The organism is Paenibacillus sp. PvP094, assembly GCF_040546835.1.
Taxonomy (GTDB): domain Bacteria; phylum Bacillota; class Bacilli; order Paenibacillales; family Paenibacillaceae; genus Paenibacillus; species Paenibacillus illinoisensis.
Genome location: NZ_JBEPOM010000001.1, coordinates 4,560,344 through 4,675,686 on the forward strand (window position 1 = coordinate 4,560,344; position 115,343 = coordinate 4,675,686).

The 115,343-nt window shown below is 46.5% G+C and carries 102 protein-coding genes and 4 riboswitches (2 of these 106 running past the window's edge); of the genes, 76 read left to right on the top strand and 26 right to left on the bottom strand.

Annotation, left to right across the window (positions count from 1 at the left end):
- From ABIC22_RS21035 to ABIC22_RS21075, 9 genes are all read left to right on the top strand, one after another.
- A protein-coding gene (locus ABIC22_RS21035) for a hypothetical protein (protein WP_354483518.1) crosses the window boundary here: on the top strand, positions 1-533 show its 3' portion. It extends 19 nt beyond the left edge of the window; 533 of the gene's 552 nt are visible here — the last part of the coding sequence; the start codon falls outside the window, past its left edge; it ends in the stop codon at positions 531-533.
- Entirely contained in the window at positions 520-1,515 is a 996-nt protein-coding gene (locus ABIC22_RS21040) for a hypothetical protein (protein ID WP_354483520.1), read from the top strand. The genes ABIC22_RS21035 and ABIC22_RS21040 overlap by 14 nt, the downstream gene beginning before the upstream one ends.
- 137 nt (positions 1,516-1,652) lie before the next feature.
- Entirely contained in the window at positions 1,653-3,203 is a 1,551-nt protein-coding gene (locus ABIC22_RS21045; RefSeq protein ID WP_095286466.1) for an ABC-F family ATP-binding cassette domain-containing protein, read from the top strand.
- Positions 3,204-3,312: 109 nt separating this feature from the next.
- Positions 3,313-3,422: riboswitch (TPP riboswitch) on the top strand.
- A 245-nt stretch (positions 3,423-3,667) separates the two neighbouring features.
- Positions 3,668-4,291, top strand: coding sequence for a thiamine phosphate synthase (locus ABIC22_RS21050; protein WP_354483523.1), 624 nt, complete (start codon positions 3,668-3,670; stop codon positions 4,289-4,291).
- Between the two features lie 17 nt (positions 4,292-4,308).
- Positions 4,309-5,541, top strand: a complete 1,233-nt coding sequence (gene thiO / locus ABIC22_RS21055; RefSeq protein WP_354483525.1) for a glycine oxidase ThiO — start codon at positions 4,309-4,311, stop codon at positions 5,539-5,541.
- Positions 5,538-5,741 (top strand): sulfur carrier protein ThiS, encoded by a 204-nt coding sequence (thiS, locus tag ABIC22_RS21060; protein WP_127536719.1) that lies wholly within the window; start codon positions 5,538-5,540, stop codon positions 5,739-5,741. The genes thiO and thiS overlap by 4 nt, the downstream gene beginning before the upstream one ends.
- 3 nt (positions 5,742-5,744) lie before the next feature.
- Positions 5,745-6,512: a thiazole synthase gene (locus tag ABIC22_RS21065; RefSeq protein WP_354483527.1), complete on the top strand. Its 768-nt coding sequence runs from the start codon at positions 5,745-5,747 to the stop codon at positions 6,510-6,512.
- On the top strand, positions 6,509-7,558 hold the full coding sequence (locus tag ABIC22_RS21070; RefSeq protein ID WP_354483529.1) for a ThiF family adenylyltransferase: 1,050 nt from the start codon (positions 6,509-6,511) through the stop codon (positions 7,556-7,558). Before ABIC22_RS21065 ends, ABIC22_RS21070 begins: the two co-directional genes overlap by 4 nt.
- Positions 7,559-7,716: 158 nt before the next feature.
- Positions 7,717-8,409: a winged helix-turn-helix domain-containing protein gene (locus ABIC22_RS21075; protein WP_354483531.1), complete on the top strand. Its 693-nt coding sequence runs from the start codon at positions 7,717-7,719 to the stop codon at positions 8,407-8,409.
- 140 nt (positions 8,410-8,549) lie between these two features.
- On the opposite strand, the gene ABIC22_RS21080 is transcribed toward ABIC22_RS21075, so the two are convergent.
- Both ABIC22_RS21080 and ABIC22_RS21085 read right to left on the bottom strand, forming a co-directional pair.
- Complete coding sequence (locus tag ABIC22_RS21080; protein ID WP_095286473.1) at positions 8,550-9,050, bottom strand: C40 family peptidase; 501 nt, start codon at positions 9,048-9,050, stop codon at positions 8,550-8,552.
- Between the two features lie 287 nt (positions 9,051-9,337).
- A complete protein-coding gene (locus ABIC22_RS21085) occupies positions 9,338-9,979 on the bottom strand; it encodes a thiamine diphosphokinase (protein ID WP_354483533.1) in 642 nt (213 codons plus the stop codon).
- A 168-nt stretch (positions 9,980-10,147) separates the two neighbouring features.
- Here ABIC22_RS21085 and ABIC22_RS21090 point away from each other — a divergent pair, with 168 nt between their 5' ends.
- A complete protein-coding gene (locus ABIC22_RS21090; RefSeq protein WP_095286671.1) occupies positions 10,148-10,816 on the top strand; it encodes a trimeric intracellular cation channel family protein in 669 nt (222 codons plus the stop codon).
- Positions 10,817-10,818: 2 nt separating this feature from the next.
- Entirely contained in the window at positions 10,819-11,289 is a 471-nt protein-coding gene (locus ABIC22_RS21095) for a low molecular weight protein-tyrosine-phosphatase (RefSeq protein ID WP_354483535.1), read from the top strand.
- Positions 11,290-11,433: 144 nt separating this feature from the next.
- Here ABIC22_RS21095 and ABIC22_RS21100 read toward each other — a convergent pair whose 3' ends face one another.
- Positions 11,434-12,168, bottom strand: coding sequence for an alpha/beta hydrolase (locus ABIC22_RS21100; RefSeq protein WP_336781971.1), 735 nt, complete (start codon positions 12,166-12,168; stop codon positions 11,434-11,436).
- A gap of 255 nt (positions 12,169-12,423) precedes the next feature.
- Between ABIC22_RS21100 and pdhA the strand changes: the two genes are divergently transcribed.
- From pdhA to ABIC22_RS21145, 9 genes are all read left to right on the top strand, one after another.
- Positions 12,424-13,491: a pyruvate dehydrogenase (acetyl-transferring) E1 component subunit alpha gene (gene pdhA, locus ABIC22_RS21105; RefSeq protein ID WP_095286477.1), complete on the top strand. Its 1,068-nt coding sequence runs from the start codon at positions 12,424-12,426 to the stop codon at positions 13,489-13,491.
- Positions 13,492-13,596: 105 nt separating this feature from the next.
- Positions 13,597-14,574, top strand: coding sequence for an alpha-ketoacid dehydrogenase subunit beta (locus tag ABIC22_RS21110; RefSeq protein WP_095286478.1), 978 nt, complete (start codon positions 13,597-13,599; stop codon positions 14,572-14,574).
- A gap of 176 nt (positions 14,575-14,750) precedes the next feature.
- Complete coding sequence (locus ABIC22_RS21115; RefSeq protein WP_154893821.1) at positions 14,751-16,067, top strand: dihydrolipoamide acetyltransferase family protein; 1,317 nt, start codon at positions 14,751-14,753, stop codon at positions 16,065-16,067.
- Positions 16,068-16,070: 3 nt separating this feature from the next.
- Positions 16,071-17,486 carry a dihydrolipoyl dehydrogenase gene (lpdA, locus tag ABIC22_RS21120; RefSeq protein WP_095286480.1) on the top strand — a complete coding sequence of 472 codons (1,416 nt, stop codon included), beginning with the start codon at positions 16,071-16,073 and terminating at the stop codon, positions 17,484-17,486.
- Between the two features lie 275 nt (positions 17,487-17,761).
- Positions 17,762-18,556 carry a thymidylate synthase gene (gene thyA, locus ABIC22_RS21125; protein WP_095286481.1) on the top strand — a complete coding sequence of 265 codons (795 nt, stop codon included), beginning with the start codon at positions 17,762-17,764 and terminating at the stop codon, positions 18,554-18,556.
- A 27-nt stretch (positions 18,557-18,583) separates the two neighbouring features.
- The gene (locus ABIC22_RS21130; RefSeq protein ID WP_127536727.1) at positions 18,584-19,072 is read left to right on the top strand and encodes a dihydrofolate reductase; all 489 of its coding nucleotides are present in this window, start codon (positions 18,584-18,586) and stop codon (positions 19,070-19,072) included.
- A gap of 633 nt (positions 19,073-19,705) precedes the next feature.
- Positions 19,706-21,193, top strand: coding sequence for a glutamate synthase subunit beta (locus ABIC22_RS21135; RefSeq protein ID WP_095286483.1), 1,488 nt, complete (start codon positions 19,706-19,708; stop codon positions 21,191-21,193).
- A gap of 248 nt (positions 21,194-21,441) precedes the next feature.
- On the top strand, positions 21,442-21,933 hold the full coding sequence (fur, locus tag ABIC22_RS21140; RefSeq protein ID WP_281280768.1) for a ferric iron uptake transcriptional regulator: 492 nt from the start codon (positions 21,442-21,444) through the stop codon (positions 21,931-21,933).
- 125 nt (positions 21,934-22,058) lie between these two features.
- Positions 22,059-24,389 (top strand): type IA DNA topoisomerase, encoded by a 2,331-nt coding sequence (locus ABIC22_RS21145; protein ID WP_354483540.1) that lies wholly within the window; start codon positions 22,059-22,061, stop codon positions 24,387-24,389.
- Between the two features lie 55 nt (positions 24,390-24,444).
- On the opposite strand, the gene ABIC22_RS21150 is transcribed toward ABIC22_RS21145, so the two are convergent.
- Together ABIC22_RS21150 and ABIC22_RS21155 are read right to left on the bottom strand one after the other, a co-directional pair.
- Entirely contained in the window at positions 24,445-25,209 is a 765-nt protein-coding gene (locus ABIC22_RS21150; protein ID WP_354483542.1) for an HAD family hydrolase, read from the bottom strand.
- A 45-nt stretch (positions 25,210-25,254) separates the two neighbouring features.
- Complete coding sequence (locus tag ABIC22_RS21155; protein WP_127536729.1) at positions 25,255-26,175, bottom strand: ArsR/SmtB family transcription factor; 921 nt, start codon at positions 26,173-26,175, stop codon at positions 25,255-25,257.
- A gap of 203 nt (positions 26,176-26,378) precedes the next feature.
- On the opposite strand from ABIC22_RS21155, the gene ABIC22_RS21160 reads away from it, so the two are divergent.
- The 5 genes from ABIC22_RS21160 (at position 26,379) to ABIC22_RS21180 (ending at position 31,866) form a co-directional block, all read left to right on the top strand.
- Positions 26,379-27,578, top strand: coding sequence for an MFS transporter (locus tag ABIC22_RS21160; RefSeq protein WP_354483544.1), 1,200 nt, complete (start codon positions 26,379-26,381; stop codon positions 27,576-27,578).
- An 84-nt stretch (positions 27,579-27,662) separates the two neighbouring features.
- On the top strand, positions 27,663-28,388 hold the full coding sequence (locus tag ABIC22_RS21165) for a phosphonate ABC transporter ATP-binding protein (protein WP_127536731.1): 726 nt from the start codon (positions 27,663-27,665) through the stop codon (positions 28,386-28,388).
- A 22-nt stretch (positions 28,389-28,410) separates the two neighbouring features.
- Complete coding sequence (locus ABIC22_RS21170) at positions 28,411-29,727, top strand: hypothetical protein (protein WP_154893825.1); 1,317 nt, start codon at positions 28,411-28,413, stop codon at positions 29,725-29,727.
- The gene (locus ABIC22_RS21175) at positions 29,720-30,418 is read left to right on the top strand and encodes a response regulator transcription factor (protein ID WP_095286490.1); all 699 of its coding nucleotides are present in this window, start codon (positions 29,720-29,722) and stop codon (positions 30,416-30,418) included. Before ABIC22_RS21170 ends, ABIC22_RS21175 begins: the two co-directional genes overlap by 8 nt.
- On the top strand, positions 30,415-31,866 hold the full coding sequence (locus ABIC22_RS21180) for a sensor histidine kinase (protein WP_354483547.1): 1,452 nt from the start codon (positions 30,415-30,417) through the stop codon (positions 31,864-31,866). Before ABIC22_RS21175 ends, ABIC22_RS21180 begins: the two co-directional genes overlap by 4 nt.
- 129 nt (positions 31,867-31,995) lie before the next feature.
- Here ABIC22_RS21180 and ABIC22_RS21185 read toward each other — a convergent pair whose 3' ends face one another.
- The gene (locus ABIC22_RS21185) at positions 31,996-33,222 is read right to left on the bottom strand and encodes a glucose-1-phosphate adenylyltransferase (RefSeq protein ID WP_354483548.1); all 1,227 of its coding nucleotides are present in this window, start codon (positions 33,220-33,222) and stop codon (positions 31,996-31,998) included.
- Positions 33,223-33,418: 196 nt separating this feature from the next.
- Between ABIC22_RS21185 and glgB the strand changes: the two genes are divergently transcribed.
- The 3 genes from glgB to ABIC22_RS21200 all read left to right on the top strand — a co-directional run bounded on the left by glgB (position 33,419) and on the right by ABIC22_RS21200 (position 38,715).
- On the top strand, positions 33,419-35,431 hold the full coding sequence (glgB, locus tag ABIC22_RS21190) for a 1,4-alpha-glucan branching protein GlgB (protein WP_127536735.1): 2,013 nt from the start codon (positions 33,419-33,421) through the stop codon (positions 35,429-35,431).
- Positions 35,428-36,870, top strand: a complete 1,443-nt coding sequence (gene glgA, locus ABIC22_RS21195; protein ID WP_354483551.1) for a glycogen synthase GlgA — start codon at positions 35,428-35,430, stop codon at positions 36,868-36,870. The genes glgB and glgA overlap by 4 nt, the downstream gene beginning before the upstream one ends.
- A gap of 138 nt (positions 36,871-37,008) precedes the next feature.
- Positions 37,009-38,715 (top strand): right-handed parallel beta-helix repeat-containing protein, encoded by a 1,707-nt coding sequence (locus ABIC22_RS21200; protein ID WP_354483552.1) that lies wholly within the window; start codon positions 37,009-37,011, stop codon positions 38,713-38,715.
- 75 nt (positions 38,716-38,790) lie between these two features.
- Here the strand turns inward: ABIC22_RS21200 and ABIC22_RS21205 are convergent, their stop codons facing one another.
- Complete coding sequence (locus ABIC22_RS21205) at positions 38,791-40,542, bottom strand: alpha-glycosidase (protein ID WP_354483554.1); 1,752 nt, start codon at positions 40,540-40,542, stop codon at positions 38,791-38,793.
- Between the two features lie 248 nt (positions 40,543-40,790).
- Entirely contained in the window at positions 40,791-41,966 is a 1,176-nt protein-coding gene (locus tag ABIC22_RS21210; protein WP_354483556.1) for a M20 family metallopeptidase, read from the bottom strand.
- A gap of 205 nt (positions 41,967-42,171) precedes the next feature.
- Here ABIC22_RS21210 and ABIC22_RS21215 point away from each other — a divergent pair, with 205 nt between their 5' ends.
- The 3 genes from ABIC22_RS21215 to ABIC22_RS21225 all read left to right on the top strand — a co-directional run bounded on the left by ABIC22_RS21215 (position 42,172) and on the right by ABIC22_RS21225 (position 45,466).
- Positions 42,172-43,611, top strand: coding sequence for an ABC transporter substrate-binding protein/permease (locus tag ABIC22_RS21215; RefSeq protein WP_371859931.1), 1,440 nt, complete (start codon positions 42,172-42,174; stop codon positions 43,609-43,611).
- Positions 43,598-44,323, top strand: a complete 726-nt coding sequence (locus ABIC22_RS21220; RefSeq protein ID WP_153978998.1) for an amino acid ABC transporter ATP-binding protein — start codon at positions 43,598-43,600, stop codon at positions 44,321-44,323. Before ABIC22_RS21215 ends, ABIC22_RS21220 begins: the two co-directional genes overlap by 14 nt.
- Positions 44,324-44,589: 266 nt before the next feature.
- Positions 44,590-44,789, top strand: a riboswitch (cyclic di-AMP (ydaO/yuaA leader).
- A 2-nt stretch (positions 44,790-44,791) separates the two neighbouring features.
- Entirely contained in the window at positions 44,792-45,466 is a 675-nt protein-coding gene (locus ABIC22_RS21225; RefSeq protein ID WP_336781958.1) for a 3D domain-containing protein, read from the top strand.
- A 128-nt stretch (positions 45,467-45,594) separates the two neighbouring features.
- On the opposite strand, the gene ABIC22_RS21230 is transcribed toward ABIC22_RS21225, so the two are convergent.
- A complete protein-coding gene (locus ABIC22_RS21230; protein ID WP_354483559.1) occupies positions 45,595-46,386 on the bottom strand; it encodes a polysaccharide deacetylase family protein in 792 nt (263 codons plus the stop codon).
- Positions 46,387-46,537: 151 nt separating this feature from the next.
- Between ABIC22_RS21230 and lpdD the strand changes: the two genes are divergently transcribed.
- From lpdD to ABIC22_RS21255, 5 genes are all read left to right on the top strand, one after another.
- Positions 46,538-46,879 carry a prenylated flavin chaperone LpdD gene (gene lpdD / locus ABIC22_RS21235; RefSeq protein WP_354483561.1) on the top strand — a complete coding sequence of 114 codons (342 nt, stop codon included), beginning with the start codon at positions 46,538-46,540 and terminating at the stop codon, positions 46,877-46,879.
- A 124-nt stretch (positions 46,880-47,003) separates the two neighbouring features.
- Positions 47,004-47,675 (top strand): PspA/IM30 family protein, encoded by a 672-nt coding sequence (locus ABIC22_RS21240; RefSeq protein ID WP_095286502.1) that lies wholly within the window; start codon positions 47,004-47,006, stop codon positions 47,673-47,675.
- A gap of 96 nt (positions 47,676-47,771) precedes the next feature.
- Positions 47,772-48,173: a DUF350 domain-containing protein gene (locus tag ABIC22_RS21245; protein WP_095286503.1), complete on the top strand. Its 402-nt coding sequence runs from the start codon at positions 47,772-47,774 to the stop codon at positions 48,171-48,173.
- 23 nt (positions 48,174-48,196) lie between these two features.
- Entirely contained in the window at positions 48,197-48,703 is a 507-nt protein-coding gene (locus tag ABIC22_RS21250; RefSeq protein WP_095286504.1) for a DUF4178 domain-containing protein, read from the top strand.
- 11 nt (positions 48,704-48,714) lie between these two features.
- Positions 48,715-49,449 carry a DUF4247 domain-containing protein gene (locus ABIC22_RS21255; RefSeq protein WP_095286505.1) on the top strand — a complete coding sequence of 245 codons (735 nt, stop codon included), beginning with the start codon at positions 48,715-48,717 and terminating at the stop codon, positions 49,447-49,449.
- Between the two features lie 127 nt (positions 49,450-49,576).
- On the opposite strand, the gene ABIC22_RS21260 is transcribed toward ABIC22_RS21255, so the two are convergent.
- Positions 49,577-49,867: an HNH endonuclease gene (locus ABIC22_RS21260; RefSeq protein ID WP_354483564.1), complete on the bottom strand. Its 291-nt coding sequence runs from the start codon at positions 49,865-49,867 to the stop codon at positions 49,577-49,579.
- A 166-nt stretch (positions 49,868-50,033) separates the two neighbouring features.
- On the opposite strand from ABIC22_RS21260, the gene ABIC22_RS21265 reads away from it, so the two are divergent.
- Together ABIC22_RS21265 and mobB are read left to right on the top strand one after the other, a co-directional pair.
- Complete coding sequence (locus ABIC22_RS21265) at positions 50,034-51,302, top strand: molybdopterin molybdotransferase MoeA (RefSeq protein ID WP_127537197.1); 1,269 nt, start codon at positions 50,034-50,036, stop codon at positions 51,300-51,302.
- Positions 51,303-51,307: 5 nt separating this feature from the next.
- Positions 51,308-51,847, top strand: coding sequence for a molybdopterin-guanine dinucleotide biosynthesis protein B (gene mobB / locus ABIC22_RS21270; RefSeq protein ID WP_127536746.1), 540 nt, complete (start codon positions 51,308-51,310; stop codon positions 51,845-51,847).
- A 167-nt stretch (positions 51,848-52,014) separates the two neighbouring features.
- On the opposite strand, the gene xerS is transcribed toward mobB, so the two are convergent.
- Positions 52,015-53,109, bottom strand: a complete 1,095-nt coding sequence (gene xerS, locus ABIC22_RS21275) for a tyrosine recombinase XerS (protein ID WP_127536747.1) — start codon at positions 53,107-53,109, stop codon at positions 52,015-52,017.
- Positions 53,110-53,280: 171 nt separating this feature from the next.
- Between xerS and ABIC22_RS21280 the strand changes: the two genes are divergently transcribed.
- From ABIC22_RS21280 to ABIC22_RS21330, 11 genes are all read left to right on the top strand, one after another.
- Positions 53,281-53,769 (top strand): GNAT family N-acetyltransferase, encoded by a 489-nt coding sequence (locus ABIC22_RS21280; RefSeq protein WP_127536748.1) that lies wholly within the window; start codon positions 53,281-53,283, stop codon positions 53,767-53,769.
- Positions 53,770-54,012: 243 nt separating this feature from the next.
- The gene (locus ABIC22_RS21285) at positions 54,013-54,909 is read left to right on the top strand and encodes an aldo/keto reductase (RefSeq protein ID WP_354483566.1); all 897 of its coding nucleotides are present in this window, start codon (positions 54,013-54,015) and stop codon (positions 54,907-54,909) included.
- Between the two features lie 385 nt (positions 54,910-55,294).
- On the top strand, positions 55,295-56,518 hold the full coding sequence (locus ABIC22_RS21290; RefSeq protein WP_354483568.1) for an MDR family MFS transporter: 1,224 nt from the start codon (positions 55,295-55,297) through the stop codon (positions 56,516-56,518).
- 482 nt (positions 56,519-57,000) lie between these two features.
- Positions 57,001-59,046 carry a serine hydrolase domain-containing protein gene (locus ABIC22_RS21295; protein ID WP_354486041.1) on the top strand — a complete coding sequence of 682 codons (2,046 nt, stop codon included), beginning with the start codon at positions 57,001-57,003 and terminating at the stop codon, positions 59,044-59,046.
- A gap of 191 nt (positions 59,047-59,237) precedes the next feature.
- Complete coding sequence (locus ABIC22_RS21300) at positions 59,238-60,227, top strand: LacI family DNA-binding transcriptional regulator (protein WP_354483570.1); 990 nt, start codon at positions 59,238-59,240, stop codon at positions 60,225-60,227.
- The gene (gene rbsK / locus ABIC22_RS21305; protein ID WP_354483572.1) at positions 60,220-61,101 is read left to right on the top strand and encodes a ribokinase; all 882 of its coding nucleotides are present in this window, start codon (positions 60,220-60,222) and stop codon (positions 61,099-61,101) included. Before ABIC22_RS21300 ends, rbsK begins: the two co-directional genes overlap by 8 nt.
- Complete coding sequence (gene rbsD, locus ABIC22_RS21310; RefSeq protein ID WP_354483574.1) at positions 61,098-61,499, top strand: D-ribose pyranase; 402 nt, start codon at positions 61,098-61,100, stop codon at positions 61,497-61,499. The genes rbsK and rbsD overlap by 4 nt, the downstream gene beginning before the upstream one ends.
- Positions 61,500-61,513: 14 nt before the next feature.
- Positions 61,514-62,995, top strand: coding sequence for a sugar ABC transporter ATP-binding protein (locus ABIC22_RS21315; RefSeq protein ID WP_354486042.1), 1,482 nt, complete (start codon positions 61,514-61,516; stop codon positions 62,993-62,995).
- Positions 62,996-63,005: 10 nt separating this feature from the next.
- Positions 63,006-63,968, top strand: a complete 963-nt coding sequence (gene rbsC / locus ABIC22_RS21320; RefSeq protein WP_483312597.1) for a ribose ABC transporter permease RbsC — start codon at positions 63,006-63,008, stop codon at positions 63,966-63,968.
- 14 nt (positions 63,969-63,982) lie between these two features.
- The gene (rbsB, locus tag ABIC22_RS21325; protein ID WP_354483578.1) at positions 63,983-64,915 is read left to right on the top strand and encodes a ribose ABC transporter substrate-binding protein RbsB; all 933 of its coding nucleotides are present in this window, start codon (positions 63,983-63,985) and stop codon (positions 64,913-64,915) included.
- 268 nt (positions 64,916-65,183) lie between these two features.
- Entirely contained in the window at positions 65,184-65,750 is a 567-nt protein-coding gene (locus ABIC22_RS21330; RefSeq protein WP_354483580.1) for a sugar O-acetyltransferase, read from the top strand.
- A gap of 234 nt (positions 65,751-65,984) precedes the next feature.
- Here the strand turns inward: ABIC22_RS21330 and ABIC22_RS21335 are convergent, their stop codons facing one another.
- On the bottom strand, positions 65,985-67,400 hold the full coding sequence (locus tag ABIC22_RS21335) for an amidohydrolase (protein WP_354483582.1): 1,416 nt from the start codon (positions 67,398-67,400) through the stop codon (positions 65,985-65,987).
- A gap of 196 nt (positions 67,401-67,596) precedes the next feature.
- On the opposite strand from ABIC22_RS21335, the gene ABIC22_RS21340 reads away from it, so the two are divergent.
- On the top strand, positions 67,597-68,193 hold the full coding sequence (locus ABIC22_RS21340; protein WP_354483584.1) for a hypothetical protein: 597 nt from the start codon (positions 67,597-67,599) through the stop codon (positions 68,191-68,193).
- A gap of 7 nt (positions 68,194-68,200) precedes the next feature.
- The gene (locus tag ABIC22_RS21345; protein WP_354483586.1) at positions 68,201-69,607 is read left to right on the top strand and encodes a helix-turn-helix domain-containing protein; all 1,407 of its coding nucleotides are present in this window, start codon (positions 68,201-68,203) and stop codon (positions 69,605-69,607) included.
- 99 nt (positions 69,608-69,706) lie between these two features.
- On the opposite strand, the gene ABIC22_RS21350 is transcribed toward ABIC22_RS21345, so the two are convergent.
- Positions 69,707-71,479, bottom strand: a complete 1,773-nt coding sequence (locus ABIC22_RS21350; RefSeq protein WP_354483588.1) for a sensor histidine kinase — start codon at positions 71,477-71,479, stop codon at positions 69,707-69,709.
- Positions 71,480-71,482: 3 nt separating this feature from the next.
- Positions 71,483-72,223: a response regulator transcription factor gene (locus tag ABIC22_RS21355; protein ID WP_127536759.1), complete on the bottom strand. Its 741-nt coding sequence runs from the start codon at positions 72,221-72,223 to the stop codon at positions 71,483-71,485.
- A 373-nt stretch (positions 72,224-72,596) separates the two neighbouring features.
- Here ABIC22_RS21355 and ABIC22_RS21360 point away from each other — a divergent pair, with 373 nt between their 5' ends.
- From ABIC22_RS21360 to gcvH, 9 genes are all read left to right on the top strand, one after another.
- The gene (locus ABIC22_RS21360; RefSeq protein ID WP_127536760.1) at positions 72,597-73,604 is read left to right on the top strand and encodes an ABC transporter ATP-binding protein; all 1,008 of its coding nucleotides are present in this window, start codon (positions 72,597-72,599) and stop codon (positions 73,602-73,604) included.
- Positions 73,601-74,599, top strand: coding sequence for an ABC transporter ATP-binding protein (locus ABIC22_RS21365; protein WP_354483590.1), 999 nt, complete (start codon positions 73,601-73,603; stop codon positions 74,597-74,599). The genes ABIC22_RS21360 and ABIC22_RS21365 overlap by 4 nt, the downstream gene beginning before the upstream one ends.
- A 22-nt stretch (positions 74,600-74,621) precedes the next feature.
- Positions 74,622-75,572, top strand: a complete 951-nt coding sequence (locus tag ABIC22_RS21370) for an ABC transporter permease (RefSeq protein ID WP_154893851.1) — start codon at positions 74,622-74,624, stop codon at positions 75,570-75,572.
- A 52-nt stretch (positions 75,573-75,624) separates the two neighbouring features.
- Entirely contained in the window at positions 75,625-76,524 is a 900-nt protein-coding gene (opp4C, locus tag ABIC22_RS21375; protein WP_127536763.1) for an oligopeptide ABC transporter permease, read from the top strand.
- 59 nt (positions 76,525-76,583) lie between these two features.
- Positions 76,584-78,233, top strand: a complete 1,650-nt coding sequence (locus ABIC22_RS21380; protein WP_354483593.1) for an ABC transporter substrate-binding protein — start codon at positions 76,584-76,586, stop codon at positions 78,231-78,233.
- A 39-nt stretch (positions 78,234-78,272) separates the two neighbouring features.
- Positions 78,273-79,256: an ABC transporter ATP-binding protein gene (locus ABIC22_RS21385; RefSeq protein WP_354483595.1), complete on the top strand. Its 984-nt coding sequence runs from the start codon at positions 78,273-78,275 to the stop codon at positions 79,254-79,256.
- An 83-nt stretch (positions 79,257-79,339) separates the two neighbouring features.
- A complete protein-coding gene (locus tag ABIC22_RS21390) occupies positions 79,340-80,818 on the top strand; it encodes a M20 family metallopeptidase (RefSeq protein WP_354483597.1) in 1,479 nt (492 codons plus the stop codon).
- A gap of 24 nt (positions 80,819-80,842) precedes the next feature.
- A riboswitch (glycine riboswitch) is annotated at positions 80,843-80,960 on the top strand.
- 3 nt (positions 80,961-80,963) lie between these two features.
- A riboswitch (glycine riboswitch) is annotated at positions 80,964-81,045 on the top strand.
- A 62-nt stretch (positions 81,046-81,107) separates the two neighbouring features.
- A complete protein-coding gene (locus ABIC22_RS21395) occupies positions 81,108-82,367 on the top strand; it encodes a serine hydroxymethyltransferase (RefSeq protein WP_354483599.1) in 1,260 nt (419 codons plus the stop codon).
- Positions 82,368-82,386: 19 nt separating this feature from the next.
- Positions 82,387-82,788: a glycine cleavage system protein GcvH gene (gcvH, locus tag ABIC22_RS21400; protein WP_127536767.1), complete on the top strand. Its 402-nt coding sequence runs from the start codon at positions 82,387-82,389 to the stop codon at positions 82,786-82,788.
- Positions 82,789-83,120: 332 nt separating this feature from the next.
- Here the strand turns inward: gcvH and ABIC22_RS21405 are convergent, their stop codons facing one another.
- Positions 83,121-83,732 (bottom strand): TetR/AcrR family transcriptional regulator, encoded by a 612-nt coding sequence (locus ABIC22_RS21405; RefSeq protein WP_354483601.1) that lies wholly within the window; start codon positions 83,730-83,732, stop codon positions 83,121-83,123.
- A gap of 176 nt (positions 83,733-83,908) precedes the next feature.
- On the opposite strand from ABIC22_RS21405, the gene ABIC22_RS21410 reads away from it, so the two are divergent.
- The 4 genes from ABIC22_RS21410 to ABIC22_RS21425 all read left to right on the top strand — a co-directional run bounded on the left by ABIC22_RS21410 (position 83,909) and on the right by ABIC22_RS21425 (position 86,599).
- Positions 83,909-84,646, top strand: coding sequence for an SDR family NAD(P)-dependent oxidoreductase (locus ABIC22_RS21410; protein ID WP_154893857.1), 738 nt, complete (start codon positions 83,909-83,911; stop codon positions 84,644-84,646).
- Between the two features lie 120 nt (positions 84,647-84,766).
- A complete protein-coding gene (locus tag ABIC22_RS21415) occupies positions 84,767-84,895 on the top strand; it encodes a DUF6254 family protein (RefSeq protein WP_222592015.1) in 129 nt (42 codons plus the stop codon).
- A 361-nt stretch (positions 84,896-85,256) separates the two neighbouring features.
- Positions 85,257-85,898: a hypothetical protein gene (locus ABIC22_RS21420; RefSeq protein WP_354483604.1), complete on the top strand. Its 642-nt coding sequence runs from the start codon at positions 85,257-85,259 to the stop codon at positions 85,896-85,898.
- A 404-nt stretch (positions 85,899-86,302) separates the two neighbouring features.
- Positions 86,303-86,599, top strand: a complete 297-nt coding sequence (locus ABIC22_RS21425; protein ID WP_354483606.1) for a helix-turn-helix domain-containing protein — start codon at positions 86,303-86,305, stop codon at positions 86,597-86,599.
- A gap of 122 nt (positions 86,600-86,721) precedes the next feature.
- On the opposite strand, the gene ABIC22_RS21430 is transcribed toward ABIC22_RS21425, so the two are convergent.
- The gene (locus ABIC22_RS21430) at positions 86,722-87,531 is read right to left on the bottom strand and encodes a cytochrome c oxidase assembly protein (RefSeq protein ID WP_354483608.1); all 810 of its coding nucleotides are present in this window, start codon (positions 87,529-87,531) and stop codon (positions 86,722-86,724) included.
- Positions 87,521-88,036 (bottom strand): DUF2243 domain-containing protein, encoded by a 516-nt coding sequence (locus tag ABIC22_RS21435; RefSeq protein ID WP_483312556.1) that lies wholly within the window; start codon positions 88,034-88,036, stop codon positions 87,521-87,523. Before ABIC22_RS21435 ends, ABIC22_RS21430 begins: the two co-directional genes overlap by 11 nt.
- Before the next feature lie 328 nt (positions 88,037-88,364).
- On the opposite strand from ABIC22_RS21435, the gene ABIC22_RS21440 reads away from it, so the two are divergent.
- A complete protein-coding gene (locus tag ABIC22_RS21440) occupies positions 88,365-88,898 on the top strand; it encodes an AAA family ATPase (RefSeq protein ID WP_483312557.1) in 534 nt (177 codons plus the stop codon).
- A 365-nt stretch (positions 88,899-89,263) separates the two neighbouring features.
- On the opposite strand, the gene ABIC22_RS21445 is transcribed toward ABIC22_RS21440, so the two are convergent.
- From ABIC22_RS21445 to ABIC22_RS21465, 5 genes are all read right to left on the bottom strand, one after another.
- Entirely contained in the window at positions 89,264-90,031 is a 768-nt protein-coding gene (locus ABIC22_RS21445) for an ABC transporter permease (protein ID WP_354483609.1), read from the bottom strand.
- Positions 90,032-90,793, bottom strand: a complete 762-nt coding sequence (locus tag ABIC22_RS21450; protein WP_127536775.1) for an ABC transporter ATP-binding protein — start codon at positions 90,791-90,793, stop codon at positions 90,032-90,034.
- 12 nt (positions 90,794-90,805) lie between these two features.
- Positions 90,806-91,669: a pentapeptide repeat-containing protein gene (locus ABIC22_RS21455; protein WP_127536776.1), complete on the bottom strand. Its 864-nt coding sequence runs from the start codon at positions 91,667-91,669 to the stop codon at positions 90,806-90,808.
- 14 nt (positions 91,670-91,683) lie between these two features.
- Entirely contained in the window at positions 91,684-92,013 is a 330-nt protein-coding gene (locus ABIC22_RS21460; protein ID WP_095286527.1) for a PadR family transcriptional regulator, read from the bottom strand.
- Between the two features lie 297 nt (positions 92,014-92,310).
- Entirely contained in the window at positions 92,311-93,330 is a 1,020-nt protein-coding gene (locus tag ABIC22_RS21465; protein ID WP_354483612.1) for an alpha/beta fold hydrolase, read from the bottom strand.
- A 140-nt stretch (positions 93,331-93,470) separates the two neighbouring features.
- Between ABIC22_RS21465 and ABIC22_RS21470 the strand changes: the two genes are divergently transcribed.
- Positions 93,471-94,379, top strand: coding sequence for a LysR family transcriptional regulator (locus tag ABIC22_RS21470; RefSeq protein WP_354483614.1), 909 nt, complete (start codon positions 93,471-93,473; stop codon positions 94,377-94,379).
- A 135-nt stretch (positions 94,380-94,514) separates the two neighbouring features.
- Here the strand turns inward: ABIC22_RS21470 and ABIC22_RS21475 are convergent, their stop codons facing one another.
- On the bottom strand, positions 94,515-95,042 hold the full coding sequence (locus tag ABIC22_RS21475; protein WP_354483616.1) for a DinB family protein: 528 nt from the start codon (positions 95,040-95,042) through the stop codon (positions 94,515-94,517).
- 398 nt (positions 95,043-95,440) lie between these two features.
- On the opposite strand from ABIC22_RS21475, the gene ABIC22_RS21480 reads away from it, so the two are divergent.
- Positions 95,441-95,812 (top strand): winged helix-turn-helix transcriptional regulator, encoded by a 372-nt coding sequence (locus ABIC22_RS21480; RefSeq protein ID WP_127536781.1) that lies wholly within the window; start codon positions 95,441-95,443, stop codon positions 95,810-95,812.
- Between the two features lie 164 nt (positions 95,813-95,976).
- A complete protein-coding gene (locus ABIC22_RS21485) occupies positions 95,977-96,693 on the top strand; it encodes a 3-ketoacyl-ACP reductase (protein WP_127536782.1) in 717 nt (238 codons plus the stop codon).
- Positions 96,694-96,829: 136 nt separating this feature from the next.
- Here ABIC22_RS21485 and ABIC22_RS21490 read toward each other — a convergent pair whose 3' ends face one another.
- Positions 96,830-98,182 carry an MATE family efflux transporter gene (locus ABIC22_RS21490; RefSeq protein WP_354483618.1) on the bottom strand — a complete coding sequence of 451 codons (1,353 nt, stop codon included), beginning with the start codon at positions 98,180-98,182 and terminating at the stop codon, positions 96,830-96,832.
- A gap of 141 nt (positions 98,183-98,323) precedes the next feature.
- Here ABIC22_RS21490 and ABIC22_RS21495 point away from each other — a divergent pair, with 141 nt between their 5' ends.
- On the top strand, positions 98,324-99,004 hold the full coding sequence (locus ABIC22_RS21495) for a TetR/AcrR family transcriptional regulator (protein WP_354483620.1): 681 nt from the start codon (positions 98,324-98,326) through the stop codon (positions 99,002-99,004).
- Between the two features lie 257 nt (positions 99,005-99,261).
- Here ABIC22_RS21495 and ABIC22_RS21500 read toward each other — a convergent pair whose 3' ends face one another.
- Positions 99,262-101,286: an ATP-dependent DNA helicase gene (locus ABIC22_RS21500; protein WP_483312598.1), complete on the bottom strand. Its 2,025-nt coding sequence runs from the start codon at positions 101,284-101,286 to the stop codon at positions 99,262-99,264.
- Positions 101,287-101,469: 183 nt separating this feature from the next.
- Here ABIC22_RS21500 and ABIC22_RS21505 point away from each other — a divergent pair, with 183 nt between their 5' ends.
- From ABIC22_RS21505 to ABIC22_RS21515, 3 genes are all read left to right on the top strand, one after another.
- On the top strand, positions 101,470-103,722 hold the full coding sequence (locus ABIC22_RS21505) for a glycoside hydrolase family 3 N-terminal domain-containing protein (RefSeq protein WP_354483624.1): 2,253 nt from the start codon (positions 101,470-101,472) through the stop codon (positions 103,720-103,722).
- A 473-nt stretch (positions 103,723-104,195) separates the two neighbouring features.
- Positions 104,196-105,473: a cytosine permease gene (gene codB, locus ABIC22_RS21510; protein ID WP_127536787.1), complete on the top strand. Its 1,278-nt coding sequence runs from the start codon at positions 104,196-104,198 to the stop codon at positions 105,471-105,473.
- Positions 105,442-106,710 (top strand): cytosine deaminase, encoded by a 1,269-nt coding sequence (locus ABIC22_RS21515; protein ID WP_336781918.1) that lies wholly within the window; start codon positions 105,442-105,444, stop codon positions 106,708-106,710. The genes codB and ABIC22_RS21515 overlap by 32 nt, the downstream gene beginning before the upstream one ends.
- Positions 106,711-106,895: 185 nt before the next feature.
- On the opposite strand, the gene pdxR is transcribed toward ABIC22_RS21515, so the two are convergent.
- A complete protein-coding gene (gene pdxR, locus ABIC22_RS21520) occupies positions 106,896-108,368 on the bottom strand; it encodes a MocR-like pyridoxine biosynthesis transcription factor PdxR (RefSeq protein WP_354483627.1) in 1,473 nt (490 codons plus the stop codon).
- A gap of 213 nt (positions 108,369-108,581) precedes the next feature.
- Here pdxR and pdxS point away from each other — a divergent pair, with 213 nt between their 5' ends.
- From pdxS to ABIC22_RS21540, 4 genes are all read left to right on the top strand, one after another.
- Positions 108,582-109,466, top strand: a complete 885-nt coding sequence (gene pdxS / locus ABIC22_RS21525; protein ID WP_212676968.1) for a pyridoxal 5'-phosphate synthase lyase subunit PdxS — start codon at positions 108,582-108,584, stop codon at positions 109,464-109,466.
- A gap of 209 nt (positions 109,467-109,675) precedes the next feature.
- Positions 109,676-112,189, top strand: a complete 2,514-nt coding sequence (locus ABIC22_RS21530) for a GH39 family glycosyl hydrolase (protein WP_354483629.1) — start codon at positions 109,676-109,678, stop codon at positions 112,187-112,189.
- 202 nt (positions 112,190-112,391) lie between these two features.
- A complete protein-coding gene (locus tag ABIC22_RS21535) occupies positions 112,392-113,624 on the top strand; it encodes a PTS sugar transporter subunit IIC (RefSeq protein ID WP_354483631.1) in 1,233 nt (410 codons plus the stop codon).
- 19 nt (positions 113,625-113,643) lie between these two features.
- Positions 113,644-115,343, top strand: partial view of a beta-glucosidase gene (locus ABIC22_RS21540; protein ID WP_354483633.1) — the 5' portion only. Its footprint extends 571 nt past the window's final position; the window shows 1,700 of its 2,271 coding nt (coding positions 1-1,700); it begins with the start codon at positions 113,644-113,646; its stop codon lies off the right edge, out of view.

Genomic DNA, 115,343 nt, shown 5'->3' on the forward strand with positions numbered 1-115,343 from the left:
AGCTGCTAGCAGTTATGCTGGCAGTACTTCTGCTATATGTATATCCGACTGCGGAAACGGCAGATCGACAAGACGATATAGCGCGAATGGTCACATATCAGACGGTTACCCGTTTTGTGGATTCGGTCAGAACGAAAGGTTATATCTCTCCTGGGATGTATGCCGAATTTGAAGAACAGCTGGCGCGAACAGGCAATGTTTACGAGATTACCATGGAACATCTGCACAAAAAATATGTTCCTCACTACACGGATCTGATGGATCAAGGTACATTTACAGGAACGTATGAGACGGTACAGGATGCATATTACTCAGCGCAAATCTTAGAAAAATTGTTCCCTGTCTCGGGCACGTACGCAGCCGATGATCCGCTTCGTAGATACACACTGACCATGGGTGACTTTTTCACGATTACACTTAAAAATACCAATCCGACATCAGCCATGCTGATTCGCGAGTGGCTGAATGGTACGGCTCCTGCGGCAGCAGTGTTTACCACATATGGAGGCATGGTTCTCAATGAAGATTACTGATTTGTCCATTGTGTTTGTTCTGGTATTTCTACCCTTTTTTTGGATGGTTTCTCGGAATACCCATGATGCGGATGAAGCTCAGCTTCTTAATCAAAGGTATAGATCAGCCCTCCAAACAGCTGTATTGGACGCTGGAAACGTAATGCACCAGAATGAGAAGCAAAACAGTGAGGCAGGATATGATTCCACCAAATTCGTAAAGGCAGATAAAGAACTGGCTCTTCAGACATTCACTCAGACGATGGCCTTAAATATGGGCATACATGACGATCCAAAGGCAATACAAGCACTGTTGGATTACATACCGGCCATAGTTGTACTGGATTACGATGGTCATTATATCTTAGCTAAGGAAGCGGAGATGACTGGTGAGATTGATGATTCGTACCACCAGGTATGGAGTCCTAAAATGCCTTATACATATTCAGATTCAGACGGCAGCAGCATTAATTTTACACTCGACGGTTATGTATATGCTTATGATGCCGTTCAGGGTAAATGGATTGAAGGTTTTCAAAGGGAACTCGCTTCGACTAGTGGAATTCCATTGCTGCAAAATTCAGATTCGTTTGAGCAGGTCAGACAAACTCGCATCGTCATGAGCGTACAGGAGAATCTCGCCGAAGTCATTAATCGGCATAATGAGTTTGCAAGAAGAAACGGGATATCCTATACGTTTACCTTGCCTCTTATTTCTCAGGAGGATTGGTACAATACAATTAATGATACGGGGATCATGGCCTTTATTCAGGGCTTGCCTGTAGGGAGCCAGAAGGTAAACACCTATGCCATCGGAGGAGGAAGGTTGGTTAAAAGAACAGCAGTCATTGGAGGGATAGAACCTTCTACCGGCATAAAATATTATTATCCAGCAACTTGTAAGAATAACTTCCGAGCTGAAGAAGTTTTTACCGATGTGAAGCAGGCTGCGGCAGCGGGGTATTTTGAGGGGAATTGTTACATTAACAAGGTTGTTCACTGAGTATGACTGCTGCGCCTACTACATTGCTTTCAGAAAAGGCAGGTCCTGTGCTAAAATAGGGTTTCAGTTCAGAACTTGACCGGTATCAACAATACCGAATAAAAGTAATGTTAAATAGATAGGAGCAACCTCATCTCATGAGTTTATTGTCAGTGGAGAACGTCAGTCACAATTTTGGTGACCGCACGTTATTTAAAAATGTATCTTTTCGTTTACTTGCAGGAGAGCGTGTAGGCCTGGTCGGAGCAAATGGTGTAGGAAAGTCCACTTTAATGAACATTTTGACCGGAAAATTGCTGAAAGACAGCGGGAAAGTAGAGTGGACACCAAAAGTCCGTTACGGATATTTGGATCAGCATACCAAGCTGACTCCTGGCAAAACAATCCGCGACGTTTTAAAAGATGCCTTCCTTCCCCTGCTTGAACTGGAAAAAGAAATGATGGCCATTACAGACCAGATGGCTGACGCAGACCCAGACCAGCTTGAAAAACTGCTGGAAGAAATGGGTGAAATCCAGGAGCAGCTTGAGCAGGGCGATTTTTATTTGATTGATGTAAAAGTGGAAGAAATGGCAAATGGCCTCGGATTATCCGCTATTGGGCTTGATCGTGACGTCGCTGCTCTAAGCGGGGGACAACGGACCAAAGTATTGCTCGCCAAGTTGTTGCTCGAGAAACCGACGGCTCTTTTGCTGGACGAGCCAACAAACTACCTGGACGTGGAGCACATTGAATGGTTAACTCGATATTTGAAAGATTACCCTTATGCATTTATTCTGATTTCGCATGATACGGAGTTCATGAATGAAGTCGTTAACGTGATTTATCATCTGGAATTTGCTAAATTGACGCGTTATGCTGCCAACTACAATAAGTTTCTTGAAATGGCAGATATGCAAAAAGCACAACATATCGACGCTTATGAGAAACAGCAGGAATATATTAAGAAACAGGAAGATTTCATTCAGCGTAACAAGGCAAGAGCCTCCACTTCCGGACGTGCCAAAAGCCGCGAGAAACAGCTGGGCAAGATTGAACGAATCGATCGCCCGGATGAAGCAGCAAAACCGACATTTAAATTCAAAGATGCCCGTGCCAGCAGCAAAACAGTATTCGAGGGAATTGATTTCGAGATAGGTTATTCCTACCCTTTGCTGCCTAAGATGACAATGACCATTGAACGTGGTGAGAAAATAGCCATTGTTGGATGTAACGGTGTAGGTAAGTCGACACTTCTTAAAACCATATTGGGCAAAATCCCGCCGATCAGTGGTAAAACGTTCCTGGGGGATTATCTGGAAACGGCTTACTTTGAACAGGAAGTTCGGGCTGGCAACATTACGCCAATTGAAGATGTGTGGAACGAATTCTCCCATCTAACTCAGAATGAAGTACGCGGGCATTTGGCCCGCTGTGGTTTGAAAAACGAGCATATCACTCGTCCGCTGAGTGCACTTAGTGGGGGAGAACAAGCGAAAGTTCGCTTGTGCAAGCTTCTGATGCGTGAAAGCAACTGGATCCTGTTTGATGAACCGACAAATCACCTGGATGTAACAGCAAAAGCGGAGCTAAAACGAGCCTTGCAAGAATTTAAAGGTACAGTACTGCTCGTTTCCCATGAACCTGAATTTTATCAGGATTGGGTCACCAAGACATGGGACGTCGAAGCCTGGTCTGAGAAAAACTAGTTGTTGCGGAGCAATTTAGTGCTCTACAATCAAAACATTCATCAACATGAGTTTGAAAAATCAACGGTGACAAAAAAAGGTGACTATGGTAACATAGGCTACAACTTCATACGATCACTAGGGGGGCCGCTCGTTGCGGCTGAGATGGAATAATGCGATTCCGGACCCTTTGCACCTGATCTGGATTATACCAGCGTAGGGAAGTGGCGCGTTTTAGTTAATGATATGGGCAAATTAATATTCGATTTTGTAGCGAATGTGAATGCTCACAAGTGGAACATGAAGGTATCTCGTATATATCAGGGCTATGGTTTAATAGCTTGTATACCTGACAACTGGCATGTAAAGCTCATTTAACTAACTGGACATGTTATCGCGGCCACTCCCTACGGGAGTGGCTTTTTTGTGCTTACATATTGTGACGGCAAGGAAGGTGAAACCAAACGGATACCTTTAAAAAACCTGTGAATTCACTATCGTTTGAACTGCATGCTGTTTCGCCAGGGGTAGGGGATCAACAACGTTTTCTGAAGATTGCAGCGGATGCATGGCCTTGGCTTGACTATATCCACATTCGGGAAAAACATCTAACCACTGAACAAAAAATTCAATGGGCTCATAGTTTGCTGAACGCAGGAATTCCATCTGACAGGATCGTAATCAATGGTCTATGTGAGCTGAATAAGTTGGAAAAACATGTTTTCATTCAGAGGATTCATTGGGGCCAGTCCGATATGGCGACTACTCAAGGCAGCAGCCTGAACAAAAGCGATCGACTTCGTCTCGGTATTTCTGTTCACTCTCTTCACGAAGCTAGAGTAGCTGAAGAACGGGGAGCGGATTACCTCTTTTATGGTCATGTATTTTCCTCCAGCAGTAAACCTGGGAGCAAGCCGAGAGGGATATATGCACTGTCTGAAATATGCTCAGCTGTTTCCATCCCCGTAATTGCCATTGGCGGTATTGGACCGGCAAACATAGCAGCTGTACGTGCAGCTGGTGCAAGTGGTGCCGCAGTAATATCTTCTATCTGGGCCAGTGATAATCCGGAAAGCGCGGCAGCAGCCTTGAAGCGGGCTATCGAATGAATAACGGAGGTGAATGAATGAGCAGAGAAGCAAGAGGCCGAAGACGAAGAGGCAGCATTTACCGAAATGGAGCAGGTTGTACGACACAAATACGTGGAGAAATTCGTGGCAAGCTTCATGCGGAAACTATTGTTGTGGGAGGAGGCGTTATAGGTTGTGCCATCGCGTATGAGCTAGCTTCACGAGGTAAAGAAGTGATTTTAATCGAGCGTGCGCGTATTGCAAGTGAGACATCTTCTGCGGCAGCGGGCATGTTAGCTGCAGACAGCGAGACGTTTCATACTACTGTGATGTCAAAGCTAGCATATGAAAGTAGAAAACGACTGCATCAGCAAAAAGAACAGCTTGAACTACTAAGCGGCATTGAAATTGGCCTGCAGCAGAGTGGATTTATTACACCATTTCGGAATGAAGCCGAGATGAAAAAGTATAGCGATTCGAGAAGAAGTACAGTTTTGCCTACAGAGCAAATGTGGTGGGATCATTCCAATCTTCAACGTGAAGCCCCATGGATAAGCAAGGAAGCTTTCGGGGCTCTGTATAGAGCTTCAGAAAGTGAACTTCTCCCTGTCAATTTGGCACGTGCCTATGCGGGCGCAGCTCAAACAATGGGAGCCAAAGTAATCGAAGGTGTACAGAATGTAAGTCTAATTGCCGACTCGAGTGGAATCCAGGGTGTGGAAACGTCGATTGGAAGATTAACGTGTAAACATGTTGTTGTCGCAGCTGGATTACAAGGTGGAGAGATATTGAAGCAGGTGGGTCTTAACCTGCCCACTCTTCCAGTGAAAGGTGAAATTGCAGCAATACAATTTGCGAAACATGATGCAGATTACAGACCTGACAAGACTGTTTATGCAGATAATGTATACATTGTCCCCAAAGCAAACGGCGAAGTTTGGATCGGAGCTACCAGTTTACCGGGGCGCTCAGATCGGGAAGTTACTGTTGAAGGCATTCAAAAGCTGCTTGCATCCGCAGCAGGGTGGGTCCCTGGAATACAGCAAGCCCAGTTTATCCGTGCCTGGGCAGGGGTTCGACCATCAACCCCTGACGGTTTGCCTTATCTGGGAGCTTGTAAATGCGTACCCGGGTTATATACCGCGTTTGGACATTACAGAAATGGCATCTTACTTAGCGCAATTACCGGCAGCCTGATGGCTGATCTGATGGCTGGCCATTCTTCGGAGGAGCTTGGCATTGATGAATTGAGTCCGGAGCGTTTGAGCAGAAAGGAGATTATGCAGTGAACATCATCGTAAACGGGCAGAGCATGAACATTGAGGACGATTTAAATCATGTAGATCAGCTACTGCAATCTTTTAATTTGCAGGTGAAAACTGTGGTGGTTGAGTTAAATCGCCAAATTCTGATGAGGGAGCACCATGCATCGACCGTTTTAAGAGACGGAGACCGAATTGAGATCGTACATTTTGTGGGAGGCGGTTAAAACATGCTGAAGATAGGACATCATTCATTTCATTCTAGATTGTTGTTGGGTACGGGCAAATTTGACGATTTGGATATACAGAGTCAAGCGGTAGAAGCGTCAGGAACCGAAGTGCTGACTTTTGCAGTTCGACGCCTCAACTTGGAAGATCGGGATAAACGCCACTTCCTTGATACACTCGATTTGAAGCGATTCACTTTACTCCCTAATACCGCGGGTGCTTCCACTGCAGAAGAGGCCGTCCGAATCGCTGAACTTGCCCGTGCCTCAGGACTTTGTGATATGATAAAAGTAGAAGTGATCGGAGATGGGATCACACTGCTGCCAGATCCGATCGAAACGTACAAGGCCTGCGAGATCCTGTTGGAAAAAGGATTCATCGTACTGCCTTATATCTCGGATGATGTGATTTTAGCCAAACGGCTGCAGCTGCTTGGGGTTCATGCAGTCATGCCAGGAGCTTCACCGATCGGAGCAGGAAGAGGCATTATCAACCCGTACAACCTGGAAATCATAATGGAGCAAGCGGTTGTTCCTGTAATTGTGGATGCCGGATTGCGTTCCCCCAAAGATGCTGCTTATGCCATGGAGCTGGGGGCGGATGGTGTGCTGCTGAATACGGCGGTATCCGGTTCGGGAGATCCGGTTAAAATGGCAAAAGCGATGCGAATGGGAGTTGAAGCGGGAAGACTTGCTTATGAGGCAGGCATGATACCCGTTAAGCGTTATGCGGCAGCCAGCAGTCCGGCGGAAGGAATGGTTCATACATGATAGAAGAAACAAATTCAACGGAGCAAAGTGATCGATATTCGAGACAGGAACGATACGCTCCGCTTGGCAAAGAAGGTCAGTGCAGACTGAACAACAGCAGGGTTGTTATCGTGGGTGCCGGTGCACTGGGAACCGGCATTGCAGAGACGCTCGCCAGGTCAGGTATTGGACACATTACCATTGCGGACCGGGACTATGTGGAATGGAGCAACCTGCAGCGACAGCAGCTCTATGTTGAACAGGATGCAGTTCAGCGAATGCCAAAAGCCATGGCGGCCGAAAAACGCCTGCTCGATATCAACTCCTCGGTTGTCATTGAAGGCAAGGTGATGGATGTCCGTGCAGACGAGCTGGAGGATCTCATTCAAAATGCAGATCTTATCATGGATGCCACGGATAACTTTGATACAAGGCTGCTGATTAATGACATGTCCCAGAAATACCGCATTCCCTGGATTTATGGGGGGTGTGTGGGGAGTTATGGTATCACGTATACGTTCCTGCCCGGGGATACCCCTTGTTTGAACTGTTTACTTGGCGAGGTACCGCTCGGTGGAGATACTTGCGATACATCGGGGATTATACCCCAGGCTGTGCAGATGGTAACGGCGAACCAGACAGCAGAAGCGATGAAGCTGCTTAGCGGTAATGAAGGTGCGCTGCGGCGTAAGCTGTTGTCGTTTGATGTATGGCGGAATGAGTACATATCCATAAATGTGGATGGTGCCAAAAAAGCAGATTGTCCTTCCTGCGGAAATACCGCTTCCTATCCATACCTTTCCGCTGCAAATCTGGAGAAAACCGATGTGTTATGCGGTAGGGATACAGTTCAGATTCGTCCTTCTCGCTCCATGAAGCTGAATCTTCAAGATACGGCTGAGCGTCTGAGGAGGCTTGATGAAGGACCCGTTGAAGTCAATCCGTTCCTGATCTCTTTTACGACAGGTGTGCATCGATTGGTTATTTTTCAGGATGGACGTGTTCTGGTTCATGGCACAAAAGATACTGCAGAAGCTCGAACACTCGTACATCGATATTTTGGCTAAATGATTAAATTCAACAGTCTGTTCCCTATAGGGGAATGGACTTTTTCGTTTTACGGCATGCTAAGCAAACAATAGGTTGCTGTACTCCAGGTGGAAATGATAAGCGAATTGGTCATTTTACACCTTGACAGCGGTTGAGACAGGCCGGGTGAAACGAAATGAAAACGTCCATTTTACTTATTGGTGCCAAAGACCGAACGAACTCGATTAAGGAAGTGCTGTGTACCGAGAGTTACTCCGTTTTTGATATTAAATGGGAAGAACTGTATCAGGAACAGGACGCCCAGCTGGAAACCTGCAGCATGATTATTGGCATAGTGGATGAGGAGCACGACAATTCAATTGTCGAGGAACTGCAATGGCTAATGGAGTATAAGGAAGGCGTCGTTCCTATTATCGTGATTACACCACAGGCAACCCCGGAACAGATAGTCGCTTGGCTTGATCAAGGCGCAAATGATGTAATTGTTGAACCGTTTCAGTGGAAAATCGTGATGGCGAGAATTCGAAATTTACTCCGCGTCTTCTCGAATGCAGCCCGAACGGATGAGGAGGTCATCGTTGTGCATGATCTTAAAGTGAATCTGCGTTCACGCAGGGTAAGCCGTTCAGGGGAATACCTCATGTTGACACCAAAGGAATATGAACTGCTGGAATTTTTGGCCAGGCATGTGAATGAGGCGTGTACACGGAGTGCAATTCTAAGGGAAGTGTGGGGGTATGATTTTGCGATGGATACCAATGTAGTTGACGTATATATTAAACATTTGCGTGTTAAGGTTGATAAAGGTAGAGATATTAAACTGATCCATACCGTACGCGGCATCGGCTACATGCTTCATACTAATTAATGAATGACTTCCAACATTAATATGACGTAAAATTACCAAAATACGCCTGTTTGTAATCCTGAGAAATCCGGGTAAATATAAAAGGACCGGATCCAAGATCCGGTCCCAACTGCCTGTCTATAGTAGAAGTTAGATTATAACTACAGTACGCGGCGAGCTTTAATATATGTTCTTTTCCAAGTACCGGAATTCAGATCCGAGATGGTTACACCGGGAGAGCCGTAAGTGTGCAGAATTTTGCCATTGCCAGCGTATACTCCTACGTGAGTAATGTTTGAACCTGTGGAACGACTACCGCTCGAGAAGAATACCAGATCTCCTACACGCAGGTTAGCCTTCGATACAGCCTTACCTTCTTTGGATTGTTTAACAGACGTACGTGGCAAATCTACACCATACTTCTTAAAGATATATTTCATAAAAGAAGAGCAGTCAAAATATTTCGTAGTGGACGTTGACGCGCCAAATTTATACGGTGTTCCAGTAAATTTTTTGCCGTAGTTTACGATTTGTTGTCCAGTAGATACGGATGCAGTTGCTGCTTGTGCAACAGGTGCATTTGTCATTAATACAGCTCCAAAACCTAATGTAGCGCACAACCCGACGGTTACGGCCTTTTGGACTAAGATGTTTGTTTTCATGTTGTTTGTTACCTCCAAAATTCGTTTTCGTTAAGTTGCTAAAGCGAGTATAACAGGTTTGTAACAGCCTAGAAATTGGATACACCGCTATAATCCCTTGTACAGCCTAGGTTTGGGTTTCTTTATTAAAAAATAATTAAAAATGTCAAAAAATTAATCGTTGACTTATATGTTTGGACAGAAAACTAGAAAAGACCCTTGATAATCAAGGGTCTTTTCTAGTTATGATCTTATAATCCGTACATTTTATAGGTTACAAAAACGTAATAACTATCGTGGATACAGGTTTAATCTTTGCTCTGTATGATAAGTAATAATCCACTGTCTATGGATACAGTTCCTGTTGCTCCAAGGAGTTTATTGCTTATCCCCAAAGATTGTCCCATCCGAATGGTAGCTTGATCAAGAGGATACAGGAAGCCATCTAATGTAATACCCGTAACTTCTGGAGTGAGGGGCAGTAAGGAAATGTATTCATATCCCCGGTCCTCCACCTCTAATTTTGATGTTGTCAGCATCATATAGTTGTGTTCGTCCTGAATGGTACAGAAGATATGATGCTGCATAGCACGAACCATAATATGTACATTGGCCAAGGTGTGGTCCAGTCTAGTCCCCGTAGCTCCAAGCATCAGGATATGGGTGGGTTCGTGGTCTAGTGCCGTCTCAAAGGCCATTTCAGTGTCTGTCCAATCTTTTGCGATAGGATCAACCGTGATCATGCGCTCACTGTTTTCACGCACCAGTTGCCATTGCTGCTCTGTAATGGAGTCGAAATCTCCAACGGCTATATGAGGCTTTACGCCATGTTCAATTAAATACAGTGCTCCGCGATCGGCTGCGATAACCATATCATCCTGTCTAATTTCTTTGAGAAATTGAGGAGAGAGAGCCCCGCCTGTAAAAATCACAATGCGTTTCGTAGTCATTCCATTCATCCTTTCTATTAATGTAGAACGTATAACATCATTTCACAGTATTCACGAATGCTCTCAGTATAAAACACAAAATGTGGTTGCACAATTTCAGTCCTCGCGGATACAATGGGTAGAGCGACATGGAGATGACTTGAAAAGTGAGGTTTGAACAGGTTGGACTTGCACATTTTTGAAGTGTTCAGCATTATAGGCACCGTTGCGTTTGCAATGTCTGGTGCTTTCGTAGCGATGGAAGAGGAATATGACATCTTGGGCGTGCTCGTATTGGGGCTGGTGACCGCCTTCGGTGGCGGGGTTGTTCGTAATGTGCTAATTGGAGTGCCTGTTACTACGCTATGGAGTCAGGGTGGACTAATTATGCTAGCACTGGTATCTGTTGCTGTAGCGTTCTTGCTTCCTCTGAAGTGGATCGGTCACTGGAAGAGAACAGAAGCGCTATTTGATGCGATCGGACTGGCGGCGTTTGCCATCCAGGGTGGACTGTATGCTGCTAATATGGGACATCCCATCAGCGCGGTAATCGTTGCTGCAGTACTGACGGGGATCGGTGGAGGAATTATTCGTGATTTGCTTGCAGGCCGCAAGCCACTAGTCCTCCGCGACGAGATCTATGCGGTATGGGCTATGACAGCCGGATTTGTTATAGGTATGGGATGGTTTACCTCGAATGCGGGACTGTTGATATGTTTTGCAGCAGTTGTATTTTTCCGGATGTGTTCTGTACATTATAAATGGAAGCTTCCTCGCCGGTCCTTGGTAAGCGCAGAAGCAGTTCCATCACAGTCTTCACAGTCAGCGCTTAAGCGTACGTTAAGCAAGGGGGAGTAATCATGATTCGTGTTTTGTTTGTTTGTCTTGGTAACATATGTCGATCACCTATGGCAGAGGCGGTATTGCGTCACAAGATAGAGGAAAGAGGACTTCAGCACCAGATTCAGGTGGACTCGGCTGGCACAGGAGATTGGCATATTGGCAAGCCTCCGCATGAAGGAACCCGCAAGCTGCTGGATTCGCTCCAAATTTCCTATGCCGACATGGCTGCTAGGCAATTTGGAAGTGCTGACTTTGAACAATTTGACTACATCGTCTGCATGGATAATTCCAATGTTGCCAATGTGCGTAAGATAACTGGCGGAGCCGAAGCGGATATTATGAAATTCATGGACCTTCTTCCGAATGAATCCCTTCGGGAAGTGCCCGATCCATACTTTACAGGTAACTTTGAAGAAGTGTACAAGCTGGTAGAAGCGGGTTGCAATGTACTTTTGGAGCAAATTCAAAAAGATCATTCTCTTGCCTAATCCTAAGAGGTACAGGATTCGTTTCAAAAATGAGGTTATAGACAAGCAGGGGATTCCTGCTTTTTTTAAGAGGATTTTTGTAAGCGTTATCAAATAAAAGGAAAAAAATAGCGGCCAATACAGCCGCTTATAATATGAAGCACACTAGTTCTCTTGCAAGAAATATAACAAGGCTTCAGGCAGTTCCTTTTGCCAAAATCCCCATTGATGATGACCATCCTTTTCCCGATAAGAGACGTTAGCACCGCGCTTTTCCAGTAAATCACGTGTGTCCCTGTTTAGCTGAACAAAATCATAAGTGCCGGTATCTGCCTCAAAGGCAGTTTCCTGTAAACCGACGATCATCCAGATGGAAAGCCAGGACAAGTCTTCTTCAGCTGCATAGATTTCCTGGGAGGCAGAATAGAAGGCACCAGACATGCTGATCACCCGTGTGAACAGATCCGGATAGAGCAGGGCCAGATGCAATGAAACACTGCCACCAAGGGAATCGCCAGCCAGAACGCGTTCCTGTGGAGAGCGTCTTACCGGATATTTCTCTTCAATAAAGGGAATAATCTCTTCAGCAAAGCATGAGGTATATGCTTTGAATCGATTACCGAATGGAGCATATTCCTGGGTTCGAACGGAGACATCAACCTGAACACCTACAATAATGAAAGGTTCAGCACCCTCATCCAGAATAATGCGGTTGGCAGTCGTAGCAATACGACCAAAGTTAAAGAATTCTTCGCCGTCCTGACAATAAACGACAGGGTAGCTGAGTAATTCGTTATAGCCTGGTGGAAGATAAATTCGAAGTGTGCGCTTCTCTCCAAGATAGCGGCTATCGATTTCTTCCTTTACAATCGTACGTTTCAAATAGCGGGAATCCGTCATAAAACGTCACCTTTCTCGGTTTATTTTTGCATTCGTCCGCGCAATACGGTAAGATTAACCTGGTGCGGGGATAGGTCAAACACGCAATCATGTATTATGCTGTTATACCAATATTAAGCCCCTGTTATACATACAATCCGGAAGGAAACATAAAAAAATTACGGATATCTTTGACGTATGCAGTGAAACAGGTGTATAATAATATTATAACAGCGGAACTTGATATTCAAATTTTTTGTTGAGGTGAAGAAAAAAATGAGCAAGGTTCCTTATGAAGTGTATACGGAGGATGTAGAAGCTCTGTCCGTGCTGTCTCCTGACGGCGAAATTGTAAACAAAGACATGATGCCTAAACTTTCCGACGATCAATTAAAAGAAATTATGTACCGCATGGTATTTACCCGTACTTGGGATGACCGTGCAGTAAACCTGGGCCGTCAAGGTCGTCTTGGTTTCTATGCTCCAGTATCTGGACAAGAAGCAACAATGGTTGGTAGTGAGTTTGCACTTGAGAAAGAAGACTTTATTGCTCCAGGCTATCGCGATATTCCGCAACTCGTGTGGCACGGACTTCCTCTTTATCAAGCATTCTTGTACTCCCGTGGACACCAACATGGTGGACAAATTCCTGATGGCGTTAACGTATTGATGCCGCAAATCATCATTGGTGCACAAATTCTGCACGCAATGGGTATTGCTATGGGTTATAAACTGAAGAAACAAAAGCAAGTTGTTATTACGTACACAGGTGATGGCGGTTCTTCTGAAGGTGACTTCTATGAAGGTCTGAACTACGCTGGTGTATACAAACTGCCAGTTATCTTCTTCGTACAAAACAATGGTTATGCCATCACAACTCCTTTTGCTAAACAAACAGCAGCTCTGTCCATCGCTCACAAAGCGGTAGCAGCAGGTATCAAAGGTGTTAAAGTTGACGGTATGGACATTTTCGCTGTTATCAAAGCGGTTCAGGAAGCTGCTGAACGTGGACGTAACGGAGAAGGCGCTACATTGATCGAAGCGGTAACTTACCGTTTCCGTCCTCACTCCCTTTCTGACGATGCTTCCAAATATCGTACAAAAGAAGAAGAGGCTGAATGGAGCGAAAAAGATCCAATCGCACGTTTCGCTAAGTATCTGGAGAAAAAAGGTCTTTGGACTGAAGAAGATACAGCTCGTGTGAAAGAAGAAGCAAAAGCTAAAGTGAATGAAGAGATCAAAAAAGCGGAAAAAACCGAGAAAATGACGATTTCAGGCTTGATCGACAGCATGTTCGAACAAACGCCTAAGCACTTGGAAGAGCAAAAAGCTGATTTCCAATAAGTTTTTTCCGATAAAGCATAAACATCCGGCGCCGGCTCTGGTGTCTCGGTATACATGTATGAATTCAAATGTGAACTGTCAATGTTTAAGGAGGAAATGAAGCAAATGGCACAATTGAACATGAAAGAAGCAATCCGTGATGCGCTTCGCGTTGAGTTGAAACGTGATCCTAACGTTCTGCTTTTCGGTGAAGACGTAGGTAATGTAGGCGGCGTTTTCCGTGTAACGGAAGGTCTGCAAAAAGAGTTTGGCGAAGAGCGTGTATTTGATACTCCACTGGCTGAGTCCGCTATTGGTGGTTTGGCTGTAGGTTTGGGTATTCAAGGCTTCCGTCCGGTAGCTGAAATCCAATTCGTAGGTTTCATCTTCGAAGCACTTGACCAAATGGTAGTGCAAGCTGCTCGTATGCGTTTCCGCTCCGGTGGAAAATATAATTCTCCAATCGTATTCCGTACACCATTCGGTGGCGGTGTAAAAGCGGCAGAATTGCATACAGATTCTCTGGAAGGTTTGCTCACGCAAACTCCGGGTATTAAAGTAGTAGTTCCTTCTAACCCTTATGATGCAAAAGGTCTGATGATCGCTTCCATCCGCGACAACGATCCTGTATTCTTCATGGAGCACTTGAACCTGTACCACGCTTTCCGTGCAGAAGTGCCTGAAGAAGACTACGTTGTTGAACTGGGTAAAGCAAACGTTGTTCGTGAAGGTTCCGACGTTACGATCATCACTTACGGTATGATGGTTCATACTTCCGTTAAAGCAGCGGAAGAGCTTGAAAAACAAGGAATCAAAGTTGAAGTCATCGACCTTCGTACGATCAGCCCGATCGACATCGATACTGTTGTTGCTTCTATCAAGAAAACAAATCGTGCAATTGTTGTACAAGAAGCTCAAAAGAGCGCAGGTGTTGCAGCTGAAGTCATTGCCCAAATCAATGAAAAAGCTATTCTTCACCTGGAAGCTCCGGTTCTGCGTGTAGCTGGTCCGGACACTGTATATCCATTCGCACAAATTGAAGATACATGGCTGCCTAACCCAGCACGTATTGTTGCTGCGGTTAACAAAGTCGTAAATTTCTAATTTGATCATCTGACATGCCGCAAGGCGCAGTATGGTGATTGACATCGCAGCACAGGCTGCACTGTAAACAGCCATTAGCCCCTTGATTGACAGTTATTTGCATTAGCAGTAACAGTTAGTTCTTGGAGCTAAGGGTTGTTTTCAGGATTGAGCACATAATCAAGGAGGTTTTTCAGTTGGCTAAATTTGAATACAAATTCCCTGAACTAGGCGAAGGCCTTCACGAAGGCGAAATCATCAAGATGCACATCAAAGTCGGGGACAAAGTAACTGACGACGATATCATCATGGAAGTACAAAACGACAAAGCGGTAGTAGAAGTACCTTGTCCGGTTAACGGAACAGTTACTGAAGTATTCGCTAAAGACGGTCAAATCTGTCATGTTGGTGAAGTAGTTGCTGTTATCGATGCAGAAGGCGAACTGCCTGAGCAAGACGACGCTCCTGCTGGCGACCAAGGTGCACAAGAGAAAGACGCAGCTCAAGGCGGAGCTGACACTAGTGGTTCTTCTGCAGCAGCTTCCAGCTCGGATGCAGCTCAAGAAGGCGGCAACAACAGCGTTCCGGCAGTACCTGCCAAAGACGTTCTGGCAACTCCAAGCGTGCGCAAATTTGCTCGTGAGCAAGGTGTAGACATCGCTCAGGTTAACGGCACTGGAAACAACGGTAAAGTAACCAAAGAAGATGTTGAATCCTTCAAAAATGGTGGCGGCCAATCCGCAGCAGCTTCCGCAGCTCCTGCTCAAGAAGAGAAAAAATCTGCACCAGCAGCGGCAGCAGCTGACCAACGCCTTGAAGAAGAGCGCGTACCATTCAAAGGTATCCGTAAAGCAATCTCCAATGCTATGGTTAAATCGGCTTACACTGCACCTCACGTTACAATCATGGACGAAGTGGACGTAACCGAGTTGGTTGCTTTCCGTACTCGCATGAAACCAATCGCAGAGAAAAAAGGAACGAAAGTTACTTATCTGCCGTTCATCGTTAAAGCATTGGTTGCAGCTTCCCGTCAATTCCCTGCTCTGAATGCAATGATTGATGAAGAAGCTAACGAAATTGTTTACAAAAAATACTACAACATCGGTATCGCAACAGATACAGACAACGGCTTGATCGTTCCTGTTATCAAAGATGCTGATCGCAAATCCATCTGGATGATCGCTGATTCCATTCGTGATCTGGCAGCTCGTGGCCGTGATGGCAAATTGAGCGCTAACGAAATGAAAGGAAGCACAATCTCCATCAGTAACATCGGTTCTGCTGGCGGTATGTTCTTCACTCCGATCATCAACTTCCCTGAAGTTGCAATCCTCGGAACTGGACGTATCAGCGAAAAAGCGGTTATCAAAGACGGCGAAGTTGTTGCAGCACCTGTAATGGCTCTTTCCTTGAGCTTTGACCACCGTATCATCGATGGCGCAACAGCACAAAACTTTATGAACTACATTAAACAGCTGCTCGCTAACCCTGAGCTGCTTGTTATGGAGGTGTAAGATATGGTAGTAGGCGACGCTTCTCTCAATATCGACACATTAGTAATTGGTGCGGGTCCTGGCGGCTACGTAGCTGCCATCCGCGCTGCTCAACTGGGCCAAAGCGTATTGATTGTAGACAAATCCGAGCTTGGTGGCGTTTGTTTGAACCGCGGATGTATCCCGTCCAAAGCCCTGATCTCTGCTGCACACCAATATGAAAATGCACTTCACGGTGAAGCATTCGGTATTTCTGCTGAAAACGTAAAAGTGGACTTCGGCAAAACTCAAGAATTCAAAAACGGCGTTGTTAAAAAAATGACTGGCGGCGTAGCTGGTTTGCTTAAAGGCAACAAAGTTGAAGTTTTCAACGGTGAGTGCATGTTCATCAACGAAAACGAAGCGCGTGTATTCAACGATCACGAATCTCCGCGTTACAAATTCAAAAATGCAATCATTGCAACAGGTTCCCGTCCAATCGAACTGAAGCCTTTCCCATTTGGCGGACGCATTCTGTCTTCGACAGAAGCATTGAACCTGCCTGAAGTACCGAAAAGCCTGATCGTTATCGGTGGCGGTTATATCGGTGCTGAGCTTGGTCAAATGTACTCCAAATTCGGTGCTAAAGTAACGATCATCGAAGGTTTGGATACTGTACTGCCAGGATTCGATAAAGACATGACTAGCCTTGTGGCTAAAAACATGAAGAAAACAGGCATCGAAATCGTAACGGGTGCAAAAGCTGAAAGTGCTGAGCAAACGGACAAAGATGTAACTGTTAAATATTCCGTAAATGGTGAGTCCAAAGAAGTAACTGCAGACTACCTGCTTGTTACTGTTGGACGTCGTCCAAACACGGATGGTGAGCTTGGTTTGGACCTGATCGGTGTTGATGTTGACGAGCGTGGATTCGTTAAAGTTGACCACCAAGGCCGCACTAGCATTCCTCACATCTTCGCAATCGGTGATATCGTATCCGGTTTGGCACTTGCCCACAAAGCTTCTTATGAAGGTAAAGTGGCTGCTGAAGCAATCGCAGGACAACCATCTGTAGTTGACTACAAATGTATGCCAGCTGTTGTATTTACAGATCCAGAGTGCTCCAGCGTAGGTTACACTGAAAAAGAAGCCAAAGAAAAAGGCTACAAAGTTAAAGCAGGTAAATTCCCTTATGCGGGTAACGGCCGTGCAGTATCTTTGAACCATGCTGAAGGCTTCGTGAAAATCGTAGCTGACGAAGAAAGCGGCCTTGTACTTGGTTGCCAAATCGTTGGTCTGGAAGCTTCCAACCTGATTGCTGAGCTTGGTCTTGCAATCGAAATGGGTGCTACTCTGGAAGATCTGGCTCTGACTATTCACGCTCACCCAACTTTGGGCGAAATCGTGATGGAAGCTGCGGAACTGGTTATGGGTCACCCGATCCACATCATTTCCCGCTAATATCGTCTAAGCTTCAGACTCGTCCGGCATCATACGTAAATCAAGAGGTGAATAGCGCTAACGCGTTATTCGCCTCTTTTTTTGTGAGTGTAGAAGGCTTCCGTAGAGTTATATCATGTACATTGTGTTGTAAACATGGGCAAAATTGAATGTGTTTTCAACTCTTTTTCCATCGTGCACAGTGTGATAAACTGTTAAGATGATCAGACACGATGTAACTCAGACCAATCTGGAACTGAGTGGCAACATATATAGAGATGCGAGGGGAAATCAACTTGAAAAACTATCTCGATTTATTACAAGATATATTGGATAACGGTGTTCATAAAGGGGATCGTACTGGAACGGGTACACAATCCGTGTTTGGCAGACAGCTTCGTTATAACCTGTCAGAAGGCTTTCCGCTTGTAACCACGAAACGAATCCATCTTAAATCCGTCATTCATGAACTATTATGGTTCTTGAGTGGGGATACGAATATTGCCTATCTGAAAGAAAACGGAGTGAAGATCTGGGACGATTGGGCAGACGAGAATGGCGATCTAGGCCCGGTTTACGGTTCACAGTGGAGAACATGGGAAGCACCAAACGGGGAGAAAATTGATCAGATTTCAGCAGTTATCGATTCAATTAAAAATAACCCGGATTCACGCCGGCATCTGGTAAGTGCATGGAACGTGGCAGAGATTAACAACATGAAGCTTCCACCTTGTCATTTTGCGTTTCAATTTTATGTGGCGGAGGGTAAACTATCCTGTATGCTTACGATGCGCTCCGTGGATACATTCCTGGGGTTGCCATTTAATATTGCCAGCTACGCGTTACTGACACATATGATTGCCCAACAGTGTGACCTTGAAGTGGGAGATTTCATCTGGTCGGGTGGCGATGTGCACATCTATTCCAATCATGTGGAGCAAGTGAAAACACAGCTTGAGCGGGAGCCTTTCGCGCTGCCTAAGTTGATCATTAAACGTAAGCCGGATTCGATTTTTGATTATAAGTTTGAGGATTTTGAGTTTGAGAACTATCAGCATCATCCGGGGATCAAAGCTCCAATTGCGGTATAAGCAGACTCGAAAAAGGAGTGTAGCATTTTGAGTATTGAACTTGTGTGGGCTATGGGTGAAAATGGTGTTATTGGCTTGAACAACTCCATTCCATGGCGATTGCCCAAAGATATGGCTTTTTTTAAGCAACGTACGTTAAATAAAACGATTATTATGGGTCGCAATACGTGGGAATCCTTTGGTGGTAAGCCGCTCCCGCAGCGCCGGAATATTGTGGTCACCAGAGATCTGAACTACAAGGTAGAGCAGGCAGAAGTGGTGCATTCCATTGAAGAAGGTTTGGAGGCTACCAAAGGAGAGGAACTATGTGTAATCGGTGGCTCACAGGTATACCGTGAGTTCCTCCCGCTGGCGGACCGGTTGGTGGTTACCAGGATCCATGAGGAATTTGAGGGAGATACCTTTTTCCCGGATGTGGATTGGTCCGAATGGGAGCTGAAGGAGCAGATTGAGGGCGAGCAGGACGAGAAAAATGTGTACGCCTATACGTTTGAGTTTTATGAACGCAAACGCTGAAGCTAACCTTTAAGATGATAATTCATTGAAATTTGATGTGTGAAATGAAAAATAGAAAAGGCGCTGATTGACGATATATTCGTGAACAGCGTCTTTTTTCATTATTTTTAAAAATGTAGGTTGCCCTCTACCATTATTTGTGGTTTACACGAATATAACATTTGTAACCATGAGAAATTGGGGCTCAAAAATAAGCTTTTCAACATAACTAGTAAAAAAGTATAAAAGTTATGGGCATTTACCGTTGTAAAGCCCTAAATTCGAGTGAATATTCGGAATTGGGAGGTGTATAGGGCTGACTTGCTTGATTTTAATGGCAAATTATCTCACATTTACATGACGTTCTTTTTGTTTTTCGACATAATAAACGTTAGATCAGACTTTTGATCATCATTTTCAGCTCCAAAATAAGGGTATTGACCACAGCTAAACCTGACGATATGATGTATAAAATACAAATAATTATGCGGATAATCCATTTAATATTCAGTTGTCGAAATGCTACTATAATTGAAATATCTTTGAGAAGTTTTTGTGATACAATAGACAAAAAACTCAGCATGAGTAATCCATTTCATATAGAACCATGCCAATGAAAGGATTAAGACGAGAACGGATGGGGGAAAACGTAAGATGTCTACACCTACTGGATTTATGGAATACAAACGGCAGCTGCCTGCGGACAGGGAGCCGGCTGAGCGGATTAAGGATTGGGAAGAGTTTCATAAACATATGGCTGAAGAAGAGCTCAGAACACAAGGTGCACGATGCATGGATTGTGGTACCCCGTATTGCCATACAGGTATAGATATGATTGGCGGAACGTCGGGCTGTCCTGTGCATAACCTGATTCCCGAATGGAATAATCTTGTATATCGTGGATTGTGGAGAGAAGCGCTTGATCGTCTGCACAAAACAAATAATTTTCCGGAGTTTACAGGTCGTGTCTGTCCAGCTCCATGTGAAGGATCTTGTACCGTTGGTCTGATCGGCCAGCCGGTTACCATCAAAACGATTGAAGAAGCTATTATCGAAAAAGGATTCGAAGAAGGCTGGGTGGTTCCCCAACCTCCGGAGAAACGCACAGGTAAGCGCGTAGCGGTCGTTGGTTCTGGCCCTGCAGGTCTTGCAACGGCAGCTCAGTTGAACAAAGCAGGCCATACGGTAACTGTATATGAGCGTTCGGACCGTGTCGGTGGTTTGCTGATGTATGGTATTCCTACAATGAAACTGGACAAAAAAGTGGTGCAACGTCGTGTGGATCTGCTTGAAGCGGAAGGCGTCCAGTTCGTGACAAACACCGAGATTGGCAAGGATATTCCTGCTCAGCAATTGGTGGACGAGTATGATGCAGTTGTGCTGTGTGGTGGCGCTACGAAGCCGCGGGAGTTCAATATTGAAGGAAGCGACTTGAAAGGCGTACATTACGCGATGGACTTCCTGAATGGCAGTATCAAAAGTTACCTGGATTCCAACCTGGAGGACGGAAACTACATTTCTGCAAAAGATAAAGACGTTATCGTTATTGGTGGCGGAGATACTGGTTCGGACTGTGTGGCTACATCGCTCCGTCACGGTTGTCGTACCGTAACTCAATTTGGTACACATACCCAAGCACCAATGGAACGTGATCGCATTAACAACCCTTGGCCGCAATTCCCTAACGTTTACACATTGGACTATGCACAAGAGGAAGCCAAAGCATTGTTCGGGCAAGATCCGCGTGAATTCTCCATCATGACAACCAAATTTGTTGGAGATGAAGAGGGCAACCTCAAAGAGCTGCATACGATTCAAATCGAGCGTATCGTTGATGAAACAGGTCGTAAGATCTACCAGCCAATCCCTGGTACAGAGCGCGTTTTCCCTGCACAAATGGCAATGATCGCGATCGGGTTTGATGGTCCGGAGCAAACGCTGGTTGAACAGCTGGGGCTTGCAACAGATCGTCGTACCAATGTTAAAGCTCGCTACGGCAAATACAATACCAATGTGGATAAAGTATTCGCTGCAGGTGACATGCGTCGCGGACAAAGTCTGGTTGTGTGGGCAATCAATGAAGGACGCGAAGCCGCTCGTGAAGTAGACAAATACCTGATGGGTGCCACCGTTCTTGCTTAATTTGTAATAAGCAATAATTTCATAAATTATATCGGAACAAAAGATGTGATACAAAAAACAACTCTCGCTTATAGTGGGAGTTGTTTTTTTATTTCATAACTCTATTGCGTAACAAATAATTTGGGCTAGTGTGCGGTATAGCATTGCTTTTTAAGTCGTAAAGATTTATTATTAGATTATAATAATTATAAATAAGACAACAAATGACATTGTTAAATAGAGAATTTAAATCCGGAGGTGCGACAGCTATGGCAAGAAACCGGGAGAAGTCCATTTCAGAACAAATATTTGACATTAAAAAGCAATTGGTAGACAAAGGATATAAATTGACACAACAGCGTGAAGTGACGGTACGTGTGCTGCTTGAACATGAAAAGGATCATTTCAGTGCTGAGGAAGTGTTTCTGCTGGTGAAGGAGCAGTTTCCTGAGATCGGCCTGGCAACCGTATATCGGACACTAGAGCTGCTAAGTGATCTTCAGGTTGTAGAGAAAATTAATTTTGGAGATGGTGCTGCACGCTTCGATCTGCGGAGTACAGATGGCTCCCATCATCACCATCATTTGATCTGCACAGAGTGCGGAACCGTGGAAGAAATTATGGAAGATGGGTTGCTTCGTCTGGAGCAGCAGATTGAACGTCAATACGGATTTGCCGTGACGGATCATCGTCTTGACTTTCAGGGTGTATGCAGGGAATGCCGGGAAAAGCAGGCCATAAATGAACAAGCTGCAGGCTAATTGTTCCACGGAGGATGCTCCCGGAATCAAAATCTGATATAATAGGATTCAGAAGCAAGGGGCTTCCGTGGGCGGAAGGCCCCTTTTTGCCGTCATGCGGACGGTGAAGGAGGAGAGATGGACGGATGAAGACATTGGTTATAGCGGAAAAGCCTGATATGGGTCGAACCATTGCCGCCGTCATAGAACCAAGAGCCAAGAACAATCGCAGTTATCTTGAAGGTGAGCATTACATTATCACTTGGGCGATTGGTCATCTGCTCGGGCTTGCTGAACCGGATGCGTATGATACGAAATACAAACGATGGAATATTGCGGATCTACCCATTATTCCGAATCAGTTCAAAATCGTGCCGAATCCCAGAACCAAAGATCAGCTGAAGATCATTGGAGAGCTTGCCAAACGAGCATCATCGATCGTAAATGCATGTGATGCCGGGCGTGAAGGCCAGTATATTTTTGCATTGATTCAACAGCAGTTGAAGCTGCGTCAACCCGTTAAACGACTATGGATTTCGGACCTGACTGCAGAGAGCATTAAGCGTGGCTTTGACGGACTTAAGGATGCATCAGAGTTCGAAAATCTGACTCATGCTGCTCGCGCCCGAAGTGAGGCCGATTGGCTGATTGGCATGAATGCATCACGTGCCTTTACGACCAGGCATAACGCGCTGTTATCTGTGGGACGTGTACAGACACCCGTTCTTGCGTTGATCTATGATCGGGAAATGGAGATTGAGGCATTTCAATCACAAACATTTTATGAAGTCGCTGCCTGGTTCCGTCAGGAGGGTGTAGAGTACAGAGGTTTACGCCAAGGAGACAAGCTCACGGACGCGGAAGCTGCTGAAGCGATAGCGAGCAGTGTGAAGGGCAAGACCGGACATATTACCAAGTATGAGGCGAAGCAAACGAAGGAGTATCCGTACAGACTATATGATCTGACTCTGCTGCAGCGTGAAGCCAATGCCAAGTATGGGTATGGAGCGAAGAAGACACTGGACATTGCACAGGCCTTGTACGAGAAACACAAGGTTATTTCCTATCCGCGGACGAATTCCAACTATGTTACGGAACAGAATATTGAGGGTATGCACAAAACATTAAACCTGCTAAAGAACGGGCCCTATAGTGAACTGGCCATTGGTGCAAAACCTGAATTGGTTCATAAGAATAACAAGGGAGTCTGCAATCCTTCCAAGGTTGAGGATCACCATGCCATTTTGCCTACGTTGAAACGGCCAGGTACATTATCGAAGGATGAGCAGAACATCTACGACCTGATCGTCCGACGGTTTTTGTCTCATTTCTATCCGCCTGCAGAATACAAGCAGCATACCGTACTTACTGAAGTAGAGCAGCATCAGTTCAAAACTTCTGTGAAGGAGCTGCTGTCACTCGGATGGAAAGTTGTTCTACCTTCTACAGATCAAGAGCAGAATGGCTCGGGAAAGAAAAAAACGAAGAAGAACAATAATGAGGAAGAAGAATCCGAAGAATGGACGGATAAGTCGTTCTCTGTGCAGCCAGAACTTCCAGTCCAGTGTAGCAAGAGCGAGTTCAAGGAAAAAGCAACCCAACCTCCCAAAAGTTATACGGAGGGAACTTTGCTTAAAGCGATGGAAAGTGCAGGTAAGCAGATTGAAAACGAGGAACTTCGAGATGCCATGAAGGACAGTGGTCTGGGTACGCCAGCAACACGAGCTGCAACCATCGAGCGGCTCAAAAATGTTGGTTATATCACGATGCAGGGGAAAAAGATGCAGTTGACGCTAAAAGGCCGAACAGCGATTGAATTGATTCGGCGAGCCGGAGTTGATTTGTTAACCTCTCCGGAGATGACTGGACAATGGGAGAGAAGATTGTATCAGATCTCCAAAGGGGAAGCCGGTCAGGACAAGTTTATGGAGAACGTTAAGAAGTTTACCATGTCCATCATTGATAAGGTGCGTGTACAAGCCCCTGCACCTGCAGACGCCTTTGGGGAAGATTCACGCGGGGGACGTGGCAAAGGTAAGGGAGCAAAATCCTCAAAATCAGGAACGAAAACAACAGCGAGAACAGCAGCTTCAGCTCCCAAATCATCACGGCAGTCTTCAGGGTCTGTCTCCAAATCGAGTAACACAGCAGTATCAATGGCAAAGACTGCATCTGCGAGCTCGGCAAATGGCGGTGTTCGTGAGCCCTTGGCATCTTGTCCCTCGCCGGGATGCACCGGTCAGATTATTGAGGGAAAAAAAGGCTATGGGTGTACGCGATTTAAGGAAGGCTGTGGGTTTGTCATCTGGAAAGAGTACGTTGGCAAAAAAATAACCAGTACGATGTTAAAGTCTTTAATTGAGAAAGGAAGCACACAGGTGCTGTCTTTCAAACGTAAGGACGGGAGTACGGTTAAGGCCCGGATCATCCTGCAGGATCAATCTTCGGGCAAGCTGTCAGCTGAAAGGCAGGAGTAGTAAGGTAGTTCAAAAAAATAAAGCAATCACAGATTTATGTAAACAAAAAGGACCCTTAACCCAGGGTCCTTTTTTGCTGCTGCTGCTGAATATTCTCATGTATGATCTTCGGAACCTCTTCCAGAGCGGTGATGGTGTACATCGAAGTCTCCGGATTGGTCTGAAGTTCAACAATGTTATACTGCCATTCATTTGGTTGTTTGATATATATGCTATGGATTCCAGCCGTGACCGCTGGCAAAATATCCGTGCGTAATGAGTTTCCGATCATCCATGTTGTTTTGCGGTCGAAGGGGCCGGAAGATAAAATGCCTTCAAGGGCTTCGACGTTCTTATGCTGCCTTATATAGATACGGTCATCGAAATAAGCGGATAACTTCATCTGATCAATCTTCCGTTGTTGAATCACCGTTTCGCCTCCGGTATACAGATAGAGGGCATGTCCGGCTGATTGCAGGCTTTCCAGTGTTTCAACCATATGAGGGTAAGGTTCAACCTCCCGATCATATACACTCATGCCAAGCTTCGTGAGGAACGTTTCTTCTTCAGTGGAAGTGGCTCTTGCATATTTCTGAGAGAAATAGCGATACGTATCAATAAGAGACTGTGGAAAATGGTGACTGGCGAATCCGACCTGGTTTACACCGGTCACGTCAATCTCCAGTTGTTTGTCACGAATGTCCTGAACGGTTAATGCATGATTGTCAAACCACTCCTGCATGTTCTCGAAGAATTCACCGAGGACTAAGTTGAAATATTTGTTGCAATAGACGAGCGTATCGTCCAGATCGAAAATGATATGCTGTTTAATCGTGTTCATTTCAAAATCACTCCTTGCAGCCGGCAACTCCAGTAAGATCCTCATTTATATGCGAATATAGGATTCCAGGAACATGTTCAATTCAGACACGCCATCCGGCCGGATACTGTATTTCTCTTTGCGGTTACTGCCGAGCAGATGGGTTCGCAGCAAACCTGCGACACGTAGCGCCATAACCTGATCTTTAACCATGTCTTCGTCTTTGTTCAATTCTTCACACATCTCCGCAAGCGACTTTGGCTCATCGGATACGTAACGAAGCAAGCGAAGGCGTTCGGGATCAGCCAAAGCATGTGTAAAACGCAGCAGACAGGTTGGCGGCTGATCTTCATTCTCTTCAGGAGTATCAACCGGGTATTGCATAATCATCATGCCTTCGTAGAAGCAGTAGATATTAATCGGACGGTTATGTACTGTGGGGAATAGAATCACTTCATCTAATCCGGGCATTGGCTCCACAATAACACCTGCTGTAGCATATTCAATAAGCAGTTCAGGTCCCATTTTCTCCAAAAGAATTCGCTTCTCATGAGCGTCCTCTTCCAGCCAGGTACGATAATCGTCACTTATATTTTGGCAGTAATGCTGGTCCCAGAGACGTAGAAGCGGCACGTAACTGTCCCGAATACGATTTGTTTCTTCTATTGTAATACTCGGCAGAAGAGGAGATACACGTGCAAATAATTCCTCTGCAGGCAGACTCGCAAGCATATGCAGAAAATCCTGATTCTCTGAAGAGCAGGTCCGGTAGGCAGCCCATGCGAACAAAACATCAAAATCATCAAAAGGCCAAGTCGACGCAGGTGCGAGAGCAGCACGTACGTTGGAACTTAGTTTGCCTTCCACTTCAAGAATCCATTCGGGTCCAACATCCAGATGCTGAATCCATTTTTTCGTGACATATACAAGAAAACTGTTCAGCATTTCATATATCGGTGAAACATCAATCTTGACATGATAAGTCATAACGATGCAGAATCCTCCCGTCACATCTAAATGTACGCAGCGACTTATGTACTATTATGGCTTGTTTTGCAGGGCGTTGTCCACTATAATGTTCAAGTCCGGGGCAAATGCACCGGTGAAGCAGCGCTTTATCATATGAATATGAATAACATGCGAAAAGTCGTCAGCGATGGCGATTTTTCTTTTGGTTGTCCGCAGGAGGAATGAAATTCGTGTCATCTATTAATGTCGCAAAATCATCACATTCTACATCCAACTATCTCATCCTGATCATCGTTATAGTTGTAGCAGGGATTAGCCAAGGATTATTGCTTCCCGTACTATCCATTTTTCTGGAGCAAAAAGGGGTATCACCAGGGTTGAATGGCCTCAATGCAGCAGCGCTGTATGTAGGTTCCTTTGCAATGACTCTGGTCGCTGAACGGCTGCTCGGAGCGGTTGGTTTTAAAAAGCTGATTGTCGGCGGCCTGCTATTTGTTATGTTTCCCCTGATTCTTTTTCCGTATTTACCGGATATTAAAATATGGTTTATTCTTCGTCTCGTCGTTGGTATAGGCGATAGTGCTTTACATTATGCTGCTCAGCTCTGGGTCCTTCTCGTAACGGCACCCGAAAAGAGAGGTCGTTACATATCCCTATATGGCATGTCCTACGGACTTGGCTTCAGTATCGGGCCTTTGGGCATCAAGCTGCTCGGATTTGGCGACGCAGTGCCGTTCTGGGTTCTTTTCGTTTGTATGGGGGCTGTGCTCCTGCTTGTATTAATGAAGCTTCCTGATACCAAACCGGAAAAAGCAGAGCATGGTCAGCTCCCGGAACGCCGCTTCCGACGCAGCTGGGCATGGGCATGGTATGCGTTAATACCAGCTCTACTTTATGGCTATATGGAAGCCGGGATGAACAGCAACTTTCCGGTATATGGATTGCGGATTGGTTTAGACGCCAATCAGATCTCATCTTTACTGCCGTTTGTGGGAATTGGAGGATTGTTTCTGCAGTTGCCTCTGGGCATCCTCAGTGACCGCTTTGGACGCAAAAAAGTGTTAATGTCTGCTGGTATTGCAGGCGGGGTTATGTTCATGCTGGTACCAGTGGCCGGAACTCACTTCTGGTGGACGCTGGTATTACTGACCGTAGCAGGTGGGCTGGTAGGGTCCTTTTTCTCCCTTGGACTTGCCTATGCAGCAGATATTTTGCCAAAGGCACTTCTTCCTGCAGCGAACGTCGTGGCCTCGTTCCATTTTACGATAGGCAGTATTCTGGGACCGAATTTGGGTGGTCAGATGATCAATTGGATCTCACCCGGAAGCATGTTTATCCTGCTTGGTTGTTTTTATTTGCTTTTTGGTGCCGCAGGTGTCCTGTTCCAACATAAACCAAGTTCTCATTCTGTGTTAAAATAGAAGCTGGTGTTCGCATGGAAATTGATGTCCATTTCCGAGTACACTATATAGTAGGGAAAAACATGGACAAGAGGAGACATCGCGATGATCAGAGTTGAGAATTTGAGTAAATCCGTTGGAGCGGACCGTGTTCCGGTTCTACGGGATATACGATTTGATATGCAACAAGGTGAAATGATCGCAGTAGTCGGTTCAAGCGGCAGTGGAAAAAGCATGCTGCTCAAGTGCCTGGCCATGATGGAGAAATGGGATGGCGGCCGATTTACGGTTGACGGTGTCGAAATTTTGAAAGAAGGCTGGTCCGGCAAACGGAAAATTAAGCGTGAATGGGCATACTTGGAACAGAATCCTCAGCTCTATCCTAGAAAGTCAGCACTCAAAAACGTATTGATCGGTCGGTCTGGTCAGACGCCTTGGTGGAGAATGGTGACTGGAATGGTCCGTTCCGATGATTACATGGGTGCCATGGATTATCTTGAAGGACTCGGACTTTTGGATAAAGCTCATCAAACCGCAGAAAAGCTAAGCGGTGGTGAGAAGCAGCGTGTAGCGATTGCCCGTGCACTCGCCCATGGGGCCAAAGTCATTCTCGCGGATGAACCAGTAATTGGGCTTGACCCACATACTGCCGATACTGTTCTCGAGACACTGCGGAAACTGTGCGAAGAGGAACGGGCAACGGTTATTGCCGTTTTACCAATTGAGATGGCGGAGAAACATGCAGCTCGCATCTGGGGTCTTGCAGAAGGCAAGATTGCCTTTGATATACGTGGACGTAGACTGACACAGAAGGAAAAAAACATGATTTAAACTATTGAAATGAGTGATGAAATTGCTTAACTCAAGATGGGGGCGCCTGTTAGCGTGTGGAGCAGTGACGGTGGTGCTCGGCTCCGTTCTTAGCGGATGTACGGTCATAAGCGACCCCAAGGGCTTGATGAAAAAACCCATGCTGTCCACGGACAAAGAAAAATTGTTTTACGTTGTTCAGAAAGAGCAGCCGCCAGAGAGCAATCTGATTCGCCCCAAAGACATGAACAACACCAGCATGATCCGTGTTGAAGATCTCGACGGGGACGGAACGCGCGAAGCTATCGTATTTTACGAAACACCCAATGAGAATGTGCGTATCCATGGCATGCTCCTGGAGGAACAAGGAGATACGTGGGTTAAGAAGCTAACGTTTGACGTTCCGGGAAGTGAATTGCAATCCTTTAAAGTGTTGGATATCACGAACGATGGGAACCCGGATATCATACTCGGTGTGAGTCTGCAAGACCAAAAAGCACTGACGGCGTATTCATATAATGGCGGTGCACTTGAGCAGGTATTGGGTGGAGTCCCTTATAACCAGTATATTATTGATGATCTGCAAGGTAACACACTGGACATGAATGGGGATGGAAAAAGTGATTTTGCCATTGTAGCCCTAAATAACAGTGGGTTTGCAAGTGTAGCGTTGTATCAGTATGACGAAGGCAGCTTTAAGGAAGTTGATCGGCTGCAGACCGATTATACCGTTAAAGAGATCTACAATGCGCTTGGAGGAGAAATCGCCAAGGATAAGATGGGTATTGTGCTGGACGCAGAGCTGGATGACCGCAGTTCTTTCTCACAACTGATCTATGTGAAGGATAACAAACTGGTAAATGCCTTCAAATCACCTGATCAAACCTATAGAGATGACAAAATTTTAAGCGGTGATTTCAACAATGATGGTATTATTGAGTTTGGACTAAAGGAAACGCCAAAAGGCTGGGAACATTACGTGTTTGACTCCCGCATGTGGTTTTATACCTTTTATCAATGGGATGGCAAGGATGGAAAGGAATTTGTCTCATTCCAGTACCGTGATGATGCCAATCTGTTTCATTTAAACTTAAAACCTGAGTGGTACGGCAAGATTACAATCGACACCAAATCGGAAAAGGAAAAATATATTCGATTTAAAATGATTGATACGGATGAAACCGTGGGTGAAATTAAATATTTCACGCTTTCTCAGTGGGAACAGGAGAAAGGAAAGAGATGGAAGGAAATTACCCGAACAAACGACCGGGTGATTGCTTCACGTAATGCGCAGGATAGTAATGATGGATTACTTGATAATATGTCTCAGCTGAACAGAAAGGGAGAACTAAATGAGTAAAGTACTTATTCTTGAGGATGAAGAATCCATCCGCAGTTTTATCGTTATCAATTTGAAGAGAAACGGGTTCGAAGTGCTTGAAGCAGGAGATGGGCATGAAGCACTTCGCATCTTGCAAACTGTACCAGATATTGACCTGGCTCTTCTTGATGTCATGGTACCTGGAATTGACGGTTTTGAAGTGTGTCGTCGCATCCGTGAAACCAATGAACGTTTGGGCATCATTTTCTTGACGGCCAAGGTTCAGGAACAGGACAAGGTATATGCTCTTTCTGTTGGAGCAGACGATCATGTAAGCAAACCATTCAGCCCGACCGAACTGATCGCACGCATTCAATCCTTGCTGCGCAGAGTAAATGTGCATCGGGAGACTGCAGCTAAGGTCACATTCCAATCGGGGCCGTTTTCTCTTGATTTGATCTCCAAACAATTTAAAAAACAAAATGAATTGATTGAATTGACTCCAACGGAATTTTCACTTATTCAATTCTTCCTGGAAAAAGAGAATACACCACTTAGCCGTGATTTGCTCCTGGATCATGTATGGGGCAAGGAATATATGGGAGATCCCAAAATTGTGGATGTGAACATTCGCCGCTTACGCCAGAAAATCGAGAATAATCCTTCCGAACCTGAATACCTGCAGACTGTATGGGGTCACGGTTATAAATGGAAGGGCCGGGAGCAATGATTAAAAAAGGCATCACCAGGCAGATCGTACTACATTATTTTTTCGTAGTTCTGCTTGCTCTGTTATTGGTGGAATTTATTTTTATGCTTGCGGTGCAGCGGTATTATTACGAGAGTATCTACAATACCATCAGCTCTCATATTTCCATGTCAAAAGACTTTTTGGAGCCCATTGCCCGCGAGGATAATGCGGATAATGGTAATCTGTCGAAGTTGCTTTCGAACCTGGAACTATCCAGCACAGAGCTCGAAATTCTTGATCTCAACGGACGAGTTCTTGCCAGCTCTGCGGCCTTCGAGTCTGACCGGGCTGTAATGCAGACAAGTGATATCATGCAGGCCATAAATGGCAATACGGGACGGTGGGTAGGCAGACAACCGGGCACCGGTGAGCAAGTCATGGCCGTTTCGCACAAACTTGATCTGGGTGGGGAGAATACGTACATTGTAAGATATCTGACTTCACTCGAAAATGTAAACTCGAAGCTGCTTGTCATGGGATTGCTTGCCGTTGCCGTGGGGATTGCTGTTATGGCCATTGTTCTGATTATCAGCATTGGTATGGCGAACTCCATCGTCCGTCCCATTAACAATATTACCGCGGTATCTGCCCAGATGGCGAGAGGACGTCTGGATGTCAGAGTCAAAGGGAACTATAAGCACGAACTTGGCGAATTGGCATCCACACTGAATTTTATGGCTCATGAGATCGTTCGCAGTAACCAGATCAAGGATGATTTTATCTCATCCATTTCTCATGAGCTCAGAACACCACTGACTAGCATTAAAGGCTGGAGTGAAACGCTGGATTCAGGCGGATATGATCCGGATGAGACACGTATTGGCATGAGCATTATCTCGAAAGAAACAGAACGCTTGATCGGGCTGGTCGAAGAGATGCTGGATTTCTCCAAACTGCAGCAAAATCAGATGAAGCTGGTCAAAGGTACGGTCAGCATTCGTGAGATCGTGCAGGAAACGATGTTGAACGTTTGGGCCAAAGCGGAACAAAAGCAAATACATTTGAAGCTGGACACAGATGAGACCCGTGCTTTTAACGTGCATGGTGATGGAAATCGCCTGAAACAGGTATTCCTGAACATCGTGGATAATGCAATTAAATTCTCACACGAAAATTCGTGGATTTATCTGTCGGTAAAAGAAGAGGACGGAAAGATCATAGCAGCTGTGCAGGATACCGGGATCGGGATTAGCGAGGAGCATCTCATCAAAGTACGTGATCGATTCTTCCAGGTCAATCACCAGAATGGTGGAACAGGATTGGGGCTTGCCATTACGCAAGAACTCGTGGAGCTGCATGAAGGAACGATTACGATACAAAGTGAACTCGGATCGGGTACAACCGTCACGATAGAACTGCCCGCTTTGCCGGAAGAAGAGATCGTAACTGAGCATCAGGTGAATGAACTCGCTTCAGAAACGCAATAAGAGAGCGGGGCACAACACATTAAACCGGATTCAGATACAGGCAAAGGCGAATAGACACCCGATTACCATTGACACATTCTGAATGCACCAAAAAAGGCGAGCCATTATCGGCTTGCCTTTTTTGGTGTATTATGAAGAGAGTTCGCCAGCGCGCAAGCGACCGGTTTTCTCATATACTTCTTTCAGAATACGTGCAGGCTGAGTGCGGACTGCCGGTTTGGCAGATACAATCTCATTAGGGCCTACAACGACAATTTCATCAGCAGTGCCTTTGACGATGGCGCCGTCCTTGATAATGGCACCTTCACCAATAATGGCACGTTCGATATGAACACCTCTACCGATACGGGCGTTTGGCATAATAACACTGTCTTTAACTTCAGAACCTTTTCCTACTTCAGCACCGCAGAAGATAACAGAGCGCTCTGCACGACCTTCAATGGCGCATGACTCATGGACCATGGAGGACGCATGCTCAGCACGGGAATGACGAGCTTTGTGAGCACTTATTTTGGTTTTCCAGTCACGAGTGAACATCGGCCAGTGTTCTTTGTGCAGGCTCCAGTTTTCTTCGTTATGCAGCAGATCCATGTGTGCATCCCACAAGCTTTTTACAGTACCAACATCTTTCCAGTAACCATCGAAGTTATACACGAAAAGAGAGTTGTTTTCATTAAGCATTTGAGGGATTACGTCTTTACCAAAGTCATGACTGGAATTCGGGTTAGCCGCATCCAGCAAAAGGTGGCGTTTCAGATATTCCCAGTTAAACATGTAAATACCCATGGAAGCCAGGTTACTTTTTGGTTCAGCGGGCTTTTCCGCAAATTCGGTCACACGCATATTTTCATCCGCAGCCATAATTCCGAAGCGATGTGCTTCATCCCAAGGAACTTCCATGACTGAAATGGTCGCAACAGCTTCATTTGCTTTGTGGGATTCCAGCATGTCACGATAATTCATGTGGTAAATGTGGTCTCCCGACAAAATTAGAACATTTTCGGGGTTTTGCTGGTCAATATAGTCGATATTTTTATAAATGGCATCCGCCGTTCCCAAGTATTCGTCATTTCCTGTATGATAAGATGGAAGCAGGGAGATTCCTGCCTCTTCCGAATTCCCATGTCCCCACGGTTCTCCTCCACCAATGTGTTCGTGTAAAGATTCAGCTTGGTACTGCGTCAATACTCCAACCGTATCGATTCCTGAGTTTACGCAGTTGCTGAGAGGAAAATCGATAATCCGGTAGTGCCCGCCAAACGGTACAGCGGGTTTAGCAATACTTGAGGTCAATGGGGCTAATCTTTTCCCCTCTCCTCCCGCCAACAGCATAGCGATGCAATCTTTATTAAACATAATCGTTTCCCTCCCAAGATATTTGTCCAGTGTAGTACTTACATAAACGCAAAGTGGTGCTGTTGAAACGATGTATACTGTAAAATTCCTGTAAAATTACAACATTTTTTTAAACACGTCATTTTTCTTTTCAACTTGGCTAGAATGGGGTAATGATTAACGTTATATCTATTTTCTAGGGGAAGAAGGTGATCTCTTGGCCATTCAACCATTGGCAGATCCGGCCATTTCGCCGGAGGATATCTATTTGTTTCATGAAGGAAACCTTCATCACAGTTATCGAATATTAGGCGCACAGCCTGCGACTCAGGATCATCGTCAGGGGTATCGCTTCACCGTCTGGGCTCCAAATGCCAAAGAAGTAGGGCTGGCTCTTGACTGCAATGATTGGAAAGGTGAACAGGCACCTTTATATAAGATACCCGATTCTGGATTTTGGACTCGTTTTTTTCCGGAAATCAGTGAAGGAACTTTATACAAATTCCGTATTTTAACGGAAAACGGAGTAGAACTGCTGAAAGCAGATCCGTATGCATTTCATGCCGAAGTTAGGCCTCGCACGGCTTCCATCACAAGTTCCATCCAGGGATACAAATGGAACGATGGTGCATGGAGACGGAAACAGAGGGCTGTATATAACAAGCCTTTACATATTTATGAGATGCACATCGGAACATGGAAGCGCAAGGAAGACGGCTCTTTATACAGTTATAGAGAGATCGCGGATCTGCTCGTTCCTTACTTATTAGAGATGAAATACACACATGTGGAGATGATGCCGCTCAGTGAACACCCTTATGACCTTTCCTGGGGGTATCAGAGTACGGGCTTCTTCGCCCCGACAAGCCGTTTTGGAGGTCCTAAGGATCTAATGTATTTAGTGGATACACTGCATCAGGCTGGAATAGGTGTACTGCTTGATTGGGTGCCTGCACACTTTGCCAAGGACGCCCACGGTCTGCGTTTGTTTGATGGAACACCGCTGTTCGAATATGCAGATCCATTGCTGGCTGAGAAACCAGGGTGGGGAACACTAAGCTTTGATTATTCGAAACCGGAAGTTCGTTCATTCCTTATCTCCAATGCGCTGTACTGGATGGAAATGTATCATTTTGATGGTCTGCGTGTAGACGCGGTTACCAGCATGTTAAGGCTTGACTTTGAAAAGCATTCTGGCCAATTTCGTCCCAATGCAGACGGGGGCTTGGAAAATAAAGAAGCTGTTGCCTTCTTGCAGCAACTCAATGAAACGATTTTCAAGTACTATCCTTATGCGCTGATGATGGCTGAAGAGTCCAGTGCATGGCCGATGGTCACATCTCCTGTGGACGTAGGCGGACTGGGATTCAATTATAAATGGAACATGGGTTGGATGAACGATACGCTGGATTATATGAAAACCGATTTCCACGATCGTCCGTCGAAGCATCATTTGCTGACATTTCCTGTGGTTTACTCCTTCTCTGAAAATTATGTGCTGCCTCTGTCGCATGACGAAGTCGTACATGGCAAAAAGTCCTTGCTGGACAAGATGCCTGGATCGTACGAACAAAAGTTTGATGGCATGCGAGCTTTCTTGGGTTACTTCATGACTTTCCCAGGCAAGAAGCTGCTCTTTATGGGCGGAGAATTTGGCCAGTTTATTGAATGGAAAGATGAGGATGAACTGGATTGGTTCTTGCTGGATTATGACAGTCACCGCAAACTCCACAAGTTTGAACGTGACCTGTCTGAGCTGTACCTGAGCGAAAAAGCTTTGTGGGAGCTTGATCATTCCCTGGACGGATATGAATGGATCACTCCGGAGGACCATGGCCAAAGTGTCATTTCATATGTTCGCAAAGGAAAAAAACCTGCGGATACACTCCTTGTGCTTGTTAACTTCCAGCCGGTCAAGCGGGAGCGTTACCGGATTGGTGTCATGCGTCCCGGTATGTATGCCGAAGTTCTGAACAGTGATCATCCCGATTACGGGGGATCAGGTATATTGAATGATATGCAGATAGCTACCGAAAAGATTCCTTTTCATGGCCATCCCCACAGTCTGGAGATTGTTTTGCCTCCGCTAAGCGTGGTTATTCTAAAAAAGAATACACGTCGGAAAACGGATGAGACAGCAAATGAAGTCGCTTCTGTCAGACCAAAAGCACTCAAAAATACAAATACAAATAAGACCACTGCCAAATCAAAAAGGGGGAAAAAGGCGTGAAACTTTTATTCGCTGCTGCCGAGGGCCATCCATTTATCAAAACGGGTGGACTCGCTGACGTTATTGGAGCTTTGCCTCAAGCCTTGAAAAAGGCTGGGGCAGATGTTCGTGTCATTTTACCCAAATATAAAGGGATCCCTGACGAATATAAGGAGGCCATGAAGCCGGTTATCGTGACTGATGTTCCACTCGGCTGGCGCAGACAATACTGCGGCATTGAAATGCTCGTCCATGACGGAATCCCGATTTATTTTGTCGATAACGAATATTACTTTGGCCGTGACGGTGTCTATGGGTATATGGATGATGGGGAGAGATTTGCTTTCTTCAATCGCGCGGTACTCGAGGTATTGCCGCTTCTGGACTTCAAGCCGGATGTGCTTCATAGTCATGACTGGCATGCCGGAATGATTCCGCTGCTGCTGCAGGCGCATTATGCACATGAGCCATTCTATAGTGAGATACGTACCGTATTCACCATACATAATCTGTTGTATCAAGGTGTATTCCCACATTCGTTATTCAGCGATCTGCTTGAACTGGACGACCGATATTTCACCATAGATGGCGCAGAGTATTATGGTAATGTCAATTTTCTAAAATCAGGTATTGTCTATTCAGACCATGTAACAACAGTAAGCCCCACCTACGCACAGGAAGTGAAAACTTCCTATTATGGCTATGGCTTGGACGGTTTGCTTAGCTCGCTTGGCGAACGTTTTACCGGAATTGTGAATGGTATTGATACCAAGAGTTACAACCCGGCGACGGATAACAAAATCCCGGTTAAGTACAGAACAAGCCTATCCAAGAAAACGGAGAACAAGATTGAGCTGCAGAAGGAGCTTGGGCTGCCTGTCCGTCCGGATGCACCATTGATGGTAATGGTTACCCGTCTTGTTGACTCTAAAGGACTTGATCTCGTTTGTCGCATATTGGATGAGCTGTTGTACTACGACGATATCCAGTTTGCCGTATTGGGAACTGGGGATCCTGCCTATGAGCATTGGTTCCGGGAGGCGTCCTATCGTTATCCACTAAAAATGTCAGCCCAAATCAAGTTCAACGATGGATTATCCCGTCGTTTCTATGCAGGAAGTGATATATTTCTCATGCCTTCCAAGTTTGAACCGTGTGGCATAAGTCAGCTGTTAGCACTCCGGTATGGCAGTGTGCCGCTTGTCCGTGAAACGGGTGGTCTTAACGATACCGTGCAGGCATACAATGAGTTCAGCGGTGAAGGGAACGGCTTCTCGTTTACCAGCTTTAACGCACATGACATGATGAATACGATCCGTCGTGCAGAGAGGTTGTATCGCGAGCCCGACCACTGGAAGAAGATTGTGAAAAATGGCATGAACGGGGATTACAGCTGGGATGTTTCGGCTGATGAATACATGGACATTTATCGCAGCATTACTGTTGAGAATACAAAATAATGACCAAACCACGGAGCCGCAGTATATATTGTACTGTGGCTTTTTTTGCAGAGTAAATCCGGAGCCATGTTGGAATGCCCTGTAGAGGTCGAATGAAGTGAATGAGGTTGAAAAAAAGGATGAAAGAGAGTTGGTAAAATGGCCAATCATATTAATTTCACCTCCACTTATAATCCGAATCTGGAGGCATGGGGTGGGAATGAAACATTTGATCCTCTCAAGATGAACGCAATGTTTAGTCAGATTTTGGGGAATATTGCAGCGGTTGAATCTTCTATCCCTGGAAATATCATTGACGTTAGAAACTTCGCTCCGGGTGATGGAACTGACCAATCCGCACAGATCAAAGCTTTTTTTGACTCAGCGCAAGAAGGTGATATCTTACTATTCACGCCGGGACACTACAAAGTCATCAAATCGGGATGGTTTTATACGTTTAATGGAAAAGCGGTAACCATCAGAGCTCATCCGGGAGCCATATTGGAAGTATCGGATCAGGGTTTACGCTTCGAGAACAGCAACCACATTGAAGTAAGCGGTCTAACGTTAAGGCGTACAACTCAGGCTGGATGGGCCAAAGGAAGAACAGGCATTTACGTAGAGAATTCAAGCAACGTTATATTACAGAATAATGATATTAGCAAATTTACGGACGGCATTGGCGTTAATGGTTCAACCAGTCAGGAGAATCCTTCAAGAAATGTTATCATTAGAAACAACAAGCTTCACCACTTGGGTGAAGAGCCCATTGCAGTGAGGACCAATCTGGCCTTTGTCATCATTAGCCAAAATGACTGCTACCGATACTTGGGTGATGGGATCCTCATTAAAGCAACCTGGAACGTATTTGTAACGACAAACTTTCTTCATACACCCGTATTGTCAACCGATGCAGACTATACTACGTTTACAGCAGGCCAGCAAGGGTCCAATGTGCCCAAAGTAGGTGGAGGCATTACATGTAACAATGAAGGTGGCGAGACAGGGGCCCGGAGCCTGCATATCCATGACAACAGTGTGATTGGAACAGCTTTTGGCGTAGGACTTATCGGTTTTAGAGGCGCATTTGTCACTTCAAACTTCTTCAGTAATATTCGAAACAGCTCTGTAGTTTCTGTCTCCTTTCTCCCTTCCCAATTCAACCCAAATGATGAGAGCAACCATATTTTTGTGATTCAGGGCAATTATATTGATACTATTTTGAGGTCGAATCCTACAGCAGCCATTGAGGCAAGAACCAATAACGGAATTGAAGGCATGGATATTGGCGTTATCTCCGATAATATCGTGATTCCTAATGGCAATCATTGGGGGATCATTGCAGACGGAAACATCATCATCAAAGGCAATTATATTGCCAAAGCAGGCATTGCAATGGACTTGAGTAATGGGGTAGTCGCCACCAGCAATATCATTCAGCCTGGTTTTGTCACGACCAATCCTGACCGGATGGTCAGCATTAATGACAATGTGACATTCGCAAGCAATTCAATTTCGGGTAAAGGCACATCACTGAAAATTCGTGGATCAAACAGCGTTATAACCGGCAATCGCATGAACTATGATGGGAATTGGTGGGCAGTCCATTTTGATAATGTTAATCGGGTTGTGGAAAATAACATTATTAAAGATAATGTGTTGCTGGTATCATCTAGTGCCACTGGTCGATATTTATTCGGGTCCAGTGCTTTTTCGAATGGAAAAAACGTCGTGATTGATGTGGTTAAGGACAATAACGGTTCTGTCTACCAACTGGTGAACGACCTTGTACTGACAGGACCCAATTCCACACGCTGGAGAGTCACTGTCGATGCCAATGGTAATATCAAGGGGACCAAGGTTTAGCAATTATCATAAAAAAACCTCCTAAACACCAGATCGAGGAAAGGGTGCATGGATCTGATGAATTAGGAGATTCCTTTATGAAGGATCTAGCTGTCTGTATAGAATTCGATAACCGTAAGGATCGAGCTTAATGTTCATGATGCCATCTGTGGGAATAACGGGATCTTCGGTTAGTGCATCTCTCCAGTCTCTGGTCTCCATAGGGTGAGAGAGGGTGCGTACATCGGGCGTATTATTCATCCAAACCGTAAAGTGAAGCTGATCATCCATTCGCTCGTAAACGATACAGGGGTCGTTGTGATCCGCTTTAAGAAAGCGGAAGCGCCCTTTGCGAAGTGCCTCATTGCTTTTGCGCAGATCAATCATCAGCCGGTAGAAGTCATAGAGCTCCCGATCTTGCTTGGCAGGGTCCCATTCCATACATTTGCGGCAATCGGGATCTCCTTCACCGCTGATGCCTACTTCATCTCCATAGAAGATACACGGCGTACCGATGTAGGTAAACAGGAATACAACGGACAGTTTTAATCGGCGTTTGTCTTCACCGCATCGGGAGAGCAGGCGAGGCGTATCATGACTGCATAGCATATTGAAGATCACTTCGTTGGTTTGCTGGGGATACCGCATTATGAGGGACCCCATCTCATTTGCAAAGTTGTAGCCATCCATGGATCCGCAGAAAAATTCCAGGACCTTGTCGGCAAAAGGGTAGTTCATAACGGAATCGAACTGGTCACCCATCAGCCATGTCAGGGAATCACTCCAAACCTCGCCCACAATATAGGCTTCCGGGTTCGCCGTTTTAACTACTTTGCGGAAATCTCGCCAGAAGTGGTTATCCACTTCGTTCGCTACATCCAATCTCCAGCCGTCGAGCTTGATCTCCTTAATCCAGTATTCGGCGACATCCAGCAGATACGCTTTCACTTCCGGATTGGCCGTGTTAAATTTCGGCATATTTCCATAAAAACCGAAGGTATCATAGGTAGGTATACCGTTCTTAATACCGACAGGAAATTCATTGATATGGAACCAGTCTACATACTTTGATTGTTTTCCATTTTGCAGCACATCCTGAAAAGGCGGGAAATCTTCACTGCAATGATTAAAAACGGCGTCAAGCATGACGCGGATACCACGCCGGTGGCATTCCTCTGTGACTTTTTTGAGCAAATCATTATCTCCAAAATGCGGATCTACTTTTTTATAATCAATGGTGTCATATTTATGGTAGGAGTTGGCTTGAAAGAGGGGGGTGAAATATATAGCATTTACGCCAAGCTTGGTTAGATCATCCAGATGATCGAGGACGCCTTGCAGGTCACCGCCAAAGTAGTTATCCAGCTCGGGCGTACCTCCCCAGGCGTGAGTTCCTTCGGGATTGAGGTCTGGATTGCCATTGGCGAACCGTTCGGTCATGATCTGGTAAAAAACAGCTTCTTTGGCCCATTCGGGAACCTTAAACACATCAATTTCATGAATGTACGAGAATTCGTAATATCCTCCAGTAGGGTAAGGGGGATCGCGGTGAATCCCATTGTCGGCCAGAAATACATTTTCATGACCCGCTGTGACTCGAAAAATATAAGTAAGTCGTTTGAATTGGGGTTTAACCGCAGCCTCCCAGTAGTCGAACATCCTATCCGATGCAGCTTTTTCCAGTTGGATTTCCCTGTAGGTTCCGTCCCAATCATATTTATCACCAGTCAGTGCAGTCACATAGTCTACATCATCTCTCTTCGTACGTACACGCAGATGAATCGTAGACGTGTTGTAGGCGTAAGCCCACTTGTCACGGGGAACGTGATACATCGCTTCGAGCAGCATGACGGCACCTCCTGTATCAAGATGAGTATAGCATTACATAACCAAGCTAGACAGCAAATGAACCATAAAAGGTTTACATAATTAGTAAAATTTTCATTACTTTCATCGATTTCATTTCACAAGCATCTCCAGGTTAGGCTTGAATATACGTATGCAAAATAAAGAAAAGAGGTGTTTTCTGCAGATCTGGTGATATCCATCCAATCTGTAGAGAACACCTCTTTGGTTGTCTCTATTTAAAACTTATATTATCGTAGGGCCTGTTCAAACTCTGTTCGAATCGTTTGCAGCAGCTCAGGCTTCGTTAGCACATCATAAGCTGTTGTGGCAAGTGCTTTTGCACCCAAGATCATGCCATCCAGTGCCCGTTCCTGTAATGCCAGATCGCGGAATTCGATGGAGTGCAGGGTGTGAACCTCATCAACGACCCGAATGTAAGGATGAATTGCAGGACAGCGTAAGGATACGTTACCGATATCCATGGAGCCATGATCATCTCCGCTAACGATCTCGTCTTGTGGAATACCGAGTTCCATGAGGTTTTCACTGAACGTTGCAGATAAAGCTTCATTGGTTACCATCTCATCATACGACGTTTCGTAATTCGAAGTCACAAGACGACAGCCTGTTTGGAGCGCGGAACCTTCGGCAATCTGTATGACACGCTGCGTTAGTATGTTAAGCTCTTTTCTGGTTGCGGCGCGTACGTAAAATTGGGCTGAAGCATAGTCGGGGATGATGTTGGCAGCCTGACCACCGCTATTAATAACACCATGGATCCGGACAGTACTTCTCACTTGCTGGCGGAATGCATTAATACCGTTAAAGGTTTGAATGACCGCATCGAGAGCATTTATCCCTTCATGCGGACTGGCCGCGGCGTGAGAGGATTTGCCGTGGAATTCAAATTGCACGGCATCAATGGCCAGAGAGCTGCCCGATTTCTCATAAGCATAATAAGGATGGGCCATTAGCGCGACATCACAATCATCAAACAGACCTGCTTCAGCCATTGGAACTTTGGCGCCACGAGTTTCCTCCGCAGGTGTGCCGAAGACTTTTAACGTTCCTCCAACTTCATCCAGAATGGACTTTAGACCGACAGCTGCGCCCAGGCTCATCATACAGATCAGATGATGGCCGCAAGCGTGACCAATCTCGGGAAGTGCATCGTATTCGCATAACAGGGCTATGGTTGGTCCTTTTTTGGCAGCAGCGTAGGTGCCGATAAAAGCCGTACCCAGTCCAAGTACGGGAGCTTCTACTTCGAAACCGTGAAATATCAATTCTTCCTTTAAGCGGGCAGAAGCAAGGTATTCCTCGTTCCCGAGTTCAGGATTGGCACCAATGTATGATGAAATCTCCTTAAAACGGGAAGCATATTGATCAATAACCGACAAAATTTGTGATTTGGTATGTGTCATCGTGAACTCCTTCGTGCAAAATGAAAATAATTTAGTCATTATATCATGTTTGCTTGATTTTTTCAGAAACAAGTCAGGATTTGTAAGTTGAAAACTCATTGCATAATCATGCATTGTACTTTATAATGACTCAGGCATCAACATGAGGAAGCACATAATGTATTGTAAGGGGAGAACAGGGTTGAAATTGATTAGTCGTTACACCATGATGCTGTTGACCTTTGTCGTTTTATTGACAGCTGCCATTCCTTCGGCGCTGGCAAGTGGAACTACGGGCACTTCAGACAGTAAAAAATTGGTTCTCGGCACGAGTGCCGACTTTGCACCATATGAATTCCATAAAGTTATTAATGGCAAAGATGAGATTGTCGGATTTGATATTGCCATTGCCAAAGAGATTGCTGCCGATCTGGGCGTAGAACTTGTCATCGAAGATATGGGTTTTGACGGCCTGCTGCCTGCATTGCAGAGTGGACGCGTGGATATCGTTATTTCAGGCATGACACCGACAGAGGACCGCAAAAAAAGTATCGACTTCTCGGATACCTACTATAAATCGAAACAAGTCATCATGGTTCGCAATGAGGATAAAGACAAATACCCGACCATGGCTGAACTGGAAAATGAAAAGATCGGAGCACAGAAAGGTTCGATTCAGGAAACGATCGGACAGAAGATTCCTGGAGCCAAGCTGACGTCTCTTGATAAAATCTCGGACATTGTGCTTCAACTGCAGACTAAACGGATCAACGCTGCAATCGTTGAAGATACGGTTGCCGCAGGCTACCTGGACGATATGATTGGACTTGCTCCTGCAGTTCCGGATGAAGAGCAGGTAGCAGCAGCGATCGGTATTCGCAAAGGCAATACGGAGTTGCTAAATGCTGTTAATGGTACGCTTGAACGATTGAAGAGCGAGAATAAAATTGATCAGATGGTAACCGAAGCCAGTCAATTGATGGCAGACCGTGAGGTCAAATCGCCAAATATTTTTGAAGTATTCTGGCAGTACAAAAGTTTTTATGCTACGGGGGTTGGTTATACCCTCCTATTGTCAGCACTTGGCGTAATCTTCGGGGTAATCATCGGTTTGATCATTTGTTTGTTCCGAATGCATGATACAGCAATTTTGCGGTGGATTGGTACGGCATATGTAGAAGTCATTCGCGGTACGCCGATGCTGGTTCAATTGATGATTATTTATTATGGTCTTGCCTTGACATTTGGTATTACGTTCTCGCCTCTTCAGGCGGGTATTTTAACACTTTCCATCAATAGTGGTGCTTACCTGGCAGAGATCTTCCGTGCAGGGATTCAAGGCGTTGACCGTGGTCAACTTGAAGCTGCCCGTTCGCTTGGGATGGGTAGAGCAGCGGCCATGAGATTTATTATTTTGCCACAGGCTTTCAAAGCTGTACTGCCTGCCATCGGTAATGAATTCGTAACCATCATCAAGGAATCTTCCATTATCTCGGTCATTGGTATGGTTGATATCATGTATCAGGCAAGTGTAGTCAAAAACATTACGTACCAAGGAATGAATCCGTTCCTTATTGCAGCAGCCATATACTTTGTATTGACATTCATTTTGTCCAAGCTGCTGGGTCGACTGGAAAGGAAGTTGAGTGCAAGTGATAGACGTTAGACAATTACACAAATCCTACGACAAAAACGAAGTACTTAAAGGCATAGATGTCTCAATTGGCAAGGGCGAGGTCGTTGTCGTGATTGGTCCTTCAGGATCAGGCAAAAGTACCTTCCTTCGCTGTCTTAACCTGTTGGAGCAGCCTACTTCAGGTGAAATTAATTTCGAAGGCGTATCGATCACGGATCCCAAACACAACATTAATGCAACGCGGGAGAAAATGGGGATGGTGTTCCAGCACTTTAATCTGTTTCCGCATAAAACCGTGGAGCAAAACATTACCATTGCCCCGATCAAAGTCAAAAAGCAGTCTGCACAGGAAGCCAAGCAGATCGCCGCAGACTTGCTCAAAACCGTGGGGCTTTTGGATAAAAAAGATGCTTATCCAAGTCAGCTGTCTGGTGGACAGAAGCAGCGGATTGCCATTGCCAGAGCGCTTGCGATGCAGCCGCATGTGATGCTGTTTGACGAGCCGACGTCTGCACTTGACCCTGAAATGGTTGGTGAAGTACTCGACGTTATGAAGCGCCTGGCTGAAGGCGGAATGACGATGGTTATTGTTACCCACGAGATGGGCTTTGCCCGTGAAGTCGGTGATCGCATCATCTTTATGGATGGCGGTGTAATTGTGGAAGAGGGAACACCAGATGAAGTATTTGGTCAACCTAAGCATCCACGTACGCGTGACTTCCTCGGTAAAGTCTTGTCATAGCCTTTGAGCATGATCCAGTCAGTGAACCGTATTAAATAGAATGAACAAAATAACGAAATTAAACAACCTTGCTCACGTCACGTTAGCAGGGTTGTTTTTTTGTGCATGGATAAGGATCCAGTGTCGTAAAAGTAACGTTTCTGTCATCGTTCCAGAGCTGCTTGATCGCTCTTTTTTAAGAAAAATCCTTATTTTTAAAGCATCATAATGTGTTGTTATAGACAGTTGGTAACATTTACTACGGACCCTGGTTACAAAATTGTGATATATTGTTCCTGCCGAAACTTCCTGAGGAGGAAGTGTGGAGGATGTAATGATGCAGACCGTGGAGGGGAAGATTGAAACGCACGCTGCTTGGGGTGAATTAGGGGTACATAACGCAAGACGAATGTAACAGAGACCTATAGGGTGGTTTCCTCCATCCGAATCCGACAACTAACTTCGCAGGCACAATGAGGGAGGAAGACCATGATTAAGAAGAGAACTATAGCCAAAACAGCAACAGCCCTGCTGACAGCAGCAATGCTCATTCAGGCCGTTCCAGCTCACGCTGATTCTGTTCACGTGGCCAAAGAGGGGGATACCTTCTATACCTTATCGAAACAATATGGAGTTGGACTGAACACACTGGTTAAAGCAAACAGTGATATTTCACCTTACAACATTTATGGTGGTTTGAAAATTACGATTCCTGGAAAAGCAAACACGGCCTCAGCTGCTCCAGCAGCGAAGAGCTCGACGGGTGCAAAGACGATTACGACAGCTAGCCTTGATGTGAATGCTGACGATAAAGTCGTTCAGGCCTGGGGCAAAACGTTTGATTACAGTAAATCCATTGATGTGAAAGCAACAGCGTACTCTGCAGCCGCTTCCGAAAATGGTGGATGGGGTCCTGTTGATTACTTCGGTAATCCACTTGAACTCGGCACGATTGCAGTAGACCCTAGTGTGATCCCACTGGGTACGAAGGTTCTTGTTACAGGTCACTCCCATCCGGGGCTGCCTAAGCAGGCATTTGTGGCTACTGCCCGGGATATCGGCGGGGCGATCAAAGGGAAACGGATTGATATTTTCATTCCTGGAAGCCAGAAGTCTGTGAGCACATTTGGTTTTCAGGATGTTGAACTTTATATCTTGAAATAAGTATCAGCGCCAATAAAAGGGTGCCTTTATGACACGATTAACGTGAAATAAGGGTACCCTTTTTCTTTATTAAAACGCGCAAGATTGGTAGTTCCATAACTTGTGTGTTTGGTTTACGAAGCCGAGTATTATTTGCTTTTTGGCAATTGCAGCATTTCGTCCAAAGTCACTAGATTAAAGCCCCTGCATCGCAGTTCATCTATAATCTCCGGAAGTGCTCCAATCGTACCGGACAGATTGGAGCCCACGCCTCCGCCCGCGTGTTGAAGAATGATGGAGCCTGGCTTGACTGCAGATAAAACATTCTGCTTTACTTGCTCTTTGCTGAGGCCTTTCCAATCCAGCGAATCCACATTCCAGTTGACGATGCTGTATTGCTGTCTTGCGGCCCATTGCAGCTGTTTCTCATTAATGTCCCCGTATGGAGGACGGATCATTTTAGGTGTATACCCGGTCAGTTTACGAATAATGTCACCGGTATGTAGAATTTGTTTGCGAAAAGCATTCAAAGACAGCTTACTGAATTCAGGGTGGTTGTAACTGTGGTTCCCAACAATGTGACCTTCCCTAACGATTCGTCTGACGAGGTCGGGATGTTTCTCTGCCCGGTTGCCGACAATAAAAAAAGTCGCTTTTACATTATATTTCTTTAGAATATCCAATACCTGCGGAGTGAAGCGCGGATCAGGCACATCATCAAAAGTTAGTGCTACCTGTCTGGTTGAAGGCCCATTGGTCTTGAACGTATCGGCATATTTCTGCCTGAGCTGACCGAGTGTCAGCTGTTCATCCTCAGATAGATCCGGCTTTGCAGCAGGTATGCTCTCTGGAACGGGTTTGGCCAGCACTTGTCCAGGTGAATAGCTTCCACTCATAAATATAAGGATCAACATGGAGAATGCGATGAGGCGAATACGCATGATACAGCCTCCTTTGTCAAATTGCGTTCTCTTTGGTATGCCCGCGGTGATGGTTCATTATGCATAAATGTGAGAAGTTTCATTGTCCAATTCGGTCGATAAGCTCATAATTCCACCATTACATATACACAAAAAGGATGGGTGGACTAGGATGAGTACGTATGATTTGAAATCGGTTCGATTGCAGGTCATTGAAGCTGGAGAGGATAAGATATTTTTGGTCACGGGTGGGAAAGCTCATATAGGGGCTGTGGCGACCTTTTATCCGGAAAGAGAACGCGTGGTGGGAACGGCAGTCCGTATTCCGGGGCATAAGGAACAGGAATTATGTGAGCGCCTTGCACGTAAGGCCGCAAATTCTCTGAAGGTGACCGTAACCGTTATTATGGGCATTCATTTTGACGCCATTACACGTGTACAGATCGATGAGATCGTACAGACGGCGGAGAAGCTGCTGGGCGACCATTTATCCCTGGCGAATAACATAAAATAGAAGATTTTGGTTGACCCGGAATCGTGTTTTATGATTTTTTTTGGTAAAATTGAAACGGGATGAAGGTTACCACGTATGTATGATTATATACAAGGATGTAATATCGACTAGGAGGAATACCATAATGTCCATTTTCAAACGTTTGCGTGATTTAACGATGTCTAACATTAATGCCATAATTGACAAGGCAGAAGATCCAATCAAAATGACGGATCAATATATCCGTGATATGCAGGAAGATCTGGAAGATGCAGAGAAGGCTGTTGCTCAACAAATCGCGATTGAGAAAAAATTCAAGCAGCTGTTCGAGGAACAGGAAGCTTTGGTGAAGAAACGTGAGGAGCAAGCTCATACCGCAGCACGTGCACAGAACATGGATCTGGCGCGCCGGGCTCTGGAAGAGAAAAAAGCTGCTGAAGTAAAAATGGCAGAATATAAAACAAGCTATGATCAAAACAAGGCTTCGGCAGACAATCTGCGCGGCAAGCTGGATGAAATGCGCAAGCAATTGACACAAATGAAAAACAAGCGTGAAACGCTGGTAGCGCGTTACAATGCAGCAAAAGCACAAACCGAAATCAACAAAGCGCTGAACGGATTCAGTTCCGACACAGCTAGTGCTGGCATGAAACGTATGGAAGAAAAAATGATGCAAATGGAAGCACAGGCTGAAGCGAGCAACGAAATGTCTTCCAAAGGAAAATCACTGGATGAAGAGTTCGAGAAACTCGGCAAGGATCAGGCCGTTGAGGATGAACTGGCGGCACTCATGAAGCAGTACGAAAATAAGAACTAAACCTTGCATCTTAGGCAAGGTTCACTAGCGGAGGAGAGACAGCGTTTCTCCTTCGCTTTTAAATGCGGTTCATGTTGATAAGTGGGGGCTGTGTAAATGGATTTGAACATTTTGGCGATGCTGGTCTGGACATTATCTGGCTCGGTTTTGCTTTTTGTATTGATGTATGTGGATTCATTATTTACGAAGTATAAGGATTTTGCAGAAGTTAAGGCAGGGAACATGGCGGTTACGACACGGATGGTCATGAAGCTGTTTGCTCAAGGGTATGTGCTTGCCACTTCGATTTCGACAGCGGGTCATCTGGGTGAAGCGCTGCTTGTATCGGTGGTTTCATTTGTCATCCTGCTTATTCTGGAGAGCGTTGTGCACTTTATGATTCGCACGTGGGCCAATCTTGATTTGGACACAGGAATTCAGCAAGGGAAGACCGGATATGGCTTGTTCTCCGGTGCTTTGCACATCGTAGGCGCATTAATTATTGCAGCTTGTTTATAAGATAACGAACGGGAGTAATGGGTATGAGTGTATGGAAACGGATTAAAGGAATACTAGCCAAACCCGAACCACCACGAGCAGAGAAAACCATGCTGGACCTTGAGCCTGGAGATATCTGTGAGGTCTCGCTCGTTACGTATGAAGTTGTGGGGCGGGTGCAGCATCGTGCCCGAAAAGCGGTGGTACTAACACTGCAGGACGGTACAACGTTTAGACATTTGCATGTAGAAGAAAGAGAATTGACGCGTTATTCCCTCTATACGCCAATTGATGGCCGTCTTGACGCACCAGACGAAGTACCAACCTTACTTGATCTGGACGGACGCGCGTATCATCTGGAGGAAGAATATGGAGGAATGGTTACCACTGCAGGCAGGACACCTTATGGTCAGGCTGGAGAGCAATTGGTTTGGCAGTACCAGTCTGATGATAACATGCTTCTGCGTGTGGAATGGCAAGACAGAAGATTTACACTGTATGAAGGTGAGTCCATTCTTCCTGCGGATATCAAAGTGATTCGTTCGAGCTAGGAGAGGTTCCAATGAAAAAGCGCATGGCACTTGGATTAAAATTAATGCTGGTCCTCAGCCTTGTCATGTCCCTGTTGTCCGCGTGCGGGATGCCTTCCGTTCAGGACACTTATCCGCTTGAGTCTGTAAGTGGTAGTGGCAATACGACATCCTATGTGTATCGGGCTGCCGACCGTTCTGTTCCGGAAGTCGCTCAGGAGTTATCCGAACAGCGCAAACCTGATCAGATCTCAGCGGAAAATGAAGAGCGGATGTTCCTGGTGTATCAGGACCAGTATTATCATTTGCAGCAGGACCCGAACAAGAAGGAAGATACCTTAATTGAGGTGGATTCCAAGGAATACGTACGTCAGAATTATGATTCTTCCTTTTTACAGGGGTATTTGACCGCAACGCTCATTGGCAATTTGTTTGATTCCTTTGGCGGCAGCGGATACGGAAAGTACAGAGGGTACACCGATCGTGATACGTACAAACCGAATCAAGGTACTTATCGTGCACCAACAAGCAATGACAAAAAGGCAGCTCCGCCCATCACGGTTGACCGAAAAGGATCCATTACCCGGCGGGGAGGAGACACCGATACTAGTGTAGGTTCAGGCGGAGGATTATTTAGCCGTAAAAAGGAACCGAGCACCGGTACCGTCGAACGTAACAAGAGCGGTGGATTGTTCAATTCACCAAAGAGCTCTTATAAGAAACCCAAAACAAGGGTAGGCGGCGGACGAATCATGAGGCGAAGGTAAAGATGAGATTTGCCAGCCTGAAGAGTTTATAGAGAACAGCCACAAGGTAAGGCAGAATGAACCCTGCCATGCGCAAGCTCACCTTGTGGCTGTTCTTTTTGTTTTATATTAGGAAGTATCGTTTGAATTAGGATCTGCGAACATGATTGGATTTGCGTGTCCGGGGAATGGTGGAAGGTGGCTGTTTGCGAATCCAGCGAACAAAAGGGGCCATTCGTTCATTCTCTCGTAGTGCCTGAAGTTCTGTTAAATGGAGCCTTATGATATCCTGGTTGGTAAATAGCGAATGGATTTGTTTATGACACGGGATACATAGATCAGCAGTAGGCATGAAAGTACCGCCCAGTTCCTTGGGCGTGAGATGATGAACTGTTGTTTCCACAGGCTCTCTACCGCATAATTCGCATCGGCTGCTCATATCTGCTCCTCCGTTCTTACCCCTATTATGGGCATAAGCACACAGTTTCATGTTACCCGCGAGGCGAGTACTTGTCACACCCCTGCTTTCACGCTACACTTTCTTAAACAAGTTCTGTCCCAAGGAGGTCCGTTCCATTTTGAGAATCAATACACATTCAGATGATATGACAAGTCCCAAATTTAACCGTACAGCCGTGCAGGTCGAAGCTGCTCAGGCCAGAATATCACCTCATGTTACTACAGCTTTAGTTGAAAAAGTAACCTTGGAATCTGCGCATGGACGAACGCTGGCAGAAACGATTCATGCTCCGCATCCATACCCTTTCTTCAGAAGGTCAGGTATGGATGGTTATGCGATTGTCAGCAGTGATACAGCTCACGCGTCCAGCGATCAACAGATCTGGCTGCGAGTCGTTGATGAAATTCCATGTGGATATACTTCGGATTTACCCATCACTCCAGGTACCACCGCGCGGATCATGACGGGTGCTCAAGTACCTGAAGGAGCAGATGCCGTTGTTATGCTGGAGATGACCGAAAGCAGGGAACAGGATGGAGAACAATGGATTGCCTTAAAGCGCCATATCCAGCCCAATGCCAATATAACGCCAATTGGATTGGAAGTTCAGGAAGGACAACTGCTGCTTGAAGCCGGAACGATCATCCAGGCAGGAGAACAATCCGTATTGGCTACTTTTGGTGTGGCCGATGTACCGGTGTTTCGACGTCCGAAAGTCGCCATTTTTGCAACGGGAACGGAATTGCTGGAGGTGCATGAGCCTTTGCAGCCTGGACGCATTCGTAACAGCAACAGTCATATGCTCCGATCCTTGGTCGTGGAGGCAGGTGGCGAACCTGTGATGTATGGATCTATAGCCGATGATGTGGATACGGCTCGTGCTAAACTGGCAGAAGCAGTCGAGCATAACGATATCGTTGTGACCACTGGAGGCGTATCGGTTGGGGATTATGACATCATGGGGGATCTGGTACGGGAAGGCAACATGGAGATGCTGTTTAATAAAGTGACGATGCGACCAGGAAGTGTTACGACAGCAGCGGTTGTGAGTGGGAAGTTACTATTTGCCCTATCCGGTAACCCGGGAGCTTGTTTTGTAGGATTCGGACTGTTCGTGCGGCCTACCATTCGCATAATGCAAAACGATGCCCGGCCTTATTTGGAAGAGTGGACAGCGACCCTGGATCAAGAATATACAAAAGTGAACAATTTTACGCGATTCGTACGGGGGCGCACAGAGATTCGGGATGGCAGGGTATATGCAATGCCCGCTGCGTCACGAGTCGATGAGTCCAGCGTCATGATTACCATCAAGGACAGTGATTGTCTGATCATCATTCCGCCTGACAAGAAAGGGATTGCTGCAGGAGAACAGGTACGCATACTTAAGCTGCCAAGTGGACAGGTGAGGTAGGGCACATGGTCAACAAAAGGACACTTCCACACATTGTGCAGATCGTGGGATACAAAAATACGGGGAAAAGCACCTTAACTGCAGAACTCACGAGATATCTTTCTTCGGAAGGGTTACGGGTTGCCGTCATTAAGCATGACGGACACGATCATTTCCAGATGGATCATGAAGGAACAGATTCATTTCGTTTCAATCAGGCGGGGGCCACCGCAGTGATTGTAATGTCGGAGAAGCGAACGGCTATCATCGAGCAGCAGCCAACCAGTCTGGAGAAGATGCTGACTCGTCTATCGGATTACGACTGGATTCTAATTGAAGGATACAAAGCGGCACCCTATCCCAAACTGGTGATGATTCGTGAAGAACAGCATGTGGCTATACTTCAGAAGCTAAAGGGAGTGATGGCAGTTGTTTCCTGGTTTCCGAGAGAATCCTTGCAATCCTCATGCAGTGAACCTGATCCGCTCAGCGATGTGGTTTGGCACTCTGTGCAGGAGCCAGAATTTATTGTTCGATGGTTGCTGGAACATGTGAATAAAGGGTAGACAAGGACGGGGAAGAACTTGGTGTGATCGAAAGAGTAATCCAGGTTCATTTAAGCAAACTCTACAGTATTCGTTATCAAAAAAATATTGAATAAACGAAAAAACAGCGGATATTCTTACTGGTCATCAGTAAAAAGTATCCGCTGTTTGATTGCTATGGGAGTCTCCTATGACCCCGTACCTTCCGAACGACGCTCAATGGCTTCAGACATCGTTTTGTCCGTAAGATGTGCATAGATTTCGGTCGTTTCTGTCGAAGCATGCCCAAGCTGTTCCTTGGTTTTATAGATGTCGTTTTGCAGGTAATAGTCTGTCGCAAAGGAATGCCTCAGTTTATGCACCGTCAGATACGGTTTGCCAAAACATTTGGCATATTTCATAATCATGGCCTGAATCGCTCGTTTGGTCATACGGCTGCCTTCAGACTCACCGTTACGAAGCGCAATGAATAATCCTTTTTCCCGTTTGGGTGTGCGATACCTTGATTGCCGGAGCTGCATGTAGTTGGCTAGTTCATCCTTGGCCTGCTCCCTGAAATATACGGGTGTTTTGAACGTTTCATCATTGTTACCTTTGCGGTAAACATATAACAGTTTGTTGTTCAAATCCAGATCATCGACATTTAAATTAACCACTTCGGATACACGCAGTCCGGAATTCAGAATAAGACTGGCGATGCAAGCATCCCGTTCTTTGTTGAGTTCATGGGAATAGAGGGCTTGTTTGTTTTTTTGCATGTCGATTGCATATCCTTCGAGGATATATCCGATAAACTCAAGCAGCTCCTCATCCTCTAATAGTTTCCCTTTGAGCTTTGCCGCAGTGTCCTTTGGCTTGTGTGTGCGTTTGATCTCAATCTTGGCCATAATATTTCGCTTCAGCAGCGGATAGAAATCTTCATCTTCGGCAATTTGGCTCAAATAATGAAAGAGGGAGCGCAGAGAAGACAGTTTGCGGGATACCGTAATTCTCGAATTGGCTCCTTCGCGTTTAGTAGCGAGGAACAATCGGAACGAGGTTACCGAATCCATCCGTAATACTTCTAGTTCAGTTAACGTCACTTCCCGGTTCGACTCAGCCTGGGACAATCCTTCAGCACGCAGCCAACTGAAAAAAGTATCATAATCCCTTAAGTACTCCAGCAGGGTAGAGGGTGATAAATCGGGAAGCTTATAGTCAATGAATTGCTGAACGAACCAAGGCATGGAAGGCAGTTTATCATCCAGCTTGCGTCGATCAATCTCTTTTTGCACATTGGTCAAGTTCGGCACCTCCTGGTTAATTCTTCTTCTAAAAGTCTATGTCTTAGTGTACCATAATTTGCTTGGTCACAGCCTGTTCAAGGAATAGTGCAGAGGAGGGCTGTATTCTTGCCCTTCGCCTTACAAACCTTTAAAGTAAATAGTATAAGTTAAGCAGAGGAGGTGAACCGGATGAATATGCAAATCGAGCTGGTTCCCCGGGAACGGAGTCAGGTAATTCGGCATTTAATGCAGTTTTATCTCTATGATTTTACAAAATATCTGAATATCGATGTGGACAGCAATGGCATTTTTCCGGAGTATCCCGGTTTGGAAGCATTTTGGGAGGAGGAAGGCCGTAAATTTGCTTTTCTCATTACGTGTGATGGAGCCCCGGCCGGTTTTGCACTGGTGGAACGCTTCGAGCCTGGCAGCAAGGATAACGATTATTATTTAACGGAGTTCTTTGTCATGCAAAAATATCGGCGGAGCGGAATAGGGACTCAAGCGGCACACGAGCTGTTCCATCGTTTTCCGGGAAGATGGAAAGTAACACAGGTGCGCAACAATGTGATCGCTCAGGCGTTCTGGAGGAAAGTGATCGGAGCCTACACAGGAGGAAGATTTCGTGAGAAATTTCATCCGGAACTCGGTAATCCGAGCCAGTTTTTTGTAACGTAAAAGTGTGTGAGGAACTAATCGACTGTCACTATACATATTGGATTGAACTAGGAGCGTGTGACACGATTAGATCCGATATTTCATGGACAAGAACAGAGGGCACTTTTCTTATACGGATTTTAAATGTTTGTTGGAGAAATAGATCTAAAGTGGGTGCGATGTTCGTCTAACGGGTAATAACCCATAGAGTTGTCAAGCTTTCATAAGTTGTACCTATATTAACGAAGCTCGGAGGAATCAATCATGGAACTGCGCGAATATGGAAACACAGGCATGAAAGTAAGCACGCTCGGATTTGGCGGATCCGAAATCGGAAGCAACGTATCCAAACAAGACGTGGAAACACTTCTGAATACCGCTTTGGATGCCGGATTGAATGTCATTGATACCGCCGAATGTTATGGGGACAGTGAGGAACTGATTGGAGATGTACTTTCGCATCGGCGCGATGACTATTATTTGTTTACCAAATGCGGACATGCTGCCGGGATAGATGGACCTGATTGGGACGGCAAGGTGCTGGAGCAAACGATTGACCGCAGTCTGAGAAGACTCAAAACGGAATATGTGGATGTCATTCATTTGCATAGCTGTTCTGAAGAAGTTCTCCGGCAAGGGGCGGTAATTGAAGTGCTGCAGCGAGCCAAGGAAGCCGGAAAGACCAGGTTTATCGGGTACAGCGGGGACACAACGGACGCGTTGTACGCGATTGAAACCGGGGTGTTCGACAGTTTGGAAACTTCGCTAAATATTGCAGACCAGGAAGCGATTGATTTGACATTGCCGGAGGCGAGAAAAAGAAACATGGGTGTCATTGCCAAACGACCGATTGCCAATGCAGCATGGACGTTTGACGCGCTCCCCGAAGATGCCTATCCATTCGTGTATTGGAGACGGTTGCAGGAGCTGGGCTACGGTTTTCTGACAGGTAATGATGTGCAAGCGGCGGTTGAAACGGCTCTTCGTTTCACGTTAAGTACGGAGGGCGTTGATACAGCGATTGTTGGAACAACGAAGCCGAACCGGTGGCAGCAAAATGCTGATCTGGTCGCAAAAGGATCTCTTCCGCAGGAGCTGTACGATGAAATCAGGGCACGATGGAAGGAAGTCGCCGGAGCGGATTGGACCGGACGTACGTAATGGAAGAATGGAGCAAACGCTTCGACATAGAACCGTCGATTTTTGAAAGCCGCCCTCGGGCGGCTTTTTTTAGTTGAATCTAGGCATCCAAGCTACAGGAGACAAGAAAAAATAATAGAAGAAGAATTTGAAAATATAATAATTATAATATTACAACATATGAAAAATTCACAACAATAAACATTCTTCGTGTATCCGCAAGAGATATAGATAAAGTGTAAGCCTGTGACGAGAAAAAGGGCGAGGATTAAGCCTAAACGTAAAAAGTCAAGTCTGTTTTCCAAATAAAATGTCCCTCTAGTAAGTCGACGGGCCGTATAATAGAATTCAAACATATGTTTATAAGAACATGTAAAATCAGGAGTGGTCAACAAGGGGGAACAGCATGGCTTCACAGTTAAAACAAATTCATCCATTGGCATGGACGATTATCGTCGGTACCATCTTTGGACGTATGGCGACTTCAATGAGCATTCCGTTTCTGTCCATCTATTTGACACAGCAGATGGGGGCGTCGCCAACTCAGACAGGCCTAATCGTGGCCGTGAGCGCGCTCGTCGGTGTTTTTGCCAGCTTCTATGGTGGATACATCTCTGACCGAATTGGTCGTAAAAAAGTGTTGTTCATGTCAGTATTTGTCTGGGCGCTCGTATTTATTGGGTTTGCCCTATCGGACCAGATCTGGCTGTTCTTTATCATGAATGCACTCAACGGCATCTGCCGGGCGTTATTTGAACCGACATCCAGGGCGTTGTTATCGGATATCACACCACCGTCAAGCAAGCTGCTTGTATTCAATCTGAGGTATGCAGCGATAAATCTGGGGGTTGTGTTCGGACCGCTGCTGGGACTGTATTTGGGATTATCGGATTCCAATTTATCCTTTCTGGTCGCTGGAGGAGTATACATAGCTTACGGTATTCTATTAATTGTTCAATTTATTCTTCATCCTCTGAAGCAGGACGAGCAGAGTTCAGGGACGGCGGAGCCGATCCGTTTGAAACAAGCATTCCGCATTACAAGTGGGGATCCTGTTTTTATGTTTGTTTTGATTGGTACCATCTTTTGTGTGCTCGGGTACGGACACTTTAGCTCGACGCTACCTCAGTACATGGCGATTAACCCGAATATGGTTGATGGTGCGAAATGGTTTGGATACATGCTTTCCTTAAACGCTGTGGTTGTTCTCGCCGTTCAATTTCCGGTGGTTCGTATCGCGAGTCGCTTTCCACCTGTAGTGCCGCTCATGACAGGCAATATTATGGTATCTGTCAGTCTGCTGCTGTTTGGATTGGCGCAAAGCCCATGGTTGCTGGTAGCGGCAGTTGTCATTTTTACGGTAGGAGAAGTACTCATGTTTACGCTGATGGATGTTCTGGTGGATCGGATTGCGAAGCCGGAACTGAAAGGGACATATTTCGGCATGATCGGATTCAACAATCTGGGTAATGTCAGTGCACCGATTCTGGGCGGCTTTTTGCTGGATAGTTTCGGGGCTAACCAACCAATGCTTGTCTTTGCACCCATTGCAATAAGTGCTGTATGCGGAGTGCCTTTTTTATGGATAGCACATCAACGACTACAGGCAAGGGAACAGCAACCAACGTAGGAAACCTGGATTTGATTCGTATTTGAGCGAATCCTACAACCTTCAAATCACTTATTGTGAATTCGAAGGTTCTTTTTTACTCCAATATTATAATATTTCAACATATGAAAAATTCACAAAAACAAACCATTTTCCGCACTTTGTTTCTGCCTACAAACAAGTTACACTTACGCTCCCCAAACGTTATAAAAACTTCATTATCCAACAGTAAAAGTCAAGAAGAGTATCTGCCAATAAAACAAAAGTGGAATGAACCAATACATTAGAACCACATCCATAACACTGAGGGTCTCTTGATAATGTCGCATTAGCGACTTTTTTTATTGTTCATGTTCAGTTCATATGGATTACATCGGCAGTACATTTCCCTTAAGTACAATGATTATGCGCCACCTGATGGTAGCCAACACAGAAAAACAGGAGATGATAATTTGTCCATCAAGAAACAAACTTCAATTACAGCCGTAACTCTGGTGCTTGCCATGCTTGCTCCAATGTCTGCTATGGCTGCGCCGTTAAGTAACGTCAGCGATGTGATGTACGAGATGACTAAAAAAGGAGTGATCGAGAAAGCCAAAATCCTTACCGAGGCCTATGGCACAACAAGCGTGCAGTATGCACTCATAGATGATGGAGAAATCGTGATCTCCGGGCAAGCCGGCAAGAATGACCAGAATAACACAGTACCTCTCGGCGCAGATACGATCTATGGCATAGGTTCAACCAGCAAAATGGTAGTTACTACTGCTGTGATGAAGTTGGTCGATGAAGGGGAAATCGATCTGGATGTACCAGTCATACATTATATCCCTGATTTCAAAATGGAGGATGAACGTTACAAAGAAATCACAACGCGAATGCTGTTGAATCATTCCTCCGGACTCCCTGGAACTTCAAGCAGCAGCGCAATCCTGTTCGGGGATAACGATACGTATGCACATGATACATTGTTGGATCAACTCGCAACGCAAAAGCTAAAGGCAGATCCCGGAGCATATTCGGTTTACAGTAACGACGGCTTTTCGTTAGCCGAGATTCTGGTCGAAAGAATTAGTGGAATGAGTTTTACTGCATTCATGCACCGCTATATTACCGAGCCTTTGGGCATGAACAACACCAAAACGCCACAGGATCTGATTAGTGACAACAAAATGGCCATGACGTATTCAGCCCTGCATAATGGACAACTTCCACAAGAAAACACAAACATGATTGCTTCGGGAGGCATTTATTCCACGGCCGAAGACTTGGTTCAATTTGCGCAAATTTTCACGGGAGAGGTCGAAGGAATTCTCTCGCATGAATCGGCAGAAGCCATGGCAGAAGAAGAATACAAAAATGGCATGTGGCCGGAAGATGCAGATTCGTCTATTTCTTATGGCTTGGGCTGGGATAGTGTAAACCTCTTTCCTTTCAATGAATACGGCATCCAGGCCGTTGCCAAAGGTGGAAATACGATTTCGTACCATTCCTCTTTAATTGTACTTCCCGAATACAACATGGCTGCAGCCGTTACCTCTTCGGGAGGAACAAGCACGACGGATCAATTGATTGCAACGGAATTGCTGCTTGGTGCACTTGAGGAGAAGGATATCATTACGGAACGAAAGCCGGATAAGTCATTTGGGACGCCTGTAAGCTTAACGATGCCTAAGGGGTTATCAGTGTATTCGGGCATCTATGGAGGTGGAGCCAGCTCGCTGCTGAAAATTGCTGTCCAGGCTGATGGACAACTAACCTTATCCACACCTTTAACACCGAATAGTCCTGAACAAAAGTACACCTATACCGCGGATGGAACTTTTGTCAACGATGAAGGTACGGAAAAATTAACATTCGTTGAAGAGGATAACGGGAATATCTATTTATGGTCACGCTCGTATCAGTCCATTCCTGGGCTTGGGCAGATCGCTTCTTCCGAGTATAAGGCCGAGAAGCTAGAAACGAGTGAATTGTCCCCGGATGTTGCAGCAGCCTGGCAGAAACGTGAAGGCAAAAACTACTTTCTTGTGAATGAGAAATACACTTCAACGGTATATGATAGTGCTACACCGATCATCCCGATTCACCTGTTTGACGAAGTGCCAGGCTTGGTATACACCAATACAATCATAGATGCCAACCTCGCTGTGAACCAGCTGCAAATCCCCGGCGTTGCCGGTCGTGATACGATGGAATACCAATTCTTCGAGGAAAACGGAGAGGAATACGTCACAGCAGGGGGCAAAGTTTATGTAAGCCAAGAAGCAGTGAAGCTTCTCTATTCCGGAAATCAATCAAAGACAATGATTCAGGCAAACGGGTATGCCACCTGGTACTCGATCCCAGCGACCGTGGCAGGTAAAGTTATGACGGTCCGAATGCCTTCGAAAGGTGCTTTTACCGTGTATAACCAAGCGGGTATTTCTATTAATCACACCGTGGTCAGCGGTCAAAATGAAGTAGTGCTGCCTGAGAATGGCATCATTGTTTTTGCTGGTGATATCGGTTCAGCATTTGAAATTACACTCGCCAGCAAAAAGAATTAAACGATGAAAAAAATCAATAGAAACAGACAAAAAGCCGCGCTAAACGTGGCTTTTTGTGCTCAGATATTTATTAACAGAAGTAAACTCAGAACAACATGTATAAAATTCCCAACAAAAAAATGATTGTCAATTAAAAAGATATATGATAATTTAGTGTCTGTAACCGGTTACACATAGAGGAGAACAAATTCATGACAACAATCAAAGACGTAGCGAATCTGGCTGGCGTATCAGTAGCCACCGTATCAAGGGTCATCAATGACAGGGGTTATGTACATGCGGATACACGCAAGAAAGTAGAAGATGCCGTGAAGGCGCTTAACTTCTCCCCTAATGAAGTAGCTCGCTCATTATATAAACGTAAGTCTAAACTGATTGGTTTGCTGCTGCCTGATATTGCAAACCCTTACTTTCCACAGTTAGCTAGGGGTGTCGAAGATCGGATGCAGGAGCAGGATTTCAGGCTCATTTTCGGAAATAGTGATGAGGATGAATCGAAGGAGCAGGATTACATCCAGACGTTTATCCAAAATAACGTAGTAGGTGTGATTTCATCCACGAACTATCCTCATTCTCCAATATATGAAAAATTAAAAATTCCAGTCGTGTTTCTTGACAGGACTGCACTGGATAGTCCTTCTGTCTATGCGGACGGAAGAGAGGGCGGACGATTAGCAGCGAGAGAGATCATCAAGCGCGGTAGTCATCGGATAACCGTTATGCAGGGTCCGTCACATATTAAGCCAGCACAGGATCGGTTCGAGGGAGCCATTGAAATCATCCGGGATGCCGGATTGGATTACCATGTGATTCAGACGACCTCGTTCTCTTTTAACGAAGCGGGATTGTGGGCAGAAGAGCTGTTCAGCAAATATGGTGACACGGATGGAGTTATTGCCAGCAATGACATTGCAGCTATGGCGGTACTGCATGAGGCTTCGCGAATTGGGAGAAAGGTTCCTGACGATGTGCAAGTGATCGGATTCGACGACATTCCGATGAGCAGCCTGTTATCTCCCGCATTGTCAACCATTCGCCAGCCTGCATACGAGATGGGCAGGGAAGCGGCGGGATTACTTATCGGACTTGTGGAACAAGCTCCAATTGAGAACAAAAACATACAGATGCCCGTAAGTTTTATCGAACGAGGCACAACCAGAAAGGTGAATGCAGATGGCTAAAATATGCGTAATCGGAAGCAGTTCCATGGATCTGGTCGTTACTTCTTCAAGACGTCCGGGGGCGGGTGAAACCGTCCTCGGGGAAAGTTTCAAAACAGTACCTGGCGGTAAGGGAGCCAATCAGGCCGTTGCTGCGGCAAGATTGGGCGGTGATGTAACGATGATTGGCCGGGTAGGAGACGATGCATTTGGTCAAGACATTTTGAATAATTTCAAAGCAAACGCTGTAAATACGCAAAATGTGAAACCGGTTACACATATGGAAAGTGGAACGGCCCATATCATATTGGCAGAAGGTGATAATAGTATCGTAGTCGTCGAGGCGGCAAATCGCGAAGTCACTCCTTCTTATGTAGATCATGCGGCTGAGGTGATTCGCAATGCCGATATCGTGCTGATCCAGCAGGAAATTCCAGAAGAAACCGTTGTCCATGTGAGCAGCCTGTGTGCTGAATACAGAACGCCGCTGCTGCTTAATCCGGCTCCGGCGAGAACAGTGCCGCAGGAGGTTATTGACAATGCAGCTTACATCACGCCGAACGAGCATGAAGCCGAAATCCTGTTTCAAGGCATGAGCCCAGCTGAGGCATTGCGCAAATACCCAAACAAACTGTTTATAACGGAAGGCAGCAAGGGTGTTCGTTACTTTGACGGAGCGGAGGAAATCCTCGTACCAACATATAAGGTGAAGGCAGTAGATACTACCGGTGCAGGGGATACATTTAATGCTGCATTTGCTGTTGCTTTAGCGGAAGGCAAGCCGCTGCAGGAGAGCATACGGTTCGCCAATCGTGCCGCATCGTTGTCCGTGACCAAGTTTGGAGCACAGGGCGGCATGCCGACGAGAGACGAAGTGGAGGAGAGTTTATCATGAAAAGAAACGGCATACTAAATAGTCACATTTCTAAAATACTATCTGATTTGGGTCATACAGACATGATTGCCATTGCGGATGCGGGTCTCCCCGTTCCGGAAGGGGTGCTCAAGATTGATGTGGCTTTGAAACTCGGAACGCCAAGTTTTCAGGAAGTGGTTGAACTGATCGCAGAAGACATGGTCATTGAGAGAGTAATCGTGGCAGAAGAGATCAAGGAAGGCAATCCGGAAGCTCTGCAGTTCGTTACAGATCAATTTGGCAACGATGCCATTGATGCTTCCATCAACCACGAACAATTCAAAGCACTAACCCGGCAGGTTAAGGCGGTTGTTCGTACAGGTGAAGCTACACCCTATGCCAATTGCATTTTACAAGCAGGAGTCCATTTTGGTTAAAAGGAGGTTGCATGATGCATATTCAGATGCACAACATTCATAAAGCATTTGGCACCAACCAGGTGCTAAGCGGAGTGGATTTCGAACTGAGGGAAGGTGAAGTTCATGCCCTGATGGGTGAGAACGGAGCTGGCAAATCCACGCTGATGAACATTTTGATCGGACTTCACCAGCGTGATCAGGGAACGATCTCCATTGATGAAAAGGAAACCTATTTCGGCAGTCCGAAGGAAGCAGAGAAGTTAGGTATCGCATTTATTCATCAGGAGCTTCACGTTTGGCCCGAAATGACGGTGCTCGATAATCTTTTCATCGGTAAGGAGATGACATCTTCCTTAGGATTCCTCAATACAAAACAAATGAAAGCGCTCGCTTCAGAACAATTCGCCAAGCTGTCGGTACAAATCCCACTCGAACGACCAGCAGGAGAATGCTCCGTTGGACAGCAGCAGATGATTGAAATCGCCAAGGCGCTGATGACGGATGCGAAGGTCATTATTATGGATGAACCTACTGCAGCATTAACGGAACGCGAAATTCAGAAGTTGTTTGATGTGATTACTGCACTGAAGAAAAACGGAGTATCCATTGTGTATATTTCTCACCGTATGGAGGAGATCTTCACCATCTGCGATCGGATCACGGTCATGCGGGATGGCAGGACGGTAGATACCCGGCCGATTCCTGAGACAAGCTTCGATGAAGTGGTGCGGAAAATGGTTGGACGGGAGTTAACCGAGCGGTATCCGGCCCGTAATCCTTCCTATGGCGAAGTTGTTCTGGAAGTGCGGGACGCAAGCATTAAGGGATTGTTCCAACATGTCAGCTTCAACGTAAGAGCAGGTGAGATTGTTGGTTTCTCCGGACTTATGGGTTCGGGGCGAACAGAGATCATGAGAGCGATCTTTGGTCTGGATACCCTGGACAGTGGAGAAGTCTTGGTCCGTGGCAAAAAAGCGAACATTCGTAAACCCTCGGATGCAGTGAAACACGGCATCGGTTTCATAACAGAAGACCGTAAGGATGAAGGGCTTGTACTGGACTTCTCGATTCGGGAAAACATGGCGCTGACGAATCTGTTCAGCTTCTCAAGTAAAGGGTTCATTTCAGCTCCAAAAGAACAGGATTTCGTCGATACCCTGATCAAGCGTCTGCAGATCAAGACGCAATCTTCGGAGACAGCTGCGCGTAACCTATCAGGGGGCAACCAGCAGAAGGTTGTTATTGCCAAATGGGTAGGTATCGGACCAAGTGTGCTCATTCTGGATGAACCAACGAGAGGTGTGGATGTTGGAGCAAAGCGTGAAATCTATCAGTTGATGAATGAACTGACAGAACGCGGCGTCGCCATCATCATGGTATCTTCGGAGCTTCCTGAAGTACTCGGTATGAGTGACCGAATTGTGGTTGTGCATGAAGGGCAGATCAGCGGAGAGCTGGCCAGGGAAGAAGCAACACAGGAAAACATTATGACATTGGCCACAGGGGGACAGTGAAATGACAACAATGCAGAACAACAAAACAAACGGAACGGGATTCCGCTTATCGAGCGTAACACAGAAATTAGGACCGCTGCTTGGTTTAATCATTCTTATTATTATCGTATCCGTACTGAATCCAAGCTTCTTGGAACCGCTTAATATCTTGAACCTGCTGCGTCAGGTATCGATTAATGCACTGATTGCCTTTGGTATGACCTTTGTCATTCTGACAGGCGGGATCGACTTGTCCGTTGGCTCCATACTGGCTTTATCCAGCGCATTTGTCGCAAATATGATGTTGTCTGGCCTGGATCCGATTTTGTCCATCATCATCGGGGTAGCACTTGGTGGTGTGATGGGTATGGTGAACGGACTCATGATTACGAAGGGTAAAATGGCTCCATTTATCGCAACATTGGCGACAATGACCATATTCCGCGGCTTAACGCTGGTATATACGAATGGTAATCCGATTACAGGACTCGGGGACAGTCTGCTGTTCCAACTGTTTGGACGCGGCTATCTGCTAGGCATTCCGGTACCTGCCATAACGATGCTGATTACGTTCGTGATTCTATGGACGATTCTGCATAAAACGGCTTTTGGCCGCAAAACGTATGCGATCGGTGGTAATGAGAAAGCATCCATCATCTCGGGTATCAAAGTTACACGTGTGAAGATCATGATCTATTCCCTTGCAGGCATGCTGGCAGCTCTGGCAGGTGCAATTCTGACATCTCGTTTGAATTCCGCACAGCCAACTGCAGGTACTTCTTATGAACTGGATGCGATCGCAGCCGTTGTTCTGGGCGGAACAAGCCTGACAGGTGGACGCGGACGGATCGTGGGCACATTAATTGGTGTTCTGATTATCGGCGTGCTGAACAATGGTTTGAACCTACTCGGCGTGAACTCCTTCTATCAAATGGTGGTCAAAGGTGTCGTCATTGCGATTGCTGTCCTGCTGGACCGCAAGAAAACGGCTTAAGGGGAGAAACAATTATGAAAAAATGGACATTAACACTTGTAAGCATGATCATGATTATTGTTCTGGCCGGGTGCTCACTGGAGCCGCCTCAATGGGCGAAGCCGGACGGTGCCGGAAATAAAGGACAGAAGAAAATAGGTCTCTCGATTTCAACACTGAACAATCCGTTCTTCGTTTCATTGAAAGACGGAGTCGTTGCCGAAGCTCAAAAGCAAGGCATTGAGGTTATCGTGGTCGATGCACAAAATGATTCGGCCAAGCAGACCAACGATGTGGATGACCTTATTCAGCAGGGTGTTGATGCACTCCTGATTAACCCAGCGGACTCCGCGGCAATCTCTACGGCAGTTCAATCTGCCAACAGCGTAGGCATTCCCGTAATTACACTGGATCGTTCCGCAGACAAAGGTGAGGTAGCGGCTCTGGTAGCATCCGATAATGTCAAAGGCGGACAGATGGCAGCAGAATATTTCGTTGAACAGCTCGGTGAAGGTGCTAAAGTCATTGAACTAGAAGGAGTGCCAGGGGCTTCCGCTACACGTGAACGGGGTAAAGGGTTCCACGAGGTGGCTGACCAGAAGCTTGATGTGGTTGCCAAACAGTCGGCGGATTTCGACCGCTCCAAAGGTTTGAATGTGATGGAAAACCTGCTGCAGGGAAATCCGGATGTACAGGCTGTATTTGCCCATAACGATGAGATGGCACTTGGTGCGATTGAAGCGATTCAAAGCTCGGGCAAAGACATTCCAGTGATCGGGTTTGACGGCAACGACGATGCAATCAAATCCATTCAGGACGGAAAACTGACAGCAACCGTCGCTCAGCAGCCGGTACTGATTGGACAGCTGGCCGTACAAGCTGCTCTGGATGTTCTGGACGGCAAACAGGTGGAGAAGTCCATCCCGGCAGAATTGAAGCTGGTGACCAAGGAAAACGCAAACAACTAGTACTCGTGACATCCCGTTTTGGCTAAGCGCTAGGGCGGGATTTTTTTGTTCTGCTCGGTTCGGGTGTATGAATTGCCCAATTACCTTGTTGGTAAGTTGGTTTGGAGACATTCGAAAGAAAATGAAAAGTAGATGTACCATAGATAGAATCAAGGAGTAATAAAGGAAGGAAATTGCTCCTTCTTAAAATAGATGTTGACCTAGAGTTAAATCGAAGTGGTACGGTAAAAATACTTACAACGCTATATAGGAAGAAGGGAGAGCGCCAATGAGCAAAGATATTTTTGAGCGAGATCGTTCAGGAGAAATCATTTCGATCAGTGACCCTGAGTTTTATAAAATCGCCGAAGCTATTGAACGTGCACAAAAGCTAATTGCAGAGTTAAATTCGGGGTACCATGACACCAATAAAGTAAGGGACTTATTTAGCCAGTTAACCGGAGAAAAAGTGGATAAAACGTTTGAATTACTACCACCGTTCTACACCGATTACGGCCAAAACATCCGGGTGGGAAAAGAGGTATTTATCAACCAAGGTTGCACGTTTATGGATCGAGGTGGCATTACGATAGAAGATTATGTGTTGATTGCGCCTAAGGTCAATCTCGTCACCATCAATCATCCAATCTCGCCATCTCATAGAAGATCCACCGTTTCGACTCCGATCGTCATCAAAAAAAGAGCCTGGATTGGCATTGCAGCAACCATTATGCCAGGAGTAACCGTCGGTGAAAATTCCATTGTATCAGCAGGAGCGGTAGTAACAAAAGATGTGCCTGCCAACACCATTGTGGCTGGTATACCGGCAAAAGTAATAAAAACCATAGAAGAATAACCGATATGAAGGTGAGTTTTATTTAATTAAAAGCAAAATTCTCTCCCCTCGTAGCACTAAATTAGCAGCGTTGTTCGCTTTTGGGGAGTGATGAATGAAAATAAGCCTAGACATAGGAGGAATCCTTTGTCTAGGCTTATTGGCTAATAGGGCTCACTCTATCAACAATCCCAAATAGCTAATCTTTGATCTAGTTGTATCGCCAACCTCCCATGCTGGTTGTCTGGAAGGTTATTATCCGGCGGGGACTGTCTCCTTGAAGAACGGCGGCTTCACATCCATTGGAATGCAGCTCTTATATGTGGCACCCTTCGTACTTAAAGCAAACTCGGCTTTGGCCTTGTCGATGATGCCATCAACGTTAAGGAGCAGGTCATACGCAGATAACGCCATCAGCTTGGCTGCGTAATGCATGCCTCTCATGCCGATGGAGGAGCCGAAGGCGGCGGTTGCCTGCCATGTGTGCACTTGGACGCCGGCAGGAGCGCACGTAGTCATGATCTGGCCCATTGGCACGATCCAGGAAGCGTCACCGATGTCACTGGAGCCCCCTAAGGACATTCCATAAGTCTGTTTGAGATTGAAGAAGCCGATAGGTAGGTTCTCCTTGGACGGAGTCATTGCGCTTCCGGTGGCAAGCACCTCAGGGTGAATACTTCCGCGAAGTTGAACCGCAAACTGCTCTTCCTCTTCCGTGAAGGACATCGGTCCGACGAATTCAGCCTGGGTGTGCATGAGGTCGTTGAGTGCCACATTCGGGAGTGTATCATAGCAGCCGGCACGAATAGCCCAATCCACGCTTGTTTCGGTCATCATGGCTGCGCCCTGTGCTGTTTTGATCAAACGTTCCAGTAACTGGTCAACGGCCAGACGGGTTTTACCACGCAGAAAGTAGTAGACGCTTGCCTTGTCCGGAACGATGTTCGGCGCGAGACCACCGTTAGTGATCTGATAGTGGATTCGCGACCCGTCCGGCACATGTTCACGCATGTAGTTTGCACCTACATTCATCAGCTCGACGGCGTCCAGGGCACTTCGCCCAAGATGTGGTGCTCCGGCCGCATGTGCGGTCCGACCCGAAAAGAAAAATTCGACCGCCGTCAGCGCCTGCATGCTAAAATTGGCCGTCATGTTGGAGCTGCCGGGATGCCAGGTCAGCACGCTGTCCAGGTCGTCGAAGGCCCCTTCTCGCGCCATATATGTTTTCCCCGACAATAATTCCTCCGCCGGACAGCCATAATAGCGGATCGTTCCTGGTAGACCTTCCTCTTCCATACGCTTCTTCAGTGCAATCGCAGCCTCAACACCCGCGGTTCCAAGCAGATTGTGACCGCAGCCATGCCCTGGACCTCCTGCAACGATAGGGCTTTCCGTATAGCTGACTTCCTGGGACAGACCCGGCAGAGCATCGAATTCACCCAAAATACCGATGATCGGCTTGCCATTCCCATATTCAGCGATAAATGCCGTGGATACTTCTCCGATATTCCAAGCAATGCTGAAGCCTTCCTTCGTTAGCGTGTCCGCTTGTAACGAGGAGGCGAAACGTTCCGTATATCCAACCTCCGGATGCTCCCATATCTTCCTAGCCATTTCGGTAAAGGTTGTAGAGTTATCATCAATCCAGCTGAGAATATCCTGTTTGCTCATCAGGGCTTCAACTCCTTGTTAAGAATAGTTACATTTTAGCTCTCTTTAATGGCAAATACATTGTCTCATCCAACGATCTTTACAAGATTTTATTGTTTGAATACACTATGAAATAAGATTGTATGGTAGGAATGGTTACATGAAAAGAGGGATGAATGTGAAAGATCGAGAGTTGAGATCGAATTTGGAGGCTTGGATGAACTCTTCACAGTATGGCCTATGGGCACGTTCTGGATCAGAAGCTCCTTGGCGCCGCTGGAGACGAGGAGAGTCTAATGAAGGGGTTGGGATCACTTCTCCTGGCATGGATCCGGAGCTGCAGGACGAACATGGCGACGGGACTAAGCGAATCCTGTTCAAATATGAAGAGCCACTGTGCCGGGAGGCGTTGCTTCTGTATCCCAAAGAGTTGGATCTTCAAGTCGATTGGCAGGACCGGTTGCATTGGATTATCCGGGAATGGTGGCTGGAAGAGCTTGTCATTGAGCGAAGCAGAGAAGATGAGTTATGGCTGCGCAGCCTCAGGGAGCTGACTTCTTCCCTAGATTTAAACGAGCTCCTTCTGCGTATCATGCACAGTGCCCTGAAGGTGATTCCTTCTGCGGATTGCGGTTTTTTCATGATGTTTAATTCGGAGTCGGGCAAGCTAGTTCCTAGGGCAAGCGTGGGGGTCGGAGAATCAATTTATGCGTTTAGGGTCCATCCGGGGGAAGGTATTACTGGGAAAATTTTTAACAGTGGAAAGGGAGAAATATTTTTGTCGCGCGCCCTCTTTCATAAAAGCAATGGATAACGTGGCTATGGACAATATGGCAAGCTTGTCCCAGGCGTTTGAGGACTCTCCAGAAAAGGTGAACGCGGTCATGGCTGTTCCTGTAACCATGAACACAGACAAAATTGGGGTCATGCTCGTCCATCAAACTAAGAAGTATAAACAAATGGAAGAGCGCGATCTTCATCGGCTCCAAGGTTTCGCGGATCAAGCGGCGATTGCGATCGCTAATGCCCGTCTGTTCAGCGAGCTGGAGGAAAAGAATCGCTATCTGACAAAGCGCAACGAGATCCACGATATTTTCACAAAATTATCCGTTGAAGGCAACGATTTGGGAATGTTCACGCAAACGATGAGCCGCATGATTGGCTTGTCCGTCCTCTTTGTGGATCTGGTCAAGGATGAATGGTATCCCCGTTCAGAGTCATCCCAAGACTTCTCCGGGGAGAGGCTGCGCAAGTTGTTTGGTAGCTTAGCGACATATCAAACATTGGAGAGTCAAGATGAAAGGAAGCACTGTCTCTATCCGATCTGGAACCGTTCCATGCTACTCGGATGCTTTGTCGTCGAACTCGGGCGCCCTCTGGAGAGGCTCGATTATGTTGTACTGGAGCAGGGGAGCGCAGTCGTTGCCCTGGAGATGATGAACACGCACTCCCTGACCGAGATGTACTATCGTGGAAATCAGGAATTGTTCAACGAGATCGTGCTGCACCAGGAGCCGAGGCAGCTAGAAATGAAGCTCAAACGTTTCGGACTTTCCAATCACGCACCGCTGTTTGTCTGCATCTTACAGCTGACGGAAGAAAACTCGGATTCAAAGCGGCAGGACAGCGAGTTCCGCAGGCTGATCTCAGGGATAGAGAAGGAGGTTGGCCGAACAAACTTGCTGCTGTTCAGCGCGCAAGACAAGATTACGCTTCTTGCTTCCGCCGCCGATGAGCAGATACAAGACCGATTCGTGCAGAAACTTAGGTCGGTGGTGGATAATTGGTCCAGCTTACAGACATCTCTGTTGTTCGGTGGAGTGGGAGGGCTGTACATAGGGCTTGCGAACGTATCCAAGAGTAATGACGAAGCCAACCGCTCACTCGCTTACCTGATTCGGAGGGAGAGGCCGGGAATTATCCGTTACGGGGACATCGGCATTAACCGTCTGTTCATCAATCAAGATCCGGATGAAATCGAGACGTACGTGCGGGACGTGCTTGCACCGCTTCGCTCACAGCGCGGGCAATCGGGCGAGCTGGAGCGAACGCTCAAAACCTACATGGCCGCAAACCGTGCTGCAGGCCTTACAGCGGAGAAACTTCATATACATCCTAACACACTATATCATCGGCTCCGCAAGATCGAAGAACTTCTTGGACTGAATCTGGACGAGCCGGACGAATGGCTGAAAATTTATCTGGCCTGCCATTTGAGCGACACTTAAACGGAGATTTAGCCAAGACTTTCTCCGAGAAGTCTCAAACTCCTGGAAGCGGAAGCATGCGAAAAAATATAGTAGCGTCCCAGCCTGACAGCCCGCGAATTAATTGATTGGAAGCTTGATGTCAATCAGCGTTCCCCAGCCGGGCTTGCTCTTGATGCACAACTCGCTTCTGTGACCGTAAGCAAGCTGTATTCTTCTCTGTGTATTAATAAGACCAATGTGGTTGGCGTCCATCGAGTCACTAAACAACCTTGTACGCAGCTCAACCATCCGCGTCTCCGATATACCGTTGCCATTGTCAATGACGGCCAAACGCAGGCATTTGCCACAGCGCTGAATCTTGATCTTAACCGCCAGCTTCTGATCCGAACGGCTCAAGCCATGCTGCAGGCTGTTCTCGATCAGCGGCTGAAAGATCAGTTTGAGCACTTGGTATTTCTCCAGCTCCGCGTCGTACTCCCACCAAATGTCAAATCGCTCCCCGTATCTTGTTTTCTGAATCGCAATGTAGCTCTTCGTATTTGCGATCTCCACGTTAAGCGGTACAAGTCCGTTTTGCCCGTCCAGAGAATACCGCAAAATATCGGATAAATGCTCTACGATGCTCGTTAGCTCGTTCGGCCCGTCGGTGTATCCGGCTGCCTTCCAATGTATTGTCTCCAGCGTATTGTAGAGAAAATGAGGGTTGAGCTGTGACTGTAGGGCAGCGAACTGGGCAGCTTGCGTTTTATACTGGCTCTCCGAAAGTTGAACGCGCATGTAGTTATGCTCAATGAAATTCTGCAACAGGCTGCGGATAATTTGGCTGTACACACTGTTACCCTTTGAACGGTGTAAAGGGAGAGGCTTACCTTTCTCTGCGGCGTCCAGAATGGACATGATGATTTTAAGGTCCGAATAATTTTTCTTCGTCAGCTGGAAGGCTAGCAGAAGCGCAGCGACCAACGCCATGACCATCAAAACAGCCCCAATGCGAAGCAGACGATTAAGCGCGGTGTATAGAGATTGCTTCGGAGTGACGGAAATGAATGTCCAATCGTAAGTCTCAGAGTTAATCAAGTTGATCAAGGCTTCCTCATTCGGAGCTTGCGTCGTAATAGAGCTGTTTTTACTCGAAATGACCTGTTTCAGTTCCTCGGGGCTTAGCTCGTACTTGGCATTATTCTGAAATATAACAGAGCCCTGTTGATCCACAACGGCGAGCAGTTGCCCTTTTGCGGTAGCGAGATCGTTCAGCCTGCGTTCAATATACTCACGTTTGATATTAAGGACGATAACGCCGGTAGTGTCGTCCGACACCTTAAAATTGCGGTACATGGTAATGACATCTGCATAATCGATCTCTTCGTTCAAATTATAGCGCGGAATCTTCCGGCTTTCCGTCCAGATCGCTTCGTGATGTTTATGCTGTAGATAGCTGTCGTACCATAAGTGATCTGGGTCCTCTCCAAGCTCGATAAAGCCTCCGGTAACGGACGAAATGTAGCGCTGGTTGTCGTTATTTAGATAGATATAGATAGAGTCAATATAGGAGCTGGCAATGGAGGGTGAATCGATAAAGTTTTTCAGGACGGCCAGTTGTTGGTAATCCTCTGCCGATGGCAGGGGCTTGTTCAGCATATCCTTAAGGTTCATGAACTGGGTCGTGCTGGCGATAATATGCAGGTTCAAAGCGTTCTGTTCATTGAATAGGAGTTCAATGTTCTCTTTGGTTTGCTTCAGCATGTTCATGTTGTTGCTTTTGATACCTTGAACGACATACTGCTGGGTTAGGAAAGCGGACAGAGCACTGAGAACAACGAGCGGGATCAGCATGGGCAAAAGAAAGGTCAGCAGGTTCTTGATGAAAAAGCGAACAGTAGTCGTGACCATACATTATTCTTCGTTCCTGTATTCTCTGGGAGTCACCCCGAAGAAGCTCCGGAACATCCTAGTGAAATTCTTGGCGTTACTGTACCCGACGATTTCACTGATTTCGTACGTCTTGCAGTGTGTGGTCTTCAGTAACTCGGCCGCACGCTGCATGCGAAGCTTCATTACATAATCGGAGAAGTTCTCGCCGGTCTTGGTTTTGAAGAATTTGCTTAAATAGAAGGGATTAAGAAAAACATGCTTTGCAGCGTTCTCCAGGGTAGCGGCGGACAAGTTATCCTGCAAGTAAGCTTTAACCTTCTCGATGGTCTGGTCCGTCAGGCTGTTCTCCGCGGACGATGCAGAGGGGGAAGGGACAGGCAATCTCGCATTGTCCATTTCACTTCGGAGATGTCCAAACACTTCGGCAATTTCCGTATATTTAGTAGGTTTTGTCAAATACCGCTTAACTCCATACTGTACAGCCAATTGTGCATATTCAAATTCCTTGAAGCCGCTTAGAAGAACGACCTTGACCTCTGAGCCTTGCCGATATAGCCGTTCGGCTACATCAATGCCCGACAGGGAGGGCATGCGGATGTCACAGAGAAGCACGTCCACAGGCGTCTCCTGGATAAAGGCGAGGGCTCCCTCTCCGTCGCTAGCTTGACCGACAACCTGATACCCAAATTCATGCCATGGGAAATAGTTACTTAGACCGTTGCGAATTTCGCTTTCGTCATCAGTGATTAGAAGATTGTACACGGCCCACACCCCGTTCTTTTTGTATTCTTAAAATTTGATACCTTTTTGGTCCTATGGAGGCTTTGATGCCAAGAAATGATCCCAAAAGCTAATGAAAAGTGTCTTTAATTAATCGTCATATTAACGTTAAATAAAGTTACAAGGTAAGATACATGATTGAGATGTTAGGGGGAGTTTACAAAAAGAAGAATACGATAATTGAAATATAGCATAAGTTTTTTGTGAAATGTATGTTGATTCTCCCAATGAATAAGAGATTAAAGTGTGGGACTTCACATTATCCTCCTTATGAGGGCTTCGTAAGATAATAATTATGTAAGGAAATATAACATTAAAGCTTGGTGGCAGACCAAATATTGAGACAAAGGAGGGGCTGCGCATGCTGCTAGAGCTTAAGGACGTAAGGACGGTTTTTAAAACGGACAAAGGGGAAGTCACTTCGGTGGACCGGGTTAGCCTTAAGCTGGAGAAGGGGGAAACCATAGGCATCGTCGGAGAATCAGGCTGTGGTAAGAGTGTTACCTCCCTCTCAATCATGAGACTGCTCGGCAAGAATGGCAGCATCAGGGAGGGGGAGATTCGGTTCATGGACAAGGATCTCGCGAAGCTGTCGGAGGCTGAGCTGCGTCTGATTCGCGGCGGAGACATTGCGATGATTTTTCAGGAACCGATGACCTCTCTCAATCCCGTGTTCACTATTGGAAATCAATTGACGGAAGCCATCCGGCTGCATACTGATTTGAGGGGCAAGGCAGCTGATGGATACGCAATCGAAATGCTTGAAAAGGTCGGAATACCCCGCCCTGAAGCAATCATGAAGAGCTACCCGCACTCTCTATCCGGGGGAATGAGACAGCGCGTGATGATCGCAATGGCACTTTCCTGCAAGCCAAAACTGCTCATTGCCGATGAGCCTACGACCGCACTGGACGTGACAATTCAGGCGCAGATACTGAATCTGATGAAGGACCTTCGAGAAGAGATGGAGGCTTCGATCATGCTTATCACCCATGATCTCGGCGTTGTTGCAGAGATGGCGGACAAGGTCATCGTCATGTACGCCGGTCAGGTGGTCGAGGAGACTGACGTGTTTACCCTGTTTGAGAAGCCGCTCCATCCTTACACACAAGGATTGATGAGATCCATTCCCCACATTGAATCCGATGCCGAGGAGGTGCTGGCCTCCATCCCTGGTGCGGTGCCTCCACTTACGAACATGCCGAAGGGCTGCCGATTCCATACTCGCTGTGAGTTTGCCGAAGCGAAATGTCTGTCCGAAGCACCGACACTGCTGCCGGTTCAGGAAGGCCACCACGTGCGCTGCTGGATGGCACAACAGGAACCCGGTGCCTGGAATGCGCGAGAGGAGGAAGCCATATGACGCTTGTGGAACGCAGAGTGGCCCAAGAACCTCTACTTCGAATCGAAGGTTTGAAGACGTACTACCCTATTAAACGAGGATTGCTGTCTCGCACAGTTGGGAATGTCAAAGCGGTGGACGACATTTCGCTGGAGCTGTACCCAGGAGAAACGCTAGGACTCGTTGGTGAGTCGGGCTGCGGCAAGTCGACCATCGGCCGGAGCATCATCCGTCTTGAGAATCCAACGGACGGAAGAATTTGGTTTGAAGGGCAGGAAATTACGAAAAGCACAATGTTGGACCTCCGCAGGGAACGGACGAAAATGCAGATGATTTTTCAGGACCCATACTCCTCACTTAATCCCAGGATGCGGGTTCAGGAGCTGCTTGCCGAGCCGATGCGGGTGCATGGTCTGGCCACCGGAGCGGAGCTGGAGACGAGGATAGATCACCTCCTGGATACGGTCGGTATACCCCGAAGCTATAAGCAGAGATTTCCTCATGAATTTTCAGGCGGTCAGCGGCAGCGCATCGGGATCGCTCGTGCACTTTCCCTGAATCCGAAGCTCATCGTGTGCGACGAGCCGGTATCCGCGCTTGACGTTTCCATTCAGGCGCAGATTCTGAACTTGCTCAAGGAGCTGCAACGGGAGCTGGGACTCACCTATTTGTTTATTGCTCATGGTCTCGGGGCCGTCAAGTACATCAGTACTCGTATCGCGGTGATGTATCTTGGCAAGGTGGTGGAGATCGGAACGAAGGAGCAGATCTTTGCAAACCCGCGTCATCCGTATACGCAAGCTTTGCTCAATGCTTATCCGGTTCCGGATCCCCGCAAGCGTGGACAAGAGAGGATCGTTCTTCAGGGAGATGTACCCAGTCCCGCTAGTCCCCCGTCAGGCTGTCGGTTTCATACTCGGTGTGCGTACGCCCAAGCAATGTGCAAGGAGAAGGAGCCCCTTCTGCAAGGAGAAGAACACGCGGTGGCTTGTCATTATCCACTGACTGCCGGCTAAATCGCAAGAGAGGAGAAAAAGCATGTTTACTTACGTCATTCGCCGCATTCTGATTGCGATTCCCGTTTTGTTTGGCATTACTATCATCAATTTTGTCATCATCAACCTTGCGCCTGGTAACCCCATTGACATGTACATGACACCGGATACACCTCCGGAACTGCTCGAGTTACGTAAGGAGCAGCTTGGATTAAACGATCCGATTATCGTTCAATATTTCAAATGGCTCGGTCAACTGCTGGCCGGCAATTTGGGATATTCCTTCAGCACTAGTGAATCGGTTGTTTCACTCATCGGTGAGCGTCTGGGGCAGACAGTGCTGCTCGGCATCTGCGCACTGATTATTGGCCTTCTGATCGCGCTGCCAATCGGTATCATGAGTGCGGTCCGGCAAAACTCGAAATTCGACTATCTGATGACTGGACTCTCCTTCGTCGGAACGTCCATTCCCCAGTTTTTCCTTGGTCTCTTATGCATTTATATTTTCGCTGTTCAACTGGGCTGGCTTCCCGTCGGCGGAACAGAGGATCTTGGCGGCGGAGGAGGGTTAGCCGACCGGATCAGACATTTGGTGCTACCTTCCATAGCACTGGCAGTCGGCATTGCCGGACGCAAAGTACGTTATATCCGGGCCAGTATGCTGGATGTATTGAAGCAGGATTACCTGCGCACAGCTCGAGCCAAGGGGCTCAAAGAGTTCTATGTCACCAACAAGCATGCCCTGCGCAATGCTCTGATTCCGATCATTACTGTTGTCGGGATGGAAATTCCAATGCTCTTCGGTGGAGCCGTCATTGTGGAGCAATTGTTTCAGTGGCCTGGCATCGGACAGTTGACTATTCAATCGATCATGTCCAGAGACTATTCGACCATCATGGGTCTAAATCTGGTCGCTGCCATGATTGTACTGGCTGCCAATCTACTTACAGATATTTTTTACTCGGTAGCTGATCCTCGTATCCAATATCAGTAAGTGAAGGCTTATATTCCACGAAACAAACCACGAATGAGAGGAGGCGGATTCGATGTCTGCTGTACAAACCCCAGTCGCCGGAGGCGTTATCCTGCCGATTCAACAAGCAGAGCCCGAGAGCGTCTTCCGGCAAATGGCCCGACGTTTCCTGAAGCATCGGCTGGCCGTCGCCGGGCTTGTTGTTACCTTGCTGCTTATCCTCATAGCCATCTTCGCTCCTTGGCTAGCCCCGCATAGCCCTTATGCGGTAACCGCCGAATTTTCTGCTGCACCTTCCTCTTCCCATTGGCTTGGAACCGACCAGGTGGGAAGGGATGTGCTGTCCCGTCTGCTGTACGCGACGAGAGTTGCTGTAACGGTAGGATTTGGAACAGTCGCCTTGTATGTCGCGTTTGGAACCATCATCGGTCTTTGGTCTGCTTATGTTGGCGGCTGGGTTGATATGTTGGTCATGAGAGTTACAGATATGTTCATGGCATTCCCCTATATGATGGTTATTCTCGTGGTTGTCAGTGTGCTTGGACCAACACTTTGGACGCTGGTGCTTGTTCTTGCTCTATTCTCCTGGCCATCCATTGCCCGACTGGTTCGGGGGAGCGTACTGACGCTCAAGCAAATGGATTACATTAAAGCCGGAGTGGCTTTGGGGCTGAGCACACCGCGCATCGTCTTCCGTCACATCCTGCCGAACGCGCTGGCTCCAATTATCGTGAACGCGACATTTGGTGTTGCCGCGGCAATCATGGCAGAGTCCGGGCTAAGCTTTTTGGGCATGGGTGTTCAGCCACCAACGGCTAGTTGGGGCAATATGCTGACGGATGCTCAATCTATTAGTGTCATGACAGACCAGCCCTGGCTTTGGCTGCCTCCCGGCATCATGATCCTGGTGACGGTGCTTGCTATCAACTTCGTCGGTGACGGCTTACGTGACGCACTTGACCCGAAACAATAAACTACAGTGCATCTCTCAATGATGACATACAAAACGAGAAATTAGGTGGAGGAGATCCGATGAAAAGGGTGCGTAAAGCTTGGATTTGCGGAGTATTGACATTATTAATGGTGCTGGTCACGGCCTGCGGTACGAATTCTGACAGCAATACATCATCGTCTCCGGGATCGGGTGGCGAAAGTGCTTCTGCTTCCGGGGGCACCGGTCAGCCTCTGTATATCGGCCTTGTGAATCCAGTGACGACATTCGATGTCTTTAATTTGGATAATGCAGGTGTCTTCGTGAACTCATTGATGAGCGATACACTTGTTGCCATGAACAGCGATTATGGATTCGATCCGAAGCTTGCCGAATCGATCGAAACAACGGACAACCTGAACTTTACCATCAAGCTGAACAAGAACGCCAAGTGGAGCGACGGGGAACCGTTCACGACAGACGACGTCGAGTTCACGTTCCACATGTTCACGGACATTAACGTGAAGACACTCCTCAACATGACGTTTGTCGCTGGACTGAACGAAGCTGGTAAGAGAGAGGAGGGGCAAACGGAGCTGGGATTTTTCGAAAAGGTGGACGACTACACCTTCGTCATTAAGACGAAAAACCCGATGGAAACGAATCAATTCAAGAGTCAGTTCGGCACGTACTTCCGATATCTTCCAGAGCACATATTGAAGGATGTGGCCCCGGTGGATCTGAACAAGAACGAATTTATGATGAATCCTACGGTCACCAACGGAGCCTACAAATTTGTCAAATTTGCCAAGGACCAGTACGTTCAACTCACTGCGAATGAGCAATATTACGAGGGTGCGCCGAATATTAAGGACATTTATATCAAAATGATGCCTGCGACGAATCTCGCAGCACAGCTTCAGACAGGTGACATACAGTTGACTTCTCCCGGTGTAGGTCTCATTCCGGTACAGGATTTTGACAAGGTAGCGAATATGGCGAATGTGACCACCGGCTATGGAGATGCCAATAATCCAAACATCATGTTCATCAATACGAAGAAGTTCCCGGATCCAAAAGTGCGTCAAGCCATGGCCTATGCCATGAACCGCCAGCTTATTGTAGATCAATTGCTGAAAGGACAAGGTGAACTCGTGGATGGCATGCTGGGCCAAAACCACCCTTACTACAATAAAGATATACCTCTTTACAGCTACGATCCTGAGAAAGCGAAAGCACTGCTGAACGAAGCGGGCTGGGACTTCAACCAGTCGATTGAATTCGTCGTCCCGACAGGCAACAAAATCCGCGAGCAAGCTTCTGACATCATAGCCGAGAATTTGAAAGCAGCCGGTTTGAAAGTGCAAGTGACTAAGCTCGATTTTCCGACAACCTATCAAAGAGCTCTTAAGCACGACTACGACTTAACGGTACTCAATCTGGGCTTCATTCTCGATCCGAACTCCGTGCTGGGTCTGTTCAAAACGGGAGTCAGCTTTAATATCGCAGACTATTCGAACACCGAAGTTGACGAGCTGCTGGCCCAAGGGGCAGAGGAGCTTGAACCATCCAAGCGTTTCGAGATTTACCAGCAGGTTCAGCAAATGCTGCACGACGATGTTCCGGTAATTGCCCTGTATGCTGATAAGCAAATGTATGCAGCGGCCAAAAACCTGGACATCGGCAAAGGTCTCGATACCAGCACGGTGGGCTTAACGAACAACGTCGCCAAGTGGAAATTCACCCCTTGATCGAATAACAATCAGCTTCGGTTCAGGGAGGGGCGGCAGATGCTAGATATGAAAAAGAAAAGGCCACCACTGCTGAGCGTAGAAGGGCTCAAGACATATTATCCCATCCGGCAGGGCATTTTCTCGCAGGTCACAGACTATGTCAAGGCGGTCGATGGTGTCAGCTTCTCGATTCGCGAAGGTGAGACGCTTGGTCTCGTCGGAGAATCGGGCTGTGGGAAGTCGAGTGTCGGTCGCACGCTGCTTCAACTTGAGACGCCTTATGACGGAAGGATCCTCTATGCGGGCCGGGAACTGGCAGAACTCGGCAAGAGGGAACTTCGCCGAATCCGGGCAAGCATGGGGATGGTTTTCCAAGACCCCTATTCCTCGCTCAATCCCCGAATGAGGATCAGTGATATTCTGGCAGAGCCTCTGCTGGCGCACCGACTTGAAAGTCGTTCGTCTGTTGGAGAACGGGTGGATCGCCTGCTCGAAACTGTCGGAATATCGACAGAAGACAAAAGTCGTTATCCTTATGAATTTTCCGGAGGACAGCGACAGCGAATTGGCATTGCGAGGGCTTTGTCCCTAAACCCCAGGTTTATCGTGTGCGACGAGCCCGTTTCAGCTCTCGACGTCTCGATCCAGGCCCAGATTCTGAATCTCCTGAAGAAGCTCCAGAAGGAGAAGGGGCTCGCATACCTGTTCATCGGACACGGCCTCGGCGCAGTCCGCTATATCAGCGATCGAATAGCTGTTATGTATCTAGGCAAGATTGTGGAGATTGCGAGCCGGGATAAGCTGTTCAGGGTGCCGAAGCATCCCTATACGAACGCCTTGTTAAGTGCGAATCCGGTAATCGATCCAAAGCTTCGTTCACACAAACGGATTATTATCCAAGGGGATGTTCCGAACCCAGTCCGCCTGCCAGGCGGCTGTCGCTTCCACACGCGGTGCCCGATCGCCAAAGCAATCTGTCGCGAATTCGAACCGGAGCTTAAAGGTCACGATCATGCCGTTGCCTGCTTTGCATTTAATTAACAGATAGCCTGTACTCAGTGTATTTGCTGTTTCCGTAGCCCAATGATGTAGAGTAGCCGAAATTAAGGAGAGAGGTGTTTGGCATGAATGAGAAGATCATTGAAGAAGTCACCGCGTATATCGAAGGCAAGAGAGATTTATTTATCGATGTAAGCGACTCGATCTGGGACTTCGCTGAAACGCGATTCGAAGAATTCGAGTCAGCGGATTTGCTCTGCAGGACGCTGGAACAGGAGGGGTTTTCAGTAGAGAAAGGCGTTGCCGGACTCGCCACCGGGTTTGTAGGCAGTTTCGGGAACGGTTCTCCGGTCATTGCTGTTCTTGGTGAGTTTGACGCGCTGGCAAGCCTTAGTCAGCAGGCGGGATCAGCAGTTTTCGATCCTCTTGTGCCGGGTGCGAATGGACACGGTTGCGGGCATAATCTGCTCGGAGCAGGCTCTCTGGCGGCTGCCTTTGCGGTGAAGGATTATCTGCAGGAACATGGTATGTCCGGCACGGTTCGATACTATGGCTGTCCGGCGGAAGAGAGTGGATCTGGCAAAGCCTACATGGCCAGAGCTGGATTGTTCCGGGATGTCGACGTCGCTTTCTGCTGGCATCCTGCCACGATGAACGTTGTCATGCATATGTCCTCTCTTGCTAATCTGCATGTGCACTTCAAGTTCACGGGCCGCAGCGCCCACGCGGCGGCCGCACCCCATCTCGGACGAAGCGCGCTGGATGCGGTCGAGCTGATGAATGTGGGAGTGAACTACTTGCGTGAGCATATGATTTCGGATGCGCGAATCCACTATGCCGTGACGAATACAGGAGGCTTTGCACCCAATGTTGTGCAGGCTGAAGCAGAAGTGAACTATTTGGTTAGGGCGCCGAAGTCCTCCCAGGTTGCGGAATTGTTTGAACGGGTTCTCGATGTTGCTCGTGGAGCGGCCCTGATGACGGGAACTACGATGTCATATCACTATGAAGGCGGGGCGTCCAATCTCATCCCGAATGCGGCTCTGGAAGGCAAAATGCACGAGTTCCTCACTGGGATTGAGCTTCCCGTTTATACTGAGGACGAATTGGCCTTTGCCCAAGAGATCTTTGCTATGATCCCTGAAGAGGATAAGACAAGTGCATCGCGACAGAGTGGAAAGAAGGTCCATGACATGCTCTCGGCCCGTCCTCTTGCGGGCTTCGTCGCTCCACTTATGGATACAATGCGCGTTATGCCAGCGTCAACGGACGTAGGAGATGTTAGCTGGAACGTGCCGACTGCACAATGCGGTACCGCGACCTGGGCTTATGCGACGCCGATCCATGCCTGGCAGACTGTTGCGCAAGGCAAGAGCAGCTATGCACACAAAGGCATGCTGCTCGCAGGCAAAGTGATGGCGTGTACTGCCATTGCAGCGCTGCTTGACCCTGCCCTCATTGAGCAGGCGAAGGCAGAGCTTGCGGAACGACTGGAAGGAGAGTCGTACGTTAGCCCGTTCCCTGATGACGTGATACCTCCGACTCTTTCCTTCTCTTCAAAAACGGCCGGAGCAGCATCTGAACAAACACCGGTGAAGGTGTAATTCCCAATCAACTGAATATAGCGAATGACGATGGCCGGGAGAGACCGCGGAAGCGAAATAAAGCTTCGGGGCACCGAAGGAGCAAGTCAGCGGCTGGCCAGCCGCTGGTTAAACTCTCAGGTAAACGTACCGCCATCCGACGCAACTCTGGAGAGAGCCAACAAGCCACCAAAGGGGTAATAACGGTCGAAGAGGGCCGTTTAAACTCTCAGGTACCCGGGACAGAGAACACGGCATGAGCCGGTTCACTGTCCCTTTTTTTATATATTATCCTAAGGAGGACATTTACTTGAGTTTATTAAACTATGATTCCGACATTTATGCTGCGATTGAACGAGAGCACGACAGACAATTAGAGACGCTGGAGCTGATTGCTTCCGAAAACATCGTGAGTCCGGAGGTCATGGAGGCGATGGGGACGGTCCTGACGAACAAGTACGCGGAAGGTTATCCGGGGAAAAGGTATTATGGAGGCTGTGAACATGTGGACGAAGTTGAGATTCTGTCGATGGAGAGGGCGAAATTGCTGTTCGGTGCCCAACATGCCAACGTTCAGCCCCATTCAGGTGCGCAAGCCAATACGGCCGTGCTGTTCCACTGGCTGAAGCCGGGCGACAAGCTGATGGGGATGAACCTTTCTCAGGGGGGTCATTTGACTCACGGAAGCCCGGTAAGCTTATCGGGCAAATGGTTCGAAGCAGTCTCCTATGGAGTGGATGAGCGATCTCATCTGATCGACTACGACCAAGTAGAGTCGGTGGCCCACAAGGAAAAGCCGGCCCTGATCATCGCCGGAGCCAGCGCTTATCCACGGATCATTGATTTTATAAAGTTCAAGGAGATTGCGGACAGAGTTGGTGCGAAATTCATGGTCGACATGGCACATATCGCTGGACTTGTGGCGGCAGGAGTGCATCCGTCTCCGGTTCCATATGCCGACGTTACAACAAGTACGACGCACAAAACGCTGCGCGGTCCGCGCGGTGGACTACTGTTGACGAACGACGAAGAAACGGCTAAAGGGCTGAACAAGTCGATTTTTCCGGGTATCCAAGGCGGTCCGCTCATGCATATTATTGCGGCCAAAGCCGTAAGCTTTCGAGAGGCACTGGAGCCGTCATTCCAAGCGTACGCGAAGAAGGTCGTCAGCAATGCTGGAACGCTTGCGGACACATTGATGGCAGAAGGTGCAACACTCGTCTCCGGAGGCACGGATAACCATTTGATGCTGATCGACGTTCGTCCGTGGGGACTCACGGGCAAAGAGGCCGAAAGATTGCTCGAGCATGTTGGCATTACAGTGAACAAAAACACGATTCCTGGAGAGACGACCAGTCCGTTCGTCACGAGCGGCATCCGTATCGGCACCCCGGCACTGACTACGAGAGGTATGGACGAAAAAGAAATGATAAGACTTGGACGCTGCATCGCAAGAGCCTTGAGACATCGAGACGACCCGGTAGTCATTGCCAAAGTAAGAGAGCAGACTGCTGAGCTTGCCGGGGCGTTTCCTCTCTTCTCGAGGGGGCAGCTTCAGAAAAAAATGTAGACCGAGAGGGTGCCGATGAATGAGTGAAGTCAAAGCTGGATTGGGTTATACGGTTGAGCATGAGTGGGTGGAGGTGCGGGGATCTAGCCTTGTTAGGATCGGTATTACGGATTATGCGCAAAGACAGCTTGGTGACATCGTATTTGTAGAAGTGGCGAAAGTGGGAACAACGCTTCAAGCGAACGAGACGGTGGGTACGATTGAATCGGTCAAAACAGTATCGGACTTATTCAGTCCAGTTAGCGGTACAGTTACGAGGGTTAACGATCAGTTACTGGACGCTTCTGAAAAAGTCAACGACGATCCCTACGGGCAAGGCTGGATCGTCGAGATAGAAATAGACAGCGATGCGGCTGAAGCAGTATCGCTTCTGCTGAATGCTGTCAATTATGCTGAACTTATTGGCACAAAGTCAGCGTGATGATAGTAACAGGATGTCGTCTCAGCTGCCTGGAAGTCATGAAGCAAGAATAGCATCCTCCTGGTAAAAATCAAATCGCTTAAGTAATTATCACCCGAATTATGAAGAAAGCGTACTGTGATTTAAGCGAATGACTGCCTGTGAAGTTTGCGGGCAGTCGTCACAACAACAGGGGCCGGCCAAGAATATACAATCATTTAAAGTCGCTATTAGCGGCTTTTTTTGCTTTTAAGGTATATTCGAATCCGCTTAAACTTGAAATTTCTATGTAATAAATAACTTTGACGTATGGTGGAAAATGCCTTGTTTAGTTGAACTGCAAAACAAAGTATTTAATCCAGTTTATCCCCCACATAATGAAAAGATTGAATATGCGTTTTGGTGAGTTCAATTACGTTATGGATAAACGCGTCCCGTGACTCACGAAATCCGCTTAAAATCCAATTGTTCAATAGTCCAAAAAAACCGTATGCAGTATAGTACTTGAAATACTCCATGTTGACAGGGGAGTTATTGATCGTTTCGAATACAAATTGCTCTTCATAAATTTTGAGCATGGTTTGCGGAAAGCCTGTATGCAGACCAGGTAACGTATCATCGTATTGGATTAATTCGAAGAAGTCACGGTGTTCATAAATATAATCCACGATTTGAAAAGATTCGACGTTAAGCTTGTTTGTGAGGACCTTTTGACCGTGCCAGTAGGGTTTACCTGTGGCTTTTCTCAACCCTTCAAGCTTCATGATCAATAACTCCTCGGCAAGAACGAATTTATCCTGGTAATGCAAATAAAAGGTGCTGCGATTGTAACCCGCTTGATCAACGATGTCTTTGACAGACACAGCATGGAAGCCTTTTTTCTTAATGAGCTGAATCAGAGCGGCTTTGAGATGTTCCTTGGTTCGATTACGATGTTGAGAAGTCACAGTAAGTTCATCATTCATTCAAAGAATCTCCTATAAATTTAGACATTTTTTAGAGAAGTGTCTAGAAGGTAGACACTTGGCTTTATCTTAATGATTGGATTGTTACAATTTTAAGCATACAATTAGTTTTGTAAACATCATATAGCACTATTGATATAGGCGCTATTCAAAATAGTATACTGGAGGATTTAGTCATGGGCAAACTACAAGACAAAGTAGCAGTCATCACAGGAGGAGCATCCGGAATTGGTGCAGCGACAGCTCGTCTATTCGTTTCCGAAGGAGCCAAAGTCGTCCTGGTGGACTTAAATGAAGAAAAAGGCAAAGCGTTTGAGCAGGAGCTGAAAGCGCTTAACGCGAAGGCTCTATTTATCAAAGCCAACATCACAAGCGAACAAGAGGTTGCTGAGATTTTCAAACAAACCGTCGAAGCTTTTGGCAAAGTGGACATCGTATTCAACAACGCAGGAATCGGACGTGTTCATCCGTCACACGAGCTGGACTATGCCGAGTGGCGTAATACGGTTAATGTCGACCTGGACGGAGTATTCCTGGTTGCGCGTGAATCCATTCGTGAAATGCTCAAAATCGGTGGAGGCACAATCGTTAACACGGCTTCCATGTATGGATGGGTTGGTTCACCTGGTTCTGCAGCCTACAATGCTGCCAAAGGCGGCGTTGTGAATTTGACTCGTTCGCTGGCGCTGGAATATGCAGAGAAAAACATTCGCGTCAACGCACTATGCCCAGGTTTTATCGATACACCGATTATTCCTGAAGAGAGCAAGCAGGCTCTTTCTGCTGCAACACCGATGAAACGTCTTGGTCAAGCGGAAGAGATGGCTAAAGCCGTTCTGTTCCTGGCCAGCGATGATTCGTCTTACATGACAGGAAACAGCCTGATCGTGGATGGTGGATACACTGCTCAATAAGAGTGGGTGACTTCTGAATAGTGGATTATTGAAGATGAAGCTGTACGTGAATGAAATTCAGTGATAATTCACATCATAGAAAAGTAGTATCACTCTAATTTCCTGAGGAGGAGATCTTTTATGGCTCGCCAGAAGAAAAGGCAGGAAGCTGCTTGGAAGTCACGAAAGCAAGAACAGCATCCTCATGGTAAAATCAGATCGCTTAAAGAAATATCGAGCGAATATGACGAGAAGAATACTACAGTATAAATGTAAGACTGCCGGCGACAATGCTGGCAGTCTTCTCAATTCGCATATTAAACTCTGAAGATGACAAATGCTTGGCGCAGCAAGCGAGCATTATCATATTCAAGAAACGGATTTATTCAAAGTCGCAAACGAGCGGCTTTTTTTGTTTTATGGATCAATCTCAATTTCACCAGAGAAAATCTAAATTAGTAGGTAGAGGAGCAGAAGATAAAATCTAGAGGATTGGTAAAAATGGATGCGTGCACTATATTGGTATGGGTAATAGTCTATTGTAGGCAACATAAGCAAGTTTTGGTGCGTTTGGCATGTTGAACACATATTCTATCCAGAGCAATAGGTCAGGTTTGAGAGGAGCGTTGTTATGAAAAATCGCTATCCCTTCCGGCTAAACATTCCGATTTTTATCATGGTCGTCATGATTTCCGCTTGTACAGGTGAGACAGAACCTGTCGCCACCCCGGAAACGGCTGCTCCAGAAGCTGAAGCCGTATCGCCACCTTCATCAGAACAGGGACAGGAAGAATCCGTTGAAGCGAATCGCCCGGAGACGGAGAGTTTTGAACTAATGACCGCTGAAGGTAATCAATCCATGGAGGCGGTCCTGCATCAGGGTGAAGGATTTTCCTTGTATGTCTTTGAAAAGTTTGCCTTCGATGAGACAGCAGGTCGCTTGTCGTTAAGAAGTAATCCCGATTATTATGTGGACATTGAACCGCTGCCCTCCGATTACGATGTGACTCAGCTTGAAGCCGAAGGCAAGGAGGAGCTCAGCACAGTTGGTGAGGTATCTGATTATAGTGGTGAACTAGTTGAACATCCTCTAGGTTTCGCGGAACTCTATCTTCAAGCTTCCGGAGAGGAAGGAATAAGTGATTATATGGTATGGAAGTCTGAAGCGGGAGATGTTTTTCTGTTCCGGCTTCATAATCCAAAAGGGGAAGAAACCCCCGATTTTGCCGGACCCGTTCTAGTTTCCCTGGCAACCGTACAAAGTGATAAGTAATGTTGAATTTCTTTTATATGCCCAAATACTGTTGATTCTCATAGAAAGTCACTAGTATAGTGGCTTTCTTTGTTGTGTTATAACGAAGTTCTTTCCCCGTGTTGAGTGCAGAAATGTGTGCCTATTGCCGTAAGGATTTCATCAGTTTGCGGACAAACCATATGAATAAAAGAATGACTAAGAGCAGAATGATGATTCCAGGAAAACCAATACTACTAAACATGATACCCCTCCAATATTATCCATGAATTACTTTGGTTCATTATAACATAGGAAATAGATTGATCATTTCAAGCTTCAGATCCAACTCACAGATGTTTCGGAATTTTACGTTCACCATTACATATTTGAAAATAAGTGCGCTCTTATGAGAAACATCAAAGCTTGATTATTGGGGAATTTTAATGGGTGAAACAGCATTAACACAGGGTTTTTCGGGTACCCCTGGTGCGTCCTGTAATGGCCATATGAATGAAATGTCCTCCAGATTGTACATTCACCGTAACACAGCGGCATACCGGCTGGACAAACCAGGGAGGATCAAGGGCATTCCGCTCAAGGACCCGGAAAACCTGCTGCTGCTAAATCTGGTTTTCCTGTTCCGCAGGCTGCTCGAAGCAGAGGTGGGGGAGCTTTCCGGTAATTGCCTCCTAACTCTGGACTTACAGAAGCCGTTATCGCACATCTTAATTCCGAATTAAAAACACAGTCTGCACTTCGCATGCAGGCTGTGCTTGATTTATAACCTCTTCTTCATGATATTCGTCTGAAATGGGCGACGTAAGGGAGGTACTATTGTTGGAAAGTAAGCTGGAGGATATCTCTAACTCATGATTAAGCCAGTTCTAGGGCGAGTTGCTCTAAACCAATGCAAACATAATATGAAGATAATGACTATATCAACAGCATCTCCACCATAGTACATGAGCATGCCTCCAACCCTGGCTTGATCCAAAGGTACACCAGTAGGCGGGTGTGCATAGATCAGCTTGGACAACATGCCATGACCTGCTAAAGAAATCACTAGTATGATGGAGCGGTACAAAAAGGAGAGCCGGTGGGGCATGGGGTCTATGTAAATAATGGACATGGTAAACAGATAACCTGCTGCGAATATGTGGAAATGAACAACGAGATACAGAAGTGTATTCTCATGCATGAGTGAGTATACGTTTGTAGTGTATAGTATCCAGAGTCCTCCAATATTAAGGAGCGAAGTGATCATAGGGTGAGTCAATATCCGGGACGGCCAACTTCGCAGAAGACGTGTAAGACGCCTGGCTAATGGTGTGCTTAGCGATTTCAGCAGAAGAGTCATCGGTGCGGACAACACCATAAGCAGTGGTGCAAGCATACCCAAAAGTAAATGACTGAACATGTGGGCCACGAAATCAGTATGGGCCAGATCTGCAAGAGGTCCCGCAACGGCCATAACCGCCAAAAGAGTGCCAATGGACCAGAGAACAGTCCGGTATATTGGCCAGGATTTCTTACGAATGGAACGGACTGCAGCATAAATATACATCCCAAACGCGAGTGCAAAAGGTAGTGCCAGAATCAGCTCAGGTACCATCCCCGCCATATGATCCAGCTCAGTTCCATGGTGATCATGAATGTGAGTATTAATGTTCATAGGAGTGAGCCTTTCCTGAGAATGGTCTGCTTCTTGTGCGATACATAAGACTGAGCCCCGTCAGGAACATTAGAGCAGCAAGGACGTTCCATACCAGGTCATAGAGAATAACATTTTCCACATAACGAATTTGATGAATTCCCATGAGTTTGTGTTGAATGAGTCCATCATACAACTGGAAGCTACCCGCTCCAAAAAGAAGGCCTCCCCACCATCTCGTAAGCCAAAATGCGTTTCGTCTTCGAAGATCTGCATACATAAACAATCCTCCGATGGTAGCGAACCAACTAAAAGCGTGAAAAAGACCATCTGAAATCAGACCAACCTCTGTGGTCGCCTTGTCATAAAAATGATGCCAGTGCAGCAGCTGATGGAAAACGGTCTCATCGATAAAGGCAACCAAACCAATGCCGAAGAGAATCCCAGACCATAGGTTACGATTCGAATAAACGAAGCGATTCATTATATTCGGGTCCGAATTTTCGTTTTCAGCTTTGCTCGGCATGATAATTCACCTCCACCCAAAAAAATACTTTATTATCCAATATACCCATATGAATGAATTGTACTCAGTTTTAAAACAAACCAGTATGAAAATGCCCGAATGAACATTTAGACCGCTAATACAGCGGCTTTTTTTGTTTTAAAGAGTAAGTTCTTGTCTCTGTCTCGGGCGAACTTGGATCAGAAGGCTTCCTTTTAAAAGGACTCTAAAAGTTAGGGCGAGGATAGTTCCATTAGATGTATAATCATGGCAGTAAATAGGTATGTATTGATGTCGAAATTCGGTGTCTAACAAAGATAATCTTTTAAAATAAGGGCGGAGGCGGTATATGATGAAAGAAGCCATTTATTTAATTACAGGAGTTATGGCCTCTGGAAAGTCAACGGTATCGGAGCTGCTGGCTTCCAAGCTGGGAAAAGGTGTTCATCTACGTGGGGATATATTCCGTCGCATGATTAGTTCAGGACGCGAAGAAATGTCCGCTGAACCTTCCGAAGAAGCTGTCCGTCAATTATATTTACGTTACCGGTTAGCTGCGAATGCCGCAAAGACCTATTATGACTATGGATTTTCTGTTGTTTTGCAAGATAATTACTATGGAGGGGCACTACCCTATATGATGGAGCAGCTTAAAGATTACCCGCTTCAGGTGGTTGTGCTGTGTCCAAATGTTGAGGTGGTAAAAGAGCGAGAAAAAGGAAGGGGAAAAGTCGGGTATACCGGATTTACGGTAGAAAATTTGTATTCGGATTTTTTGAAGGAAACACCGAAAATCGGATTTTGGCTGGACAGTTCGGAGCAGTCACCAGAGCAATCGGTGAAAGATATTTTACTGCACTTCGGCGAAAATGAATCCATTTAATATTATCGACATATGACTTGTTTTCAACTCAAGGTTGTGTGCAGGTTTAAGGCCCACGTATGCTGCTTAATAACAGCATACGTGGGCCTTTTGGTTGTATTGCTGCATGCTTGCATGAAGCAATAAAGGTTGTTCATTGGCATTCAACAAAGCAAGGGAAGTGAATAAAGGGGCTGTTCATGCCTGAGCAAAGGATGGAAAAACGCAGCAGCAGAAATTGATTCTGGGAAGCTAATGGTTTGAAGAGACTAATCTGCTAAAGATAATTTACACATTAATGTTATCGAAGGAAGGTATAATCCAGGTTTTTGGATTATTTAGGGCTGCGACATCGAGTCATACATAGAAGGTGAGCTGATAAGTTCTCACACCCGCTTGTTATAGACTCTCATTGCAAGAATATATGCGACCAGCAGGACCCCGACACACCATGCCAAAGCAACCCATATCTCATTGCCTACCGGTTGATCTAAGAGCAGCGCACGGATCGCTTCGACAATGGAGGTTACTGGTTGGTTTTCGGCAAAGACACGAACAACCGTAGGCATCGATTCAGTTGGTACAAATGCAGAGCTGATAAAAGGAAGGAATATAATGGGGTAGGAGAAGGCACTTGCGCCATCCACGGATTTTGCGGACAGTCCTGCTATCGCAGCGACCCAGGTTAATGCCAGTGTAAATAAAGTGAGTATGCCTGCTACGCCAAGCCATGAGAGGATACCGGCTGGTGAACGAAAACCCATGATGAGTGCAACCAAAATAATGACGGCTACGGAAATGGCGTTAGAAACCAGCGAGGTCAGGACATGCCCCCATAACAAGGTGGAACGTGAAATCGGCATGGAGTGAAACCGTTCAAATATGCCCCGCTGAACATCGATAAACAGGCGGTACGCCGTGTAGGATATTCCGCTGGCGATTGCTATGAGCAGTATACCGGGCAATAGATAATTGACATAGTTGTCCGTCCCGGTTTGAATCGCACCGCCAAACACATAGACGAACAGCAGCATGAAGGCAATCGGCATGATTGTAACCGTAATAACGGTGTCCATGCTGCGAAGAATATGGCGCAACGAACGTCCCAGCATTACGCTCATATCACTGAAAAAATGTTTTTTTACCGTTTCCATTTAATTGGCCTCCTTTTTGCCGATGACTGCGAGGAATATATCTTCAAGTGTAGGCTGCTTTTCGACGTACTCCACTTTTGCAGATGGAATCAACTTCTTCAGATCGGAGAGCGTGCCGCTGGCGATAATTCTGCCCTCATGGAGAATGGCTATTCGGTCAGCAAGCTGCTCAGCTTCCTCCAGATACTGTGTAGTCAGAAATACTGTCGTACCGCCATCCGACAGCTCTTTAACAATCTTCCATACCTCAATGCGTGCTTCGGGGTCCAGCCCGGTTGTTGGCTCGTCGAGAAAAATGATCTGTGGTTTTCCCACGAGGCTTAGAGCAATGTCGAGTCTGCGACGCATCCCGCCCGAATACGTCGATACCCTGCGGTCCGCAGCATCCGTCAGACCAAAGCGTTGAAGCAAGTCTTCTGCAATCTGACGCGGATTGTGAAGATATCGCAGTTTGGCAATCATGATCAGATTTTCCCGTCCGGTTAAAATTTCGTCCACCGAGGCAAATTGACCGGTCAGGCTGATCGCCTGCCGTACATGGTCAGGATTGGTTGCAACATCGAATCCGTTCACGGTCGCAGTTCCACTGTCTTTTTGAAGCAGTGTGGCGAGAATTTTGACAACGGTTGTTTTGCCAGCACCATTGGAACCGAGCAGGGCGAAGATGCTGCCCTTTTCCACTTCGAAATCCACGCCCTTAAGGACGTGCAGCTGTTTGTAGGATTTTTGCAGGCCAATCACTTGAATGGACTTGTTTTGCACAGGATCTCCTCCTTAGATAACCGTAACTTTGGACACATTGGCTTCCATACCTTTGAGAGCAGCATAAGTGAGTTTATCCATCATTGCACCGTCAAAGCAGACGGTCTTGATCACCCGATAATACTTGTTGGACCATGAAGACGTTGGAAAGGATACGTTTTTGAGTGTAGCGTTTTGAAATGAAACTTCGTTCAATGCCACCTTGTCAAACTTGACCCCGGTAAAGGTTTGCCCATCAAAACGCTGCCCGCTCAGATCGGAGGACTTGAACTCCACACCGTCAAAGATACAGTTATGGAAAATAGCCTTTCTAAGATCAGTTAAGGAGAACGCAACGTCAGTCAGTCTGACATTTGTGAATTTGGCCCCGTCCATACCCGACTTGCTGAAGTTCGTGCGTACAAGAACGGATTGACTGAAGCTTGCATTTGCTAGGTCCAGTGTAGAGAGGGTGCAGTCCGTCAGATTGGCGCGGTCAAAATTGGCATCCCGGACATCGCTGCTAATAAAAGAACTACCAGTCAAATCTGCATCCCTGAAATTGGAGCCTCGCAGCGCACTGGACTTGAATTGTCCTTTATGCGCGGTAACACCAGCAAAATCGCTCGTTGACAGGTTACTTGCGTTAAAGTTTGTCACTACCTGCCGTTCCAGTGAACGGGAGAGGTTGGCAACCTCCTGCACGGTCTGTTCAATATCGCCGATGCTTTCAATGGTCATCTCAAAAGCAGTTTCATCATCTTTGCCCTCAGCCTTGAGGTCACGGAACCTTTCTTGCAAATCGGAGTGCAGGTCTGCTTTTAATTCGGTGACACTTTTTACCTCATCGTACGGTGCAAAGACTCCGTTCAAATAGTGAGTGAGCTTTTCATTCATAACCTCAACACTCCTTATAATAAGTTTTCAAGCACACGTTTCGCGTACTCCCAGTTTTCTTTGTTGCTGGCATGTGTTGCTTTGCCCTTTTCGGTAATCCTGAAATACTTACGGCGTCCACCTTGAGATTCATCGCCCCAATACCATTCGATATCACCCTCCGCTTCAAGTCGCCGAACGCTGGAGTACATGGTAGCTTCTTTTAATTCGTACTCACCGCCTGAGCGCTCGGCAATCATTTTGACAATCTCGTACCCATATCTGTCAGCTTCGGATAAGAGCCGTAAAATCATTGTATCGGTATGGCCGCGTAGTAGGTCGGATGTAATTTTGTTTTGGCTCATGTAATCACCTCGCAATTGTATAATACGTCATATTACTGTGACTGTCAAGGTAGTATTATAATCAAATTACCTTGAGTGAAAAATTGTACGTTTATCCCATCATGTTATTCAATCGTTCCTTTTCGTTATAGAAATTATCCCGACATGGATTGGTGCACGGGCTGAGAGTAGAGAGAGCGTGATAAACATGAAAAAACCTCTCTTGACGTTCATGTGGTCATGACGATAGGAGAGGTTGGTTTTTCACTTGTTATTGAGTAATGAAATGATAAGAGATGAATCAAAAGATGAGTCGGTTTAGCCGACGGGACTTAACGTAAGCAACCGTTTCAGATTGTCATCAATAAATTTGTTATCGGCAGGGTTAATCCCACGACCGGCGAAATGTCCCCAAATCGAATGAATCGGCTGATAGTCAGCATTAGGAATAAGGCCAGCCTCGTACTCGTTGTCTTCCGCCGTGCAGAAGAGATCCGTGCTACCTGGCATAATGCAGGCGAGCGCTTTAATACTGCTTAGCGCATGCTCGAAATTTCCGTTATAGAGGGGATTATCACTAATATCAGCATGTTGGCCTGTCCATGACATGGCGAGAACATTGTGCGGATCCATAGTCATGAAGACTTCTTCCCAGAAGCCTGCCATAAAATCTGTTAATGAGTCGAAACCAAGCTCACGGTAGAGTTTCCTTCTATAGAAAGCCTGTGAAAATCCCCATCCCGCGTAAACCCGGCCAGCCCCGCGCATGTCTGCAGTGGTCAAATGATTGAGTTGATTCGAATCAAATTGCACGGCTGACAGGAGGGGGGCACATACTCCTTCCATGACCGCAAACGTGTGAGGCCATGTTTTGGCCACGCCGGCAAAAGGCGCGATTCGCTCCACCATATCGGGATAACTTGCCCCCCACTGGAATGCTTGAATACCTCCCATGGACCACCCTACGACGAGTGCAATCTTTTGAATGCCGAATAGTTCGGTAACCAGCCGATGTTGCAGAACAACATTGTCATAGATGGTTACCTTCGGAAAGTTCGCACGGTCGTATGGAGGAGGCGTGTTACTGGGAGACGAGGACAATCCGTTACCTAACAGATTCGGAACGATGATAAAATATTTTTCCGGATCGAGTGCCATGCCATTTCCGATTAACCATTCATTTTGTACATGCTGGTCGCCAAAAGCCGTTGGATAAACGACAACATTATCTTTCTCCTCATTCAATTTACCGTAAGTCTTGTAAGCAAGAAAAGCATTTGGTAACGTCACGCCCGATTGCAAGGTTACATCACCCAAATTAAAAATGTCGTAGTCCATGATTTAATCTCTCCCTTCAAATATAACCAATCCTTAAGTGTGTTTCTTGTACTCAGTATAGGACCGTGGTACTCTCAATAAAAGTGATTAAAAATTAATATAGTGTTCAATATTATTGATAGTAAGAGGAGGATAAGCGGATGGAATTACGCCAATTGAATATGTTTCGCACAGTCGCATCGACCCTGAATTTCAGCCGGGCAGCTGAAGCCATGGGTTATGTACCTTCGAATGTCACAATGCAGATCAAGGCTTTGGAAGATGAGCTCGGTGTTCGGCTCTTTGACCGCTTGGGCAAGCAGCTTGTTCTCACGGGAGCGGGAGAACGCTTCTTAAATCATATTCAGAGTGCTCTCGATAAACTGGATGAAGCTCGAAGCGCCGTTCATGACGATGAACAATTAAGTGGAACCTTAACGATCAGTGCCAATGAGGTTCTATGTGCCTACCGGCTTCCAGTGGTCTTTCGTCTTTTCCGCTCACGGCATCCGGGAGTTCGCCTGATCTTCCGCTCTGTTCCCAACCAACAACTGAAGCAAACGCTTTTTGAGGGGACCGCAGATGTGGTCTTTATGTTGGATGAACCCATCCTCTCTACAGGACTTGCAGTGGAACCGTTGGTGGAAGAGACATTCCGTTTCTACGCTGCGCCGGATCACCCACTTGCGCAGCATACGGTATTAAAGCTTGAAGATTTTCACGGTCAAGTGTTCCTGACCAATGAGAAGGGCTGTACATATCGAACCATGTTTGACCGGGCATTTGAGAAAAAGGGGATTGATACCATTACACATTTGGAATTTCAAAATGCCGAAGCGATTAAGCAATGTGCCATGGCTGGAATAGGTATTGCGTTCCTGCCGGAATTAACAACGGAAGCCGAAGTAGATCGGGGTGAACTTATCGTTCTTCCTTGGAAAATTGCTGACTTGCACGTGTATACACAAATGTTATGGCATAAGGACAAGTGGCTTTCACCCATGTTGTTATCTTTTCTGGAAGCAGCAAGGGAGGTCATTGCGAAGGAGGAAGGGTTTGATCATTTTTAAAGCTAAGGTGATCCGTAAGCGCTGAACGACGGATTAAGGAATGACGGACAGATGTTGAAATCTTCAATGAGAAAGAAGGATCAACGTCTGTCCGATAACCATAATGGGAATGACATCAAAAGGTTAAGTTAGTAATTATAATGGCACATCTACCGCATAACGATCGCGTAGAATGGACAGATGGTGCAGTTCATGTCCAACCAGAACATAAGCAATGGATCGAGCTGAAGCAGGATTATCACTAACAATTCCTCTACGCAGCCAGGCTTCCGGCGAGATGTGACGAAGCATGAGCAGGGTGGAGCGGCGTGCGGCCGCATATTCTTCGTTTAGATCGGCCACGGTGTAAGCATCGAATGGATGACTTTGCATAAGGACATCCTGATCGTAACCGGGATGATTTGCTTGGTCGCCTCTGGCGATGCGAAGCAATCGGCTGCTCATAATACGTTCATTATCCGTCAGGTGGCCAATGATCTCTTTTACGCTCCATTTGCCTTCAGCATAACGGTAATTCGCTTGCTCCTCAGTCAATGAGGACAGAACGGATTGTACGATATTGGATTGCTGCTCCAACCGTTCGATGATATTCCCTTCGGGAACCAGTTTTATGTATCCTTCATAATAAGCTGCATACTCCTCTGTCGTTGGTCTTTCAAGCATGGTAGCGCCTCCTTTGGATTTCTAGCTCTGGATTTAATTGTAGTATATGCTTGGACATATTCTCAACCTTTCAATGGCAGGAAGCTGCTCCTTTATGGTGTTAATATTTAATAGGGTGAATTAATTCTAGAGCAGAATCCGGACGAAATGAACCTTGCTTTCTTCACGAATAAGGTCCTCGCTTGTTGTTAAAGAACCTTTTGTGTGTTATCTTTCGGCCGCCTTACATATTGACAAGTTGATAGAGCAGCTTCGTGTTTCACATCCGTTTCACGTTATCGTCTTACATTCAAACATGTGATGGTATAATAGAAAGGTCGCTAAATACGTTGCTGTGTTGACCACAGTGGTAGCGAGATCGCTAACAGGAGTTTATTTCAATAAAGGAATGATATTACATGACAGATTCGCTGAGACAAGATATCCGGGATCGATTAGCCCAAAAGGATTACCATTGCGAGAAAGAGTATACGTTATCGATTCTTAGCGGCAAATGGAAAGTGGTTATTTTATGGCATTTGGGAGTGGAAGGCCCTCATCGGTTTAGCGATTTACAAAAGCTCTTTCCTAAAATTTCACATAAAATGTTGACAAGCCAGCTGCGTGAGCTAATTGAGGATGGCATAGTTCATAGAGAAGTCTATCCGGATGTCCCTCCCAAGGTTGAATATTCGATGACAGAAGTAGGAATGAGCATACTGCCCATCGTTGAAATGATGTATACTTGGGGTCTGAATCGGCTAAGTCAGCTTAAGGAAGAAATCAAGTAAATGGATGTGGCAGTTACCGTTTGGTAACCACCGCACCAAAAAGTGCATGCTTTTCATTTAAAGTAAGGGCAGTTAGAATGGAATAGAAGTTGAGAACGATTGTTTTTAACGCTAGGTTTTAATTCAATTTAACTTATCTAAGATTCAAAGGAGCGAACAATAATATGCAGTCCATAGCAGGGAAAGTAGCATTAATTACAGGAGCGGGTCGCGGGATTGGTCGCGCGATTGCCATTGCATTTGCACAAGAGGGCATCCACGTAGGCCTTGTAGGCCGTACGCTTGAGAATTTGCAAAAGGTCAAGGAAGAACTTAAACCGTACAATGTGAACGTAGCGATTGCTGCAGCTGATGTGGCCGATCTGGATTCCATTACAGCAGCAGTAGAGTCTGTACGGGGAGAGCTCGGAGCGATCGATATTCTAATCAACAATGCGGGTATTGGCAAATTCGGCGGATTCATGGAGTTAACACCGGAAGAATGGACCAATATCATTGATGTCAATGTGAAGGGTGTATATTACACGACCCGTGCGGTATTGCCAGAGATGATGGAGCGCAACGCAGGTGATATCATTAACATTTCATCTACGGCTGGACAAAAAGGGGCGCCGCTTACGAGCGCGTATACTGCATCTAAAGCGGCTGTGAATGGACTCACCGAGTCCTTGATGCTTGAAGTACGCAAGAAAAACATTCGTGTCACGGCTCTGACTCCTAGTACCGTTGCTACGGATATGGCAGTCGAGCTCAAGTTGACGGACGGCAATCCGGACAAGGTGATGCAGCCTGAAGATCTTGCAGACCTGATTGTGGCACAACTGAAGCTGCACCCACGCGTATTGCTGAAGCATGCGGGTCTATGGTCAACAAATCCGTAAATGGATAGAAGCAAAAGTACATTGTAAAAATTAAAAATGTACACTAGGAATATACAAAAATAAGTCGCTGCTTAAGCGGCTTATTTTTGTTTTTGCAACGTTCTGGCCTAGTCACACAAATACCCGATAATATTTTCTACTGTACAAGGTGTTCCAGTTCAGGCTGCAGTTTATTCCGCAGAATAAACATCATGGCCGCACCAACGAGGAAAGCAACAGCATCCGCAATAACAAGTGACCAGACCACGCCATGGAAGCCGTTCATATGACTCGCAATGAAAAGCACAGGAATCAATGTAACTCCTTGAATAATGGACATAACAAAAGCAGCGGTTCCTTGGGCAGTTGCCTGGAAAATGCCTGTGAACAGCGTCGTCATTCCTGAGATGAACAGGGACAGAAATGTCACATGCAGAATATAGCTTCCCATTTCAATGAGCTGCGGATCACTCGTGAATAGTCCGATTAAATGATCAGAGATCAGATAAACGATGATGCCGAACCCGGCGGCTAGAACGAGAATGCTTTTAATCGTAAATCCAATGGTTTGTTTCATACGCAGCTTGTTTGCCGTAAACGTGAAAGCAATTAATGGCACAACTCCTTCACATAACCCCATTAGAATAAATTCAGGAAACTGCAGCAAACGTGATGCTATTCCGTATCCCGCTACAGCCTGATCCCCATAGTCGGCAAGAAAATGGTTCAAGAAAAGCGACATGGCCCCCAGGAAGATACTCATGATAAAGACAGGAACACCAATTTTGAATACATTGCTCAGGATGTCTTTGCTTGCCTTGAACCATTTGGCAGAAATGGTTAGTAAACGGCTTTTATACCCCATATGAAAGGCGTAGAATGCACTCGCAACCAGGTTGGAGATCACGGTAGCAGAGGCTACACCAATAACGCCCCAGTGAAAGACGTAGATGACTACCGCATCAAGTATGATATTAACGACAACACTGAGGATCATGCCGACCATCGACGTGATGGCCGCTCCTTCGGAACGTACGATATTTTCCAGTGTGAAAAACAGGATTACAAATGGCGAGCCAATCAGCATAACGGTGACATAGTCTTTTGTGAAACCAAATGATTCTGTTGTTGCACCAAGACCATGAACGATGGGATCGATCAACGGAAGACCGATGGCCATGACCAGCAAACCGAGAGCTAAACTGCTGTAGAACGCAAAGGAAGACACATGTTTTATGTCATCATATTTCTGCTCGCCCAGCAAACGAGAAATAAAGGTGCCACTCCCTATGCCAATCAAGTTACCTAACGCCATGATGGCGGCAAACAAAGGCAAGGTTAGGGCAAGAGCGGTTAACATCGCAGTATTGCCCAGCGTACCGAGAAAATAGGCGTTCAAGATGGAGTATATAACGTTCATTGACGTGCCGAGCATCATGGGGATGGCAAAGTGAGCTACGGCTTTGGTGATTGGTGCTTTTTCGAAATAATGGAGGTTTTCTGCATCCATGTGGGTCACTACCTTCTTATTGTAATTTAGTATTGCTGACAATCTAACAGTGTTAGTTTGTGCCTTACAGTGTAAGATGATATCATGAGTGTATGAACCTGTAAAGTAAAACTTACACTGTTAGATAAAGGGCGGATATAAATGAAAAAACAACAGCCACAAATTTCGGAAGATAAAATATTGGAAGCCTCGTGGGAACTTCTGGGGGAAGAGGGCATCGAGAAATTCAGCATGAGACGATTAGCCGATCGTTTGGGGATTCAGGCACCATCTATTTACTGGTATTTCAAGAGCAAGCAGAATCTCTATCAACGTCTGGCTAACCAGATATCGAAAATCATTCTGGAGGATTTCAATTCGGAGGGGAATTGGAAAGAGCAGTTGGAGGAATTAGCCAAAACCATTCGAAGTGTGTTGAGTCGTTACCCCTGCTCGACGCAGCTCATGATGATGACGCTGCCCCATGAACCTGACATGATCCGATTCACCAACCGTATGTTGCTTTGCGTCGAATCGACCCCACTTGAGCAAGAGCAGAAATTGCAAGCCGTTATAACGCTTACAAACTATGTGTTCTATTTCGTTTTGGATGATTATCAACATCAGCGTAATATCACCGTGATGCTGGAGGATGAGGGAGTGGCTCCGGGCGGGCAGATGAACGAACTTCTGGACTCCATGACTGAGGCAGAAGCGGGACTATTCCGAGGAATGTACAAAAGCGGACTTTTTGAGGTAATGGGGACCGATCAGGCTTTTGAATTTGGTTTGAAGTTGATTCTGATGGGGATTGAGCAGGTTATCAAGGAGCATGAGAAGTAAATCGATATTCACTGCTCATCTGGGGATGAAGTTGCCCCGGCAGACCTCACGATGCGCTGCGCATAACGTGCAACGAAATAGAGACAGTCTATATTAGAGAAGTGACTGCCAAGGTACATTTCCTTGTTGGATTGTAAACTGAAAAAGCTGATGCGGGTGATAAGACCGTATCAGCTTTTTTTATGTTGAACGCCCATAATTCGACTCTTTAATGAGTGTCTGCAACCAATCGTCAACAGTAGTATCCCATTTCAACCTTACCGTTTAATGCCCTTTTCGTGGACAAATTTCTTCAGTACCGAAAAATCCTCTGTCACCTTCTTAAAAGGCAAAGTTTCCAGCACCTGTTCCCGGTAATTCTTCCTGGCTGCTGCGCTAAGACGAGAGTCAAGGATGCTGAGCACGCCAAGGTCCGTTTCGCTGCGAATCAATCGTCCCGTTCCTTGCCGTAAACGAAGAAGCATGTCCGGTACAAACACGTCCATGAACGAATTGTCCGATAAAGTGGCCTTATACTCATAGATGGGATCGGACGGAACAGGGAAGGGCAGACGAAAAACAATGACTTGTGACAGGTCAGGACCCTCGATATTTACACCTTCCCAGAAAACGCCTGTACTAAGCAGCACACCTTTACTTCCCCGGAATTCAGCGATTACCCCATCTTGGGAAGATCCCTCCTTCTGAACATGTACCGCCCATGGATATTGACTCTTATCTGAGATCAACTTCTGATGAACATACTTCATGTCTTCCTTGGCAGAAAAAAGGACTAATGTTCTACCTTGGGTTAGATTACAGAGTTGAATCATTTCGTGGTAGGCTGCTTCAAGATACAGCTCGCGCTGATCGTAATGATAGGTTGGAACCTTGTTCGAGATGTACATCATGGCATGGTTCGTGTAATCAAATGGAGAGGGTTTGCGGTCCATATAATCGCCCCTGTAACCAAGCGATTGTGTTAAATAAGAATATTGTTCCTCCAGCGTATCTCCGCCTTGACACATCGTGGCCGACGTAAGAATTACAGACGTCTTACCGTTAAATAACGTATGTTTCAGAAACTGGCTTATATCTTTGGGACAGATGCTGATCGTGGTTGCCCGAAGTGTCCTACTTGCCCAACTAAGATGATTTTCCTCTGTGTTAGCCAAGACATCCATAAGAGATATAAGCCCGTTCATAGCTTCATAAACTTCGTCAATCTCCCGCTCGTTGCGTGAGGTCAGAACCGATAAGCGAAGACTAAGGTCCTTCAAATGTTGGGAGACTTGGCGAAATGGTATGACTTGCATCTCAGAAATCTGGATACGGTCACTATCCTGTTTGGCCTCTCGGAGCAGGTCAGCGTCGATTTGTTTGAAAATATGCTGAGCACATCTTTTGATAAATTTGGATTGGGAAAGGAGAGTCTTGTCCATAGACTGCTTCATGAGCAATTGCACCGTGTCGTCCAGTGTACGGCAGATGCCTCTTAATGTGAACTCCAGCGTCCTTGCGTCTCTAACTTTGGCCTCCAGATTATGAGCTTCATCAATAATGATTAGAGCTGGTCTTTCTGTAATGATGCCCCGTGTTCCTTCTTTTTTCTTCATCAGATCCCGGATAAGCAGGTCCTGATTCACAATTATAAAATCAATCTCGCTTGGCCTTGCATTAATTTTGGCTCGCATTTCGTAAAACATGCATCCATTTTTATGATGACATCGTTCGAATTGGCAATCATTTACGGACACGTTAGACCATTCGGTATCACTAATTCCACCTTGGATGTCTGCTCTTTCATCAATTTCATAATTGATTACTCGCTGAGCAAGGGTGGACAAGGGGGAATTGGGATCATCTGGCTTGAACAACTCCGCAGCCCTGTTTCGGCAAGCATACTGGCCCATGCCTTTCCCTACGACAGAGCGAACTGTAGTGAAGCCGAGCCGGCTGCCGATGACGCGAAGATCCTTATGTATCTGTTCCGAAAGCTGAATGGAGGATGTGGCGATAATAATGGGCTGTTGTGAAACCTGATTAATGAGCAGACTGGGGATGAGATATCCAAAAGACTTCCCGATACCCACGCCAGCTTCAATCATGGCATTACGCCCGTTAACATAGGCATCCGTTATATCCAGAGACATATCCTGCTGCCCAATCCGCTCGCGAAGACCCATTCGGGGAAAACGGTCATACACCCGAAAGATGCCTTCCACAAGCGAGCGTTCGAGGTCCTTTTTCGGTTTGCGTTTCTGTGATTTAGAGAGTTCATTTAACCAGTTCAAAACAATCACCTCACTTCCCAATGTAAAATCTTCCTCTTCGTCTATTTTTAGTGAAACCCTAATTATCTTAGATGAGTCATTTACAGTCAAGTGTACATAAGCGATGATTAAGTCCATGGCTATAAAACGCAACTAAACGGATATCAATAGCGTCTATTTATCTTACATAGAACAGCAACAGGAGTGAAACAAATGCAGCTAAAAATGATAGGCATATTCGGCGCCGTTCTCGGCTCTATGCTCATATGGGCGGGAAATGCAGCAGCGGAAGAGCGCTTTAACGACCTACAATATTCGAAGTGGGCAGAAGACGGTATTGAGTACATGGCGAAGCGGGGAACCGTCGCAGGGTACGGAGATGGGAAATTTAAACCCGCAGGGCTTGTCACAAGGGCCCAAGCTGTCACCTTCCTGGTGCGGGAGCTATATCCGGAACAGCTTGAGAAGCCCGCTGAAGGTACGACTTACTCGGATGTTCCAAAGACACACGCCTTTAATAAAGAAATTGCGATAGCTTCTAAAAATGGACTTGCCAGCGGATTCCCGGACGGCTCCTTCCGTCCGGATGCACCGCTAAACCGCGCTGAAACTGCAGCTTTCTTAACACGCGCATATTCTCTATCGGAAGGCAAGCAAACCGCCAATTGGTCCGATACGGAAAATCATTGGGCAGCAGCGCCCATTCTCGTCATGAGCTCCAATGGTTTGGTCGGCGGATATTCAGATGGCACCTATCGTCCGAATCAAACGGTTACGCGAGCAGAATATGCCGTATTTATGTCACGATTAATTCAGTTTGAACGCCAGGCAGCCATTCAGGCACAGGATTGGGACAAGCTCATTTCTTATATGACCGTGAGTGAGCAGGTCGGTCAGATGCTTATGCCTGACATTCGGCAGTGGAATGGTAAAGTGACCACGACCGTTAATGAAGGGTTGAAAAGCAGTATCGATAATCAGGATCTGGGCGGATTAATCCTGTTCGATAAAAATATTGTAGACACTCGGCAGGTCACAACATTTACGCACAATCTTCAAATGGAAGCAGGGGACATTCCGATGTTTCTTGGCATTGACCAGGAGGGAGGCGTTATTAAGCGAATCCCTGGCGGCACCAATTTGCCGGGTCAAATGGCTCTAGGCGCAACCGGAGATTCGGCCCTGGCCGAAGCGGCCGGACAACTGACAGGAGAAGAGCTGAAAGCACTGGGGCTGAACATCAACTTTGCGCCAGTACTCGATATTAACAGCAATCCGGACAATCCGATCATCGGTATGCGTTCATTCAGTTCAGATGCAGATTTGGTTACCAGACTTGGTCTCGCAACGATAACAGGGCTGCATCAATCGGGCGTGGTTGCGGCAGTTAAACATTTTCCAGGACACGGGGACACGATGGTGGACTCCCATCTCGGATTGCCGGTCCTGACGCATAACCGCGAGCGGCTCGATGCGGTGGAGCTGAAACCTTTTCAGGCGGCAATCGAAAACGGGGTGGAGATGATCATGACTGCACACATTGCTTTTCCTGCCATAGACAGCGAACAGGTCACATCGCTTAAAGACGGACAACGCGTGCCTGTTCCTGCCACGTTATCCAAAAAGGTATTGAATGGTCTGCTTCGGGAAGAGCTGGGATATGAGGGGATCATCATTTCAGATGCGTTCACTATGGATGGGATAGCGGAGCATTTTGGCGAAGACCAAGCGGTAGAACGGGCGGTCAACGCAGGTGTGGATATCATCCTAATGCCGCAGGATTCTGCTGCTGCTCATCAAACACTGGTGAACGCGGTGAAGAACGGAACGATTCCGATGGAAACCATCCATGCTTCAGTCGAGCGTATTTTGGAGCTGAAAGCGAAGTATGGCTTGTTTGAACGCAGTGAAAGCCTTACGTCTAAGCTAGCCGGGCTTAACAATGTTATCGGTTCACAGGGACATCGCGAGGTGGAGCGGGAAATTGCAGAGCGAGCCGTGACCCTGTTGGCCAGCCGTGACGGTATGCATCCGGATTCATTCCAACGAGGAGATCGGGTCGTAATTGTTGCAGTGGAAGAAGAGCAAGCCAAGCAGCTTGAGAGACAGTTGAAGCAGGTTTCAAATAACCTGTCGTTAAAGACGGAAATTGCCCTAATTGGACAAGCACAAACGAAAGATACGGTTGCCAAAGCCGATTATGTCATCCTGGCTTCCTACCAGTTCCGTAACGTAGCCAGCCAATTTGGATGGAGCGCTTATCAAGCCTTAATCAATGAGATGAACACTCGAAATCAACGCTACACGCTGTTGTCACTCGGCAACCCTTATGAAACGATATATCTGAAGAACATTCGCTCAGGACTTGCTGTTTATGGCAAACAGGAGCCCAATACAGAAGCCGGAATCAACGTGCTGCTTGGCCATCAAGAAGCTACCGGCAAGTTGCCAGTGAAAACGAATTAAAACATATTGAAAATATTCAAAAAAATAATCAAAAGACGGATTCCAGCATACGGAGTCCGTCTTTTGATTTTAATCTTTGGATTCACCAGTGGAAAAAATTAATTGATATTTTTGTAATAAACCAAATGGTCCGTCCATTCATCATATTCGTGTATGAAGCATTGCGAAGAAGAAAAGTGGACTACATAGCTGTTTTATCGTGTTTGGATAATAATGACATTGACATATGTGTCATTTTCCAAAATAATAGAATGTAATTGAATACTGGTACCTTTAATTCAGTCCAGAGAGGCTGGCAAGGGCAGCGGATTTTTATAATCACGCGTGAAATAGGGCATATTCCGTTCAGGGATGCTCTGCGTCTTCGCGCGGGTTATGATGCAAAAAAGAGGCTACTTGTCAGTTATGACCTGACGAGTAGCCTCTTTTTTCTGCTTTTTGGTATCAGGACACTTTAAGTTGGGGGTATTCTGATGAGCAAACAAGATCAAGAATTTTCATGGCAGGCAGTGCCAAAAACGCAGAGAAACCATTTTTGGAAGACGTTGTCCGTTATGCTGGGTTTCACATTCTTCTCGGCAAGCATGCTGGCAGGAGGGACGCTTGGTGTCAGCTTAACGTTTATGGAGTTCATTGGTATCGTGCTTGCGGGTAATTTGGTGCTCGGGATCTATACGGGAGCACTGGCACATATCGCGGCGAAGACAGGCTTGTCCACACATTTGCTGGCCAAATATGCATTCGGTGAGAAAGGGTCGTATCTGCCTTCGTTCCTGCTCGGCTTCACGCAGGTTGGATGGTTCGGTGTCGGCGTAGCGATGTTCGCGATTCCCGTGGCCAAAGCGATGGATTGGAATGTGTACCTGTTAATCTTTGTGTTTGGTCTCGCCATGACGGCATCTGCAATCTTCGGTATGAAGTCGCTTGTTATTTTGGGTTATATCGCGGTTCCGGCCATTGCCATTCTCGGGAGTTACTCCATGTTCCAAGGCGCAGACACGCTTGGTGGCCTGCAAGGATTGTTTGATTACACGCCGGCACAGTCGCTCACTGCAGCAGCAGCACTAACCATTTGTATCGGATCATTTATCAGCGGGGGTACGTTAACGCCAGACTTTGCCCGGTTCTCCCGTACGTCACGCCAGGCAGTTACCGCAACAGTCATTGCATTCTTCCTGGGCAACTCGCTCATGTTCCTGTTCGGTGCAGTCGGCGCCATGGCCTATAACCTGGCAGACATTTCGGAAGTCATGTTCCTGCAAGGGTTGATCATTCCTGCGATCATCGTTCTGGGATTGAATATCTGGACAACAAACGACAATGCTCTGTATGCTTCGGGACTTGGTTTTGCCAACATCACTAAAATTTCGAAAAAATTCTTCGTCGTTGTCAACGGCATCGTGGGTACCATCTTTGCGATGTGGATGTATAACAACTTCGTTGGTTTCCTGAATGTACTCGGCGCAGCCGTACCGTCCATCGGAGCCATCATCATTGCAGACTACTTCTTCGTGAAGCGCAGAAATTATAAACCATTTGCCGAGATGACTTTCAAAACGGTAAACTGGATAGCGATGGTCGCTTGGGCGATCGGCGTGGCATTCGCCCAATTGGCACCAGGAGTAACGCCATTAAATGCACTTCTTGGTACAGCGGTGGCTTACATTGTACTCATGTTGATCGTTTCTGCGAAAGAATCTAAAGAAAAGGGGAAAATGAATGATTATACAGAACGCGAAATTGCGGGGTAAAGACGGTCTATGGAATATCGTCGTAAAGGACGGAAAATTCGAACAAATCACGCAGGAGCCAGCTGCTACTGCGAATGAGGAAGTTATCGACGTAGGCGGTTCGCTTGTACTGCCACCGTTCATTGAGCCTCATATTCATCTGGATACAACGTTAACGGCAGGTGAGCCGGAATGGAATTTGAGCGGTACGCTGTTCGAAGGCATTCAGCGGTGGTCCGAACGCAAAGCATTTCTGACGCATGAAGACGTTAAAACACGTTCCAAAACGGCGCTGAAATGGCAAATGGCGCAGGGCATCCAGCATGTGCGTACACATGTGGACGTAACGGATCCAAGCCTGACGGCAGTTAAAGCGATGCTTGAAGTAAAAGAAGAGATGGCGCCTTACATTGACATCCAGCTTGTCGCTTTCCCGCAGGAAGGTATTCATTCCTATCCCAACGGTGTGGAACTGCTTGAAGAATCGCTGAAAATGGGCGTTGACGTCGTGGGAGGCATTCCCCACTTCGAATTCACGCGAGAATACGGCGTCGATTCAATGAAGGTTGCATTTGACCTTGCTGAGAAATATGACCGTCTAATCGACATTCACTGTGATGAAATCGATGATGAGCAATCCCGTTTTGTAGAAGTCGTTGCCAAGGAAGCCTACGAACGTGGACTGGGTTCCCGTACGACAGCGAGTCATACGACGGCAATGGGGTCATACAATGATGCATATACGTACAAGCTGTTCAGATTGCTGAAAATGGCTGACCTGAACTTCGTATCCAACCCGCTGGTTAACATCCACCTGCAGGGACGCTTCGACACGTATCCGAAAAGAAGAGGACTGACTCGTGTCAAAGAGCTGCAGGAAGCAGGTCTGAACGTGTGCTTCGGTCACGATGACATCTTCGATCCATGGTATCCACTCGGTACGGGTAACATGCTTCAGGTGCTGCATATGGGTATCCATGCTTCGCAGCTGCTTGGTTACGATCAGATCGTGAATTCCATTGACCTGATTACCAAAAACAGCGCAAGAACGCTCCACATCGAGGATGTGTACGGCATTGAAGAAGGCAAGCCGGCCAACTTCATCGTTCTGGAAGCAGAGAATGAATATGAAGCCATCCGTAAACAAGCTGGCGTGCTCTACTCATTCAGAGGCGGCCGCAAAATCGCGGAAACGAAACCACGGGATACGTCGATCATTCTTGAAGACGGTTTGGAGAAGGTAACATTTAACAAATAAGCAATGAGAATGTAATGAAATAGGAAATAGGCACATTATACATTAAGCAATGCCTAGCATTAATCAAAAAATCCCCTCGTGGTGACAGGATCAATCAGAAATCACACGTAATCGTGAATTCTTCCTGCCACACATGAGGGGATTTTTTTACTGTTATTAAAGAGACAAAATGCCTCATTATGGGGCTAGTCCATTACAGCTTTTTGTAATCTCGCTACACCTTCCTGTATTTGTGCATCTGACAAATGGGCAAATGATAAATAAATACCAACCTTTATGCCATCCGATGTTGAGCTGCTGACTTCCGAGTAGTGGACCCCTTCCGATCTGGCGGATGCCCGAAAGGCTTCATAAGCTGAGGCTTTTCCTCGCCACCAGCCGAATACGTGCAGACCCGCTTCATTTTCCACCCAATCAAACCATGTAGAGAGCTGCTGATTCAACAGTTTGAGTAACATATGGAACTTGCGGCTGTACAGACGATTCATCCTGCGCAGATGGCGTTCATACTGACCGCTTGTCATAAATGCTGCGAGCGCCCGCTGTTCAATTAGATTGACAGGTCTTGGCTCATATAAAGCCTGAGCTTTTCTAAAGGTGTCTGCCAGGGTGGGAGGGAGGACCACATAACCCAGTCGGACTTCAAAAGGCAATGTTTTGGTGAAGCTTCCAAGGTAAATGACGCGCCCTTCTTTATCGAGTGTTTTCAGAGGTTCAACATGCATTCCGCGGTACCGGAACTCACTGTCGTAATCATCCTCGACAATCATGGCATCCCGGCGATGTGCCCAGTCCAGCAGGGTTTGTCTGCGTTCAAGACTAAGCATTTCGCCCGTTGGAAATTGCCTCGATGGCGTGACAAACAACATACGTGCATCCCAGTTTTGGGGAACCAGTCCCTGACCGTCGAGATTGGCTTCAATCAACTTGGCGCCCGCAGCCATAATGGCTTGAGAAATCCCGACATAACAAGGGCTTTCCGTCACGACATGATCGCCAGGGTCTGCGAGCAACTGAGTGAGCAGCGCTATAGCCTGCATTGAACCTGCAGTAACGGCAATATGCTCCGCATCTACATGAATACCCCGCATTCTCCGCAGGTACGCAGCAATGGATTCTCTTAATTTCGGGTCTCCTGTGGAGCTAACAGAGGCAGAAGCATGGATAACGTTCTCCTCACGATGCCGTATCTCTGCATACAATCGATTATTCCATTCATCGTAAGGGAACTTGGAAAGATCCGGCTGATATTTGCTGAAGTCGATCATTTCGCTATTCTCTTTGCTATGATCACGAACCTGTACCGTTTGTTGAGGGGGCTGCTGCTCAAGCTGCTGGATACGGTTTCCCCAAGCTGACAAGTGATGAGTACAGGATTTTACCTGGTACTCCTCATGGCTTAAATCCGCTTGATAAGCAACAAAGGTACCTCTTCCGTGCTCTGACTGAAGGTAACCTTGGGCAGTTAACGTATCATAGACCTGATTCACGGTTCCTCGGGAAATGTGATATGACGCTGCTAACTCCCTTGTGGAAGGTAACTTTTCGCCGTATACGAGATTACCATCATGAATAGCATCACGAACCGCGTGATAGAGAGCCTTCATTTTAGTATATTGTCGGTTCAAATATGAACTGTACGCTAGATGAAATTGCATAGATCCTCCAATGGTAGTATAAAGTGGTTCAACACATTCAAAGTGGTACAATAAAATCCGGTGATATTGGATCTTTTTATGTATCCATTCTCATTTTATACTAATTCATAGTTTAAGGGGAAACAATAGTGGCATCGAAAAATAGATCATTTACTTTGTTGAAATAAGATGTCCTTTTTGAAATTAATCAAAAGTTAAACTGGGAGGATTACAATCATGCAAACAGGTACAGATCGTGTTAAAAGAGGAATGGCTGAAATGCAAAAAGGTGGCGTCATCATGGACGTCATGAATGCGGAACAGGCTAAAATTGCGGAAGCGGCTGGGGCAACAGCTGTTATGGCTCTTGAGCGGGTACCTTCTGATATTCGCGCAGCTGGCGGTGTAGCTCGCATGGCAGATCCAACGATCGTTGAAGAGGTTATGAAAGTGGTGTCCATTCCGGTGATGGCCAAAGCGCGTATCGGTCATTACATCGAAGCCAAAGTGCTTGAATCCCTTGGCGTGGACTATCTCGATGAGAGTGAAGTACTGACACCTGCAGACGAAGTATTCCATATTGATAAACATGAGTTCACTGTACCATTTGTATGTGGAGCCAAAGATCTGGGAGAGGCTCTTCGCCGCATTGGTGAAGGCGCATCCATGATTCGTACCAAAGGTGAGCCTGGAACAGGCAATATTGTGGAAGCTGTTCGCCATATGCGTCTGATTAACAGCCAAATCCGCAAAGCCCAAAACATGTCCAAGGACGAATTGTATGCTGAAGCGAAAAACCTGGGTGTATCTTATGAGCTTTTGCTTGAAGTACATGAGAATGGCAAACTTCCAGTTGTTAACTTTGCTGCAGGCGGTGTAGCCACTCCGGCAGATGCTGCACTTATGATGCATTTGGGCGCAGACGGCGTATTCGTTGGATCCGGTATTTTCAAATCGGATAGCCCTGAGAAATTCGCTCGTGCCATTGTCGAAGCGACAACACATTACACGGATTACAAACTGATCGCCGAAGTGTCCAAAAACCTGGGTGCGCCGATGAAAGGAATCGAGATTTCCAAACTGTCTGCGGATGAGCGCATGTCCGACCGCGGTTGGTAAGATATAAGGGACTTCGATAAGTAGTAGGTAGTCTGAATAGTGAGGAAAAAAGCTGATCAATTGAGTATAATTGATCGGCTTTTTTGTTATTCTTAAAGAACAACGTACGGATGTTCCAAAAGACAGACAATGAATGTAACGGACGTGAAATTGACCTGCACATTGATATCTTCAAAATGCTGTGTCTATAATAAGCGGTATGAAGGAAGGTGCAGACCATTCGCTATCTATATGAGTTTATTCAACATCACGACGATCTGCCTATGAAACTCTTCGTGAACTCAGTGAAACATATCGATTTCCATTGGCATAAGGAAGTGGAGGTTGTCTATGTTCTCCATGGTTCAATCAACATGTATCTGGATCAGCAGCAGTATACATTGCATGAAGATGATCTCATTGTGGTAAACAGCATGTCCGTCCACAAGATAGAACGAACCAATCAGGACAACGTGTTATTAACATTGCAGTTTGGTCCGGAGTTGATGAACAATAATGCTTTTATCTCCTGTAACTCTGCCCTGAACGTGGAGCAGGACGTTCCCCGGCTGCTTAGCATCAAACAACATCTTGCGCAAATGGTGTGGGAGATCAACAAAAAAACGCCGGGGTATCAAAATTTCACCATGGGCAGATTACAGATGTTATGCGGCTTCCTGCAGAGGTATTTTTCAAATGGAACGAATCCGACGTTGGAAGAAGGAAGCAGGGACTATGACTATAAAAGGCTGAACAGGGTCCTCACATATATTGATATTCACTATAATGAGAAGATTACGCTTCAGGATATGGCAGATTCCGAGCATTTAAGCTTGCATTATTTTTCCCACTTCTTTACGGACAAGATCGGGATACCTTTCCAAAAGTATTTGACCCTCATTCGCCTGGAGAAATCCCAGGCCCAACTGGCAGCAAACGATAAAAATATTTCGGAGATCGCGCTGGATTGCGGATTTGCCAATGTGAAGCTGTTTAACAAATACTTCAAGGAAAAGTACGGCTGCACGCCCGGTTCCTATCGGGAAGCTTCGCGTACACCGGAACCTCATCAGTTGAATGTGAATCGCAAGCCCAAAACGTATGAGGAATCTTCTAGCGGAGATTATTACGAGATGGAAACGTTGAATGCGATTGGCTCGCTGTATCGATATTTGGATCACAAGGGCGACGCAGATCAGGAGATGCTCCCTGTATCACCTGCACATCTGTCAGACCAAACTAGCATCGAGGTTCGTGCGGATCAGACGTCGTTCATCTACGAAAAGCACTGGAATATCACCATGACGGCGGGAAGAGCCATCGAAGGTTTGCGTGAAGATTGGCGGAAGCAGCTGTCTGCTTTGAAAGGCAAAGTACCTTTTAAGTACATTCGATTTCACGGCATATTTAATGATGAGATGATGGTATATAGCGAAACGGAGCAAGGCACTCCTGTCTATAACTGGTCTTATGTGGACAAGTTGTATGATTTCTTGCTGGATCAGGGAGTTCGGCCATTCGTGGAATTAAGCTTTATGCCGAGCCAGCTGGCGAGATCCAAGGAAACGTTGTTTTGGTGGAGGGGGAATATTAGCCCCCCATCCGACCCCGCCAAGTGGCAGGCACTTGTTCGTGAATTCATTAGGCACTGCTTGAATCGTTATGGGGCGGAAGAAGTGAAGAAGTGGTACTTCGAAGTATGGAACGAGCCTGACCTGGCTGGTGTTTGTTGGGCAGGAAGCAAGGAAGAATATTTCGCTTTTTACGAATTGACCGCCCATGCCATCAAAACGGTATTGCCCGATCTGAAAGTGGGAGGCCCAGCTATGGGTTATGGATCTCTTTGGAACGACACCTGGGCTGAGGAGTTTCTATCATATTGCAGGAAACGTGAAGCTGCTCTCGACTTTTTCTCGTTCCATATCTATTCGGAGTATCCCAAGCTAAAAGTTGAAGAGGATCGATTAACTCAAATCATGCCGCCTTCTTTCTATAAGGAAAGCATTGATCTTCTTCGTAAGAAAATGAAGGCGTCTTCGTACGGACATGTTGAACTCCATGTCACCGAGTGGAATTTTTCGCTGTATGACCGTAACTTGCTGCACGATACCATGTTCATGGCTCCGTTCGTCATTTATCACACGATGAATACACTCGGTGATGTGAAAGCCATGGCTTTTTGGTCTTTTACCGATGTATTCGAAGAAAGTATCGTTCCAACTTCTCCTTTCTATGGGGGATTTGGGCTGATCAATCGCGATGGTCTGAAGAAACCTAGCTATTATGCATTTGAGCTTATGGAGAAGCTGGGGGATGAGCTGCTAATCAAGGGGGACGGTTATGTCGGAACGCGAAAAAGTGACGGAAGCATGCAATTTCTGTTCTATCATTATGTGCATGTAGATCAGTTGTTTGCGAGTGGAGATTGGTCCGAATTATCCTGTTCAACCCGTTATGACGTATTTGAGGAGAAGGGCAGCAAAGCTTTTGAACTCACGCTTAACAAGCTTCCAGGGCCTTATAAATGCACCAGTTATCAACTCGATCGGGATCATGGCTCCGTATTTGATGAGTGGACACGCATGGGATCGCCATACTCTTTAACGGAAGAAGAGATCTCTTATCTAAACGGCAGAAGCGGACCCTTCATGGGGACAGAGATAATTAGGGATGAGTGTTGGCGCAGAGAGATTTTGCTCCCGCCACATGGCGTGACGCTGCTCATTTTGAATAGACAATATTAAAAAAAGTATCCTTAAGGCATCCTTTCAGCAATGGAGGGATGTTTTTTGTTGTTTAATTCTTGTACAGGCAGGCAAGCTAGAAAGTAGGATTAGAAATGGGCAAAAAACGAACCATGAAGTGGCAAGTTCCAACAAGAAAGCGTTCACACAAATCGATATACTATGGTTGTGGCAGCAAAGAGGAAGACAGGGGGAGTTTTGGATGAAGCGTTTCATGAAATGGATGACAGATTCGTTTGCGCCAAGATTGGAGGCGTTTACGAACAATATTTGGGTTTCTTCGATTCAAGAAGCCATCATGGTCGCCATTCCGATGATTTTCATCGGTTCAATTATTACATTGATTTCGATTTTGCAGGATTTCATTCCTGGTATGCCGGACCTGACACCGATCACGACATTCAGTTTCGGTTTGCTTGGGTTGTTTATTGCTTTCTTGACGCCTTATGTGGTGATGGAAAAAAGAGAAAGACACAAAATCAAGCTGCTGGCGGGAATGACGGGGATATCTCTGTTCGTCATGCTGCTTAACCCGACGGTAAACGAAGACGGTACCATTCAGTTCATCCTTGAACGATTCGGACCCTCGGGGATGATTACAGCACTTCTGGTAGGTGTATTCGTCGCTCTTGTCATGATCTTGTGCAACAAATTTTCGTTCTTCAAAAAGGGATCTTCACTTCCCGAATTCATTATGGATTGGTTCGATTTTCTCGTCCCGATCGCCCTGGTATTAACAACAGGATGGGTGCTTGTATATCAGCTTCATTTTGATATTTTTGGCCTGATCGTGAACGTATTTGAGCCGATCAATGCCGTAGGACAAAGTTTAACCGGATTTTTATTGTTCAACTTTATCGGCGTCGTGCTGTATTCCTTCGGCGTAAGCCCGTGGGTCATGACACCGATCTGGTATGCAATCTGGATACCTGCAATCGAAGAAAATGCAGCTCTTGTCGCAGCGGGACAAGATCCGGTCAATATCAACACATTTGAAACCTTTTTCTCCGGCTGGCTTGGTATTGGTGGTATGGGTGCGACCTTGCCTTTAGTTGTTTGGTTCCTGATGGCACGTTCCAAAAAGCTGAAATCTGTCGGCAAGGCGACTATTATCCCGTCCTTGTTCAACATTAATGAACCAGTCGTGTACGGAGCACCGATTGCCTTTAATCCATTACTCATGGTGCCGATGTGGATTACCTCACTTATCACGCCAGTGATTGTTTACTTGGCTCTCGACTGGGGTTGGGTACGAATTCCGAGCCAGATCTTCCAGTTATGGTACACACCGATCGGCCTGTCCACCTACATTATGTCCGGATTCAATGGGCTTATCTTGCTGGCGGTTGTCCTGGTGATTGTATTTATTGTCTGGTTTCCGTTTTTCAAACTGTATGATGCACAGGAACTGAAGAAAGAACAGGAACAAAATTGATATCAGAAGGGTGAGTACTATGGATAAATCAATCAATGAATTGTTATCGGAATTGACGCTGGCCGAGAAAGCTTCACTCTGCGCAGGCTTGAATATGTGGATGACGAAAGGAATTGAGCGGTTAAACATTCCGCCAGTTCATATGTACGATGGGACAAACGGCATCCGTAAAACGAACAGCGATGAAGAAATGGGTATTACAACGGAAAATGTCCCCGCAACCTGTTACCCTACGGGTTCAGCCATCGGTTCATCGTGGAATACAGAATTGTTGCATGAAGTCGGTGTGGCACTGGGACGTGAATCAAAAACGATGGACGTCGAGCTTCTGCTTGGACCTGGTGTAAATATGAAAAGAACGCCGCTTGGCGGAAGAAACTTCGAATACTACTCGGAAGACCCATACTTGACGGGCGAGCTTGGTGCGGCATTTATTAACGGGATCCAAAGCGAAGGAGTAGGCGCTTCTGTCAAACACTTTGCCGGCAACAACCAGGAGTTCGAGAAAATGGTGACCAGTTCGGAAATCGACGAGCGGACGCTTCGCGAAATTTACCTGAGCGCCTTTGAACGGATTATTAAGAAATCCGACCCATGGACGGTCATGTGTTCCTATAATTTATTGAATGGAACATATACGAGTGAGAACGAACATTTGCTGCATGACATTTTGAGAGAAGAGTGGGGCTATGAAGGTGTTGTCCTATCCGACTGGACAGCTGTCAATGATCGTATACGCGGACTGAAGGCCGGGCTTGATCTGGAAATGCCGGGTCCCGCCAATTATAATGCCAAAGCGATTATTGAAGCGGTTCAGAACGGAAGCCTGTCCGAAGAACAGTTGAATCAAAGCGTGGGTCGTATTTTGAAGCTGGTTGAGCGGGTAACGGGCAAAAAAGACATGAATTCTTCTCCAGATGCGGACTATCATGCACTCGCACGTAAAGCGGCGGCCGAAAGTATTGTGCTTCTGAAAAATGAGAACGCAATTCTTCCCCTGCAGCCGGAATCGGTGGGGTCCATTGCCGTGATCGGACGGTTTGCCAAAAAACCGAGAATTCAGGGAGCAGGCAGTGCGAAGGTAACGCCTACAAAAGTTGATATTCCATGGGACGAGATAAAGAATCTGGCTGGTGATGCCATGAGCATGAACTATGCAGAAGGGTACCCGGAGGATGACTCTATCAATGATGAGCTAATACAGGAAAGCGTCTCACTAGCCAAGAATTCCGATGTTGCTGTACTGTTTGTTGGCCAACCGGAATATGCCGAATCAGAGATGCATGATTTGCAAGGCATTGATCTTCCCGAGCATCAGGTAAAATTGATTCTCGCGGTAGCCGCGGTTCAGCCCAAGTGCATTGTCGTGACGAGCAGCGGCTCCGCACTGGCGATGCGTCCATGGGTACAGCATGTACCTGGGGTGATTCATTCGTGGTTGTCGGGTCAAGGCATGGGTAAAGTGATTGCAGATGTATTGTTCGGACAGACGAACCCATCAGGCAAGCTGTCTGAGACCTTCCCTGTCAAACTGTCGGACAACCCTTCACATATGCGAATTCGCGGAGAGAACGGCAAGCTGTATTATCGCGAAGGCCTTTTCGTGGGTTATCGATATTATGACCGGAAAGAACTAGCACCTCAATTCCCGTTTGGACACGGATTGTCTTACACATCGTTTTTGTATACGGATCTGGAAGTGGCTCAGACCCATACCGG

Bases quoted from the DNA above. Each gene is read 5' to 3' on its own strand.
- ABIC22_RS21495 (WP_354483620.1), top strand. From the start codon at position 98,324: ATGAAAAAACAACAGCCACAAATTTCGGAAGATAAAATATTGGAAGCC.
- ABIC22_RS21135 (WP_095286483.1), top strand. From the start codon at position 19,706: ATGTCTACACCTACTGGATTTATGGAATACAAACGGCAGCTGCCTGCG.
- ABIC22_RS21345 (WP_354483586.1), top strand. From the start codon at position 68,201: ATGGACAATATGGCAAGCTTGTCCCAGGCGTTTGAGGACTCTCCAGAA.
- ABIC22_RS21415 (WP_222592015.1), top strand. From the start codon at position 84,767: ATGGCTCGCCAGAAGAAAAGGCAGGAAGCTGCTTGGAAGTCACGAAAG.
- ABIC22_RS21390 (WP_354483597.1), top strand. From the start codon at position 79,340: ATGAATGAGAAGATCATTGAAGAAGTCACCGCGTATATCGAAGGCAAG.
- ABIC22_RS21405 (WP_354483601.1), bottom strand. From the start codon at position 83,732: ATGAATGATGAACTTACTGTGACTTCTCAACATCGTAATCGAACCAAG.
- ABIC22_RS21175 (WP_095286490.1), top strand. From the start codon at position 29,720: ATGAGTAAAGTACTTATTCTTGAGGATGAAGAATCCATCCGCAGTTTT.
- ABIC22_RS21260 (WP_354483564.1), bottom strand. From the start codon at position 49,867: ATGAGCAGCCGATGCGAATTATGCGGTAGAGAGCCTGTGGAAACAACA.
- ABIC22_RS21420 (WP_354483604.1), top strand. From the start codon at position 85,257: ATGAAAAATCGCTATCCCTTCCGGCTAAACATTCCGATTTTTATCATG.
- ABIC22_RS21535 (WP_354483631.1), top strand. From the start codon at position 112,392: ATGAAGCGTTTCATGAAATGGATGACAGATTCGTTTGCGCCAAGATTG.
- lpdD (WP_354483561.1), top strand. From the start codon at position 46,538: ATGAGTACGTATGATTTGAAATCGGTTCGATTGCAGGTCATTGAAGCT.
- ABIC22_RS21040 (WP_354483520.1), top strand. From the start codon at position 520: ATGAAGATTACTGATTTGTCCATTGTGTTTGTTCTGGTATTTCTACCC.
- ABIC22_RS21155 (WP_127536729.1), bottom strand. From the start codon at position 26,175: ATGACTTATCATGTCAAGATTGATGTTTCACCGATATATGAAATGCTG.
- ABIC22_RS21445 (WP_354483609.1), bottom strand. From the start codon at position 90,031: ATGGAAACGGTAAAAAAACATTTTTTCAGTGATATGAGCGTAATGCTG.
- ABIC22_RS21465 (WP_354483612.1), bottom strand. From the start codon at position 93,330: ATGGACTACGACATTTTTAATTTGGGTGATGTAACCTTGCAATCGGGC.
- lpdA (WP_095286480.1), top strand. From the start codon at position 16,071: ATGGTAGTAGGCGACGCTTCTCTCAATATCGACACATTAGTAATTGGT.
- ABIC22_RS21150 (WP_354483542.1), bottom strand. From the start codon at position 25,209: ATGAACACGATTAAACAGCATATCATTTTCGATCTGGACGATACGCTC.
- rbsK (WP_354483572.1), top strand. From the start codon at position 60,220: ATGGCTAAAATATGCGTAATCGGAAGCAGTTCCATGGATCTGGTCGTT.
- ABIC22_RS21455 (WP_127536776.1), bottom strand. From the start codon at position 91,669: ATGAATGAAAAGCTCACTCACTATTTGAACGGAGTCTTTGCACCGTAC.
- ABIC22_RS21110 (WP_095286478.1), top strand. From the start codon at position 13,597: ATGGCACAATTGAACATGAAAGAAGCAATCCGTGATGCGCTTCGCGTT.
- ABIC22_RS21290 (WP_354483568.1), top strand. From the start codon at position 55,295: ATGGCTTCACAGTTAAAACAAATTCATCCATTGGCATGGACGATTATC.
- ABIC22_RS21285 (WP_354483566.1), top strand. From the start codon at position 54,013: ATGGAACTGCGCGAATATGGAAACACAGGCATGAAAGTAAGCACGCTC.
- ABIC22_RS21070 (WP_354483529.1), top strand. From the start codon at position 6,509: ATGATAGAAGAAACAAATTCAACGGAGCAAAGTGATCGATATTCGAGA.
- ABIC22_RS21515 (WP_336781918.1), top strand. From the start codon at position 105,442: ATGATTATACAGAACGCGAAATTGCGGGGTAAAGACGGTCTATGGAAT.
- thiO (WP_354483525.1), top strand. From the start codon at position 4,309: ATGAGCAGAGAAGCAAGAGGCCGAAGACGAAGAGGCAGCATTTACCGA.
- ABIC22_RS21265 (WP_127537197.1), top strand. From the start codon at position 50,034: ATGACAAGTCCCAAATTTAACCGTACAGCCGTGCAGGTCGAAGCTGCT.
- pdxR (WP_354483627.1), bottom strand. From the start codon at position 108,368: ATGCAATTTCATCTAGCGTACAGTTCATATTTGAACCGACAATATACT.
- ABIC22_RS21430 (WP_354483608.1), bottom strand. From the start codon at position 87,531: ATGAACATTAATACTCACATTCATGATCACCATGGAACTGAGCTGGAT.
- ABIC22_RS21240 (WP_095286502.1), top strand. From the start codon at position 47,004: ATGTCCATTTTCAAACGTTTGCGTGATTTAACGATGTCTAACATTAAT.
- ABIC22_RS21215 (WP_371859931.1), top strand. From the start codon at position 42,172: ATGATGCTGTTGACCTTTGTCGTTTTATTGACAGCTGCCATTCCTTCG.
- ABIC22_RS21440 (WP_483312557.1), top strand. From the start codon at position 88,365: ATGATGAAAGAAGCCATTTATTTAATTACAGGAGTTATGGCCTCTGGA.
- ABIC22_RS21245 (WP_095286503.1), top strand. From the start codon at position 47,772: ATGGATTTGAACATTTTGGCGATGCTGGTCTGGACATTATCTGGCTCG.
- rbsB (WP_354483578.1), top strand. From the start codon at position 63,983: ATGAAAAAATGGACATTAACACTTGTAAGCATGATCATGATTATTGTT.
- ABIC22_RS21300 (WP_354483570.1), top strand. From the start codon at position 59,238: ATGACAACAATCAAAGACGTAGCGAATCTGGCTGGCGTATCAGTAGCC.
- ABIC22_RS21505 (WP_354483624.1), top strand. From the start codon at position 101,470: ATGCAGCTAAAAATGATAGGCATATTCGGCGCCGTTCTCGGCTCTATG.
- ABIC22_RS21335 (WP_354483582.1), bottom strand. From the start codon at position 67,400: ATGAGCAAACAGGATATTCTCAGCTGGATTGATGATAACTCTACAACC.
- ABIC22_RS21255 (WP_095286505.1), top strand. From the start codon at position 48,715: ATGAAAAAGCGCATGGCACTTGGATTAAAATTAATGCTGGTCCTCAGC.
- ABIC22_RS21330 (WP_354483580.1), top strand. From the start codon at position 65,184: ATGAGCAAAGATATTTTTGAGCGAGATCGTTCAGGAGAAATCATTTCG.
- ABIC22_RS21295 (WP_354486041.1), top strand. From the start codon at position 57,001: ATGCTTGCTCCAATGTCTGCTATGGCTGCGCCGTTAAGTAACGTCAGC.
- ABIC22_RS21185 (WP_354483548.1), bottom strand. From the start codon at position 33,222: ATGTTTAATAAAGATTGCATCGCTATGCTGTTGGCGGGAGGAGAGGGG.
- ABIC22_RS21250 (WP_095286504.1), top strand. From the start codon at position 48,197: ATGAGTGTATGGAAACGGATTAAAGGAATACTAGCCAAACCCGAACCA.
- codB (WP_127536787.1), top strand. From the start codon at position 104,196: ATGAGCAAACAAGATCAAGAATTTTCATGGCAGGCAGTGCCAAAAACG.
- ABIC22_RS21315 (WP_354486042.1), top strand. From the start codon at position 61,514: ATGCATATTCAGATGCACAACATTCATAAAGCATTTGGCACCAACCAG.
- ABIC22_RS21435 (WP_483312556.1), bottom strand. From the start codon at position 88,036: ATGCCGAGCAAAGCTGAAAACGAAAATTCGGACCCGAATATAATGAAT.
- ABIC22_RS21385 (WP_354483595.1), top strand. From the start codon at position 78,273: ATGCTAGATATGAAAAAGAAAAGGCCACCACTGCTGAGCGTAGAAGGG.
- ABIC22_RS21145 (WP_354483540.1), top strand. From the start codon at position 22,059: ATGAAGACATTGGTTATAGCGGAAAAGCCTGATATGGGTCGAACCATT.
- ABIC22_RS21370 (WP_154893851.1), top strand. From the start codon at position 74,622: ATGTTTACTTACGTCATTCGCCGCATTCTGATTGCGATTCCCGTTTTG.
- ABIC22_RS21470 (WP_354483614.1), top strand. From the start codon at position 93,471: ATGGAATTACGCCAATTGAATATGTTTCGCACAGTCGCATCGACCCTG.
- mobB (WP_127536746.1), top strand. From the start codon at position 51,308: ATGGTCAACAAAAGGACACTTCCACACATTGTGCAGATCGTGGGATAC.
- ABIC22_RS21365 (WP_354483590.1), top strand. From the start codon at position 73,601: ATGACGCTTGTGGAACGCAGAGTGGCCCAAGAACCTCTACTTCGAATC.
- opp4C (WP_127536763.1), top strand. From the start codon at position 75,625: ATGTCTGCTGTACAAACCCCAGTCGCCGGAGGCGTTATCCTGCCGATT.
- gcvH (WP_127536767.1), top strand. From the start codon at position 82,387: ATGAGTGAAGTCAAAGCTGGATTGGGTTATACGGTTGAGCATGAGTGG.
- ABIC22_RS21490 (WP_354483618.1), bottom strand. From the start codon at position 98,182: ATGGATGCAGAAAACCTCCATTATTTCGAAAAAGCACCAATCACCAAA.
- ABIC22_RS21480 (WP_127536781.1), top strand. From the start codon at position 95,441: ATGACAGATTCGCTGAGACAAGATATCCGGGATCGATTAGCCCAAAAG.
- ABIC22_RS21205 (WP_354483554.1), bottom strand. From the start codon at position 40,542: ATGCTGCTCGAAGCGATGTATCACGTTCCCCGTGACAAGTGGGCTTAC.
- ABIC22_RS21065 (WP_354483527.1), top strand. From the start codon at position 5,745: ATGCTGAAGATAGGACATCATTCATTTCATTCTAGATTGTTGTTGGGT.
- ABIC22_RS21160 (WP_354483544.1), top strand. From the start codon at position 26,379: ATGAAATTCGTGTCATCTATTAATGTCGCAAAATCATCACATTCTACA.
- ABIC22_RS21485 (WP_127536782.1), top strand. From the start codon at position 95,977: ATGCAGTCCATAGCAGGGAAAGTAGCATTAATTACAGGAGCGGGTCGC.
- ABIC22_RS21180 (WP_354483547.1), top strand. From the start codon at position 30,415: ATGATTAAAAAAGGCATCACCAGGCAGATCGTACTACATTATTTTTTC.
- ABIC22_RS21380 (WP_354483593.1), top strand. From the start codon at position 76,584: ATGAAAAGGGTGCGTAAAGCTTGGATTTGCGGAGTATTGACATTATTA.
- ABIC22_RS21100 (WP_336781971.1), bottom strand. From the start codon at position 12,168: ATGACGGATTCCCGCTATTTGAAACGTACGATTGTAAAGGAAGAAATC.
- ABIC22_RS21045 (WP_095286466.1), top strand. From the start codon at position 1,653: ATGAGTTTATTGTCAGTGGAGAACGTCAGTCACAATTTTGGTGACCGC.
- ABIC22_RS21200 (WP_354483552.1), top strand. From the start codon at position 37,009: ATGGCCAATCATATTAATTTCACCTCCACTTATAATCCGAATCTGGAG.
- ABIC22_RS21460 (WP_095286527.1), bottom strand. From the start codon at position 92,013: ATGAGCCAAAACAAAATTACATCCGACCTACTACGCGGCCATACCGAT.
- ABIC22_RS21225 (WP_336781958.1), top strand. From the start codon at position 44,792: ATGATTAAGAAGAGAACTATAGCCAAAACAGCAACAGCCCTGCTGACA.
- ABIC22_RS21210 (WP_354483556.1), bottom strand. From the start codon at position 41,966: ATGACACATACCAAATCACAAATTTTGTCGGTTATTGATCAATATGCT.
- ABIC22_RS21425 (WP_354483606.1), top strand. From the start codon at position 86,303: ATGGGTGAAACAGCATTAACACAGGGTTTTTCGGGTACCCCTGGTGCG.
- ABIC22_RS21280 (WP_127536748.1), top strand. From the start codon at position 53,281: ATGAATATGCAAATCGAGCTGGTTCCCCGGGAACGGAGTCAGGTAATT.
- ABIC22_RS21165 (WP_127536731.1), top strand. From the start codon at position 27,663: ATGATCAGAGTTGAGAATTTGAGTAAATCCGTTGGAGCGGACCGTGTT.
- ABIC22_RS21475 (WP_354483616.1), bottom strand. From the start codon at position 95,042: ATGCTTGAAAGACCAACGACAGAGGAGTATGCAGCTTATTATGAAGGA.
- pdhA (WP_095286477.1), top strand. From the start codon at position 12,424: ATGAGCAAGGTTCCTTATGAAGTGTATACGGAGGATGTAGAAGCTCTG.
- rbsC (WP_483312597.1), top strand. From the start codon at position 63,006: ATGCAGAACAACAAAACAAACGGAACGGGATTCCGCTTATCGAGCGTA.
- ABIC22_RS21080 (WP_095286473.1), bottom strand. From the start codon at position 9,050: ATGAAAACAAACATCTTAGTCCAAAAGGCCGTAACCGTCGGGTTGTGC.
- ABIC22_RS21075 (WP_354483531.1), top strand. From the start codon at position 7,717: ATGAAAACGTCCATTTTACTTATTGGTGCCAAAGACCGAACGAACTCG.
- fur (WP_281280768.1), top strand. From the start codon at position 21,442: ATGGCAAGAAACCGGGAGAAGTCCATTTCAGAACAAATATTTGACATT.
- ABIC22_RS21085 (WP_354483533.1), bottom strand. From the start codon at position 9,979: ATGACTACGAAACGCATTGTGATTTTTACAGGCGGGGCTCTCTCTCCT.
- ABIC22_RS21350 (WP_354483588.1), bottom strand. From the start codon at position 71,479: ATGGTCACGACTACTGTTCGCTTTTTCATCAAGAACCTGCTGACCTTT.
- ABIC22_RS21230 (WP_354483559.1), bottom strand. From the start codon at position 46,386: ATGCGTATTCGCCTCATCGCATTCTCCATGTTGATCCTTATATTTATG.
- ABIC22_RS21340 (WP_354483584.1), top strand. From the start codon at position 67,597: ATGAACTCTTCACAGTATGGCCTATGGGCACGTTCTGGATCAGAAGCT.
- ABIC22_RS21410 (WP_154893857.1), top strand. From the start codon at position 83,909: ATGGGCAAACTACAAGACAAAGTAGCAGTCATCACAGGAGGAGCATCC.
- rbsD (WP_354483574.1), top strand. From the start codon at position 61,098: ATGAAAAGAAACGGCATACTAAATAGTCACATTTCTAAAATACTATCT.
- ABIC22_RS21095 (WP_354483535.1), top strand. From the start codon at position 10,819: ATGATTCGTGTTTTGTTTGTTTGTCTTGGTAACATATGTCGATCACCT.